This window comes from Nocardia sp. bgisy118, from assembly GCF_057708605.1.
The window spans coordinates 1-115,343 of the sequence record NZ_JBYISM010000028.1; the positions used below are offsets into that span (position 1 = coordinate 1).

Genomic DNA, 115,343 nt, shown 5'->3' on the forward strand with positions numbered 1-115,343 from the left:
AGAGGGCGACGCCGTCGAGACCGGCGACACCATCGCCACCATCGAGGCCATGAAGATGGAGGCCGCCATCACCGCACCCCGCGCAGGCACCGTCGGTCGAATCGCGATCGGCAAGGTGCAGCAGGTCGAGGGCGGCGACCTACTGGTCGAGATCGGGGCCTGAACGCCGAGAAACCTCTTCGCGCGACAACTCCGACTACAGAGAGGGCTACATCGTGACAATTCAATCAGTCATCGTTTCCGGCGCACGCACCCCGGTGGGCCGCCTGCTTGGATCGCTGAAGGACTTCAGCGGCTCCGATCTCGGCGGCGTCGCCATCAAGGCAGCCATGGAGAAGAGCGGGATCTGGCCCGAGCAGGTCGACTACGTGATCATGGGCCAGGTACTCACCGCAGGCACCGGCCAGATACCGGCCCGCCAGGCGGCAGTCGCCGCCGGCATTCCGATGTCCGTCCCCGCACTCACTCTCAACAAAGTGTGCCTGTCAGGACTCAACGCAATCGCATTGGCAGATCAACTGATTCGCTCCGGCGAATGCGAAATCGTGGTAGCAGGTGGCCAAGAGTCCATGTCGCAGGCACCGCACCTACTGAAGCGTTCCCGCGAGGGCTACAAGTACGGCGACGCCACTCTGCGCGACCACATGGCCTACGACGGCCTCTACGACATCTTCACCGATCAGCCGATGGGCGCCCTCACCGAGCAGCGCAACGAGGCGGACAAGATCAGCCGCGAGGACCAGGATGCCTTCGCCTCCGCCTCGCATCAGAAGGCCGCGGCCGCGTGGAAGAACAGCCTGTTCGAGGACGAGGTCGTGCCGGTGTCGATTCCACAGCGCAACAGCGACCCGCTACTGTTCACTGCTGACGAGGGCATCCGACCGGACACCACCGTCGAGTCCCTGGTCAAACTGCAACCCGCGTTTCGCAAGGACGGCACCATCACCGCGGGTTCCGCCTCACAGATCTCCGACGGCGCCGCAGCGGTAGTAGTGATGAGCAAAACCAAGGCACTAGACCTGGGCCTGACCTGGATTGCCGAGATCGGCGCGACAGGCATGGTCGCCGGTGAAGACTCGACCTTGCAAGACCAGCCCGCCAACGCCATTACGAAAGCTTGTGCCCGCGAGAGTATTTCGCCCACGCAGTTGGATCTGGTCGAGATCAACGAGGCATTCGCTGCAGTCGGCATCGCCTCCACCCGCAAGCTCGGCATCGCTCCGGAGAAAGTGAACGTCAACGGCGGCGCCATCGCCATCGGCCACCCATTGGGCATGTCCGGCGCACGCCTCGTGCTGCACCTCGCACTGGAACTCGGCCGCCGTGGCGGCGGCATCGGCGCGGCCGCGCTCTGCGGTGGCGGCGGCCAAGGTGACGCCCTCATCGTCCGCGCCTGACCGATCAGCACCCTGCGACACCGCCAATGGCGATGCGCCATTACAACCAAGCTGACTCCAAGGAGCCAGCTCCGCCACCCGCCCCGACCGGACGGAGGCCCAAGCATCCCACCAACAGAAGCGATTGGATCGGAACGGTGTTCCTGGATACGAAGCAACAACCGATCGAGCCAGCAACGGCCGATCGCGAACGGGAAGGGCGGCAGAGAGTGACGACCGGTCCCCAACATGCGTCAGCGACAGACTGATTCACATGGGTGGTACAGCAGCGACAAAGCCTCGGCGATTACGTTCCGACGCCGCACTGAACCAACAACGCATCTATGCCGCCGCACATCGCCTACTCGGCGAGAACGGAGTGGACATCACCCTGGACGAGGTCGCCCAACTGGCCGGCGTCGGTATCGGAACCATCTACCGGCGGTACGCAAACAAGCAGGAGCTGATCGCTCAGGTGCAGCGGCAGTATGTCGAGGAATTCGCTGCGGCAATTGAACTCGCTTCAGCGAATCCAGATTCTTGGCAAGGACTTAGGCAACTATTGGAGTACGCCGGTCAGCAAGTCGCGAACAGTCGGGCCTATTGCGAGTTGCTGTCCAGAGTCCGGGAAGGAACGAAACTGTTCGACTTCATCCAGAAGTCGATCGACGAACCCCTGACAATGCTGCTGGGGCGCGCCAAAGAATCTGGCCATCTGAGGCCCGATGTCGAAGCATCCGACATCTACACCATTATCATCATGATAGGCCCCGTGGTCGCCCTCACTCACACAGCGCAGCAGAACAATTGGCGTCGCTACCTGGCCCTGACCCTCGACGGAATCTGTGCCACAACGACACCCAGGCGCCCACTCTCCCCCGCACCCTTGAGCATTACAGACCTCTTCAGACCAGAGACATGAGCCCCCTTTCGTCAGAGACCCTTCCCTGATCAGCGATCCGTGAGATGGATCCGCAGAATCCATTGTGCCTGACCCCCAACCACTCTCCCTCATCCCGCCCGGCACGCCACCGCGCCATACCTAGATCAGTTAGTAGACAATAACTGACATTTCAGATAACCTCGATTAACCGAAATGAGTTGCCAGCGGTCACGTCGAAACTAGTGCCGCAAGCGCAAGTAAGGAAGCCTCACCAATGGATACGAAGCACACCGCGGATGCCGCAGTGTCGCGAAAAGCCCGCGTCGGCGTGGTTCGTGAAACGAACGTGGACGAACGGCGCGTGGCATTGGTACCGAAGGTCATTCCGAGCCTTTTGAAGCAGGGCGTGGAGGTGATCATCGAGCCCGGCGCCGGACTCGGAGCACTGATCTCGGACAACGACTACGTCGATGCCGGCGCGACGATCGGTAATCCGTGGTCAGCGGACGTGGTGGTGAAGGTGGCGCCACCCAACGACGCCGAAGTGCGGAGAATGCCGATCGGGCAGACGTTGATCGGCTTCCTCGCGCCGCGCAGCGCGGACAACAAGATCAAGGCGTTGTACTCGGCGGGCGTGCGAGCGTTTGCGGTGGAGGCGATTCCGCGTATCTCGCGTGCGCAGGTGATGGACGCGTTGTCCTCGCAGGCGAATGTGGCCGGATACAAGGCTGTTCTGTTGGCGGCGTCGGAGTCCACGCGGTTCTTCCCGATGCTGACCACCGCGGCGGGCACGGTGAAACCGGCGACGGTGCTGGTGCTCGGCGTGGGTGTCGCGGGCCTGCAAGCGCTGGCCACCGCCAAGCGTCTCGGTGGACGCACCACCGGCTACGACGTGCGCCCCGAGGTCGCCGATCAGGTGCGGTCGGTGGGTGCGCAGTGGCTGGATCTGGGCATCGACGCCGCCGGTGAGGGCGGTTACGCCCGGGAACTGACCGACGAGGAGAAGTCCGAGCAGCAGCAGGCGTTGGAAGAGGCGATCAAAGGTTTCGATGTGGTGATCACCACCGCGCTCGTGCCGGGTCGCCCGGCCCCGCGGCTGGTCACCGCCGCCGCTGTCGAGGGCATGAAGCCGGGCAGCGTCATCGTCGATCTCGCCGGCGAGACCGGCGGTAACTGCGAACTCACCGAGCCGGGCAAAACCATTGTGCGCCACGATGTCACGATCGCCTCGCCGTTGAATCTGCCCGCCACGATGCCCGAGCACGCCTCGGAGCTGTACTCCAAGAACATCATGGCTCTGCTGGAGCTCATGCTGAAAGACGGCGCGCTGCAACCTGATTTCAGTGATCAGATACTGGCCGACTCCTGCGTGACCCGTAGCCCGATCGATGGCGAGTTGAGTTGATGTATACCGAATTGTTGGCGAACATCGCGATCCTGGTGCTGTCCGGGTTCGTCGGTTTCGCCGTGATCTCCAAGGTCCCCAATACCCTGCACACCCCGCTGATGTCGGGTACCAACGCGATTCACGGCATCGTCGTGCTGGGTGCGTTGGTGACATTGGGTCGGGTGGAGGATCCCTCGATCGGCATCCAGCTCATTCTGTTCGTGGCTGTGGTCTTCGGAACCCTGAACGTGATCGGTGGTTTCGTGGTGACCGACCGGATGCTGGGCATGTTCAAGGGCAAGAAGCCGGTCGCCAGCGAAGCCAAGGGCAGCGATGACACTGTGAAGGCGGGCCGCTGAGTCATGGACAACTTGGTCAACATTCTCTACATCGTCGCGTTCTCGCTGTTCATCTACGGTCTGATGGGCCTGACGGGTCCGAAGACCGCGGTGCGCGGCAACTGGATCGCCGCGGTCGGTATGGGCATCGCGGTCGTCGCGACGTTGATCGCGGTGCGCGACACCAGTAACTGGATCATCATCGTCGCGGGCCTGGTCGTCGGTGTCGGGCTCGGTGTGCCACCGGCCCGGTTCACCAAGATGACCGCGATGCCGCAGCTGGTGGCCGCGTTCAACGGTGTCGGTGGTGGCACGGTCGCGCTGATCGCGTGGGCGGAGTTCCTCGACACCACCGGCTTCTCCCAGTTCCAGCACGGTGAAGAGCCGACCGTGCACATCATCGTCGGCTCGCTGTTCGCCGCGATCATCGGTTCGGTGTCGTTCTGGGGCTCGCTGATCGCGTTCGGCAAGCTGCAGGAGATCCTGCCCGGCAAGCCGATCGGCATCGGCCGCTTGCAGCAGCCGCTGAACCTGCTGCTGCTGGTGGTCGCGATCGCCGCGGCCGTGGTGATCGGCCTGGGCGCCGCCGACGGTGGCGCACCCTGGTGGTGGATGGTGCTGCTGCTCCTGGCCGCCGGTGTGCTCGGCCTGATGGTGGTGCTGCCCATCGGCGGCGCGGACATGCCCGTCGTTATTTCGCTGCTCAACGCGTTGACCGGTCTGTCCGCCGCGGCGGCGGGGTTGGCGCTCAACAACACCGCGATGATCGTGGCGGGCATGATCGTCGGCGCGTCGGGCACCATCCTGACCAACCTGATGGCCAAGGCCATGAACCGCTCCATCCCGGCGATCGTGGCCGGTGGATTCGGTGGCGGCGGCACCGCGCCCGGCGCCGGTGGCGGTGAGCAGAAGCAGGCCAAGGCCACCTCCGCCGCGGACGCCGCGATCCAGATGGCCTACGCCAACCAGGTCATCGTGGTCCCCGGCTACGGCATGGCCGTCGCCCAGGCCCAGCACGCGGTCAAGGAAATGGCCGAACTGCTCGAGAAGAAGGGTGTGGAGGTCAAATACGCCATCCACCCCGTCGCCGGACGCATGCCCGGGCACATGAACGTGCTGCTCGCCGAGGCCGAGGTGTCCTACGACGCGATGAAGGAAATGGACGACATCAACGGCGAGTTCGGCCGCACCGATGTCGCCCTGGTCATCGGCGCCAACGACGTCACCAACCCCGCCGCCCGCGAGGACGCCTCCAGCCCGATCTACGGCATGCCGGTCCTCAACGTCGACCAGGCCAAGAGCGTGATCGTGCTCAAACGCTCCATGAACAGTGGTTTCGCCGGCATCGACAACCCGCTGTTCTACGCCGACACCACCTCCATGCTGTTCGGCGACGCCAAGAAATCCGTCGGCGCCGTCACCGAAGAACTGAAGGCGCTATAGGACCGCCTTTCCAAGCCCGCGCCACAACCGTCAATGGCGCGCCGTGCCGCCACCGCGAAGACCTCCCTGACTCGCGGTGGCGGCACACCCCCCAGAGCCCGCGCCACACTCACCCGCCGTGGCGCGCGTGCCGCCACCGTGACTACCCCCACGGTGGCGGCACACCCCCTGGCCCGCGCCACTGCTGCATGGCGCGGTGTACCGTCACCGCGTAGTTGCCCGGCCGCGCGGTGACGGTACAACCACGCCATGAAGGAAGTCACGAGCGGACTACGCTGTCAAAGGCTCTCGCGCTGTGCCTCCTCCACCACACAAGCCGCGATCTGTGCGCGCGAAGTGAATCCCAGCTTGGTCAGGATGTGTTCGACGTGGCCTTGAGCGGTGCGCTGCGAGATCACCAGTTCGGCCGCGATCTGCTTGTTGCTGAGCCCCCGGGCGACCAGGTCGGCGACTTGCCGCTCACGCTTTGTCAATTTCGCGAACAGGTTTGATGCCGGCGTCATGCCGGTGGGCTCTCCGAGCGCATAGGCGACAGCGGCGTCCATCCCCATCTCATGGCCTCGCCGGAAAGCCGAGTCGAATCCTCGTGCGCCGAGAGCATGACGTGTAGCCCGTTCGCATTCGTCGTGGAAGCGGGCCAAATTCGGAAACACTCTCCTTACATTGCTTCCCGCCGGCCAGAGTCCTTCCGCAGCTCCCAACAGAACAGCCGCGCGCTCGGCGTCGCTGTCATCGGCGACAGTCCAGGCCAGCGCCGCGAGACTGAAGGCAATCACATAGGGACTCTTCAAGCGCCGGTTCACGCGCAGCGCTTCTTCGAGCAGCTTTCGGGCCTGGAATCGCTCGCCTTGCTGCCATGCGGCAACGCCCAAGCCGCGCAACGCACCTGAACGATAGTGCAGTTCACCGAGGACTTCGGTGAGTGAAAGCACTTGACGGTACAGCTCGATCGCGCGAGTTGTCTCACCTCGCAATTCATATGCCCAAGCCAGGAACATCAGCGCACTGATGTAGCGAGTTCCGGCCCTATTTGAGGTTGATGCCTCGACGACACGTTCGAACGCGGCGGTCGCATTGACAGGTTCGCCGCTCGTGAGTGCCAGAATGCCTTCGGCGTAGGCAATTCGCGCCTCCGCGGCTGCAGCGGGCGCTTGTTCGGCGACCGTTCGCCCTTGCGCAAGGAGGGTGCGTGCGGACTCGAAATCACCCTGCAGGGCGGCCATCTGGCTGTCGACACAGAGAGCCCCGACGCGGTGGGGTATCGATTGCGCCCTGGGGTGGGCGAGAATGCGGTCGAGCCAGGATCGGCCTTCACCGTACAGACCGCGGAAACTCCAGAACTCGAACAGGGCGGCGGTAGTGCGCAGTCCTGCTACGGCGGCCTCGTCGCTGTCCTCGGACAGGCACGATTCGAGGGCTTCGCGCAGATTGGGTTGTTCGCGGTCGAGGCGGGCTAACCACTCGGGCTGCCGGTCGCTGACCCATTCGGTTTCGGCGTCGAGTGCCAGCTGTTGGTACCAGTTGCGGTGTCGTCGGCGCAGATCCTCGTATTCGCCGGAGCCGTGCAGCCTCTGCCAACCGTATGCTCGTAGCGTTTCGAGCATACGGAAACGCACGACCGCGCCGGATGCCTCTCGGATAAGGATCGATTTGTCGACCAGGGAGGACAGTGCATCCAGCGCATTCTGCTCGCTGGCGTCGGGTTCCGAATCAGCGGTGCGGGCGATGCCACAGATTTGTTCGATGGCGTCGAGGTCGAAGCTGCCCGCGAATATCGAAAGCCTAGCCCACAGTCGCTGTTCGACCGGGGTGCACAGCTGATAGCTCCAATCAATGCACCACTGCAGGGTTTGTTGCCGTGTCGGTGCAGTGCGGCTGCCGCGGGTCAGTAGTGTGTACCGGTCGACGAGCCGTGCCAGTATTTGTTGAGGCGAGAGTGTACGCATCCGAGCTGCGGCGAGCTCGATCGCCAGCGGCAACCCGTCCAAATGGGCACAGATCTCGGCTACGGCAGCACTGTTGTCTTCATCGAGTTCGAAGCCGGGCACGGCCGCGGCGGCACGTTCGATGAACAGTGTCACGGCGTCGAAGCGCGGCAGCCCCAGGAGCATCGGCTTTCGGTGCGGATCCGGGACGGTCAGTGGCAGCACCCGCAACACCGCCTCCCCTGCGATGTTCAACGGTTCGCGGCTGGTGGCCAGGACCCGCACATCCGGACAGGTCCGCAGCAACGCCTCGACCAACTCCGCGACAGCCTCGACAATTTGCTCGCAGTTGTCCAATACGAGCAAAGCTTCCCGGGAGCTCACGACCTCGATCAAGACTTCGCGCAGCGGTCGAGCGGACTCATCCCGCACCCCAAGGGTCGCCGCCATCACATCTACTAGTAGGGAACCATCGGACACCTCGGCCAGGTCGACCAAACACACCCCGTCGGCAAAATCGCCTCGCGCCCGTGTCGCGGCGCGCAGCGCCAGCCTCGTCTTGCCAACGCCCCCAGTGCCTGTCAACGTCACCAGTCGGGACGTGGCCAGCCTGTTCTTCACCTCCGACATCTCAACGCGCCGGCCGACGAAACTGGTCAACTCGAGCGGTAAACCACCGCTGCCGCCGCCGATCGCCGCAAGCGACGCGGGGCTTCTCCGCTCCGATGACGTGCGGCGCCGGTGTTCGAGAATCGGTTCGCCCTGCACCGCCATCTCACTCACTACTGAACCGTGACGCTGTTGGATCTGCTGGATGGCCTCTCCGAGCTTCGTCGCCGACGGCCGCTCCCGGCGATCCCGGCTCATCGCCGTCGACACCAGCGCCGACACATCATCAGGTATGCCGCTGGCTCGCAGGTCCGGCACTGGCTGGGTGGTGATCCGCAGAAACTGGGTCACCACGTTCTCGCCACTACGACGCTCGAACGCGGCATGCCCGGTCAGTGCACAAAACAGAGTGGCTCCCAGCCCGTAGACATCCGCGGCCGAGGTCGGGGTCTCGCCCTCGAGAACCTCCGGAGCGGTGAACGCCGGCGATCCAGTCAGCGTGCCTGCCGACGTCTGAAATCCACCGACGATGTGCGCTATACCAAAATCGGTCAACGCCGGTTCTCCATACTCGGTGAGCAGAATATTTCCCGGCTTCACATCCCGATGCACAATGTTCAGCCGATGCGCACTGGCCAGCGCTCCAGCGACTTTCACCCCGATTCTCAACACGTCCTGCACCGCAAGCGGACCGTTCTTGCGGATCCATGCACCCAGCGAATCCCGCGGGTGATACGGCATCACCAAGAAGGGGCTTCCGCTTTCGGTGACTCCCGCCTCCAGCACCGTGACGATGTTCGGGTGCCCGGTCAATCGGCCCATTGCCCGCTGCTCCCGAACAAACCGGGCCTGGTTGTCAGCATCCAACTCCGCGGTCAACACCTTCACCGCCACCATCCGATCGAACCCCGGCTGCCAGCACCGATACACCACTCCGAAACCACCCCGACCAATCTCCACAGCATCTTCGAACCCGGCCACCGCCAATTCCGCCGCGAGAGGCGTTACGACCTCACGACGAGTACGCAAAGGATCATCATCAGTCATCGGCTAGGAGTGATCAGACCAGCCGGTCTCCGGACAGCAGGCAACATGTGCTCACCTTTCGCTACTGCTCAGCGTATCGCCGAAGACGTCGACGGAGGCATGCCGAACTGGAACGTATGAAGCGCCACCGACCATCGGCGCCGTCATAAGAAGGTGGTGAGCAGCAGCGGGGCGGAGCTGACCCCCTTTGCTCGCTCGGGCCGGCTCGAAACTGGCGCCGCCGTTGTTGGTATGGCAGGTCCCCCGTCCTGTCAGTCGGCGTTGACCGCGCTGGCGGCACAGACGATGGCCCATCACAGGGCGCCGCCGATGTGTTGACCGTCGAACAAGCTGTCGCTATCGTTCCACTATCCGATCCGACCGGATCGCATAGTGGACCACTCCTGGAAGGGTTGGCATGCGGCCGATGCCCTCGACGCCCTCTTGGTATCCCGCTCCGGCCCGCATCGCAATTCCCGGTCGAGGCCAACAGACGAGCGGCGTGACGGTGCCTTATCCAGGACGAGCACTCGATGTCGTGTGGTCCACCGAGACACCAGGGGTCGGTGACGCGTCACCAGCACAGGCCGGGAGCGCTCCTCGGCTTGTCGGCCACGTGCAGACGATGGGCGCTCGGATGTCGATCAGCAAGCAATGAGCGAGGAGCACAGGAATGAACATTGCCGAGATCTACGCTGCGGATCTGCGGCGACGAGAAGCGCAGATCCGCAGTGATATCGAGGAGCTTTCACGACTCTTCGACGACGACATGTTGTGGATTCACGCTAGCGGCCAGATCGACACCAAGGACACGCTCCTCGAGACGCTTCGATCGGGCAAGGCGAAGTATCTGACGATCGACACGCGGGACGACAGCTTGCGGATCAAGGGCGGGGTCGCCTTCTTAAGTGGGATCGTGACGATCAAGGCCGAGATGAAGGGACTTGAACGCGAACTCGAGCATCGATACACGATCGCGTGGCATCAGCACGACGGTGACCTGAAGGTTGTGAATTGGCAGGCGACACGACTGGATCTCTAGAGCTGCAGCGACCATCCGAGCACCGGAAGCCCGGTGGCCGGCGCCATTCAGAACTGAGGGCTTTTGCATTGTGGGCCGTGGCAGATAGATCGTTTGCCCCGACATGGTCGCCGAAAGATTGGCATGCTGCCTTTTCGATCGCGATCGGGTCACTCGGCGCATATCGATGCGGCAGTCCGTTTGGTGGGGCGCACTTCGTTCGCGAGACATGTCGGACCACACGGTCCAGTACCTGGCCCGTCGAGCGCCGTCCCTCTACAACGGCGGCGCTCGCATGCAGTATGACCACGCCGACAACAAATTTTTCGGGCGCGTCCACGATGCAACCGATACCACGGTCAAACCTTACGGCTGAATCGAGACCCGCTTCTACACCGCACAGTGCCACCACCACCTATTGCCACCCGAGATCGTCACTGCGATTTCACCAATTCCGCCCTTGCACGCCGCAGTTCTATCCGGGCCTTGGTCACCGAGATCCCGCACGCGTTCACCCGTCCGAGCTGGCCCGACACCGCCCGTTAACCGAGCACCCCCTTCCTTGGAGAGACAACTGGATCTGTCATGCCCATAGCAACATTCACTCTCAGCACCCACACCAACTGCACCGAGCACGGTGCCGCCTATACCCTTTCGGCCACCGACGCCGCCCCCGTGCACGGGCTGGTATTCACCGACATGGCCGAACATCAGGTGTTTGGGGACGGGTTCGCCCAACGCCGACCCATGGTGGTGTTCCGATTCTTCGGCCTAACCATCGATGACCAGCTGATGGGCAACCCGCGCGCCACGGTGCAGTTCAATCCCGAGTGGACCGGGCGCACGAGCCCCACGCGCGCGATCAGCCTCGGCGAACCCGGTTACCTGACAGTGCATCTGGGCCACCCGATCACCACGACTACGGGCACGGAGCGAGAGCTCATGGTCGACCTGCTCGCTGCTATCACCGCCGAGTATCTCACTGACGAACGCGTCGCGCGTCATCGTCACTGGCTGGCCGAACTGCGCCGACAAGACACCGCTCGCGAGCTCGGCCGTATACAAGCGCTAGAGCAGCAGGCTCACCGCCGCAACCGCGACGCCCGCGCCGCCGTCGACGCCGCGTGGTCGCTGCTGCAGTCCGTACGTAAGCAGTACTGACTCTGCACGATTCCGGTTCAACCGCCCGACGGCACCTCGTTGGAACTGGAACTGTTGCGGGTCGACGCCCGCACGTGCGACGGGCGCTCACGATCATCGTGCTCGCCGCAGCCCCCTCGACGCACTCGATCTTGTCGGCAGGCTCACGATCACCCACACGATGACATTGTCAGATGCGCACAGCGACATAGACCCATGCCAAACTCTTTGGGAGCACCTCTATTTGGCTACCGTTAACGATTTCACAGCCCTTAGCCCCGGCCGCCCTGGCCAGCAGGGTGCGCTACATACGACAACAGAACGGCTGCTGTCCGTCGAGCCGCAGAAACTTCCCACCCCGCCGCCACAGCCAACTTCCGCGAACCGTGCGCGCTACATAGCGACCCCTTATGCCTGGTTCAACCAGGTGTACCAGGTGACGCCGACACCGGACAGTTGCGCCACCTCCTCGCGGCGCAGTCCTGGAGTGCGACGACGCGGGCCGGGCGGCAGGCCGACATCCCCGGGCGAGATGCGGGCCCGCCGCGATTTGAGGAAGGCTCCCAGTTCGTTTCGCCGTGCCTTGCGCAGGGCGCGAGCATCCACCGCATCGGTCATACAGTGATCGTCGCCGATCGCGCCCGGCTTATCCAGGTGGTGCCAGTACTAGTTTTATCGGGCTCCTGTTACCGGTGTCGGCGAGCGCGCAAGCTCGATCGCATGACCCAGACCTTGCCGACACGGCCTGCCGACACGGCCGCCGCGGCGCGCGGTGCGTGGCGCGCCGCGGCCATCCTCGCCATCATCCTCACCGGTCAGTTCATGGCCGTGCTCGACGCTTCCATCGTCAATGTCGCCATCCCGTCGATCCGTTCGGGGCTGGGCACCAGCGGATCCGCGCTCCAGCTGATCGTCGCCGGCTACGTGATCGCCTACGCGGTGCTGCTGGTCACCGGAGCCCGCTTGGGCGACCGCTTCACCCAGCGGCGCGCCTTCATCGCGGGTCTCGCGCTGTTCACTGTCGCCTCGCTGGCCTGCGGGCTAGCCTGGAACGCGGTGTCGCTCATCGTGTTCCGCTTCATCCAGGGTGCGGGGGCTGCGGCGATGATTCCGCAGGTGATGACCCTCATCCAGCGGGACTTCAGCGGGCAGGCCAGAGCCAAGGCGCTGAGCGTGTACTCCGCCATCATCTCGGGCGGCGTGGTCGTCGGCCAGGTGCTGGGCGGACTGATCGTGGACGCCGATCTCTTCGGCAGCGGCTGGCGGGGTGTCTTCCTCGTGAACGTGCCCGTCGGCGCCGTGCTGCTGGTACTCGCGCCGCACGTACTGCCGTCCGACGGACCGCGTTTCGACCGGAAGCTCGATCTGGCCGGGCTCACCGTGCTCACCGTGTCGGTCCTGCTGCTCGTGGTGCCGCTGGTGCTCGGCGGCGAACAAGACTGGCCGAGGTGGACATGGATCGCCTTGGGCGCCAGCGTGTTCGGCGCCGTCGCGTTCGTGTTGGTCGAACGCCACGTGGCCCGTCGAGGCGGTGCGCCGCTGTTCGCGCGGGAGGCGCTGCGCGCACCGGGCCTGCTGCTCACCGCGGCGACACTGTTGGTGGTGATGGCGACCTTTGGCGGCTGGATGTTCGTCATGGCCATCCACCTGCAGAACACGCTCGGCTACACCGCGCTGCACGCGGGACTGGTGTTCGTGCCGATGGGGCCGCCTTCGCCGTCGCGAGCCTGAACTGGCAGCGCGTCCCGGGGCGCTTCCACCGCGCGATGGTTCCGCTCGCACTGGTCCTCGGCGCCGCGACCATGACGGCGCTCGCGGCGATGCTGCGCGACGGCGCCGAGCCGGGACCGGTCGCCCTGGTCGTCTTCGGACTGATGGGAATGGGTTTCGGCCTCGCCTTCACACCGCTGATGACCCGCACGCTGGCGAGCGTTCCCCGCGCGGTGGCCGCCGACGCCAGCGGAATTCTCGTCACGCACGTCCAACTGGGTATCGTCGTTGGCATCGCCTCCTTCGGAACCGTGTTCCTGAGCCTCGCGGGCGCGTCCACGCTGTCCGCGGCGCGGGCGCTCGGCGTGACCGGCACGGCGGAGGGGGTGACGGTGCTGCTCGCGGCCGCGTTCTCGGCCCGCGCGGCACGGTGAGGCCGAGAGTCCGTCCGGCCCGGTCGGCGACTGCGCGAAACCGGGCCGGGGCGGGCTCGTTGGCCGTATCTTTGCCGTAAGGGTGCAGATCGGAGTGGACAGTGGCAGCAGGGCAGCTCTCGGCCGACTACGTGATCGTCGGATCGGGTTCGGCGGGTGCGGTGATCGCCAACCGGCTCAGCGAGGATTCCGGAACCCAGGTGGTGGTGCTGGAGGCGGGCCCGCCGGACAAGGACAAGTTCGCCCATATTCCGGCGGCCTTCGCGAAACTGTTTCGCTCCGAACTGGATTGGGACTATCTGACCGAGCCGCAGCCGGAGCTCGACAACCGGCAGGTGTACTGGCCGCGCGGGCGCACGTACGGCGGGTCGTCCTCGATGAACGCCATGATGTGGGTGCGCGGCTTCCGCGCCGACTACGACGAGTGGGCGCTGCTTGCCGGTGCGGAGTGGGGATTCGCCGCCGCGGTCGAACAGTTCCGCCGGATCGAGAACGTCGAGGACGCGCAGTACCCCGACGAGGGCACCGCCGGACCGTTGTACGTCTCGCACCAGCGCAGCCCGCGCCCCTCCACGGCGGCGTTCCTGACGGCGGCGCAGGAGTCGGGATTCACCGTCGAGGCGCCGAATCGGCCGCAGCCCGACGGTTTCACTCAGACCATGGTGACCCAGCACAACGGTAGGCGGTGGAGCACCGCCGACGCGTACCTGCGTCCGGCACTGCGGCGCGCCAACCTCACCGTGCACAGCGAGGCCCTCGCCACCCGGGTGATTTTCGAGGGCAAACGGGCCGTCGGCGTCGAGTACCGGCAGAACGGTGAGACCCACACCGTCACCGCCCGCCGCGAAGTGGTGCTGTGCGGCGGCGCGATCAACAGCCCGCAGCTGCTCATGCTCTCCGGCATCGGCGATGGCGACGAACTGGGTCGCCACGGCATCGCGGTGGTGGCGCACGCGCCGGATGTCGGGGCGAACCTGCAGGATCACCTGGTCGCGGGCATCGGCTACGGGGTGGAAGACTCGCTGTTCAACGCCGACAAGAAGCCGCGGCAGCTGCTCGACTACCTGCTGCGCCACCGCGGCATGCTCACCTCCAATATCGGCGAGGCCTACGGCTTCGTCCGGTCCAAGCCCGAGCTGGAACTGCCCGACTTGGAGCTGGTCTACGCACCCGCCCCGTTCTACTACGAGGGCCTCATCGATCCGACCGAGCACGGCATGATCCTGGCGACGGTGCTGCTGCGCCCGCACAGCCGAGGGCGGATCGCGCTCGGGTCGGCCGATCCCACGGCCAAGCCGGTCATCGATCCTCGCTACCTCTCCGACTCCGCGGGCGCCGACCGCGCCGCCCTGATGGCAGGCCTGCGCACTTGCGCGAGGATCGCCGACGCGCCCGCGCTGAAGGCGTTGCTCGGCAGCCTCATCTACCCGCCGAACGCGCCCGACGAGCTCGAGGCCACCCTCGAACTGGCGATCAAAGGCTACTCGCACACCCTGTATCACCCGATCGGCACCTGCCGGATGGGCACCGACCCGGCCAGCGTGGTGACGCCGCGACTCGAGGTCCGTGGCGTGCAAGGACTTCGGGTGGCCGACGCCTCGGTGATGCCGCTGCTGATTCGTGGACACACGCACGCGCCGAGCGTGTTCGTCGGCGAGCAGGCCGCCAAGTTCCTGCGGGAGTCCTGACCTCACATCGCTCGGCCGCCGCGTCCGGGTTCCGCGAAACCGGACGCGGGCGGCGGCGCTAGAAGACGGGCACGCGGTCGAAGCCGAGCGGCGGCGTGGGGGTCGGGCCGGTGCCGAGCACCGGCTTGAAGTCGGGCAGCGCGGTCAGCACATCGATGTTGCGGGCCGCGTAGCAACGCACCTGCGGCAGCGCGCGGGACACCTCGGCCCGCTCCACCGGCTCGTCGTCGACGAACGCGATGGTGTCCAGGCTCAGGCCCAGGGTTCGGGCGATCCGCACGATGCTGGCCGACTTGCGGCCCCACCCGATCTCGAGCGCGGAGAACATCTCGTAGACGCCGTGCCGGTACAACAGCTCCAGCGTGAGGTTGCGGTCGCTTCGGCTCGCCACGGCGTGCCAGATGCCGCGGTCGGTCAGCGCCCGCAACGTGCGCAGGGACGCGGGCCGCGGTGCGCCGCTCGTCGCGTCGCACACGACACCGTCCCACAACGTGTTGTCCAGTTCCCAGACAAGACATCTCAGAGCCGGTCTCATCGCCTGCCCCTATCGGTTCGTCATCGCTGCCTTCCCTGCCGTGGCGCGCCCGGCAGACGGGAGTACTGCAACCATCCGGGGCACGGCACGTGCCGGGCAAGCCCCAGGTTCCTGGGTGGCCGGTCCGGCCCGGGTGATACTACCGCCAGGCCGCCGAAGCGCCACTCGATCCGATCTGGCAAACCGTCAGCGCTCCCAGCCCGCGAACAACTCCGTCGCCCTGGGTCCGTCGGCTCGATGGTTCCCTCCGATGCCCGGCCAAGCGCTCGTTTGGCATGCCGTGCAGTTGTGCGGGTCGCGCCGGAATTCCGCCTGCCGCAAGGCCCTCGCAGACGCTCGCTTGCGGCGGCGGCGCGAGAGTGCGTGCGGGCCCGCGCTTCGTGCCACCCGCCGCGGGCGAGCGACCGGCGAGTAACTCCGTCGGCGCAGGCAACGCGCGCCCCGGATCCTCGCCCGGCATGGATCATTCGGCACGCTCGCGACACGCCTGCACACCACGCTCCCTGGCGGGGTGTAACCACCTGTCGGTCAGCCTGACTCGGGCTCGCCCTCGAGGTCACTCGGAGGAGGTCGATCGCACCGCGCAACGCCTCGCCGAAGGGGAGTTGACACTCATAGCGTCCCAGACGATTTCAGCGCAACTTTGACTCGTCGATACTCCACTAATTGCGCGAAAGATGGGTCTCCGGGCCGGTTTCCGAACGAAAAGTAAACTGAACAAATGACCAGCAAAAGCCTCGGTCCGCATTCCCCCCGGACCCCAACGCCCCATGACCTGTGAGCGCTCACAAGGGTCCGATTTCGGCGCCGTCGTGATCTCACAGAACCCGACGAATCGTTCCGCGCCATTGATCATGCGGTTAATGTGAATGCGCCGCACAGCAATTTCCCCCCGGGGGCGGAAGGAGTCGCCAATGACCGTCGACAGTGGGGCCAGACCGAGTTTGACTCTGTCCGGCCGACCGATGTCTTCGCCGTTGCAGGATGTCCGGAGCCTATCGCGCCAGATGGTCGGACACTTCGTCGAGAACGTGGTCCCCTGCGGCACGCTACCGGGCGATGCCATCAGCGGCGACGTCACCACCATCACCCGGGTCTGCCTCGAGTTCGCGGTCAGCATGCTCGACGGACGGGACATTCCCGCCAAATTGCAGCGGTTGCAGGACGCCGCGGCGGGCTGGGCGCGCGAGGGCGTGCCGATCGACACCATCCATCACTCGATTCACGAGGGCTTCAAGATCGGCCTGGATCTGGTGGTCTCCAACGCCTCGACCAAGGACTACGGCAACCTCGTCGACGGCGCGAAGATGGTCGTGGAAATGCTCGACCAGATCACCTCGGCGATCTCGGTCGCCTACGTCCGCGAACTGCGCGCCGTGGTCAGCGAGCACCACACCGCCGTGCACACCCTCACCTCCGCGCTGCTCGGCGGACACAGCACCTCCACCATGGCGCGCGAGTGCGGCATCGCCATCGCTGCCTTGTACGCGGTCGTCGCGGTCGCGATCCCGCAGCACCGCGACGAACGCAACCCGGCCGTGGACGGGCAGGTGGTGGCCAGGCGCAAACTGCGCCGCGTCCAGGCCGAACTGGCCACCCGGTGCGGCAGCAGCGCGCTGTCGTTGCTCAGCGTGGACGGCGGCACCATCCTCATACCGTCCGTCGCGTTCGACAAAGGGCAGTTGGACGCGCTGATCACCGAGCTGTCCCGGGCCGCCCAGGTCGGCATCACCGCCACCCTGGTCGAGGCAACGCCGGAACAGATACCCAACGCCGCCGACCAGGCGCACGAACTGCTCGACATGGTGCAGCGCCTGCAAGCGGTGGCCGGTCTCTACCGCTTCGACGAGCTGGCGCTGGAATACCAGCTGACCCGCCCTGGCCCGGGCCGGGAATACCTCGGTTCGCTGCTCGACCCGCTCGACGAACACCCGGAGCTGCTGGAGACATTGCAGCGGCACATCGCCAACAACCTCAACCGCCAGCGCACCGCCCGCGTGCTGCACGTGCACACGAACACCGTCGACTACCGGCTCAAACGAATCGGGCAGCTCACCGGTTTCGATCCATCCCAGCCCTCCGGGCTCTGGTATCTGCGTTCGGCGCTGGTGGCGCGCACCTACCGCACTCCCTGAGCCAGGGGTTCACGACCCGGCGCGGCTGGGAATGTCCGGTTGCGATTCCGCAACGGTTCCCGGTCGCGCCGCAAGCGGAGCAAAGGACGATTTCGGGTAGCCCGCTACTCATGAGAAAACCCGGGCGGGGCGTGCACACTATCTCCATGCCGGATGTGCGCGAACTCGTCGCGGGCGGCGACGACAAGCAGGGTGTGCTGGATCGGGCGTTCGCTGTGCTCGATGTCTTGAGCCGGGCCGACGACGGACTCGGGCTGAGCGAGCTGGCCCGGAACGCCGGACTCGCCAAGACCACCACCCACCGCATCGCCGAGCAGCTCGTCTCGGTCGGGGCCATTCAGCAGATCGATCAGCGCTACTTCATCGGCCCTCTCGCCGCCCAGCTCGGACGCTGCTGGCAGCCGGATCCGCTGCTGAGCCAGGCCGCCGCCGATCCCGTGCGCGCGCTGGTCGGTCCGGCGGACGCGGCCGCCGTCTACGCGCTGTACGGGGGCAAAGGTCGATTGGTGACCGCCGCCGCCCGCGGCGCCCACTGCTGGATACTGCCGCCGGACCTGACGGAGACCTTCGCGCCGCTCGCCGCGGCCTGGCACGTCCTGCTCGTCGCCGACCACAAGCCCGTCACCCCGGCGACGCTCACGGCGAGGCGGTCGCATCGGCTGCCGATCTCCCTGCGCGACCGCGGATTCGCCATCTCGGTCCACCACGAGGGCGTTCCCGAAATGAGTTGCGTGGCGGCGCCGCTGCTGAGCGACGGCATGCATCGACCGGCGGTCGTCGCCGTCCTGACCCTGACGCCCTGCCCGCCGCCGGGGCTCTCGGATCTCGTCTTGCACACGGCCGATCGGATCGCGCAGCGCCTGCGGTGAGATTGCGGCGAGCGCGCGGCGCGACTTGGACGCGGGCCGGCACGCTCCCGGCATTACGCCAGACAGATCAAGAATCCCGTGACGTTGATGCTGGGCAATAGCGTCGGCAGGCACACCGGCGCGAAGAAGTTGTTCATGACTTCGTGCCGCTGCTCCGCCGTGGGAACGGTGGGCGACTCGGCGGTGGCGATGCCCGCGCCGAGGGCGATGGCGGGTGCGACAGCGAAGGCGGCCGCTATCCCGCACAACTTCATGCTCATTGTGGACCTCGCTCTCATGCTGCCTGCACGACCCGGACAGATCATCAGCCGCTTTCGGAGGGGCTTTCACAAGGGATTGGTCCGATTGACGGAACGGGTGGTGGGAAGAGCAAGAACTGCGGTGCGTGCGATTCACGTAGCCAGGCGACTCGCCGGGGTCATCTTCAGATCGCGCCGACAGTTGTTTTCGAATCGTTCGGTCGGGCGTTTCCGACGCGGTCCACCTACACGCATCCAGGCTCTGATGCTGCGCGCAGAAATGGATGTGCCGGAAGCAGCGAACGACCTCCAAGCTCTGCGTCGGATACGAGACCAGAACGAAGGACAGACATCGGGAAACCACACTGTGGCTGTCAATTCGCGCAGGTGCTAGGCACGCTCGTCGTGGAATGCCGATCAAGCCGATAGGAAGCGACGCGAAAGCCCTGAGCCAGACAGGGTTTGCGACCCCAAGCCAGCACGCGGCCACTCAGCGCAGGCCGGACTTGGCCGATCCGTCCGTAGTTCAACAGCAGCGCGGTAACCGGTTCGATGCTCAGGTAGACATCGATCGGGCCGGGTTCGGCCGGGTCCACTGTCAGCGCGCCGCTATCGAACCGGAAGACATAGCTTTCGAACCCGCGCAGCCGGTATTCGTAAGTGGCCGTGTGCCCGCCGGTCCACGTCGCATTCACCCAGCGCTTCGGAAATCCGGTCCACCGCGCCCCTCCCCACAGTCGCGTTCGAATCCAGTACGTCGCCAACGTAATCGAGGCTGGGTACAACGTCGAGGTCGCCGGATCGCGCCGGATTGTGATGTGCCCCGGCACGTCACTCGTCGGCGCATCACCGACAAGCCGTACCACGTCGGCGTAGCGTTCGACGACTTCGACGACCACCGTCCCACTGAGCGGGATATTCCACGCCGCACGATGTGAAACACATGCGCGTCTGTTTCGTGCGCGATAACGTCCCCTGGTCATGAGACGCTCTGTTGCAGGTATCGCTCTCGGCATCACCATCACGGTCGCCGCACCGCTGTCCGTCGCCCAAGCCGACACCGGCTCGTCGTCGCTCTCCGGCGGCACCGGCTCGTCGTCGCTCTCCGGTGGTGGCCTTCCCCCGTATTCGCAGTGGATCACCGAGGTGCAGACGGTCGCCGCGCAGGCCAAGGACTATCTGGCCGGACGGCTGCCCGGGGCGACCCGCCCGGCCATCGTCCTCGACATCGACAACACCTCGCTGGAAACCCAGTACAACCCGGGCCCCATCACTCCGGCCATCGCGCCCATTCTGCAGCTGGTCCGATGGGCCAAATCGCAAGGTGCGGCAATCATTTTCGTCACCGGTCGTCCCGCGCTGATGAACCTGTACACCCAAACCAACCTGACCGCCGTCGATTACCCGGTGGATGGGCTCTACGGCAGCCCGCTCACCACGCTGTCCGCGGGCTCGGTGGGGCTCGAGGAATACAAGACCAACGCCCGCATAGACATCGAGGGCGACGGGTACACGATCGTCGCGAACATCGGAAACAGCCCTTCGGATCTCGCGGGCGGACATGCCGAGAAGACCTTCAAACTGCCCGACTACAACGGCAAGCTCTCCTGACGGACAGGAGAGACCGCAAAGGTGGTGGCCGCGAACAAGATCGGTGAGGCGGGAGCCCTACGGTCCGCGTGCGTGCCCATCGCCGAGCCCGCGCGCTGTGCGAGATCGTACAGTCCGCGCCGCACAGTCCGCGCCGCACAGTCCGCGCCGCACAGTCCGCGCCGCACAGTCCGCGCCGCACAGTCCGCGCCGCACAGTCCGCGCCCGCGGCCCCCTCGGGCCGCGGGCGCTGTGGCGCGGTCAGTTGTAGGCGACGCTCTCGAACCAGACGACGGTCCGGCCAGGGCGGTCGAACACGCTCACGCACACGTTGTTTCGATCGAAGACCCAGCCCTCGTCGCGGCAACCGGACCAGCCGCCGTCGCGCCCGTGGTACAGCGACCACCCGTGCCGCCACCCGAGGTGACTACGCACGCGGTCGCTGACGTCCTCGGCGGGCACCGTGCCCGCGGTCCCGATCTCGAAGGCGCGCATACAGATTGTCGAGGAGTTCCCGCCGCAACCCCGGTCCGTGTTCGCCAACACGGTCAACCCCTCGGGCAGCGGCAGCAGCGCGTCGTTGGACGGCACCGATGCCCGCTGTCCCTTCATGACGCCGACCGTGAGGGCCGTGCAGAGCACGCTCAGAACGCAGTACCCGATCACCAGCGTTCGCCCGATACGGTTCAGCACCGACAATTCGGCGGTCTCCGCACGGTCGGATACGAATCCCCATACCGCGACAGCCACATTCAGCGTCACCAACAGCACCATCACCGTGATCGTCCCAGCAGGCAGCACCCATCCGAGACTGACCGCGAACTCCGCCGCGGCGATCACCGCCAGGATCACGCCCACCCTCTTCCGGCTGCGCGGCGTGCGCGCCGCGAGCAACCAGCACAGCAACGGGATGACAAAGACCGCCCGAATCACGATCGTCAGCCTAGGCCCCCGCCACCCACCGCCGGGACCTCATCACTGGCGTCGGCCGATATCAGAACTTCGATCAATGCAAACACTTCGATCAACCATGAAACGGACCGCACCGATTTACTTACTATATGTCAATGACAAAAAGTAACTTTTCGGTTTGTCGCGTACGATGTAGCAATGGCCCGACGTCCGAAGCATGATCCGCGAGAGTCCGAGCAGGAGATCTTGCACGCCGCAGAACAGCTTCTGCGCGAACGGCCGTTCCGCGAGATGAACGTCGAGACGGTCATGAGCCGCACCGGCCTCAAACGGCCGGCGTTCTACGTGCACTTCCGGGACCGGCACGACCTCGCCCTGCGCGTCGTGCAGGACGTCGGCCGCGAGATCTTCGAGATGACCAACCGGTGGATGCAAGGCAACGACCTGCGCAACGATGCGCGAGCCGCCTTCGAGGGATTGGCCGACGTCTATGTCCGCCACGGCCCGGTGCTACGCGCGCTGTCCGACGCCTCCGGAAGCGACGAAAAGGTCGAAATCGCCTACCGCGCACTCGTTCAGCGACTCATCGACGCCATCGCGCGCCACATCCGAGAAGAACAGGCTCGAGGACGGACCGCGGAAGCGCTCGACGCGGACGAGACCGCCCGCGCTCTGGTGTGGATGGACGAGCGCTACCTGTCGGAAGCCCTCGGACGCGAACCCCGCACCGACCCGCGAATAGTTGTGGACGTTCTCTACAACATCTGGATGTCCGCGCTCTACGGCTCCGACTCGAGCGACTGATCTCGTCTCCTGATCTCTCGACCGAGGGCTTATCAAGGCCTTGGCACCGCCGCCGCGCGGCTCGGCGCCGGCACTCGCACCGCTTGCCGCTACGACACAGCATCCTCGGCAGGCGAATCGACCGCCTGGTGGGGCATCCGCACGGCGGCCGGATGCGACCGCAAACCCCGGTTCGTCAGCGAACGCGTGGCAACCGGGAGCACAATGAGCGCATGCGAACCGTGCTCATTCTCGGTGCCGGATTCGGCGGGCTGGAGTTGGCCAGCCGCCTGTCGCATGCACTGGCCGACGACCAGGTCCGGATCGTGCTGATCGACCGGAACGACTCCTTCACCTTCGGCTTCGCCAAACTCGAGATCCTCTTCCGGGATGTTCCGCCGGAGCGCGTCCGTGTTCCGTACGCGGACCTCGCCCATCCGGGGGTCGAGTTCCGCCGCGAGGAGGTGACCTCGATCGATCCGCGGACCCGCCGCGTCGTCACCGATCGGTCCGAGTACGAACCCGACATTCTCGTCGTGGCGCTCGGGGCCGAATACGACCTCACCGCGACCCCCGGATTCGTCGAAGACGGATACGAGTACTACTCGATCGAGGGCGCGTGCCGATTGCGCGACCGGCTGGCGAACTTCGAGGGCGGCGACGTGCTCCTCGCCATTCTCAGCGTCCCGTTCAAGTGCCCGCCCGCGCCCTACGAGGGTGCGATGCTCCTGCACGAGAAGCTTGCCGGGCGCGGTGTCGACGCGCGCATTCACATGATCAGCCCGATGGACTCACCGATCCCGGTCTCGGCCGACACCTCCGCCGCGCTCGTCGAGGCACTGAACAACCGCGGCATCCAGTACTCGCCGGGCCGACTGGTCCACGCTCTCGATCCGAGCCGCCACGTGGCGGTGACCCGCATTGGCGATCTCCCCTACGACCTGTTCATCGGAATCCCGAAGCACCGGGTGCCCGCCGTCGTGGCGGCGTCCGGGCTGACCGAAGGCGGCACGGACGGCTGGATCGCCGTCGACCCGCACACCCTCGAGACGCCGTACCCGGGCGTCTACGCGCTCGGCGACTGCGCCGATGCCCCGGTCCCGCGAGCGGGAGTGTTCGCCGAGGACGCCGCCCATACCGTCGCCGCTGCGATCGCGGCGACGGTGCACGGGTCCGACTGGTCCGAACGGTACCGAGGTCGCGGCGTGTGTCATATCGAGTTCGGGGGCGGCCTGGTCGGCAAGGTCGACGCGGATTTTCTGTCGGGCCCCGCGCCGGTCGCGCCGTTCTCCGCGCCCTCCGAGGAACTCGCGCGCGAGAAGGCCGCCTCGGCCGCCGCTCGGCTGGACCGCTGGTTCCCGGGCTCGAACCACCGGCCCTAGCGAACAGGCGCGCCGCACGCGACGACGGGTGTCACAGGGTGAGTTTCGCGCCAGGCGCCGGCGGAACTCGGGCTCGCAGGACGCGGCCGTGTCGTCAGCACCCCTTCCTCATGTGACGCGCAACAGGTCCAGGGCGGCAGCCTCCGGCGTGCCGGGTGCGGCGGAGTAGACCACGACGGTTTGGTCGACCTCCGGCACCAGCAGCGTGTCGCAGTCGAGAGTGAGCCTGCCGAGCGCGGGGTGTTCGATGGTGAGGGTGGTCGCGCTGATCGTGCCCGCCTGTCCGGCACGCCACAGCTCGTCGAATCGCACGCTGCCGGAACGCAGTTCGGTGATGAGGCGGGCAACGCCGGGGTCGCCGGGGTAGCGGGCTCGCGCGGTGCGCAGACAGCCGACGCAATGGGCAGCGGTCCGCTCCTCGTCTTCGTCGGACAGCCGCACCCGGCCGACACCGTCGCCGAGGAACCGTTCACGAATGAGGTTGCGCCGCGTCGGGGGCAGCGCGGAGAAATCGCCGAGGAGCGCGTCGGCGAGCGGGTTCCAGGCCAGCACGTCGGAGGTGGCGGACAGCACCAGCGCGGGCAGGTCGGACATGCGGTCGAGGATCCGAAGCACGCTGGGGCGCACCTGCATCGGGACGCGCGCGGCGTGCGGCGGTTCGGAGCCCGCGAGCCGGAAGACCAGGTTGCGGTCGTCGTCGCCGAGTCGCAGCGCTCGGGTCAGCGCACCCAGGACCTGCGTGGACGGTTTCGGTCCGCGCCCCTGCTCGAGCCGCACCACGTAGTCGACGCTGACGCCCGCCAGCTGCGCGACCTCCTCCCGCCGCAACCCCGGCACCTGCCGACGTGATCCGGCGGGGAGGCCGACTTCGACCGGTTCGACCCTGGCGCGTGCGGTGCGCAGCACGGCGGCCAATTCGGCTCTGTCCATACTCCTATCGTGCCGCGCGATCCACCGCCCGGGGTGGTACCGCCCGTCCCATGCCCGGGCGGTCCTGGTGGCCGGGCGCGCGGTCCACGACGCTGCGAACATGACAGGCACGACAACCGCCCGGATGGCGCACGACCGAGCCGAGGCCGCACCCGACGGCCGAACGAACCGACGAATGCCGTTGATCGGAGCCGCCGTGGCCCTGCTGGCGACGCTGAGCGTGATCGGTTTCGCCGTGACACCGAAAGGAACCGAGCCAGTGAACGAGTCCGGAATCTCCAGCACCGTGCTGTCGATCGGCCTGCATCCCGGCTCTCTCGACTACAGCCGGATTCCCGGCTTGGACGAGGCCACGCTGACAGCGCGGATCGCCGCGGGCGAGCAGGCGCTGCGCGACGCCGGGTTCGATCTCGTGTCATGCCTCGTCCCCGCGGAACCCGACGCCGCCGAAGCCGCGCTGCGAGAGTGCGCCGCCGACAGATCGTTCGGCGTCGTGATGATCGGCGCCGGGATCCGCGCCGCGCTCGAGCACACCCTCGTGCTCGAACGAATAGTCAACGCCGTCAACCAGATATCCCCTGGCGTGCGGTTCTGCTTCAACACTTCACCGGAAACCACCATCGACGCGATACGCCGTTGGGTGAGGCCGAGCAATTAGTGCGGGCAATCCGGACCCGACACCACCCCACCTCGGTTACCCGACGAGCCGTCGACAACGACCATGTGCCACAGCAACATCGGTCGAAGCCACACCACGCCCCCGGCCACCATGCCTACCGACTCCACCCCGCCGCACCCCCAGCACGAGTACCAAATGATCAGTCCCCCAACTGAACCAAATTCTCGACGCGACGGCAAGCCGACCGAGCGGAGAGGTTCGCGCTGCGGTGGGATCCCTCGCGCTCCGGAAGATCGACTCTCGGAAACGATGTGATGCCCCACATAGCCGATTCCGCTACCTGCTTGCAATGAGAGCGGTCACATTCTCGAGAACTCGAAAAAGTTTGCCACGCTGCGCAATAGCACCCGGCGCCATCTGTACGGAGTGAAAAATTTTCTGGCAAGTATGGAATTCGTCACCGAAATCTGGTATGGCCCGATTCAATCGAAAAGTACCAATGGGTCGGTTTTATCTATTCGGTAAACCGATCGTGAACAGCGAACTTTCCGAAAACTCCTCCAACCCGCTCCGCGACCACCACCCGACGGAGTACCTGTAACCAGAAATCGCAGAATTCATTGTCCGAGACACCATGCCGTCATGCCCCATTTTCCCGGGGCGACGCCACGTTGCGCTCACAACAATCGAAGCCCATTAGCCATGAGATTGCCGATGCATGAGATGCACTGTAGGACAGTGCTTTTCGCATTGCAGCGCCCACATCAGCGGTGTAGAGATTGGTCGAACGCACGACTGTGCACGGTGACAGTCGTGCAGGGTGACGAGATATGAGGCGTAACAGTTTTGGTTGTCGATATCGGAAGGCAAGTGATCACCGGCTCGGCTGTCGCCGCATCCGGCACTGACCAGGGAAAAGGCAGGTACTCGACGGTGTCGGCAAACACCGCGGTCGAGATCGAGGAGCTCCCGGGCGCAACGGGAGCGAGCCCGGTCGGAGGTCTGGAATGACCGCCCCGAACACGGTGTCCGAACGCGTCCGAGAGCTGTTTCGCAGCGGTTTGCGTGTCGACGAAATCGACCTCGATACGCCGTTGCTGGATTATGGCTTGGATTCGGTCCGGTCGGCCGAGATCATCATCGAACTGGAGCGCGCCTTCGACGTGCAGATCTCCGACGAGGAGGCCTCCGAGCTGCACACCGCGCGTGACGTGATCGAGTGCGTGACGAACAAGACGAGCCACCGCGCCGGGATCGGGGCGTAACCACATGGCTCCGAGAGCACAAGACCACGAAATCTCCTCGACCGGAATGGATGTCGAGGCGTCACAGTTGTTCGACGACTTCGCGCGGCACAACCGACCCGGACTGGCGCGGCTGCTGCGCGCCTGTCACCTGGACGTGGTGTACGTCGGCGCCGAGGGCGACCATCTGATCCGCGCGGACGGTACACGGGTGCTCGACATGGTCGGCGGCTTCGGCGCGGCATTGTTCGGGCACAACCATCCGGCGCTGGTCCGCGTGGCCACCGCACGGTTGAACCAGCAGACTCCGTTCGTCTCACAGGGCAGTGTCCGGCCGGGCGCTTCGCTTCTGGCACATCGGCTTTCCGACCTGGTCGGGGCGAGCTCGGGACGCGAGTACGTGGTGACGTTCGGGTCCACCGGCGCCGACGCGGTCGAGGCCGCCATCAGGCACGCGGCCGTCGCGCACGCGCGCAGACTGGCTGAGTTGCGCGACGAACTGCGCCGCACGCTTCGGCAGCTGCGCCGCGACGGACTGCACGCGGTGCGTCCGGTCACCAGAACCGCGGCCGATCAGAAAGACGACGAAACACGCTCGGCGGCAGCGATTCTCGAAGACTCGCTGCGCGTCGTCGAGGAGATCGAACGGCGGGGCCCCGTCTTCGTTTCGCTGGCGAACGCCTTCCACGGCAAGACGGCGGGCGCCTTCGCGCTCACCGAGCAGGCCGATACGCCCGCGGACCTGATCGTGCCCGGCCCCGAGCGGCGCAAACTCGACACCTGGACGCCCGAGGAGGTATCCGCCGCCTTCGCGCAGGAGCTGCGGCCGGTGGGCCGGATCAGCGTGAACGCCGCCGGACGGCCGGTGTTGTCGCAGACGTCGGTCTCGCCGATCGCGGCGATCTTCGCCGAACCCATCCAGGGCGAGGGCGGGGTCCGCGAGGTGCCTGCCGAGACGCTGCGCGCCCTGCGTGAACTGGCCGACCGGCACAAGGCCGCATTGGTTTTCGACGAGATCCAATCCGGCATGGGCCGCACCGGCACCTTCCTGGCGTCGGCGCCGTCGGGTGTGGCCGCGGACTACTACCTGCTGTCCAAATCGCTCGGCGGCGGCCTGGTGAAGATCTCGGCGCTGTTGGTCGACCGCGCCGCGTCGGTGTCGGACTTCGGCCGATACCACACCTCCACCTTCGCCGACGACGAGTTGTCCTGCGCGGTCGCGGAAGCCGCGCTGGATCTGTTGCGCGACAACCAGATCCGGATCAGCGATACCGGCGCACGACTGCGGTCGCGGCTGGAGGCGGTCACGCGGCGCTGGCCGCGAGTGCTGGCGGGCGTGCGCGGCCGGGGACTGCTGCAAGGCATCGAACTGATCCCGCCCGCGCCCGAATCGGCGCTGCTGCGCGAGATCTGTGACCCGGACATGTTCGGCTACGTGGTGGCGGGCTACCTGCTGCACACCCACCGGATCCGGATGCTGCCCACGCTGTCCGCGCCCACCACCTTGCGATTGCAGCCGTCGGCATTCGTCACGGAGTCCGAGCTGGCCCGCCTGGAATCCGCCTTGGACGAGCTGGCCGAGCTGCTGCACCGCGGCGACCTGGCCACGCTGCTGGCTCACCTGACGACACCCGTGACCACGAATTGGCAAGTGCCGGAGCGCAAACCGCTGCCCGAGCGGCGCTCCGCCGAGGTGGCGCGGGATTACGACGCGCCGAACCGGGTGGTCTTCCTCGCGAATCTGCCGGAACCTGCCGATCTGCGCCGGTTCGCGCCGGAACTGGCCGAGTGGTCGGACGCGCAGTTCGCCGCGCTGTTCGAGCGCCTGCGCGGAGTGGCCGAACCCTTCGAGCTGACCAGGCAGCTGATCAGCTCCCCCACCGGCGCCACGGTCGAGGTCTGCCTGATCGCGGTGCCGATCTCCGCCGAACAGATCGTCGAATGCCAGCGGTCCGGCCACCGCGCCTGGCCGCGCGACTTGGTGCTGGAGGCCGTCGAACAGGCGATCGCGCTGGGCGCTACCGTGATCGGGCTCGGCGGGTACACCTCCATCGTCACCAACGCCTCCCGCGATGTGGTGGAGGACGCGGTCACGGTGACCTCGGGCAATTCCCTCACCGCCGCCTGCGCCTACGACGTGGTGGTCGGTGAGCTCGCCCGGCTCGAACCGGGGCGACGGCGCGTCGGCATCCTCGGCGCGCTCGGCAACATCGGCGCGGTCATGGCGGAGATGATCGCGCCGCACGCCGAGGCGATCACGCTGGTGGGACGGCCGGGCTCGGCCGGACGCCTGCGCCGGGTCGCGGACCGGCTCACCTCGGCCGCGCCTGCCGTGATCGAGGTCAGCGAGGACCTGGCCGCGCTGCGGGACTGCCACGTCGTGCTCACCGCGACCAATTCCGCGCTCCCGCTCGTCACCGCGGATCTGCTGGCCGCGGATCATCCGGTGCTGGTATGCGATCTGGCGGTCCCCGGCGACGTGGATCCCGCCGTCGCCGAGCGCCCGAACATCACCCTGGTCTCCGGTGGGCGCATGACGCTGCCGCTCGGCCAGACACCCCCCTTCCCCGAAACCGGATTGCCTCCCGGCGTGGTCTACGCCTGTATGGCCGAGACCGTGCTGCTCGGCTTCGAGCCCGGCACCGCGAGTCCGTCGTACGGCGGACTGACCGTCGCGGGCGTGCACGCCGCCCGCGAACTCGCGGCTCGTCACGAGGTGCGCCCGGTTCTGCTTCCGACAGGAGCCACTACCGTGTCCGACAGCCCGACACCCGCGCCGATGTTCCTCGGCGCGGCGGATTTCGCTCCCGAGCGAGCCGGCGGCAAGGCCGGCACCCTGCACGAACTGATCGCCGCGGGCTTCGAGGTGCCGCCCGGCTTCGTGGTGCCCGCCGACCTCGATCTCGACACGGTCGGCGACGACGACCTGGCCCGCTGGGTGCGGACGCTGGGCGGATTCCCGGTCGCCGCTCGCTCCAGCGGTGTGCTGGAGGATCTCGACGACGCCAGCTTCGCCGGACAGTACGAGTCCTATCTGGACATCACCGACGTCTCGGCGCTGCGCGACTACATCGGGCAGTGCCGCGCCTCGGTGCACAACGACCGGGTCCGCACCTATCTGGCCAAGCACGGCTACACCGAGGCGAAGGCCACGGTGGCGGTGCTGGTGCAGCGGATGGTCGACGCCCGGTATGCCGGTGTGGGTTTCAGCATCGACGCGCTCACCGGCATCGAGGAAAACGCGGTCGTCGAATGCTGCGCCGGTCTGGGCGAACGACTGGTCTCGGGTCAAGTGACCCCGACGCGGTACACCCTGCGCCTGTTCGACGGTGCGGTACTCGAGCGGGACGCCGGCGGCGAGGATATCGAGCTGGAGCCGGCCGCCACCGCCGAGCTGGCCGCATTGATGCTGGCCGTGCAGGCCCACCGGCACCGCCCACAGGACATCGAGTGGGCGATCGACGCCGAGGGCAAGCTGTGGCTGCTGCAGGCGCGCGCCATCACCGCGATCACCTGGCGGACCGATATCGATCAGTTCTCCGATGCGGACCTGCGCGACGGGGGCGTCTCGGCGCGCGTCTGCACGCCGATGATGTTCTCGCTGTACGACAACGCTTTTCAGCATTCGATGCAGCAGTTCTTCGAACGGTTGAAGCTCGCCGATCCCGGCGTGGAACCGGACTGGATGGCCATGTACTACGGCCGCGCCTACTGGAATGTCAGCGCGGTGAAGAACTGCTTCTTCAAGATTCCCGGCTTCGACGAGCAGCACTTCGACGACGACCTCGGCGTGCTCAACGACTACGGCCCCGAGGGGCCGCACCGCACCCCGACCTCCGCCAAGACCATCGCCAAGGCGCTGCCCGCGGCACTGGCGGTCCAGCGAAGCTATCGCGACCAGCTGGCCGCGGTGGACGCCTTCGCGGTGGAATGGCCCGCGAAGCACGCGCTCTGGCGCGACCGGGTAGGTGTCCTGTCGCAGACCGATGACGCCACCTTCGCCACCGATCTGACCGACTGCCTGCTCACCTTTCACGCGTCCACCGAACGCACCTACTTCACCACCATCTACAACAACTCGAGCGTGCAGACCGACTTCAAGCAGCTGCTGGACAAGGTCGACGCCGCGACGGAGGGTTCGACCTCGGCCATCGACCTGATGGGCGGTCTCGCCGAGATCAGCCACATGCAGATGCAGCGCGGCATCGTCGCATTGCACCGGGTGGCGAGCGAACACGGGCTCGACAGCGTCGAATGGGAAAGGGCGCTGGCGGAATTCGTCACCGAGCAGGGCTTCCACGCCGACGCCGAGCTGGATCTGACCTGCCCCCGCTGGTCCGAGGAGCCCGAGCGGGTGCGCTCGATGATCGCGGTCATGCTCGAACACCGCACCGCGCCCGCCGATCCGGACGTGACCCTGGTGGAGCAGCGCAAGCGCTACGAGGCCGAGCTGGCCGCGCTGCGCGGCCGGGTTCGGGCCAAGACCAGGACTCGCGTCAAGTTCGCCAAGTCCGTCGACAAGCACGTCGAGCGGATGCGGCGCTACCTCGTCGCCCGCGAACGGATGCGGGAATTCTCCTCGCAGTGCTACGCGATCGTGCGAGCCTACGTCGTGGAGGCGGGCGCCCGGCTGGCCGCGGCGGGCACCCTCGAGTACGCCGACGACGCGTTCCAGCTCAGCATCCACGAGCTGAGCGATCTGGTCGCGGGTCGCGTCGAGATCGCCGAGCTGGCCCCCCGAATCGCTTATCGCCGTGCGGTATACGCCGGATACCGGGATCTGACGCCGCCGCACGAACTCGGCGGCGGAGTCACGGTGGGGGCGGTGCGCGAGATCGGCGAAGGCGATCTCACCGGACTCGGCTGCAGCCCGGGCATCGCCGAGGGCACCGCACGAGTGATCACCTCGCTGGCCGATATCGATCAGCTGCGCGAAGGCGACATTCTGGTCACCCGTTTCACCGACCCGGGCTGGACCCCGGCCCTCGGCCTGGTGGCCGCAGTCGTCACCGAGGTGGGCGGAATGCTGTCGCACGCCGCTGTCATCGGGCGCGAGTACGGGATTCCCGCGGTGCTGAACGTCGCCGGCGCGACGACCGCCGTGCGCTCGGGCCAGCGGATCCGGGTCGACGGCAGCGCCGGCGTGATCAGCGTGCTCGACACGGCGACGGCGCAGGTCGATGCGGCGGTAGCCACCCCAGCAGCCGAGACCGGCGCGTCGCCCAAGGCCGAGACGGGTGACTCCGCGCCCGCCGGATCCGAAAAAGACGACAGCGTAACCGAATCCGAGTCGGCGACAGCGGCCGAGGCGCAAGCTCCCGCCGATGTCGTCGCACCCCGCGAAGAACCAACCCGCCCGGCGTCTCCGCGCCCGGCGCCGAGAAGGGATGAACCACTGACCGCACGCAAACGCCTGATCTGTATCGCGGGGGGCGACGGCTCGGGCAAGACCACCCAGGTGGCGCGGATCGCCGCGGAGTTCGAAACTCAAGGACACAGCGTCGCCGCGGTCACGATCTGGGATGCCTTCCTGGATCCGAAGGTCTCCTCGAAACTGCCGTGGAACAGCCCCTCGGAGATCTACGGCTACCTGAAGTTGCTCACGCCGCTGAGCCGCGCGCACTTCCTTTTCCACGCCATGCAGCTCTCGTTCGACCTGGCCGCCGCGCGCGGCGTCGACATCGTCCTCGCGAACGCGTACTGGTACAAGTACTACGCCACCGAGGTCGCGCACGGCGGTGACCCCGCGGTGCTGCGCAAGCTCACGGCGGGCTTCCCGGAGCCGGACCGCACCTTCTATCTGACCGTCAGCCCGCAGGACGCGTTGGGGCGCAAGCAGTTGCGCAGCGACTACGAGAGCGGCTACGGGGACGAGAAGGCGTTCCTCGACTTCCAGCAGCGCAGCCACGACGCGCTGGAGGAGCTGGCCGAGGAGCTGGCTTGGGTCCGTCTCGACGGCACCGACGCGCCCGCCGCGATCACCAAGGCCGTGCTGGCCCAGCTGCAGGAGGACGACCGATGACCCGACGCGTCGCCATCGTCGGCATCGACGGCGCCGGCAAGTCCTCGGTCATGGCGCGGCTGCGCGAGCTGGCCCCGGCCGGTGATCACGCCGCGTTCGCTTCGATGACCTGCCCGGACTTCCACAACACCCGTGACGTCCCGCTCACCGATCTGTCCAAGCAGCTCAAGGCATTCAGCGTCGGATGCGACGAGATCTCCAGCCTGGAGATGAAGGCCACGGCCATGTACTTGCAGATGACGCTGTTCGGTCCGGTGGAGCGGCACTTCCTGGACACCTGGGCGCCGGATGTCCTCGTCTTCGAGCGGCATCCGCTCATCGAGCTGCTGGTCTACGGCCCGCTGTACGTGGCACTCGCTCGCCCCGAGTGGAACGGCCACGATCGCGAAGCCGAGATCGCCGCGGTGCTCGAGCGACACCGCCCCGGCACCTTCGACGACATCCTGGCCTGGCAGCACTCCGAGTCCAGCAGACTCGGCAGCTCCCCCGATATCTGGCAGCTGCTCTCGGAGATCGCCGACCTGGTCGGCCGCGAGATCACCGCCTCGGTCGCGGGATTCGCGGCACGGTTCCGCACCACCTTGCCCGATGCCGTGCTGTGGCTCGACGTCCCGCCCGAGCAGGCGGCCGCCCGCTGCGCGGAGCGCTCCGCAGGCGGCGTCAAGGAGGCGCACGAGACCGCGGAACGCCTCACCGCCCTGCGTGAGGGCTACCTCCGGGTGCGCGACACCCTGGCCGCCGCCTACCCGGAGGTCAGCTTCCATCGCATCGATACCGCCGACGGCGTCGACCTGGACGAGTCCGTCCGCGCCTGCGTCACGGAAGGAAAACTCTTCGGATGAGTGCACGAACCCAGACCGCCGCCGAGATCGAGGCGCGGGTGCGCGCCATCGTCGGCGAGGTGCTGTGGGTGGCGGCCGACGACATCGACGCCGCCGCCCAGTTGATCGACTACGGACTGGACTCGCCGACCGCCATCGAGCTGACCATTCAGCTGGAACGGGCCTTCGACGTCGAGATTCCCGAAGACGCTGCGGCACAGTTGAATACGGTCACCGAGATCGTCGCCTACGTGCGGGGAGAGTCGTGACCGGCCCGCTGGCGCCACGGTTTCCGAGCATCGTGCACGCGCTGCTGGCGAACGCCGAACGCGGCGCCGACGGCCCGTCGACCATTTTCGTGCCGGAGCGCGGCACGGATGACGAATTCGCCTGGCGGCACGATGATCTCGCGCTCGCCGCGGGACGCGCCGCGGCCGCTCTGGCCGATGCCGGGGTGCGGGCTGGGGATCGAGTGGTGCTGTCGCTGCCCACCTCCCCGGAGTTCGTCACCGCGTTCTTCGGCGCCTTGGCGCTCGGCGCGGTGCCGACGGCGGTGGCGACGCCGGGCGGGTTCGGCTCGGCGGAGCTGTTCTACGACAAGTTCCACCGGCTGCTCGCCTACCTGGAGCCCAAGGCGGTCGTCGCGGGCGCGACGGTGCTGGCGGCGGCACAGCTTCCGGCCGGGGCGACCGGCATCGACGGAGCGGCGTTGCACGCGGTGGCCGGATCGCCGGACGGGCCCGCGCTGACGCCGCGCCTGCCCGAACCCGGTGACCTCGCCTTCATTCAGGCCACCTCGGGCTCTACCGGCACGCCGAAGGGGGTGCAGATCACCCACGCCAATCTGGCCGCGAACTGTGAGCAGATCGCGCTCGCCGCGGCGATGGGTCCGGGCGACACCTGGGTGGGCTGGCTGCCGCTGCACCACGACATGGGACTGATCGGCGGCTTCCTCACGCCCATGTTCCGCGGCATCGATGCCGTGCTGATGCCGCCGAGCCGCTTCCTGCGCAGCCCGGGCGACTGGCTGCGCGCGGTCAGCAAGTACGGCGGAACTTTCACCGCCGCACCGAATTTCGCCTACGGCTACGCGGCGGCGCGGGTGACCGACGAGGAATTGGCCGGGGTGGATCTGTCGAGCTGGCGGTTCTTGTTCTGCGGCGCGGAGCCGATCCACCCGCCGACCGTGCAGCGCTTCGTGGATCGTTTCGGCGCGTGGGGCCTTCCACCGGACGCGCTGGTGCCCTGCTTCGGTATGGCGGAGGCTTCGCTGGCCGTGACGGTCGCGCGCCCGCACGCTCCGATCGCCTACGACTCGGTCTCCCGTCGCGCGCTCACCGGAAGCGGTGTGGTGCTGGATGTTCCGGACGACGACCCGGACGCGATGCAGATCGTGGACTGCGGCGAGCCGGTGCTCGGCACCGAGGTGCGCGTCGTCGACGGCGACGGCGTACCGTGCGGCCCGGACACGGTCGGACGCATCCAGTTCCGCGGCCCGTCGACCACCGTCGGCTACTTCCGGCTCCCCGACGCCACCGCGGCGGCGAGCGCCGACGGCTGGTGGGACACCGGCGACATCGGGTATCTGCGTGCGGGCAAATTGCGCATCACCGGCAGGCAGAAGGACCTGATCATCATCCGCGGCGCGAACTACCTGCCCACCGATTTCGAGATCGCCGCCGAACAGGTGGACGGCGTGCGGCTCGGCGGGGTCGCGGCGGTCGGGCACGCCGATGCCGCGGGTCTGTCGGAGGAACTGCACCTCATCGTCGAAACCGCGCTCGCCCCTGACGAACACGACGCGCTGCGGCGCGCGGTGCGCGTCGCGGTGAGCAAGCGGACCGGGGTGCTGGCCGCTGACGTCCGAGTGGTGCCGCCGCGCAGCATCCCCAAGACCACCAGCGGGAAGGTGCAGCGCGCGGAAGCCCGTCGCCTGTTCCTCGAGCGAAGGGAACCGGAACTGGTCGACGTGGGAGGCGGCGCATGACGGCTCGCGCGCTCGCCGGTCCGGCGCTGCGGCATCCGCTCGGCGCCTACCTCGACTACCGCGCCGACCCGCTCACGCTGTTCTACGAGCAGGCCGTCGCGCACGGCGGCAGCGTGCGGCTGCGCCTCGTGCACCAGCAGCTGCACCTGCTGGTCGAGCCGGACCACATCAACCAGGTGCTGGTGACGAATGCGGCGAAATACGCCAAGGGCATCAGCTATCAGAGCCTGAACTACCTGCTCGGGCCCGGTCTCCTGACCAGCGGCGGCGAACTCTGGAAACGCCAGCGCGCGTTGATCAAACCGGCGTTCGCGCGCAGGCACGTGGACACCGAGATCCCGCTGATGATCGCCTGCGCGCAGCGGATGCTGGACCGGCTGGACGCGCGGGCCGCCGAGGGCGCGGCCTTCGATCTGGTGCCCGAGGTAATGGGGTTCGCGGCCGACGTGGTGTGCCGCGCGGTCATGGGCGCCGACATCGACGGTGTGCTGCCGCAGATCGAGGACGACGTGCGCGAGGGCGTCTCCTGGGTGATGAACCACATGTCGGCGCCGATCCAGCTGCCGCCGAGTGTGCCCACCCCCGCCAATCGGCGCTTCCACGGCGTGCTGACCCGGCTGCACCGGGTGGTCGACGACGTCATCCAGGGGCACCGTGCCGCCGCGACGGGTGCGGCCGATTCGCTGCTCAGCCGGCTGCTCGCGGCGCGCGACGACGCGGGCCACGCCATGGACGACGAACAGCTGCGCCACGAGGTGCTCACCTTCCTGCTGGCCGGGCACGAGACCACCGGCGGCGCGCTGGCCTGGACCGTCTACGAACTGTGCCGCAATCCGGCGGTACTGGATCGGGTGCGGGCCGAGATCGACGGTGCGCTCGGCGAGACCGGCATCGCGCGGGCGCTGCCCGCGCTGGAGCTGACCGGCCGGTCCATCGACGAGGCGATGCGACTGCACCCGCCCGCCTGGGCATTCAGCCGCACCGCGCTGGAGGCCGACAGTTTCGACCGTTTCGACCTGGAGCCGGGGGCGATTGTGGTGATCAGCCCGTTCGTCAACCACCGCTTCCCCGAATTCTGGGACTCGCCGCTGACCTTCGACCCGGAGCGATTCACCAAGGAGCGCACCAGGTCTCGTCCCCCGTTCCGGTACTTCCCGTTCGGCTGGGGCGCGCACCTGTGCGTCGGCCAGCACATGGCGCTGACCGAACTGCGCGTCGGTCTGGCGATGCTGCTGGCGCGCTACGACATCGAACTGGTCAACGGCCTTCGGGTGCGGGAGAACCCGGAGATCTCCAACACGCCCGACCCGGTGCTGGTGCGCCTCACCCGGCGCGAGACCGCGGCCTCGGCCGCCGGCGCACTGGCGGAGTCGGCCCGATGAGCGTCATCGGCCCGAGTGGCGCACGCCCCCATCGTCTTTCGATACGCAGAGGCACAGAGCTATGAACCCAACGAACACCGGCGCGGTGGTGCCCGCCGCGACACTGGCCGCGCGGCCGGACGCGGCGCCGGAGCACATCGCGCGATTCGGGGCCAAGGCCGCGAATCTCGGTCGCTTGCTGGCGGCCGGTTATCGGGTGCCGCCGTTCGCGGTGGTCACCACCGAGACGTGCGCGGAGATCCTCGCGCCCACCGCCGACGGCATCGCCGACCTGCTCGGCACCCTCGACCACACCGACCCCGCGTCGTTGCGGTCGGTGTCGGCGGCCGTCCGCGGCCTGATCCTCGGCGTTTCCCTGCCCGACCAGGTCGCGGCCGAACTCGACGCGGCGATCGCCGAATGGTCCGACGGCCCGGTGCGGCTGGCGGTCCGCTCGTCCGTGAGCGGGGAAGACTCCGCGACGGATTCGTTCGCGGGTCAGTTGGATACGGTCCTCAATGTGGCGCCGTCCGACGTGCCGCGCGCCATTCTGGAGGTGCTCGCGTCGGCCTATTCGGAGCGTTCGCTGTTCTACCGAGCGCATCGCGGCCTGGACAACGGCGGCGTCGACTGCGCGGTGCTGGTGCAGGTGCTCGTCGACAGCGCCGTCTCCGGCGTGGTCTTCAGCTGCAATCCGCAGACCGGCGATCCGGCCGAATCGGTGGTGTCGGCGGCGCTCGGTCTCGGTGAGGGCGTCGTGGCGGGCACGGTGGAATGCGATACGTATTTCGTCGACAACGCCTCGGGCGCGGTCGTTTCCCGCACCGTCGTCGACAAGCGGAGCCGCGTCGTCGCCGACTCGGATTCCGGCACCGCGGTGGCGGAGATCGCGGGCGGCAGTGCGGAGCCCGCGCTCACCGATGAACGGATCGTCGAACTCGCGCGCACCGCAGGCGCGCTCGCCGAAGCCTTCGGCGGACCCCAGGACGTCGAATGGGCCTACGACGCGGACGGCACGCTGTTTCTGTTGCAGGCCCGCCCGGTCACCGCGACGGGGGCGCGCGAAACGATCTTCGACAACGTCAATGTCGCGGAGTCCTATCCGGGATTGTCCAGCCCGCTGACCTTTTCGATCCTGCGCGCCGCCTACGAGCAGGTCTTCCGTGCCTGCCACCGGGATTTCGGCGCGACGGGCGCGATCGTGGACCGCAATGCGGCGAGCTTGTACCCGTACCTGGTCGGCACCGCGCACGGACGGATCTACTACAACATCAGCAATTGGTACCGGCTGTTCCTCCAGATTCCCGGCATGGAGTTCGCGATCGAGGGCTGGGAGGCCGCCCTCAACATCGAGAACCGCTACCAGCGTCCGGCCGCGCCGAAACGCGGGGTGGCGCGGCTGCGGATGTACGCGCTGCGGGTGCGGGTCTTCGCGATCATCGCCTCGGGCTGGGTGCGGTTGCCGCAGCGGTTGCGAGCCTTCTTCACCGAGCTGGCCGCCTTCACCGCCGACCTCGACCGGCGTCTGTCCCCCGACACGCCTGAGCGGGAACGCGATCCGGAGGCGCTGCTGCAGTGGATGGAGCGCTGCCTGCACGAACTCGTGCCCGCGTACTCGGTGCAGATCTTCAACGACTTCCTGGCCCAGCAGCTGTTCCACGTCGTGGGGCTGCTGCTCGAGGGCCAGGGGCTGGAGCCGACCGAGGCGATCACCCTGCGCAACGAATTGTTCTGTGGTGAGGAAGGTGTCGACAGCGTCGACCCGGTGCGCTCGGCATTGGCGCTGACGGCGACGATTCGCGACGACGCGGCACTGCGCGCGCTGTTCGAGGGTCCGTTGGACGCGCACGCGGTGTGGAAGACGTTGGAGCAGCGCGAGTTCGCCGCGTTCCGTGCGGCATACCTGCGCCATATCGCCCTGTTCGGCGATCGCACGGTCGACGAGCTCAAGCTCGAAACCGACCCGCTCGGCGAACATCCCGAGCGCCTGGTGCCCATGCTGCGCAACTACCTGCGCGGCGGGCAGAACATCGACGAAATGGCAGCGCGGGAAAAGGCCATTCGTCGCGAGGCCGAGGCCACCGCGGCCACGCTGTTCCGCGACAGCTTCCCGCGACGCGTCGCCTTCCGTCTCGCGCTGAGCCGCGCCCGCGAGCACGTGAAGCAGCGCGAGAACATGCGCTTGGGCCGCAGCCGTTCGTTCGGCCTGGTCAAGCGGGTGTTCCGGGAGTTCGGCAAGCAGATGCACGGCGCGGGCCTGCTGAACGACCCGCGCGACATCTTCTGGCTCACCTACGAGGAGATCGCGGCGTTGACCCGCGGCACCGCCGTCGACACCGACGCGGCCCGCATCGTCGCCACCCGTAAGGCCGATCACGAGCGCTGGCGCGCCGTCGAACTGCCCACCCGGATCGTCACCACCGGCATCGCCGCGGCGACCATCGACGACCCGGCGTTCGACACCCCGAATCCGGCAGTGGACGCAACGGCGCAGACCGTGCTGCGCGGCATCGGTTGCGCGCCAGGGCGTGTCGAGGCGCCGGCGCTGGTGCTCGGCACGCCGGATCCCGAAGTGGAGATCGACGGGCAGATCCTGGTCGCCTCGACGACCGACCCGGGCTGGGTCTTCCTCATGGTCGCCGCGGGCGGACTGGTGAGCGAGAAGGGCAGCGTGCTCTCGCACACCGCCATCATCGGCCGCGAACTCGGCATCCCCACCGTCGTCGGCGTTCCCGGCGTCACCCGCTTGGTCGCCACCGGCGATCGCGTGGTGCTCGACGGGCGCGCGGGCACCGCAACCATCGTGCACGAGGACAAAGAATGACGACAGCATCACGTAGTGATTCCGTGAGGGGTGGCGGCCGGGCGACGGGTGGGCCGGCATCGCATACGGATTCCGTCAGGACCGACGACCACGCGACGGGTAGAGTGCGGAGCGAATCCGCCGGTCACGGGGAGAATTTCAGTCTCGAACACTATCTCGATCCCGCGGCGCACACCTTCGAACAGCGCTTCGAGGAATTCCGGCCGTACGTCACGAATGCCAGGGGCAGCGGCTTCGTGCTGCGCGAGATCACCGGTCCGGCCGGTCCGGTCGTCCAGGTGCGCGATCCCGACGGCGGCGAGACCCGCGAGCTGATCATGCTCGGCTCCAACAACTATCTCGGGCTCGGCAGCGAACCGGAGATCATCGAGGCCGCGATCGCGGCGACCAGGGAGTTCGGCGTCGGACATGGCGGGCCGCCGTTGCTCAACGGCACCACCTCGCTGCACCGGCGACTCGAGGAGCGCCTCGCCGAGACCAAAGGCTGTGAGTCGGCGATGGTGTTCTCCTCCGGCTACGCGGCGAACGTCGGCTGGGTGACCGGCCTGCTGCGCAACGGCGACACCCTGCTCTACGACGAGCAAAGCCACGCCAGCCTCTACGACGGCATCCAGCTCGGCCGGGTCAGGTCGATGGCGTTCCAGCACAACGATCTGCGGCACCTGCGGCATCGCCTGATGCAGATTCGGTGGCGGAATCCCGGCGCGAACATCGTGGTCGCGGTCGAGGGCGTCTACTCGATGGACGGCGATATCGCACCGCTGCCGGAGATCCGCGCGCTGTGCGATTCGTTCGGCGCCTGGCTGGCCATCGACGACGCGCACGGCACCGGAGTGCTCGGCGCGCGCGGCCACGGCACCGCCGAGCATTTCGGTCTGGGCGACGGCTCGGTGGAGCTGTACATGGGCACCTTCTCGAAGGTGTTCGCGACCACCGGCGGCTTCGTGGCCGGATCCAAAGACCTCGTCGACACGCTGCGTTTCTTCGCTCGCTCCTACATGTTCTCCGCTTCGCTGTCGCCCGCGGTGGTCGCGGCGGTGCTCGCGTCGATCGATTTCATCGACGCCCACCCCGAGCGGGTCCGCCAGTTGCACGACAACACGGCCTATTTCGCGCGGGAACTGCGCCGGATGGGCTTCGCGGTGGATCCGCAGACCGCCATCATCCCGATCCTGGTGCCGCAACGGCTGGCCGTCGCGGAGGTGGTGGCCGCGCTGCACCGCGCGGGCGTCTTCGTCAACGGCGTCGAATTCCCCGCGGTGCCACGGGAACAGCAGCGCTTGCGGGTGTCGATGATGGCCACGCTGACCCGCGACCAGCTCGACTTCGCGCTCGAACAGATCTCGACCGTCGCCAGGAGCTTCGGATTCCATCCAGAACAGGAGGGTGCGGTATGACCGGAACCCAGATCGCCGCGGGCGGTTCCGCGGTCGAACGGCTGCTGGTGCACGCGTCGCTGGCGGCGCCCACCGTGGACGAACGCGCCGAGACGGCGAAGCTGGCCCACGACGTCACCGACTGGGCCGAATTCTTCGCGCTGGCCGAGCTCAACGCGACGGTGCCGCTGGTGCAGCGCAGGCTGGAGGCCGAGGAACTCTACGATCTCGTGCCCGACTCCGTCCGTATGGACTTCGCCGCCGTCACCGACCGCATCGGCGCCGTCAACGACCGGCGCTTGGCCGGGGCGCTGGAGTTGTTGCGCCGCTTCGACGAACGCGGCGTGCGGTGCGTGGTGCTCAAGGGGATGCTCTTCTCGACCGAGATCTACCACGACCCGCGCTACAAGCGGATGAACGATCTGGACATCCTCATCGAGCTCGATCAGGTCGAAACAGCCATCGAGATCTACCGGGAGCTGGGCCTTTTCGCCACCTCGGAATTGCTCGGCAAAGCGCCGAAGGTGCGGGCCGAGCGGTCGCACCACCTGCCCTCGTTCGTCTCGCGCGACGGCGCGCTGGTCGTCGGCACCCACTGGGGACTGATCACCCCGCTGACCCCGTACACCATCGACTACGGCGCGATCTGGGATCGGGTGCGCCGCATCGACTTCTACGGCGTGCCCGCGTGGGCCATGGCGCACGAGGACAATCTGCACCACCTGGGCGTGCACCTGCCGTACTACAAGACCGGGGTGCGCGAACTCGGCGACATCTGGAACCTCGCCCGCCACGCCACCGATCTCGACTACGACCTGCTCGCGGGTGAGATCGCGAAGGCGGGTACCGAAAACCTGATGTACCACGCCCTTTCGCTGGCCGACCGCCTGGTGCCGAACCCGTCGTTCGCCGCCCTGATCGACCGGGTGCGGCCGAGGATCAATCGCTTCACCCGCTACGACACCGCCCGCAAGACCGCCGACATCCACGCGCTGCTGCGCAGCCGGTCCACGCACACCTCGCGGATCGAGAAGGCCTACACCGAGTTCAACATGACCGCGCTGGCAGACGAGAAGCGCGCCAGCTTCGGCCGGTTGTGGTCGGACCTGCTGCTGGTGCCCGCCGCGGAGGCGGCGCGGATGAGCTCGCTGCGGGAACCGACGGCGCTCTCGGCGCTCGGGGCCCGCGTCGCCGCGCCCTATCGGTTGACCCGGGTCTTCCAGCGCGATCTCGGCCGCTGGCTGTTCCCCGCGGCGCTGGCCAAGACGGTCTTCGACCTGGGTGCGGCCTACGGCGTGGACCTGGTGCAGCGCGCGGGCGTGCGGGCGATCGCCGCCAGGCCCGGGATCGACGAGTTCGCCGCGGGGCTGGGGTTGACCCGCGACGACCTGCAAGCCGTGCTGGACAGTCAGGAATGACGGCGGCGCATCGCACCGTGCTGTGGGATCTGGACGGCACGCTGGTCGGTCTGCGCAAGCGCAGTTTCCGGACGCTGATGCCGTTGACGGCGGCGCTGGCCTTCCGCGACCTGACGCCGCCGCACCGGTTCCTGCGCGTGCTCTCCGGCGTCCTGCCGGAGGTGCGCCGCAACGAAACCGACCGCACCAACACCGAATTCATGGTCGGCTTGCTCGCCGATCGCTTGGATATCGCGCCGGAGCTGGTGGGTAAGCGGTTGCAGCGGCTGGCCGACCGCGATTTCGTCCGGCTGCGCCGCTGCTTCCCGGCATTGCCGGAGGCGGTGTCGACCGTGCGCGAGTTGCGCGCGGCGGGCGTGACGCAGGTCGTCGCGACCAACCCGCTGTGGCCGTCGAGCACCGCGATCACCCGATTGCGTTGGGGCGGGCACGATCCCGGCGTCTTCACGTTCATCACCAGCGGCGAGACCATGCGGCGGTCGAAGCCGCGGGTCGAGTTCTATCACGAACTGCTCGATCGGCTCGGTCTCGCGGCGGCGGACTGCGTGATGATCGGCAACGACGCCGCCAACGACGCGCCCGCCGCCCGCGCGGGCATCCCGGTCTTCCTGCTCGGCGCCACGGAATCCGCTGTGCCGCCGGAGTGTGCGCGGACCGGTCTGGTCACCACGGGAGAGTGGACCCGGCTGCGCGAGTGGCTGGGCATCGAGGAGAAGTCATGCTCGTCATCTTGAATCCGCAGTCGAACGCGGGGACCGCCCTGCAACGCTGGCAGCCGGTGGAGCGCGCGCTGCGGGAGCGGCATCCCGGCATGACGGTCGAACTGCCCGCCGATGCCGACCAGGCCGTGAAACTGGTGCGCGCCCAGATCGAAACACCGGACGCGGGCGCGCCGGAGGTGATCGTGGCGGCGGGCGGCGACGGCATGGTGAATCTGGTGCTCAACGCGATCATGGATCCGGAGACCGATCGGCCGCGCCGCGGCGCGGAGCACATCGCGCTCGGCGCCATCGGGCTGGGCAGCTCCAACGACTTCCACAAGCCGCTGCGCCCGGAGTCGACGAGCGCGGGCGTCGCGGTCCGGGTCGACGCGGCAGGCGCGGAGACCGTCGACGTCGGCAAGGCGACGATGCTCCTGCCCGACGGCACTCGCGTGGTGCGCTACTTCTTGCTCAACGCGAGCATGGGACTCGTTGCGGCGGGCAATGATTCGTTCAATCACGCGACCGGCGCGCTGGCCTGGCTCAAGTCACGGAACGTGGAGGCCGCCATCGTCGCCACCGCGCTGCGCAATATCGCCACCCACCGGCCCCTGCGGCTCGAGGTGCGCGGCACCGACTGGGTGCACACGGCGCCGATCACCAATATCGGGGTGCTCAAGAGCGTGCACTTCGCGGGCGGGATGTACTACGACACTCCGGTGACTCGCACCGACGGCAGGTTCGATGTGAACATCTGGGCCGCGTCCGGACGGCTGCGCATCCTCGGCCTGATCGCCGGGCTGTACCGCGGCGCGTTCGCGGGCTCGCCGCTGGCGGTCTGCCACCGCGACACCACCGTCGAACTGCGCCCCGAACGGCCCGCTCCGCTGGAGTTGGACGGCGAGATCACGCTGGTCGAATCCGCGCGCCTCGAGGTGCTGCCCCGGGCGCTGAAGGTGTGTGCGGCGTGACCGGAGTCGTCCTGATCACCGGCGCGGCCAACGGTATGGGCGCGGCGACCACGGAGCATCTGGTGCGGGCGGGCTACACCGTCGAGGGCTGCGACCTCGTCCCGGGACCGGCGCACGCGACAGTGGACGTTCGCGACACCGAGGCAGTGCGGGCCTGGGTGAAGGAGATGGCCGCGCGGCACGGTCGCATCGACGCCGTGGTCACCTTCGCCGCGTACGGCGTCGTCGGCTCGGTCGAGGAGACCGACCCGGACGAAGCCGCCGCGCTGTTCGACGCCAACGTCCTCGGCACCCACCGCGTGCTGCGCGCGGTCCTGCCGATCATGCGCGCGCAGGGCGGCGGCCGGGCGATCGTGGTCAGCTCCGGCGCGGGCGCGATCGCCGAACCGTACGGCGGCTGGTACTCCGCGACCAAGGCCGCGGTGGAACGGATCGGCGAGGCCATGCGGATGGAGGCGGCCGGATTCGGCATCACGGTGTCCGTACTGGCGCCGGGATGGACGGTGACGCCGATCATCGAATCGGCCGTGCGCGTCGCGGACCCGCTGCCGGAATACGACGCCGATCGGCGGGCGGTGCTCGGGCGCGTCAGCGGATACCTGGCCGACGGCCAACCGGCCGCCGCGGTCGCCAGGAAGGTGCAGACCATTCTCGAGGCATCGCGGCCGCGCCAGACCTATCTCTGCGGCAACGACGTCCGGCTGTCCTTCTGGACCCGGCGGCTGGTCCCGGCCCGGGTGTACGAGCGGCTGGTCCGCGACTACTACGGACTGTGACGCCGCCTTCTCGATCACCGCGCCGAGCGGGCCGCTGGGACGCGGCCCGCTCTAGGCAGCGCCGGTGCCACATGGGAACATCGCGTAGGTGACCAGCAAACCCGCCACGGACCTGCGCGACCTCGCGCGATTGCGACGCGTCCGCGACCGGATCGACCGCGAGTACGCGCAGCCGCTGGACGTCGAGGCGCTCGCCCGCGACGCGCACATGTCGGCGGGCCACCTCAGTCGCCAGTTCCGGCTCGCCTACGGCGAATCGCCGTACTCCTATCTGATGACACGGCGCATCGAGCGCGCCATGGCGCTGCTTCGGCGCGGCGACCTCAGCGTCACCGAGGTCTGTTTCGCGGTCGGGTGCTCGTCGCTCGGCACCTTCAGCACGCGCTTCACCGAGTTGGTCGGTGTGCCGCCCAGCGTCTATCGGCGCGAGGCGGCACAGTCGACGGAGGGGATCCCGTCGTGCGTGGCGAAACAGGTCACCAGACCGGTCAGGAATCGAGAAGCACCGGCCACCGGGACGCAATTAGCCTGATCAGCATGGACATCACCATTCACTCGAGCTTCCTTCCGCAGAACGACCCCGACGCCGCCCTGGCGTTCTACCGCGACGCCCTCGGTTTCGAGGTCCGCAAGGACGTCGGATACAACGGGATGCGCTGGATCACGGTCGGCCCCGTCGACCAGCCCGGCACGTCCGTCGTCCTGTACCCGCCCGCCGCCTCCCCCGGCATCACCGAGGACGAGCGCCGCGCCATCGAAGAGATGATGGCCAAGGGCACCTACGCCAGCATCCTTCTGGCCTCCAAAGACGTCGACGGCACTTTCGAGCGGCTGCAGGCCACCGACGCCGAGGTCGTCCAGGAGCCCACCGACCAGCCGTACGGTGTTCGCGACTGCGCCTTCCGCGACCCCGCGGGCAACATGGTCCGCATCCAGCAGGTGGGCTGATCCTTCCGGAGATCCAGGCCCTGAGCTGCCCGAACGGCAACGTGAAGTAGTCCGCGCCCGCCGATGGTCGCCACCGCCCGCGGCGACCATCGGCGAGTGCCGCGCCGCGCTTCCGACGCGACCGGGCGCACTGAACGAAACCGAACCGACGCCGGAACTGCTTGGATCGAGCACAGCCCGGTCGACGCAGACAGCGACACAGCCCCGCGCATCAGAGGGAGAAACGATGACCACGGCCACGAGGAAGAACGCCAGAAAGGCCACGGCGAAGGGCGCATCGCCCGCGCTGCCCGCCGCCGACAGCCACGATCTGATCCGCGTGCACGGCGCGCGCGTGAACAACCTCAGGGACGTCAGCATCGAGCTCCCGAAGCGCAGGCTCACGGTGTTCACCGGCATCTCCGGCTCCGGCAAGAGCTCGCTGGTGTTCGGCACGATCGCCGCGGAGTCGCAGCGGCTGATCAACGAGACCTACAGCGCCTTCGTGCAGGGCTTCATGCCGACGTTGGCGCGGCCCGAGGTCGACGTCCTCGAGGGGCTGACCACCGCGATCTCCGTCGACCAGCAGCGGATGGGCGGCGACCCACGCTCTACCGTCGGCACCGCCACCGACGCCAACGCGATGCTGCGCATCCTGTTCAGCAGGCTCGGGGATCCGCACATCGGCCCGCCCAGCGCGTTCGCCTTCAATGTCCCCTCGGTCCGGGCCAGCGGTGGCCTCACGGTCGACCGCGGCGAGGGCAAGACCAAGACCGAGAAGGTCACCTTCACCCGCACCGGCGGCATGTGCACGCGCTGCGAAGGCCGGGGCACGGTCTCCGACATCGACCTCACCCAGCTCTACGACGACTCCAAGTCGCTCGCGGAGGGCGCGTTCACCATCCCGGGCTGGAAGTCCGACAGCTTCTGGACGGTGCGGGTCTACGCCGAGTCGGGCTTCGTCGACCCCGACAAGCCGATCCGCAAGTACACCAAGAAGGAGATGCGCGACTTCCTCTACAAGGAACCGGTCAAGGTGAAGGTCGACGGCGTCAACCTCACCTACGAGGGGCTGATCCCCAAAGTGCAGAAGTCCTTCCTGTCCAAGGACCCCGAATCGATGCAGCCGCACATCCGGGCGTTCGTGGAGCGAGCGGTCACCTTCGCCGTCTGCCCCGAATGCGACGGCACCCGGCTCGCCGAGGGAGCACGCGCCTCGAAGATCGCGGGCATCAATATCGCCGACGCGTGCGCGATGGAGATCCGCGATCTCGCCGAGTGGGTTCGCGGCCTGGACGAGCCGTCGGTCGCGCCGCTGCTCGAAGCGCTCGGGCACACCCTCGACTCGTTCGTGGAGATCGGGCTCGGCTACCTCTCGCTGAACCGTCCCGCGGGCACGCTGTCGGGCGGAGAAGCGCAGCGCGTCAAGATGATTCGGCACCTCGGCTCGTCGCTCACCGACGTCACCTACGTCTTCGACGAGCCGACCATCGGCCTGCATCCGCACGACATCCAGCGGATGAACAACCTGCTGCTGCGGCTGCGGGACAAGGGCAACACCGTGCTCGTCGTCGAGCACAAGCCGGAGGCGATCGCGATCGCCGACCACGTGGTCGATCTCGGCCCCGGCGCCGGTTCGGCGGGCGGCACCATCTGCTACGAGGGCACCCTCGAGGGACTGCGGTCCAGCGACACCGTCACCGGCCGCCATCTCGACGACCGGGCGTCGCTCAAGCAGGAGGTGCGCGAGCACACCGGCACGCTGGCCATCCGCGGCGCCACCGCGAACAATCTGCGGGACGTCGACGTCGACATCCCGCTCGGCGTGCTGGTCGTCGTCACCGGCGTCGCCGGTTCCGGCAAGAGCTCGCTGATCCACGGATCCATCCCCGCGTCCGAGGGCGTGATGTCGGTCGATCAGGCGCCGATCCGCGGCTCGCGGCGCAGCAATCCGGCGACCTACACCGGGCTGCTCGAACCGATCCGCAAGGCGTTCGCCAAGGCCAACGGGGTGAAGCCCGCGCTGTTCAGCGCCAATTCCGAAGGGGCGTGTCCCACCTGCAACGGCGCGGGCGTCATCTACACCGATCTGGGCATGATGGCGGGAGTCGAGACTCCCTGCGAGGACTGCGAGGGCAAGCGGTTCCAGCCCGCGGTGCTGGAATACCGCCTCGGCGGCCGCGACATCAGCGAGGTGCTCGCGATGTCGGTGACCGAGGCCGAGGAGTTCTTCGGCTCGGGCGAGGCGCGGATCCCGGCCGCACACGCCATCCTCGACCGGCTCGCCGACGTCGGGCTCGGCTACCTCAGCCTGGGTCAGCCGCTCACCACCCTCTCGGGCGGCGAACGGCAGCGGCTGAAGCTGGCCACCCACATGGCCGACAAGGGCGGCGTCTACGTTCTCGACGAGCCGACCACCGGACTGCATCTCGCCGACGTCGAGAACCTGCTCGGCCTGCTCGACCGTCTCGTCGACTCCGGCAAGTCGGTCATCGTCATCGAGCACCACCAGGCGGTCATGGCGCACGCCGACTGGATCATCGACCTCGGCCCCGGCGCAGGCCACGACGGCGGCAAGATCGTCTTCGAGGGCACGCCCGCCGACCTCGTCGCCACCCGCTCCACCCTCACCGGCGAACACCTCGCGGACTACGTCGGCGCCTGACCCTCGCGGGTGCGCGCGGTGGAGGCACCGTGCGCACCCGGGTCAGGACTGGGCGGCACAGCCGCCGATCGAATGAGCGCCGCCCCGCCGACAGGTCCGTAACTGAATAGTTGCCGATACCTCATCGAGTCGGTGCTTTTCCGCCTCTAGCGCGGCGCCACGCGAGTTATTCTCCAACCCAGCATGTCGACAGCAATCTCCCAACCACGATCGGGGTGCGCGATGGCGACCGATTTCAAGGGCAAGATCGAGCTGGACATTCGCGACTCCACCCCGGATTGGGGCCCGTTCGCGGCACCGACCGCGCCGGAGGGGGCGCCCAATGTGCTCTACATCGTCTGGGACGACGTCGGCATCGCCACCTGGGACTGCTTCGGCGGCCTGGTCGACATGCCGAACATGACGCGGATCGCCGAGCGCGGCGTGCGGCTGTCGCAGTTCCACACGACCGCGCTCTGTTCGCCGACGCGCGCGTCATTGCTCACCGGACGCAACGCCACCTCCGTCGGCATGGCGACGATCGAGGAATTCACCGACGGCTTCCCGAATTGCAGCGGCCGGATTCCGTTCGAGACCGCACTGCTCTCGGAGGTGCTGGCCGAACGGGGCTGGAACACCTACTGCGTCGGCAAGTGGCACCTGACGCCGCTCGAGGAGTCGAATCTGGCGTCCACCAAACGACATTGGCCGCTGAGCCGGGGCTTCGAACGCTTCTACGGATTCATGGGCGGCGAGACCGACCAGTGGTACCCGGAGCTGGTCTACGACAACCACAGCACCGCGCCGCCCGCGACCCCCGAGGACGGCTACCACCTGTCGAAGGACATCGCGGACAAGACCATCGAGTTCATCCGCGACGCCAAGGTCATCGCACCCGACAAGCCGTGGTTCTCCTACGTCTGCCCGGGAGCGGGCCACGCACCCCATCACGTGTTCGCGGAGTGGGCCGACCGCTACGCCGGTCGCTTCGACATGGGCTACGAGGCGTACCGCGACATCGTGCTGGAGAACCAGAAGCGGATGGGCATCGTCCCGGCCGACACCGAAATGTCTCCGGTGAACCCGTATCTCAGCGCCAAAGGCCCCAGCGGCGAACCGTGGCCGCTGCTGGACACCGTGCGCCCCTGGGACTCGCTGAACACGGAGGAGAGGCGGCTGTTCGCCCGAATGGCCGAGGTGTTCGCCGGTTTCCAGAGCTACACCGACGATCAGATCGGACGGATCCTCGACTATCTCGAAGAGTCGGGGCAGTTGGACAACACCATCGTCGTGGTGATCTCCGACAACGGCGCGAGCGGCGAAGGCGGACCCAACGGTTCGGTCAACGAGGTGAAGTTCTTCAACGGCTACATCGACACCGTCGAAGAGAGCATGCGGTTCTACGACCAGCTCGGCGGCCCGCAGACCTACAACCACTATCCGATCGGCTGGGCGATGGCGTTCAACACGCCCTACAAGCTCTACAAGCGCTACGCCTCGCACGAGGGCGGCATCGCCGATCCCGCGATCGTCTCCTGGCCCAGGGGAATTCGCGCCCATGGCACAGTGTGTGACACCTACATCAACGTCTGCGACGTGACACCGACCGTCTACGAGCTGCTCGGCATCACCCCGCCCGACACCGTCAAGGGCATCCCCCAGCAGCCGCTGGAAGGCGTGAGTTTCGCGGCGGCACTGACCGATCCGAAGGCCGAGACGGGCAAGGACACGCAGTTCTACACAATGCTCGGCACCAGGGGCATCTGGCATCAGGGGTGGTTCGCCAACACCGTGCACGCCGCGACCCCGTCCGGCTGGAGCCACTTCGACCAGGACCGCTGGGAGCTCTACCACATCGAGCGGGACCGCAGCCAGAACCGCGATCTGGCCGCAGAGAACCCGGAGAAGCTGGAAGAACTGAAGGCGCTCTGGTTCTCCGAGGCCGCGAAGTACAACGGGCTGCCGCTGGCCGATCTCAACATCATGGAGATGTTGGGGCGATGGCGGCCCTACCTGGTGGTGGACCGGACGAATTTCACGTACTACCCGGACACCGCCGAGGTCGGCATCGGGGCGGGTGTCGAGATGCGCGGCCAGTCCTATTCGGTGCTGGCCGAAGTCGCCATCCACTCCCCTTCGGCCGAGGGCGTGCTGTTCAAGCAGGGTGCGGGCCACGGCGGTCACGTCCTGTTCGTCCAGGACGGCCGGTTGCACTACATCTACAACTTCATGGGCGAAGACGAGCAGCGGGTGTCCGCGCCTGATCCGGTGCCGCTGGGCAGCCACGTCTTCGGCGTCCGTTACGAGCGCAACGGCACCGTCGACGGCAGCCACACGCCGCTCGGGGAGCTCTCGCTGTTCATCGATGACGCCGTCGTCGCGTCCCGGCCCGAAATGCGCACCCACCCGGGCACCTTCGGACTGGCGGGCGGCGGAATCGCCGTGGGGCGCAACGGCGGGCAGTCGGTATCGAGCGCGTACACGGCGCCGTACCCGTTCACCGGCGGCGCCGTCGCCAAGGTCGTCGTCGATACCTCGGGCACCCCGTACATCGATGTCGAGCGGGAGCTCGCGGCGGCGTTCTCCAGAGACTGACCCGCGTTCCCGGCCGCCCCCGGCCCCGGGGGCGGCCGTCCTGTCGAGCGGCTCGAAAGCTTCCCAACTTTTAGAACATGTTCTACAGTTGCCCACGTCGACTCGTGTCGCCGAAGCTCGGTTGATCATGCCTGGTCGAGGACACAGCCGACGTGGGAGTAGAACGCGTTCATAGGGTGCGCGTGGGCCATGCCGACGGTCTACGAGGAGTGGATTTGCAGTTCAATCTGGCCGATGTCTTCGAGACGGTCGCGGCCGCCGTCCCCGACCGGATCGCGCTGACCTACGAGGGCGAGCACATCACCTACGCTCAGCTCGGCACCGAAGCCGACAAGGTGGCTGCGCTGCTGTCGCGGGCGGGCATCGGCGCGGGGGACCACGTGTCGCTGTTCCTGAAGAACAGCGTCGAGCACGTCACCTCCCTGCTCGGCCTGCTCGAGATTCGCGCCGTGCCGATCAACGTCAACTACCGGTACACACCCGCCGAGCTCGAGTACATCTTCACCAATTCGGACTCCGTCGCCGTGATCGTCGAACTGCCCGAGCACCAGCGGACGCTGGCAGGGCTCCTCGCGGCGTGCCCGTTGCTGCGGACCGTGATCGTGGTCGGCGAGATCGACGGCGAATTGCGCTCCGCCGCGGCCGAGCGCTCGATCGCCGTGGTGCCGTTCGCCGATGCCGAAACCTTATCCCCCGCAGCGGAGTTCGCGCCTCGCACCGGAGACGAGCTGTACGTGCTCTACACGGGTGGCACCACCGGCTATCCGAAGGGCGTGATGTGGCGGCACGACGACTTCTTCCGCAAGCCCCTCTCCGGCGGCAACCCCTACGGTGCCAGTCCCCGCAAGGACCTCGCCGAGATCGCCAGCGCTGCAAAAGAATTCCCGGAGCTGTCCTTCCTGATCGCCGCGCCGCTGATGCACGGTGCCGCGCTGTACTCGCTGTTCACCTTCTTCACCCTCGGCGCCCGTGTCGTCCTGATGCGCGACTTCGATTCGCGGCGCGTCGTCGAAGCGATCGAGCAGGAGAAACTCCAGGTGATCCTCATCGTCGGCGACGGCATGGGGCTGCCGCTGGTCGACGAGATGGAGCGCCGCAAGGGCGAGATCGACTTCGGCTCGCTGTTCTCGATCACCTCGGGCGGCGCGATCTGGTCGGTCGGGGTGCGCGAACGCATGCTCGCGGTCAAGCCGGATCTGCTGCTGCGGGACAACTTCGGGGCCTCGGAATCCGGCAACGACGGCGCCTTCACCGTCGACGAACAAGGCAATCTGCGCATGCCGCCCTCGCCGACAATGCTGCTCGTCGACGAGGACCTCGCCGACATCCCGCCGGGCAGCGACCAGATCGGCTACATCGCCCGCGTCGGCAACGTCCCGCTCGGCTACTACAAGGACGAGGAGAAGTCCGCCCGCACCTTCCGCACCCGCGCCGACGGCACGCGCATGTCCGTACTCGGCGATATGGGTCGCGTCGAGGCCGACGGCACCATCGTGTTTCTCGGACGCGGTTCGCAGTGCATCAACACCGGCGGCGAGAAGGTCTTCGCCGAAGAGGTCGAGGCCGCCCTGCACGCCCACCCGTCGATCGCCGACGCCCTCGTAGTCCCCGTGCCCGACGAGCGCATGGGCCAGAAGGTCGCCGCCGTCATCGCGACCTACCCGGACGCGCCCCCGCTGGAACTGGACGAAGTTCAGCAGCACTGCCGAAAGTCGCTGGCCGGATACAAAATACCGCGCTCGATCGTCGTGGTGGACGAGGTCGAACGCACCCCCGCAGGCAAGGCCGACTATCGGTGGGCAGCTGAGGTCGCGGCCGGATAGGACGATCCGCAGCCGCGTGCCGCTCGAGACAGCACCGGTGGTCACATCTCATCAGCCTGCGTGGCTCAGCAACTCACTCCACCGCTGCACCACCAACTCGGTGTACAGGTCGGCGGCTATGTCGTACGCGCCGAGTGCGTGGCCGTCATTGGCCTCGATCAGTGCCGTTTCGCCAGTAGCCAGCACGCCGAAGTCGATGCCGTACGCCCTCGGCGCATTTCCGGAACCGTGGTATGCGGTGATTGCGGACACTGGACGGGAATACCGCGCCGCCCCAGACCTTCGGCCAGCAGCGGCTCCTCGTGCCGCATCGGACCCGATCCGGCGTGCTGCAAGAACGCGGTGGTGATCATCACCTCCTCGATCATGCACCATCATCAAGCGCGTCGGCGAGGACCGCGAGAACGAGAAGCACGGTGCTGGCCCCAGCGCCCATGAGCCGATACGTGGCGTGATTGCGGTGGGGGCTGGGAAATTCGGGGCGCGCGGTCATCGGTCATCGCTCCGAACGCACCCGGGTGCGTGTCATCACCGAAAAGTAACGCAAGCAGGCGAGATATGGTCCACAAAGCCACAATTCGCCGTCGTTGTCACGAGACGATCGCGCGCCCTGCGGATTTCCGCGACGTCGTCGGCGACGCTTCGTCTTGCCCGGTGCGCCGAATGCAGGGAGTTCGGCGCACCAGGCCATCGGTCCGCGTCACGCCGTGACGAACCGAGTCTCCGCCGCGCCGGTTGCCACGAGGTGTCGACGGCGGCTCGGCATCAGCACGGTCGGGTGGGAGACGCTCCAAGCCGCGCCCGCGCAGATGAATTCCTTGATGCGAGCGGCGATCCGGCCCGTGATGACGGTGGGTGTGACCTGATCATCGGGGGTCACGCGCTGCACGATGCCGTCGCCGCGTCCGAGGCTGACGCACTGCAGGGTATAGCCGATCGGGGCCTCCGGAATCTTGCGGCCGGTCAAGCGCGCGGCGAGAGCGTCGGCGGCCTGCCACGCCATAGGGCTGGCGGTGGCGCAGGCCATCCGCAGTGGCTTACCGCCCACTCCTTCGGCGAATGCGGCGTCGCCGACGGCATACACATCCGGATGCGAGATCGAGCGCATGGTGCCGTCGACGACGATCCGCCCGGTATCGGACACCTCCAGGGTGGTGGCTGCCGCGATCGGGTGCACGGTGAAACCCGCGGTCCACACGGTCACCTGCGCCGGGATCTCCCCCGCTGCCGCGGTGACCACACTGTTCGCTTCCACCCGCGTGATGTCGGCATGCTCGTGGACCGTGATCCCCAGCCGGTCGAGGGTGCCGCGCAGGTGGCGCTGGGCCTTCTCGCTGAGCCAGTCGCCGACTCCGCCGCGGGCCGCGATCGCCACCTCGAGGTCGGGATGGGCGTCGGCGATCTCGGTGGCCGCTTCGATACCGGTCAGGCCGCCGCCGACGACCAGCACGGTCCCGCCCGGCGCCAGCTCGGTCAGGCGCGCCCGCAGTCGCAGCGCGGCCTGCTTCCCCGCGACGTTGTGGGCGTACTCGGCCACACCGGGGACGCCGTGGTCGGCGACGGTGCTCCCGAGGGCGTACACGAGGGTGTCGTAGCCGAGGGTCTCGGCGCCGCTCTCGCCGGTGAGATCGACGGTCTTGCGGTCCACGTCGACCGCGGCGACCCACGCCGTCTTGACCTGCACGCCCGTGCCCGCGTAGACGTCACGCAGCGAGCGACGCGGCAGATCCTGCCCGCTCGCGAGCTGGTGCATACGCACCCGTTCGACGAATTCGGCGTCGCCGTTGACGAGGGTGATCTCGACGTCGTCGCGGTGCAATCGCCTGGCGAGGCGACCGGCGGCGGTCCCGCCGCCGTATCCGGCTCCGAGGACGACAATGCGGTGCTTCATGGCTTGCTCCTGTCTGGGTTGCGCTCACCTCCTGAACCGGACAGCCGCGCGATCCCTGACAGGGAAAGGGTGTGATGTGAGTCACCAGACCTGCGCGAGGGGGCGGCGCGAAGCCTCCGCCGCCCACTGGCGGGTGATGCGTCCCAGTTTGTCGGGGTTGACCTGGAGGTGGATCGCCTCGACACCGTCGGCGGTCGCATCGAGGCAGACGACGCCGACGACCCGACCATCGACCTCGAACAACACGGCGGGACCGCCGTTGACGACGGCGGCGTAGGCGACTGGGCGGCCGCCGACGATGGCTCGCTTGGCCTCGGTCGGCCGGAACAGGCCGCGCAGGTATCGCGCGACACCGAGCGCACCGATGACCGGGGTCTTGCGGGCCGCGACCCGGCCACCGCCGTCGGCGATGCCGACCGCGTCGTCGGTGAGCATCCGGACCAACGGCTCGGTGTCGCCGCTGAGCGCCGCGGCGAGGAATTCCTCGACGAGCTTCCGCGCGGCGGCCGCGTCGACCTCGGTGCGGGACCGGCCGGTGGTGACATGCTGCTTGGCACGCCGGTAGACCTGCTGACAGTTCGACTCGGTCAGATCGAGGATCTCCGCGATCTCACGATGCGAGTGACCGAACGCCTCACGCAGCACGTACACCACGCGCTCGTTGGGCGACAGCCGCTCCATGAGGGTGAGCATCGCGAGCGAGACCGACTCGCGCTGCTCGACGGTGTCGGCCGGACCGAGCATCGAGTCGCCGGTCAGGACCGGCTCCGGAAGCCATTGCCCCACATAGGTTTCTCGCTTGGCACGCGCCGAGGTGAGCTGATTGAGGCACACATTGGTGAGCACCTTCGTCAGCCACGCCTCGGGCGTCTCGATCCGTTCCCGGTCGGCCGAATGCCACCGCAGATACGTGTCCTGCACCGCGTCCTCGGCATCGCCGGCCGACCCCAGCAACCGGTAGGCGATCGCCTCCAGGCGACCCCGGCAGCCCTCGAACAGATCGGCTTCCCGCGTACTGAGCGGCATCGCTCCATACTCGGCCATGCGCCCAGCCCCCGTCCACCCTGCCCCCGGATCGCCCGGCGCGCAATCGTGCTGCAGCGTCCTCGATCGGTGAGGCAAACGTTACTCAGGCCTGGGATCGTGAATCGTGCGAAGCCGGAACTGCGGCTCGCAGCGGAGCCGAAGGCGAAGTTCGCCGAAGATGCCCAGTGACGGGAGCAACCATGTACGACCTTTTCGCCCCGCACGGGAACCTCGCCGAGACAGCGCGCCGGTGATGTCCGATTCGGAGTTGAATCCCGCCGCGGTCGAGATCGGGCGCTTCTTCCCGCAGCCGCCGGGCGCCGTGTGGCGGGCACTGACCGAGCCGGATCTGCTCGAGCGATGGTTGATGCGTTCGATCGGGTTCGGCGCCTCGGTCGGAACGCATTTCATTTTCGTGGTACCTACGCAACCGACCGGCAAGATCGCATGCGAGGTCCTGGCGGCACGGCAGAGTGAGCAACTGACCCTCAGCTGGGTCGATCTGCGGGCTCGGTATCCCGCGCGGTGGGTGGTCGACTGGGTGATCCGGCCGCAGGGCCGTGGCACGCGACTTCTGCTGACGCAGACAGGCTTCGATATCTCCGACCGCCGACAGCAGATGGCCCGCAACGTCATGGAGCGGGGCTGGACGATCACCCTGTCACGACTCCACGAGGTGCTCGACCAGGTCGGAGCATAGAGTCGCCGGGGTCGTTGTCGAGGTCGGTGCACAGTGCGGTGAGCGCGGAGTGCAGGCCGTGGGCGAGCGCGGTGATGGTCGCGGGATTCCACAGTGGTGCGGCGTAGCGGATCTCGCCGTGGATGCCGACCGGTTCACCGCGGGCGCCGACGGTCTCTCTGAGTTGGATCAGGATCTCGAATTCGGCTCGCTGGGGCGGTAATTCGCGCAGTTGGACCTCGATGTCCCCGGCGCGGCCCGCCACCGGGATGTCGCGGAAGAAGGTGGTGACGATCTGGGGCAGCGGCCGGTCGGGGCCGGTGTGTGCGGCGACGGATCGCTCGAACGGGTATCGCTTGTTCTCGTGGGCGTCCAGGACTCGATCGCGGATCTGGTCGATCAGTTGCCTTGCGGTGGGTGCGGTGGTGCGGTCGGCGCGGATCAGCACGATGTCGGCGGCGCAGCCGAGCATCGTGTCGAGTTCGGGGCGATCGCGTCCGCTCAGCGCCGTGCCGATGACCAGATCGGGCCCGGCGCCCAGGTCGGTGAGCGCGTACACCAGGGCGGCGTGCAGGACGGCATAGGTGGTCGCACCACAGCGGCGGGCGGTGTCCAGCACACCGGCGTGGGCGGACGCGTCGAGGGTGAACGGCAGTGCCGCGGCCGGATATCCCTCGGCGGTCGTCCTCGGGTGGTCGACGGCCAACGGCGGGCTGTATTCCAATCCGGCGAGCGTGTCACGCCAGTACCGAGCTTGGGCGGACCGGTCGTCGGCGGGATCGCCAGCGTGGTCGCGCAGCCACCGTGCGTAATCGGCGAACTGGACCGGGGGCGTCGGCCAGCCGGGCGCCGCACCCTCGGCGCGTGCGAGGTAGGCGAATTCGAGTTCGCGCAGCAGCAGCGCCAGCGACTCGGCGTCGCCCGCGCAGTGATGCAGCACCACGAGCAGGACGTGATGGCCGGGCGTCAGCCGGTACAGCCGCACCCGGATCGGCGCCTCGGTGAGCAGCGTGAAACCGCGGGCGATCTCCCGTTCCAGCGACCGGTTCAGGTCCTCGACGTCGGTGACCTCGCGGTAGTCGACGTGGTCCGGGTCGAAGGCCGCGACCCGCTGGACCGGCCCGGCAGCGGTGAAAGGCAGTGTGGTCCGCAGTATCTCGTGCCTGCGCACCACATCGCCGACCGCCGCCCGCACGGCCTCGTGGTCTAGTTGCCCGATGAGGTCCACGGCGGCGGGCATCAAATAGTCGGCCGCGCCCTCGCTGAGATAGTTGACCGTCCACAGCCGCTGCTGGCTCGGCGCGAGCGGAAGCGCGGCGTCCGGCGCGGAGGCGTTACCGTCGCTCTCCCGATACGCGATGCCCGCTGGTTCTCGGTCGATGGCGGTGGGATCACCGTCGCGCTCGGCGATGCGCCGTTCCAGCGCGGCGACGGTGGGTGCCTCGAGCAGATCGCGCAGGCTCACGACGACGCCGAAGGCCCGGCTCGCCGACGCCGCGAGCCGGATGGCCGCCAACGAGTTTCCGCCGATACGGAAGAAGTCGTCTGTCACGCCGATCCGCTGCTGTCCGATGGCATCGGCGAAGAGCCCGGCCAGGATCTGCTGGCGGGGTGTCCGCGGCGGATCCGCGGCCGCCGAGGTGGGCATGGTCAGCGCTTGGCGGTCGATCTTGCCGTTGACGGTGAGCGGCAGCGCGGGAATCTGCACGATCACGGCGGGCAGCAGGTAGGCCGGCAGGACTCGTGCGAGCCGGGTCCGCAGGACTGCGGTGTCGATCGGCTCGGCGGCGACGACGTGGGCGACCAAGGTCTTGCCCGCCGCCATCCGATGCGCCGTGACAACCGCCGCGGTGACCCCGGGCACGGCGCGGATCGCGTGTTCGATCTCGCCTGGCTCCACGCGGATGCCGTTGACCTTGACCTGCCGGTCACCCCGGCCGAGGAACCGCACCGCGCCGTCGGCGCCCCAGCTGCCCTGATCGCCGGTGCGATACATCCGTGATCCCGGTGCGCCGAAAGGATTGGCGGTGAAAGCCTTCGCGGTGCGGCCGGGCATCCGGTGATATCCCCGCGCCAGGCCCGCGCCGGTCAAATAGATCTCACCGACCATGCCCGGCGGCACCGGCCGCAGCAACGCGTCGAGAACGAGTACCTCGGTGTGGTCCACCGCTCGGCCCACCGGAATCGCCTCGTCGGGCAGCGGTCCGCTCGGAATCGAATAGGCGGTGGCGTACGCGGTCGCCTCCACCGGCCCGTAGATGTTGACGATGGAGATGCCGGGAGCCGCCGCGCGCATCGCCCGCACGGTATCGAGAGCCAGGATGTCACCGGCGCTCGACAACGTGCGCAGCCGCGCGAGGCTTTCCGGGATGTCGTCGACCAGTACCTGAAAAAGCCCGGCCGCCAACAGCATCGCGGTCACCTCCCCCGCCCGCAGGACGTGACGGAAGTCCTCGGCCCCGAGCCGGTCCGGTGTCGCGATGACCGCGGTGTGCCCCTGCAACAGCGGCATCCAGAGTTCCCAGACGACCATGTCCCAGGCGTACGGCGAATGCATCAGCATCCGTGCGTATTCCGGGCCTGCGGCGATTCGGTCGATCGCGCGCGTCACCATCGCGCGGTGCGTGGCGAGCACGCCTTTCGGCGCGCCGGTCGACCCCGAGGTGAACATCAGCCAGGCCGCCGCGTCGGCGGGCACCGAGTCGACCGGTGTGGTCAGGACCGGCCCGTCGGACCGCGCCACGGCGCGCACCAGCGCATTGTCGTCGAGGACGAGTTCGGCGCCGGTGTGTGCCAGCGTCCACGCGACACGGTCGGGCGGATCCTGCTCGTGCAGCGGGACGCAGATCGCGCCGAGCCGCATGAGCGCCAGCGTCGCGACGACCATCTCCGGAGTGCGCGGCAGTCGCACACCGACCGGCGTGCCGAGGCGGACGCCGTGCCGAGACGCGAGATGGTAGGCGAATCGTTCCGCGTGAACCGCCAATTCGCGGTAGGTGATGTGCTTCCCCTCGTACCAGAGTGCGTTGCGTTCGGGGAACCTGCGCGCGACCGAATGGAAGACCTCCGCGATACCGCGCTCGGTGGCGCCCATCGGATCCTCGTGCGGGCTGCGCGAGACAACGGGAGGTGTCCTTGTGAGCCGCCCGGCGGGTGTGTCCGCCGCGGCTGCGGCGACCTCCTTCATGGCGGTCAGGAAGCGGCTGTGCAGGCTCGCCAGTGCCGCCGCATCGCACCGATCGGCGGTGGTGTCCATATCGATGCGCGGCGGACCCTCGCCGAGGTAGACGCCGATGCCGAATGCCTCGGTGGATCCGGTGGATACCGGGATCAGAGTGGCGAGCACGTCACCGAAGTGGATGTCCGGGGGAATCGGCAGGATGTTGAGCGTAGGGCCGGTGATCCGATGGTCGCCGCCCGGTGAGGCACCGTCGGCGAGCAGGTCGAATCGCCGATAGTGCTGGTGGCGCAGCACCGTTCGCAGCTCCGTCTGCGCCGCCCTGGCGAGCGCGCCGATGGACGCGCCGGGGTCGACCTCGAGTCGTAGCCCGACGACGTTCGAGGTCATGCCGAGCGCGCGCCAGGATCGTTTGGCCGGTACCGGCAGGCCGAGGACCACGGTCCGCGCACCCGAGTCGGCGTGCAGCAGAAGCGCGGTGGTGGCGGCCAGCAGCGCGGGCCATTCGACGCCGAATCGTTCTGCGGCGCCGATGAATTCCGCCCATTCGTCGTCGGCTGGACAACCGGAATGCCGGAGGGGGCCGGTCGCACCGGTGGCGACGGGCGGGTGGGCGAACATCGGAGCGTCGGGCAACCCGGCGAGCCGTCCGGACCAGAACGCGCGGTCGTCGGCGAACCGGCGCGAGGCGCGATACCGCTGGTCCTGCTCGACGTACGCGGCGACGGTATCCGCGACGTCCGGCGCGGGTTCACCGTCGAGCAACGCGGTGTACGCGCGGGCCACCGCCCGGATGAAAGCCAGCGACGCGCCGCCGTCGAAGACGATGTGGTGGGCGCGGATGCCCCAGAGATGGCCCGCCGCACCGAGATCCAGCAAATGGTGTTCGAAGAGCGGTGCGACGTTCAGGTCGAAGGAGGGCGGCGCGGCGCGCAGGTACCCGAGCGCCGCCGCGACGGGATCGGATTCGTCACCGAAATCCCCTCGGCGCAAAGGCCATTCGGCACACTCCTCGACCACTTGCCGTGGTTCGGGGCCCTCGGTGTCGAGCCGGACGTGCATGGTCTCGGCGGCGGCCACCACACTCCGCAGCGCGCGCTCGAACAGGCTGGGATCGATGCGGCCGCGCAGGTGGACGTAACCGTCGACGAGATAGCGATGATCGGCTCCGTACAGGGTGGTGTAGGCCCAGATCTCCTGCTGCGCGACGGTCAGTGGGTAGTCGGTCCGGCGATCCGGCGTCTGTGTCATTTCACTCCGTTCGCGCCGTCGGCGGGCAGGGTCGCGAGCCGTTCGAGTTCGGCTTCCAGCCGGGTGATCACCCGGCGCGGCATATCGTCGGCGAGCAGATCGCGGTGCCAGTTCAGTGCCACCGTCAGCTGTTCGCGCGGCCACACGGTCGCGGTGAGCGGGAACAGGGTGATCTCCCGCGACCGCAGGTCGGTCAGCACCAGGTCACCCACCGTGATGGGGGTCGGCGCGATATCGACCGGATACGACTCGAAGACCAGCAGGGTGTCGAACCAGCCGCGCACGGGAACGCCTGCCGCGTCTTCGATCTCGGCCAGGCCGAGATGGTGATGGTCGAGCAGCGCCGCCTGTTCGGCTTGCACCGCGCGCAATCGCGCGCCGATCGGCTGGTCGTGGCGGCGGCGCACCCGCACCGGGACGGTGTTGATGAACGAGCCGACCATGGCGTCGATGCCGGGGATGCTCGCGGGCCGCCCGGAGACCACCGTGCCGAACACGACGTCGTCGTTGCCGGTGAGATCCCCCAGCACCGACGCCCACGCGTACTGCAGGACGGTGTTCAGCGTGACGCCGCAGGCGGCGGCGAAGCGGGACAGCGCGGCGGTCCGCTCGGCCGTCAGCGCCACGACGTGTTCGGCGTGAGACCGCGCCGGATCGCGCGGTGCCGCGCCCGGCGCGGCGACGAGGGTCGGCGCGGCGAGATCGTCCAGGGCAGCCCGCCACGCCGCGGCGGCGGGTTCGCGGTCTTGCGCGGCCCGCCAGCGCAGGAACGTGGCGAATCCGTCGTCCACGTCGTCGGGCGCGTCCGCGCCGAGCGCGAAGGCGCTCAACAGGTTTCGCATCAGGATCGGCGCGGACCAGCCGTCGAGCAGGAGCCGATGGTTGGTCACCGACAGCACCCATCGTCGCTCTGCTGTCCGGATCAGCAGGAACCGGATGAGCGGCGGCGTCTCCAGGTCGAACGGGCGCACCTGTTCCTCGGCCAGGATGTCGTCCGGGTCTGTACCGTGCTCGCGTAGGTCGACTTCCCTGACCTCGATCGGCGCTGCCGCGGTGACGAGCTGACGCCACCGGCCACCACCGTCGCGGACGAAAGCGGCCCGCAGCGACGAGTGCCGGTCGACGACGTGCTGGGCTGCGGCGCGCAACCGTGCGAGATCGGGGATTCCCGTGCAGGTCAGCACCACCTGGAGAGTGTGGATCTCCGGCGCGGCGGGGTCCGAGGGTGCGAGTGCGGCGAATTTCTCCTGGATCGGTGTGAGGGCTCGGATATCGGACAACCGGCCGTAGCGGCGCTCCCAGCGGTCGATCTCGGACTGACGCAGACCGGCGGGCGCGAAATCCGAGGGTGTCCACCCGCCCGCGGCGGGATCGGCCGCGTGCCGCGCGAGGGTGCGCATTACCGTCCCGAACAGGTCGGCGAAGGCGCGAACGCGGTCGGGTCCGATCAGGCTGTCGGGGAAGGAGAAGCCCGCCGTGAGCCGATCGCCGAGCACGGCGGTGTCGATCGCGAGGGACGCGTCGGCAGGCAGTCCGGAGTCGACCGGATGCGGCGCGTTCGTGAGCGCGGCGGGCAGCCACGGGCCGTTCGCCGCGGAGACCGCGCCCAGATAGGTGAAGGACAGTTGCGTGGTCTCGGCGGGCAGGTCGGCGCCCGTGCCGAAGTAGCGCAGCGGTCCATAGCCGATGCCGCCTCCGGGCACCGAAAGCATCTGTTCCTTCACGGTTTTCACCGCATCGGCGAGGGCGGATCCGCCCTCGATCGCGTCTGCGGTGTCGATTCCTTCCAGATCGAAGCGGCACGGGTAGGCGGCGGTGAACCAGCCGACCGTGCGTGAGAGATCGGCGCCGGGTACGAAATCGGTATGCCTGCCGTGGGATTCCATCCGGATGGGGACCACCGGGCAGTGATCGCCGCGCCACGCGACCATCGCGACGGTCACCGCGGTCAGCAGGATGGTGTTGGTGTCCGTGCCGTAGCGCGGCGGCAATGCCGTCACGACGGCGGAGGTCGTCGCCTCGTCGAATTCGAGGACAATGCGACGCATCGTGGACGACACATCGATACGCGGGTCGAGTGGACGATCGGTGAACAGCGGATCGGGCCCGCGCAGCAACGCTCGCCACTGATCGACCTCGGCGAGATGCTGTGCGTCGTCGGCCTTTTCGCGCAGCGCGTGCGCCCACCGTCGCACGGAGGTGCCCCGAGCGGGCAGGCGCGGCGACCGGCCCGACTCCACTTGCGCCCACGCCGCGACGAAGTCCGGGATCAGGATGCGCCAGGAGACGCCGTCCACCGCGATGTGGTGGATCACCACAACGAGGAGACCACCGTGTTCTCCCGCACCGCGATCGAGCCAGACACAGTGCAGCACGGCTCCGTTCGCCGGATCGAGGCGGTCGATCGCGGTTTCTGTCTCGCGGGTGAAGGTCGCCGCCACTTCGGCGTCGTCGGCGTCCGAGATGTCGACGCGGCTCAGTACCGTAGCCGGTTCGAAGGATTCGGGGGCGTCGGCGAACAGCCGCCACTCGCCGCCTGCGTCGCGGTACAGCCGCGCGCGGAGCATGTCGTGCTGGTCGACCACTGCTCTGAGCACGCGCCGCAGCGTGGTCGCGGTGATGCCCGCGGGCAGATCCAGCACCATGTGCTGGGCGTACCGATCGAACGACACACCGCCGGATTCGGCGCGCTCGATCAGCGCGAGCACGGCCGGAGTCGGCGGTATCTCCCCCACACCGCCACCTGGAAGTTCGGCGAGCACACGCCGCTCGGGCGCACCGGTGGTGGCGACCGCGGCCAGTCCGGCGACCGTGCGCTGTTCGAAGACTTGTGCGGGGGTGAAGTACACGCCCCGCGACTTCGCCCGGGAGACAAGGAGAATGGACATGACGCTGTCGCCGCCCATGGCGAAGAACGATTCGTCGACGCCCACCCGCTCCCGGCCGAGCACCTGCGCGAACACCTCGGTCACGGTCCGCTCCACCGGTGTCGACGGCGCACGGTACGGCGTGTGCCACGGCGCCGGTTCGGGCAGCGCCGCCCGGTCCACCTTGCCCGCCGCCGTGGCGGGGAACGCGTCGAGCACGACGATGTCGTCGGGGATCATGGCCGCGGGCAGGGTGCGGGACAGCTCCGTGCGCAGTGTGTCCGCGGCGCAGACGGCACCGGCCACCGGGACGACGTAACCGAGCAGCCTGCCGTCGGAACGCAGCGTCGCCACCGCCTGGGCGACCGTGGCGCACGCCGAGAGCGCGGCCTCCACCTCGCCGAGTTCGATGCGCACGCCGTGGCGTTTGACCTGGAAATCGGCTCGTCCCTGATATTCCAGCAGTTCGGTCGCCGCGTTCCAGCGCACGATGTCGCCGGTGCGGTACAGCCGCGCGCCGGGCGCGAAGGGATCGGCGACGAAGCGGTCTGCCGTGCGGGCGGGATCGCCGTGATAGCACCGCGCCAGTTGCGTGCCCGCCAGATACAGTTCGCCGGGCAGCCCGTCGGGGACGAGGCGTAGCCGGGCGTCGAGCACATACGCCCGCGTGTTCGACGCGACCGATCCGATCGAGATCGACACCGAATCCCGCACGCTCACCGGATATCCCGTGACCGCGCCGGTGGCCTCGGTCGGCCCGTAGAGGTTGTGCAGGCGCGCGGGGGTGGCCGCGCCGAAGCGCTGCGCCAGGGCAGGTGTGAGGGTTTCCCCGATGGTCAGCACGCGGCGAACGCAGGCCGGGAAGCCGGACACCACGTTGAGGTGATTGCTCAGTGTGGAGGGCACGAACTGGAGGGTGGTCACCGTGTGCGCGGCGATCACCCGGGTCAGTTCGGCCGGGTCGGTGTGCGCCGACGGCGGCGCGATGGCCAGCGTCGCTCCGATACCCAAGGGCCAGAACAGCTCCCAGATCGAGACGTCGAAGGTGACCGGTGTCTTCTGTAGCACTGTGTCGGTCTCGTCGAGGCCGATGTGCTCGCTCATCCACCGCAGGTGATCCACCACCGCGGAGTGTGGCACCGCGACGCCCTTGGGCACACCGGTCGAGCCGGAAGTGAACATCAGATACGCGAGATTGCCTGGGCGCAGTGGAGCGTGTCGCTCGGTGTCGCGCAGTGGTGTGCCGTCGTCGGCCGCGTCATCCGGTTCGCCCAGGTAGTGGACTGGCGCGGCGTCGATGATGAATCCGTCGTTCCGTGTGCTCAGCACCAGCACCGGCCGGGCCACCGTCAGGATGCGGTCCAGCCGCTCGGCCGGATGACCCGGTTCCAGCGGCAGATAGACGCCCCCTGCTTTCAGCACCGCGTACACCGCGACGATCGCCTCGACCGACCGCGCCATCGCCACACCCACCACGGTGTCGGGGGCGACTCCCTGCCGGATCAGGCTGCGCGCCAGACGATTCGAGCGCGCGTCCAGCTCACCGTAGGTGACCGACTCCGCGCCGCACACCAGCGCGATCGCATCGGGCGACCGGCGTGCGACCGACTCGAAACCGGTCAATGTTGTGGCGTGCGGGTCCCCGACGCGTGCCGGGCCGCCGCGGCGCATGATGCGCGCGCGTTCCTCGTCGGTGGTGAGATCGACGTGGGCGATCGGGGTCGCAGGTGCGGCGACGAGTCGGGCGAAAAGCCGTGTGAACACCGGCAGTTCGGCGTCGGGCACACCGATCCGCCAACCGTCGTCGTCGTGAACGGCGGTCGGACACTCCCTTTCGGCTGCGCCGGACATACGCTGCCGCAGCAGCGCCCCGACCTGTGCGGTGATGGCGCGGAAGTCGTGCCGCGCCATCACCGTCACGCGGATCTCGACCGCGGTCGTACCGGACCGGTAACCGACGGTCACCTCGGCCGCGCCCGTGCGGCGATGGGTGTACACCGCCAGCGCGGCCAGCACGACCGCCGCTGTTCCGCCCCCGCTGCGCCGAGCGAGCGGACCGAGTCCCGGCGTCTGCTCCAGCGGGTAGTCGAGTGCGCTCATCTCACGGGTAGGCATGGAATCCCCTCCCCGACTTGCGGCCCAGATGTCCGTCTCTGACGAGCCCGGCCAGCGCGTCCGGCACGCGATAGCGACCGTCGCCGGTGGCATCTCGCAGCACGGCGAGGGTGTCGGCCACGTTGTCGAGGCCGATCAGATCCGCGGTGCGCAAGGGTCCCATTCGATGCCCGAGGCAGCCTTCGAACAAGGCGTCGACCGTGGCGGCGTCGGTACCGGATTCGGTGATCGCGGCGGCCTCGGCGATGGCGAGCATGAGCACCCGGTTGATGACGAATCCGGGACCGTCGCCCACCACGATGCCGCGCTTGCCGAGTGCGCCGAGGAAGTCGAGCGCGGTGGCCAGGGTGCCGGGCGCGGTGCGCGCGGTGGTGATCACCTCCACCGCCTCGGTCAGCGGCGCGGGATTCATGAAATGCAGTCCGAGCATCCGCTCCGGCCGGCCGGTGCGGGCGGCCAGGTCCGCGATCGAGATGGCCGAGGTGCCCGAGGCGAACACGGCCGAGGGTGGGCACGTCCGGTCCATTTCGGCGAACACTCGGTACTTGAGTTCGACTCGCTCCGTGACGGATTCGATGACCAAGGTGGCACCGCGCAGATCCTCGACGCGCTGCGACCATCGGATACGGTCGGCAATCTCGGAGATCTCGCCCCGGCGCGGACCCCGGCCGAGCAGCACGCTCGAACGCAGCGCCACGCGGATACTGCGTCGTGCGCGTTCGGCGGCCGCGGGGTCGGGATCGACCACGGTGACGGGCATACCCGCCTCGGCCACGCACTGAGCGATGCCCGCGCCCATTGTGCCCGCGCCGACCACGCCGACCCGATGCTGTGCGGTCACGGGTGGATCTCCTGTTCGTCCATGAATGCTTCGATGCCGAGCACGGTGTCGTGCACCGGCTCGTCCGGTCTGTCGAGCGCCGCCCTCGCGAGCGCGACGAGGTCGTCGGCGATGGCCTCGGCCGAGGACCGGTCGAACAGCTCGGCCGCGTAGTGTAGATGCAGCTCGGCGGGGTGGCGCGTCCACGAGACAGCGAGTTCGATCCCGTTGTCTCCCAGGGTGACCGGCGCGCTGCCGAGGTACCGCAGTGGCGCTGTGCCGGTGACCGATGCTGGCGGATTGTCACGCAGGTTTCGCCATGTGGTGTCCGGGCGGACGGTCACGATGACGTCCCGCGAACCCTCTGGTGCATCGGGCAGGCCGATGCGCAGCCGGTCACCACCGCTGTACCAGCCGAGCAGCACGGCGTAGGCGTCGAACAGCGCGGCGTCGTAGCGCTCCGCCTCATTCCTCGCTAGATCGATTGCGCGCGTGATGGTTTCGTAGTGGTAGGCGGCGTCCTCAGCGCGTGGACGATCGGTGGGAATCGACGTCGTCGCGTCCGAGTCCCGCTGCGGTCCGGTGACCAGCGCCTCGATCGGCGGCGCGCCGGTGTTCGCCGTCATCGCCGTCAGGATCTCCAGGAAGGCGTCGCAGAGCGCGGCCACCGTCTGTGTGGTGAACAGCTCGGTGCTGAATTCGAGGCACGCGCCGATATCGCGCGGGACGTCGTCGGTGTATTCGAAAGTCACCAGCGTGAGGTCGAATTTCGCCGTGCCGGTGGGCAATCCGCCGAATTCGTTGCCCGCGGCGTGATCGAGATCGAACAGTTCCGCGCCCGCCTCGTCGATCCGCTCCATCCGTGGCGTCACCTGGTGGATGTAGAGCACATCGAACAGCGGGGTCCGCGACAGGTCACGCTGCGGCGCCAAGGCGTTCACCACGCGGTCGAAGGGGATCTCCTGGTGTTCGAGCGCACCGAAGACCACCGAGCGCACCCGGGTCAGCAGATCCGGTAGCGCCGCATCGGCGGTGAAGTCGGCGCGCAAGGCAACCGTGCTGTTGAAATAGCCGATCAGATCCTGGAATTCGCGTCGGCCGCGTCCGGTGGTCGGTGTGCCGACGACGATGTCGCGTTGCCCGCTGTACCGCGCGAGGGTCAGATAGAACGCGCTGAGCAGGACGACGAACAGCGACACCGATTCTCGGCCCGCCAGCGCACGCAGATCGGTGAGCAGCGCTGCCGGAATGGTGAACGGATACAGGTCGCCGACATAGGTTTTGCGGGCAGGTCGTGGGAAATCTGTGGGCAGCCGCAGCACTGGCGCGTCGGCGAGTGTGCTGCGCCAGTAGTCGAGTTCGTGGTCGAGCGCCGAACTCGCCAGCAGCGCGCGATGCCAGGCCGCGTAGTCGCGGTAGCGGATGGGCAGCGGAGGCAGGCGGTGCGGACGGCCCTCGCGCCGTGCGGCGTACAGCTCCGGCAGTTCGCGGCCGAGGATCGTCGGCGTCGCACCGTCGGTGACGGCGTGATGGCAGGTCAGTTGCAGCACATGGGTATCCGGCCCCACGGTGATGAGCACTACCCGCAGCAGGGCGTCTTCGGCGAGGTCGAACGGTTCGGTGGCGGCGGCGTGCACGAGGGCGCGGGCCGCGGCGAGCGGATCGGGTTCGGCGGAGACGTCGACGCGCCGGAAGTAGTCGTCCAGCCGATCGCGGATGCGCAGCACCGCGGCGCCGTCCACTTCGGCGAAGTTGTACCGCAGGGTCTCGTGGCGCTCGACCAGGTCGTCGAAGGTGCCGTGCAGCGCGTCCAGGTCGATCGGTCCGCGCAGCAGCTGGACGACCGGGTAGTTGTACAGGGTCGTGCGCGGATCGAACTGGTGGTGGAACCACATCCGTTCCTGCCCCGAGGACATGACGGGTTCGTCGTGGGCGACCAGCGCCGGAATCGGCGCGCGCTCGGCGTCGCCCGCGCGCTCGGTGGTGAGGAGTTCGGCGAAGTCGGCCAGCCGCGGGCGCTCGTAGACGTCGAGCAGTTTCGGCCGGAAGCCGTAGGTCTCCTCGATCCGGTCCACCAGCTGTACCGCGATCAGCGAATTGCCGCCGAGGGCGAAATAGTCGGCGTCCTCGTCGATCTCGTCATCGGTGTACAGCAGTTCGGCGAGGGTTCGGCGCAACCAGCGCACCGGATCGGAGTGGTCGTGCGACGTGGTGGGCGCGGCAAGCGCGGGGGCGGGTGCCTGGGTACGGGGCAGATCGACCCAGCAGCGGGATTCGCGCATCGGATGCCCCGGCAACCGCACCCGCCGGGCACGGACGGGCGCGACGGCCGACCAGTCGAGATCGACACCGTATTCGTACAACCGGCCGAGCAGTTCGTCCAGATCGGCGGTATCGGTTGCGGCGGAGACGATCTCGGCTTCCGGCACGGCATCGGCGATGAGCGCGGCCAGCTTGCCGTCCGGGCTCGGTTCCACGAACACCACCGGCCCCTCGACCATGAGGGTCCGTACCGCGCCGAGCAGCCGATCGCCGTCGATGGTGGGCGGCGCGGCGGCGAGTTCGGCCGGGTCGATCCGTTCGCGGGAGCCGAGCAGATACCGGGCGGCGAATCGTGACGATCCCGCGCTCAGCAGTGCCGCCACCGGGATTCCGCAGGCGCTGAGCCGCTCGTGCACCGCGAGCTGCCCGGCGAGCACCGTCGCGGTCGCGCCCGTGGCGGGCAACTCGGCGGGCAGACCGGTGGGCTGCCCCGCGGCGGTATCGGCCTGTGCCGGTGCGACCGGGACGGCGTCGGGAGACAGCAACAGCACCACACGCGGCGCGGTCGGCGCGCGGTGCACGCGCACCGCGGCCTTGTCCAGCGCCTCGGCGAGTTGCGCTGTGTCCGAGGCGATCACGGCGACTCGGTGCTCGTAATGGTCACGACCGAGTGTGAGTGTCGCGGCCACTTGGTGCAGCGAGGCGTCGGTGATGCGCACCGCCTCGGCGAGCCGGACGCACAGCTCGCTCAGCGCCTCGGGTGTGCGCGCGGAGACGCCGATCAGCCGGGCGCGGCGCGACGGGGGCTCGGTGGGAGCGGGCGGAGCCTGCGACACCACGCAGTGCGCGATGCTGCCACCCAGGCTGAACGAGCTGACTCCGGCGGCGCGCACCGCGTCACCGGTCCACGGACGGCTCTCGGTCAGCACTTCGATGCCCGCGGCCGCCAGGTCGAATCCGCCGGTCGGACGGGTGAAGTGCAGCGAAGGGAACAGCTGCGCCTCCGACACGCTCAGCACCGCCTTGACCAGACCAGCGATGCCCGAGGCGTGATCGAGATGACCGATGTTCGTCTTCACCGAGCCGATGGGCAGGCCGGGACCGCCGCCGAAGACGGTGCCGATCGATTCCAGCTCCACCGCGTCACCGAGCCGCGTGCCCGAGCCGTGGGTTTCGAGGTAGCCGGCGTCGCGCGGGTCGAGTCCGGCGGCCTCCCACGCCTTGGCGATCACGGCGCTCTGGGCGGTGGCGCTCGGGGTGCTGATGGTGGCGGCGGCCGCTCCGTTGTGCCGGGTCGCGCTGCCGCGGATCACGGCGTGGATCGGGGCGCGGTCGGCCAGGGCCCTGCCCACCGTGGTGAGCAGTAGTATCGCGCCGCCCTCGCCGTTCACGGTGCCGTCGGCGTCGGCATCGAAAGCGCGGCAGACGCCGCTGGGCGACATGATCTCGGAGAAGGTCGCCCCACCCCAGGACGGGGAGCCGTGCACCCGCACGGTGACACCGCCCGCCAGTGCGTAATCCGCGTCACCGCAGCGCAATTCGCGGCAGGCATGGTGCACCGCGACGAGCGCGCTGTTGCAGCCGCTGTCGACGCCGAAGCAGGCGCCGGTGAATCCGAACCGGTGCGCGATCCGCGCCGGGCCCGCGAAGGTGGCGTTGCCGAGCAGGCTCAACGGACCCGGATCGACCGCGGCGGAGTGATAGCTCGACTGCGCGGCGCTGAGCGCGACGGCGGTGACCGCCCGGGACAGGCGGTCCGTGGTGTATCCGGCGTCCTCGATCGCGCGCTGGGCCAGCACCAGGGCGAGCCGCTGCTGCGGATCGGTGACGCACGCCTCCCGGCGTGAGAGGCCGAAGAAGCGATAGTCGAAGCCGTCGATCTCGGCGAGGTGCCCCATCGGCAGGTACGTGACAGTGTCGTCCAGGCCGGTGGCGGCGATCCGTTCGGGCGACATCGGCCCCACCGAATCGCGGCCCGCGGCCAGGTTGGCCCGGAATTCCGCGAGGTCGGCGGCGTCCGGGAAACGCGCGCCGATGCCGACGATCGCGATGTCGGTGTCACGCGCGAAGGCGATGTCATGGGTGCCGGGGTCCGGCAAGGCGTGCTCCTGAGGGGTCACAGCTCGAAGGCTCGAGTGGAGACGGGTACGGAAGATGCGGCGGACTCCGCGAGTGCGGCGGCCACGGTGACGCTCGCCGCGAGCGCGTCGGCCTGGTCGCGGATCGTGCGCAGATCGAACAGCTGCCCGACCCGGACCAGGCCCGGACGGTGCTGCTCCAGCAGCAGATGCAGCATGACCACCCGGTGCGAGTTGCCGCCGACCTCGAAGAACGAGTCGTCGAGATCGAAGTCGCCGTGTTCGAGTGCGGTGGACCACAATTCGGCCACCTCGCGTTGCCCTGGCGTCCAGTCGTGGCGCGACGGCCCAGGCAGCGGCGGATCGTCGGCCCGAGCCAGCAGGGCGGCTTCGTCGAGCTTGCCCGCCACGGCGATCGGAATCGTGTCGATTGGTACGAAACGGCTCGGCACCTCCAACGGCGACAGCCGTTCGGCGCAGTGCCGAGCCAGCTCTCGGCGACCAGGCGGTGTGGTGTCGGCGCCGGGCACGACGAACGCGACGAGTTCGGCGATCTCGTCGCGGCCGGTGCGGACCACCGTCACCGCGTGCGCGACCCCAGGGTGGGTCTCCAGCACCGCCTCCACCGCATGGCGCTCCACCCGCGCGCCGCGGATCTGCACCTGACCGTCGGCGCGGCCGAGGTAGTCGATGTTCCCGACGGCGGTGAGCCGCCCGAGATCGCCGGTGCGATACATCCGCGCGCCGGGCTCGGCGGCGTATGGGTCGGCGACGAAACGGGTGGCGGTCAGCCCGGGACGCGCGGCGTAGCCGAGGGTGATCTGATCACCGCCGACATACAGTTCGCCGACGTCGCCGTCGGTCAGGGCCGTCAGCTCCGGTCCGAGCACCCGCGCGGTATTGCCGGGCAGCGGTTTTCCGATGGGCACGGTCGCGGCATCGGTGACGACGTGCCACACGCAGGTCACGGTCGCCTCGGTGGGGCCGTACTCGTTCATCAGCACGGTGCAGGGAAGTAGTTCGCGATGCCGGGCGGCCAGCGACGGGGACAGCGTCTCCCCCGCGAGGGCGACCACCGTCGGCGCGGCGGGCGCTTCGGCCAGCCGGGGCAGCAGCAGCCGGTAGTAGGACGGCGTCGCGACGAGATGGCTGACCCGATACCGGGCCGCGAGCGCACCGATCGCTGCGGCGTCCAGCAGTTCCCGGTGGGTCGGCACCACCACGGTGCCACCCCGGGTGAGCGCCCACGGACCGAACAGCAAGGCGGCGTCCGCGGTGAGCGGACAGGTCGACAGGGTGACCAATTCGCCTTCGGTGCATGGATAGTCGCGTCCGGAGATCATCGCGGCGAGGTTGCCGCGGCTGACCACGACGGCCTTGGGAGCGCCGGTCGATCCCGAGGTGGTGATGACGTAGGCGGGCGCCGTCGCGGGCGGGGGTGCGGGCAGCGGGCCGGTCGGCGAGGTCGCGCCCAGCGGAACCAGAACGGGCCGGTTCGACGCGGGCGCGAGCAACGCCTCCACCTCGTCGCACGAGGTGTGTGGCGCGCGGTCGTCGAAAATTACCGTGTTGCAACGCAAGTCGTCGACAAGCGCGCACAGTTGTGCGCTCGCCCGCCCCGGCTCGACGAGACACCAGGCCGCTCCGGCGCGCAGCGCGGCCAGCATCGCCACCACCGTCCACGCGTCCTGCCGCAGCAGACACAGCACCACGTCGCCGGGACGTACCCCCGCCCCGACCAGGCGTCCGGCGAGATCGGCTGTGCGGCGGTCGAGTTCGCGATAGGTGAGGGTCTCGCCGCCGGAGATCAGCGCGATCCGATCCGGGAACTCGGCGACCCGGCGCAGCAGACCGCTGATCAGATCGCCCGGCGGCGTCGGCGCATCCGCCGAGCGCACGAGCACGTGGGCGGTGTTCGGCACCGCGGTTCGTCGGTCGTGGCCGAGCAGCACGCGTTCCGGGTCTTGTTCCAGCACAACGAATCCAGCGAAGCGCAGCGTCACGAGCATGACCCGATTGACCTTGGTCGGCACGAATTCCGCGACGCAACGCTGTCCGCGTGCGCTCGCCCGGTCGAACAGGTGCGCCAGCAGCGCGCCGCCGACCCCGCGCGACATCACCCGGCAGGACATGAGCATCAGCACCAGCACCGAGTCCCGGCCACGGAATTCGGTGACGACGAGCCCGATCGCGCCGTACTCGCCGAACCGATCTCGCAACGTCGCGATCAGCACTTCGTGCGTGGCGGAGGCGCTCAGCTCGCGCAGCTGCTCGATGTCGAAAGTACGGCCGGTCGTGTTCAGCTGGTGGGTGCGCACCGTGAGTTCGTGTGCGCGTTCGAGATCCGCCTCGCGGGCCCGGCGCACGGTCATCACCAGCCCGAGGCCGAGCAGGAATTCGGCATTCGAACCGGCGAAGGACTGCTCGCTGGTGCGTCGACGCGCTTCGGCGCGGTAGCGCTGCCTGCGTTCGCGCGCGTCCCGGGTGACGACCGCCGGGCTGAACTCCGCGAGCCCGGGCAGCATCGACAGATCCTCGGCGGCATAGCAGCGGACCTGCGGCAGCGCGGACGCCACCTCGGCGCGTTCGACCGGATCGTTGTCGACGAAGGCGATGGCGTCCAGCCCGATGTTGAGCGTCTCGGAGATCCGTCGCACCGCTTCGGATTTGGCGTCCCAGCCGATCTGCGTCGCGCAGAACATCTCCTCCAGCCCGTGCGCCGAGAGATGCGCCAAAGCCGGAGCGGGCTCGCCGCGGCTCGCGATCGCGTGCACGATGCCGCGTTCGTCGAGCAGTCGAAGAGCCCTGCGGGCTTCCGGACGCGGCGCGTGGGCGTCGCCCTCCAGCACCACACCGTCCCACAGCGTGTCGTCCAGATCCCAGACCAGGCATTTCACTATCGCGTGCACGACGACGCCCCTTCGAGATCGTGGTCGGGCAGACGGCGCAGCAGGCTGGTGCTCCAGGCGGCGACCGGACTGCTGTTCAGCAGCAGCACGTGGTCCCCCGGTGCGCGCGTCCGCGCCGCGAGGTCGAGGTTGACGAGCATGTCCATCGAGCCGAGGTGGCCGAATCCGGCGAGATTGCGCCGGCAGGCCGGATCGATGCCGATGCCGAGCGCCTCCTCCCAGAAGGCGAACGCGCCTGCCGACAGATTCTGCATCACCACCGAACCCATATCGGCGAGCCGTAATCCATTGCGGGACAGCACGTCGGTATTCATCGCCGTGAGACGTTTGCGGCTCTCGACAGCGAGCCGGAAGCTGTAGGCGGTCTCGTCGGTACAGGTCTCGCGCCACTGTTGCCAACGCACATCGCGGTAGTCGATGCGGAACAGGTCCGCGTAGCGGCCGTCGCTGCGCACGTCGTGGTCGACCAGCTGATAACGGCCGCCGCGCCCGGTGCCGAGCACCACGGCCGCGGCTCCGTCGCCGAGGATCGTCATCGGCGCGCGGTAGCGGAATCGTGTCGGCGCGGTCGCGGCGGCCACGACGAGTACCGTGCGGCAGCGTTCGTCACCACGGAGCAGCGCCGCGGCAAGGGTGAAGGCGGCCGAGATCGACACGCATCCGAGCTCGCCGACCCCGGTGACGAAGGCGCGATCCGCGCCCAGCCGATGTTGCAGACGCGTGGCCTCGGAGGCGAGCAGGTAGCGCGGTGCGCGGCCGCCGACGACCAGCAATGCGTCGAGTTCGCTTGCCGTCACTCCCGCGCGTTCGAGGGCGTCGCGGGCCGCCTCGGCGGCGAGGTCGTGTTCCGCGTCGTCCTCGGCGCAGCGCACGGTGTCGATGCCCAGGGACAGCGCGTGCGCGCGCCGAGCGGGTGGCAGTTCCGACAGCTCGCCGAGATCGGCTACCGCGACAGCGGATTCGGGAAAAGCGGTCGACACCGGACCGATTGTGATCGCGGGCATCACCGTCACCTCCCGGCCACTACAGCCGACGCGGCGCGGGATTCCCCGACGGACCGCAGCACGAACTCACCCAGATCCTGTTCGGCGACCTCGCGGGCGCCTTCGATGATCTGCATGATCTTGGCGTCGCGATAGAAGCGCCCCGCCCGGCTACCGGGGGCACAGCCCGCGGCGCCCAGTATCTGCACCGCGCGGTCACTCGCCGACGCCGCTGCCGCCGCTGCGGCGTATTTCGCGGCGATGGTGGCGAGCTGCGCGGTCGGCTCGCGGTCGTCACGGTCGCGCGCCGCACGGGTGCACAGCGCCTCCGCGCCCTCCACGTCCACCCAGCTGCGCCCGAGCATGGCGCGCACCGACTGGTGGTCGGCAAGCCGGACATCGCTCTGGATCCGGTCGCGCGCGTGCGCCGCGGCATCGGTGAGGCATGCCCGCGCCATTCCCGTGCAGCCCCACGCGATCGTGTACCTGCCGTGGTCGAGTGCGGTTCCCAGCACGTGAGACAGGCCGAAACCCGGTCGGGCGAGGACGTTCTCGGCGGGCACCCGCGCCGCGTCGAAGGTCAGATGCGCGATGCGCGCGCCTCGCATGCCCAGCTGATCGGTGACCGGTTCGACGTGCACGCCGGGCTGGTCCGTCTCGACCAGCGCGGCGACCGGGCCGTCGTCGGATCGTCCCGCCACCAGCACCACATCCGCCAGCGCCCCGAAGGTGACCCACATCTTGCGGCCCGACACGCGGCGCTCGGGCCCCGCACCGGTGAACCGAGTTGTGATTCCCGAAAGATTGCTGCCTGCAACAGCTTCCGTTGCGGCGAGCCCCGCGACCAACTCACCACCCGTCAACGCGGGCAGCCAGCGCGTGCGCTGCTCGGCGGCGCCCCAGCGATCGACCGTCGCGGCGACCATGCCCTGCACCGTGAACAGCGAGCGCAGCGACGTGCACACCGCGCCCAACGCGGCGGCCGCCCGGCCGGTTGCCAGCGCATCCGCGCCGCGACCGCCGTAGCGCGCCGGTCGATCCATGCCGAGCACGCCCGCCTCCGCTGCGGCGGCGACCATCTCGCGGGGCATCCCCGTGCTGTCCCATTCGGCCGCGCCCGCGGCGGCGCGATGCAGCAATGCCGGTAGTTCGCTCACCTGTCCGCACCGAGGTCGGCGGTGGTCCCGCACTTGCGGGTGACGAACGCGGCGGCCCGCCGCGCGGTCCGGAAATTGTCCAGATCCAGATCGTCGATATCGATCTCGAAGTCGAAGGTGCGCTCGAGATAGGCGACGATCTCCAGTGCCCGCAGCGAATTCACCAGGCCCATACCGAAGTAGTCGTCGTCCGGTCCGAGCCGGGTCGCCGTGACCGCGCTGAAATGCCGTACCAGCCGCTCCACCAACTCCGGATGTGGTGGGGTGCCTTCGTCGCTCATCTGTTGACCGTCCTCGCCGGATATCACCGCCGGATATCCGGTCGGAAAGCTACCGGCTGGAGGTAAGTCGCGAATGCCCCCAATTCGTCTGCCACCGGTGCCCCGGGATCGGATTTGCTGCCGCGCGTGCACACTCGATGGCGCATAGCACGCTCGAGTCCGTCTTACGCTGGAGACCAACGGCTTTCGGCCGCGACGCCCGGCTGGCCGTGTCGGACCACCGCGAGTTGCGACAGCGCGGAGAACGTGAGCCGGGTGCCGACCTACTCGGCGGGCGGAGCTGCCGCCGCGCCGCGAATCCTGAACTCCCGGAGCGAGCTCAGCGTCACGCCCGATCCGGAAGGCGCGGTCAGGACTTGGAAACCGGGCAGCCGTGGGCCAGTGGGCTCAGCAGCTGGTTGTTGTCGTAGAAATGCTCGAGCTCGAGGATGCGCAGATCCTCACTGACCCTGGCAATCGTGACGCCGAACATCTCGATCGTCGCTCCGGTGGGCTGGTGCTCCCGGTACGGGCCGTCGTAGCTGCCCCAGTGCCGCCAGCGGAAGCTGACGGTGGGCGGGCCGGACAGCACCTCCAGCACCTCCCAGAAGAAGCCGTTCGGGAAGGCGGTGTGGAAGATCTTGTGTGAGCTTTCGAAGGTCTCGGCTGCGGCCTCATAGTAGGGGTTGTCGCCGATCAGGATGTTGTAGCTCCCGATCCGCGCGAATTCCTCCGCATCCTGCCAGGGGCCGCCGTTCACACGGCCGCGGTAGTGCTCGGCCACCAGCGACACCCATGTCGCCGGATCCTTCTTGTGCGAGACCTCCATCTCGAAGACCCGCACCAGATCCTCGACGATCGCTTCCAGCGATCCCGGTGCGTGTTCGGTGATCCGCTCCCGCGGCACGATCTCATCGGTCAGCCGGTAGTCCGGTGCGCCGTCGCGCCAATCCTCGGCCGCGGCGGCCGCGACCACGGCATCCCGGCCCTGCAACCACAGCGGCGTTTCGTCCGTGGGTGTCGAATCAGTTGCGTCAACTGTCATTTCGGTTCTCATCCCGTTGAAGCTATTGGACGCGAAGACCGTAACAGTCGGTCGATAAGTTGTCGCGGCGGCGCGAAGCATCGCGGATCGCGAATGCTGTTGGGCACCTGCAATATTCGTGTGCAATTCGTGCAAGTCTGTATAGCGGGGCATCATCGTGCAAGGTTGCGGAGAATCCACCGACACGTCGGAGAGCTTCGCTGGTCTTCCCGCACGAACACGGGATGCCTTGGAGGAGCGCAGTATTCGCAAGCGGGATGCTCACGGAAACCGCGGTAGAAGCCACCACCAGTGACTGTCCGGGGTGCCCGCCGGAGGGCGATACCCCGGCCCCGGCGCCACCCACGAAGCCTGCTCCCTGAAGCTCTCGTCGGCCTCCTCCAGCAACTCGACGTCGTAGCCACCGGCGTAGAACAGTGCCGGACCACCGAGTTCGTCCAGCACGAACTGCACCGCGGACCGCAATTCACACGCCGCGGACCAACTCGCCCAACCATCAGCACCGGAACCGCGCGCCTTGTCCGCGGTGGTCTCGATGTAGTTGTGGAACGCCCATCCATTCGACCGGATCAGCGCGACGATCCGCTCACGGAAACCCGCCCATTCCGAGAAAGATTCCGCTTCGCGACTCTCCCGGCACAGCGACGACAGTATCGACATTCCGTCCCAGAAGTACGAATCACGCATCGGAACCATAGTGTCCGCTTCGGATTCCCGGATCGAATTCGCCTCCACGAAGAGTTCGATCACACGCCGCATCCGCGCGGCCGCCGAGGAACGCAGCACTAGCCGATGTCGCGTCGCACGGCCGGATCGGCTTCCGCTACAGCCGATTCCCGCTCGTCCGGTGACGGCTGCGGTGCGGTCCAGCTGCCGAGCAGGCGGATCGCCTCTTCGTCGGCGGCCGTGGCCGGGGTGAAGGTGACCAAGGTGAGATCGGTGTCGCCGGGCACCGGGAAACCGTGGAACAGCAGCGTGATCACCCCGACCACGGGATGGCGCACCCGCATCGTCCCGCTGCCCTTCTCCGCCACCAGGTGCGCCGCCCACAAGGTCGCGAACTCGGGGCTCGCGACGGCGAGTTCACCTACGAGAGCCGACAATTCGGTGTCACCGGGATGACGGCCCGCGGCCAGCCGCAGGTAGGTGACGATCCCTTCCGCCTTCTCGGCCCATTCGAGATAGAACTCGCGGGCGGCTGGATCGAGGAATACCAGTCGCGCGCCGTTGGATTCACCGGTCAGGTCCCAGCCCGCACCGGCGAAGAGGCCGAGACACAGGTCGTTGGCGGCCACCACGTTCATCCGGTGGTCGAGAATGTGCGCGGGCGTTGTCGGCCACGAGTCGAGCAGGCGTTGCAGACCGGGATCGATCCGGGCGCGGTGTTCCCGGCCCGGCGCGGACCGCCGACGGGCGGCCAGCCGGAACAGGTGTGCGCGTTCGGTATCGGTCAGCCGTAGCGCACCGGCGACCGCGTCGAGCACTTCCTCGGAGACGGCGCCGATCCGGCCCTGTTCGAGCCGCACGTAGTAGTCGACGCTCACCCCGGCCGATTGCGCCACCTCCTCGCGCCGCATTCCGGCCACCCGGCGGGTGCCCGACCAGACCGCGCCCGGTTCGGGCATCCGTCGGGCGCGCTGATTGCGCAGGAATTCGCCGAGTTCCCGGTTTCTGCTCATGAGCCGATTATCGGCCACGCCCGACGGGCCAGCCTGGTACTGCCGGACCCAGGCACACCGGACCCGCGTTCACGGCGGACCTGGTTCGCCCTGGTCGCCCGGCGACACGATGGCGATGTCACCGGCACTGGCCGGGCCGAATCGAACGGAGCGAAATATGACCACTCAGCCTCTCGCCGGACGCGTCGCCGTCGTCACCGGTGCGTCCTCCGGCATCGGCGCCGCGACGGCGCGCGAGCTGGCCGCCGCAGGCGCCTCGGTGGCGCTGCTGGCCCGGCGCAAGGACCGCATCGCCGACCTGGCCGAGGAGATCGCCGCCACGGGCGGCACCGCGCTCGCGATCGCCGCCGATGTCACCGATCCGACCGCCCTGGCGAACGCGGCGGAGCAGATCGATCGGGCGCTGGGGACGGTGGATCTGCTGGTGCCCAATGCCGGTGTCATGCAGCCCGCCCTACCGCAAGCCCGGCGCACCGACCTGTGGCAGCACCAGATCGAAGTCAACCTCAACGGCGTGCTGCACACCGTCGATGCCTTCCTGCCCGCGCTGCTCACCGCGGCCGAACGGGGCGGCCAGGTGGACCTCGTCGCGATCTCCTCGCTGGGCGCCCAGGTCGCCTACCCCGGCTACAGCGTGTACTTCGCCACCAAGGCGGCCGTCAGCCACCTGGTTCGCAACTTGCGTACCGATCTGGGGCCGAAGGGGATTCGCGTCAGCGCGGTCGAACCGGGGATGACCGGCACCGAGATCGGCGGTCAGGTCGCCGACCCGGACTTCGCCGCGCAGCTGACCGAGATGGCGGGCACGGTGACGATGATGTCGCCGGACGATATCGCCGAGATCGTCGCCTTCGTCGCCAGTCGGCGGTCAGGGGTCAATATCGCCCAGCTCGCCGTGCTGCCGGTGGATATGCCGTACTGAGCCGCGCCGGTGGCCTTGCGCGCCCGCGAGCAGCGTTGCTCCTGATTTCGACACAGGCTCAGATGGCTGCGATTGTTCCGGGGGCGCGTTCGGCTCGGCTCAGTGCGCGCAGCACAGCCTGCTGTCCGTGTCGAACCACCGCGAGTCGCGACAGCAGGTCCAGCACCGGTTCGAAGACCTGCGGTGGGAACGGTGGCGTCGTGATGTCGACGCTCACCGCCAGATCGTCGGAGTGCACGACGATCTCCATCAGGCGTGTCAGCAGGAAATCGTCGAGAAGCATCGCCTTTCCGACGAATTCGACGACCCGGTCGGCCGGTTCGGCCGCCAGCGCCACCCGCTGCTGAGCGATCGCCGATTCGACTTCGCCGACCAAGGGTTTCGCACCCTCGACCGCCGCGGCCTCACCGCCGTGCCGGATGCGCACGCTGATCTCCGCGTCCACCTCGGCGTCGAACGCGGAAGCCCCGGCGAAGAACTCGGCAACCGTCAGCGGCTTCTCGTCCGGAGCCTCGGTCTCCAGCAGCCGGGACACGTGCAGGACCTGCGACCCCAGATGGCCTGCGAGCCCGTGCACGCTGAATTCCCGCAACGCGCTGGGCCGGTCCCACGCCGCGGCCACCGCTGGATCCCCAAGCAGCGCCGCCGCCGACGCCGCTGCCTCGAGGTAGGCGTCTCTGATCGCGATCAATTCCGCTGCCCTTCGACGACTTGTGAGGTGATCACTGATAGCTCGAACGTGAAAGATTCGACCGCCGAGTACATTTCGCTCCCTCGTCTTCTTCCCACCACAGAACACGAGCCGCGACGGGGAGTCAACGCCCGACCGTGCGGAAGAGAGAAATTGGCGGACGCCGCATTCTCGAACGACCGATATGCGGCATTTCCAGATGCGCCGGCTGTGTGGCACGGTCGGCGTCTATCTTGGTGGTGATCATGTTCGACCATGCGCGTGAAGGTGATACTGGATGTTGGATTACGGTCTTGATACGTCCGATGTGGAGCGCGATCGGGCTCTGCCCGACTTGGTGGCTGAAGGAGATGAGCTCGACGCCTTGGTGTCAGCGCAGGCCGACTGGTCCAACGACACGCCGGCAGTGGGGTGGACGATCGCCCACCAGATCGCTCATCTTGCTGCTGCTGATGCGAACGTTCTCATCGCGATACGAACCCCGGAGGCGTTCGACGCCGTGCTGAAGCAGGCCGAAGCCGCAGGCAGTCGATACGCTGATCTCGACGCTGCCGCGGGAGCTGCGAAACCGCGATCGGTACTGCTGGAACAATGGCGTGCCGGTCGAACCGAGGTGGCGGCGGCGCTGCGTGATGTTCCACTGGACCATGGGTTTCCGTGGTACGGCTCGCAGTTGACCGCCGCGCTGATGGTGCCGCTTCGACTGATGGAGACGTGGGCTCACGGGCAGGACGTTTTCGATGCGCTGGGTGTCTCGCGCCGTCCGACGGGTCGGCTGCGGCATGTGGCCTCCTTGGGAGTCGTAGGGCGAGAGCTGTCGTTCTACGCGGCCCAATTGCCTACTCCGGCAGAGCCGTTTCGTGTCGAGCTGACCGGTCCCGACGGCCAGACCTGGGTCTGGGGTCCAGAAGATGCCGGGCAACGGGTGCGAGGCAGTGCCCTCGACTTCTGCCTTCGAGTCACCCAACGCAGGCCACTGGCCGAGACCGACCTCGCGGCGGTCGGCGAAGACGCACGGAAGTGGCTGGAGATCGCTCGCGTTTTCCTCTGAAAAGGTTGGGTCCCTGAGCCACTGATCCAGACGTTGAAGGTCCAATCGGCTCGAAGAGTGCAGCCCGTGCGCACATCGGCATGAGCTCGCACCGTCGACGGCGAGTAGTGGCCTGAGATGTTTTCGGGCTGTTGATCTTCCGGCAGGCCAGTACCGCACTCCGACCGGGAACGTTCACCGGGTCCGGTGATCAGGTGGCCTTTGTGAGCCGCCGACCCGATGACGTGGGCGCCGCACACGGAACTCGGAATGAGGAACGGTCGCGATATCACTCAGTCCCTATGCGGCAGGCGTGGGTTCTGGGCCCGGGGAGGGGGCGGTGGCCCAGGCACCGGGACCGGCGGTTGCGATGCTGGAGCTGGCAGTGAATTTGCGAGCAGAACGGATACCGCCGCAGGTCCGAAAAGGCCGAATGCCAGACCGAACCCGACCACAACGTGGACCGTGCCCCCATTCCACTCGCCTGGGTACCGCGCCTGGACAGCAGCATCGGTGCGACGACGGCTTCGGGCCGGTCGTCCTGGGCGTCAACGGTCCAGTGTGGTTTCCCGGTGAAGGTGCTCGAGCTTGTGGGGGTTGCGCACGTAGTAGAGCCCGGTGACCAGGCCGTTGTCGATCCGCACCGCGACGACGCCGTCGATCTCTCCGTTGAGTCGGATGACCAGTGCAGGCCAGCCGTTGACGTGAGCGGGTTCGGCCGAGGACGGCCCACCCATCCAGCCCGTGCCGCCGCTCACCACACGTAGCACGCGATCGGCGCCCACGATGGGCCGCAGCGTTGCCTGCTTGACTCCGCCGCCGTCGCCCAGGAAGACGACATCCGGCGACAGGATGTCGAGCAGGCTCTGTAGATCGCCGGCTTCGACGGCTCGTTGGAACGCTCCGAGCGCTTGCCGGGCCTCGACCGCAGTCACGGCTCCGCGCGGCCGGCGCGCGGCGACGTGTGCGCGAGCGCGATGGGCGATCTGGCGGACCGCGGCCGGGCTTTTGGCCACGGTGTGCGCGATCTCGTCGTAGGCGATGCCGAACACTTCGCGCAGCACGAATACCGCTCGCTCGGTCGGGGCGAGCGTTTCGAGCACCAGCAGCATCGCCATCGAGAGGTTGTCGGCCAGCTCGACGTCCTCGGCGACGTCGGGCGTGGTGAGCAGCGGCTCGGGCAGCCAGGGGCCGACGTAGGACTCCCGGCGGCGGCCCAGGGTGCGCAGTCGCCGGATCGCCTGCCGGGAGGTGATCTTGACCAGGAAGGCGCGTTGATCGCGCACCGTGCCGAGATCGACGGCTGCCCATTGCAGCCAGGTCTCCTGCAGGACGTCCTCGGCGTCGGCGGCTGAGCCGAGCATCTCATAGGCAATGGTGAACAGCAGGTTGCGGTGGGCGACGAAGGTCTCGGTGGCGGGGGCGGTGCGTTCGCCGTCGCTCATGGTGTGGTCCTGTCTGCCGGGCTTCGTCGACGATGTCATGCATCAGTAGCGAGCACCGACCGCTGTGTGACACCCGGACGTGGTGGTGCTCGTCACAGGGCCGCGCCGTCACAGGTGCGCGGCTGCCGGGCACTTGTGTTCGCCCCACTACCCTTCTCCAGCTTCTAGGAAGGACAACCGTCATGCGTATCACCGTCTTCGGCGCCAATGGTCCCACCGGTCGTCTGCTGACCGGTCAGGCACTGGCTGCCGGGCATCAGGTCACTGCGGTCACCCGGCAGCCGAAATCGTTTCCGCTGCACCATGATCGGCTCGAGGTGGTGGGCGCCGACGTGCTCGATCCTGCGGCCGTCGATGCCGCCGTGGCGCAGCGGGATGCGGTGCTGTCGACGCTCGGGGTACCCGCCGGGAAGGAACCGATCAGCACCTATTCGCGCGGTGTGGCCAATATCGTCGCGGCGATGCAGCGGCATCGGGTGCGTCGGCTCGCCGTGGTCAGCTCCAGCGGGGTCGATCCACACCCGTACTCCGACGGTGGGATCCTGTTCAACCGGGTGCTGCTCCCGTATGTGACGCGGGTGCTGGGCAAAACCCTCTATGACGACATGCGGCGAATGGAAACGCTGATCCGCGCCACCGATCTGGACTGGACGATCGTGCGCCCGAGTGGGCTCTACCACCTGCCGTCGGTCACCGACTACACCGTCGTCGAAGGCCACGCCGACGGACGGTTCACCGCCCGTGTGGATCTGGCGGCGAGTCTGCTGGCCGTGCTGGACGACGACCGCCACCTGCGCACAGCGGTCGGCGTCATCACCACCGTAGACAACCCCACGCTGTTCCGGTGGATTCGTCGCGAAGCACTGGCCCGACAGTAAGGACGGTTTCGGCGCAGCGACACGGGCGGGTTGTCACGGCTGCCAGTCCGCTGCCTTGGGTCGCCAGTCAGCGGCCCACGCGTCGAGCTGGGCGAGACATTCGAGAAGGGTCCTGCCCTGTCCGGTGAGCAGGTAGCCCTCGCCGGCGTGCTCGACGAGGTCGGCCTGCCCAAGCTCACGAAGCCTGTCTGCCAGGACGCTCGAGGAGACGCCGTCGCATCGCTGCTGTAGTTGACGGAAGGTTGGAGTCGAGTCGTCTCGTAGCTCCCACAGGACTCGCAGCGCCCAGCGCCGGCCCAGGAGGTCGAGGAGCGCCATGATCGGGCGGCCCGTGCGTGAGCCGCGGACCTTGCGGCCGGGGAGTGGTGTTGGTCCTGTCATCTGCTTCCCTTTCCGAAGCATCAAAGCTAGCATGTGTTAATGCCTCTGAAATCGAAGCAACCACGAATCGAACCGCTTTCACCGCCGTACGACGAAGAAGCCGGCGCAGCTCTCGAGCTCCTCGGGCATTCACCCATCCAGCTGTTCCGGGTGTGGGCACGGCGGCCGGAGCTCGCTCGCTCCATCGCGGGCTGGGGAAGCTATTACTTCTCCCGGCGCTCCGCTCTCACCCTCCGCCAGCGCGAGCTGGTCATCGACCGGACGACCGCGCTGTGTGGCGCCGACTACGAATGGGCCGTGCACGTCGCGGGCTTCGCCGAGAAGGCGGGACTCGACGCCGCACAGCTCAGGTCCCTCGCGACCGGAAAGCCCGCGGACGCCTGCTGGGACGCGACTGACCGTGCCGTGCTCGAAGCGGTCGACGAGCTCCATGCGACCTTCGATCTCTCCGACGAGACCTGGGCGAACCTGGCCGCCGTCACCGATGAAGATGCCGCGCTCGAGCTGGTCCTGATCTGCGGTTGGTACCACGCCATCTCATTCGCCGTCAGGGCGCTCCGCCTGCCTCCCGAACCCGGCACCGAGTCGATCGCCGCGTTGGTAGGGATGGAAAAGGAAGGCGCGGGTCCAGAGTAGCGGGGAGTCGACGCTCGGCCGTGTCGAAGAGATACCCCCTACGCTCCAAGTCCCGCGCGGAGCATTCCGGCGATCTGCAAGACGGCGTCACGCGCGCTCGGCACTACCGTCATGTTGAGGAAACCGTGAATCAATCCCGGAGCGCGTTGCAGCACAACCCGATTCCCGGCGGCGCGCAGTGCGGCGGCATAGGCCTCGTCCTCGTCGCGCAAGGGGTCGAAGGCCGCGGAGATAAGGATGGCCGGTGGCAGACCGGACAGATCTTCGGCCAACGCGGGTGAGGTGCGCGAGTCGGAACCGTCGGCGTTCCCCGGCCCCGACAGGTAGTGCCCACGGCACCACTGCCGATCGTCGTCGGTCAGATAGAAGCCTTCGGCGAACAGTTCATCAGAGGTGGTCCGGGCCTCTGTGAGATCGATCGAGGGGTACAGCAGGAGTTGCAGCGCGGGGACCGGGCCGCCCTCGCGCGTGGTGACCTGAGCGATCGCGGCACACAAGGTCGCACCGGCGCTGTCTCCGCCGACTGCGATGCGCTCCGGGTCGGCGCCGAGTGCCGACGCGTGCGCGACAGCCCACCGGAATGCGGCCAGCGCGTCGTCGACCCCGGCCGGGAACGGATGCTCGGGTGCGAGCCGATAGTCGACGGACAGAACCTGCACCTCGGCGTAACGGCACAGCATGCGGCACGGCTCGTCGTGGGTGTTCACGTCGCCCAGCACGTACCCGCCGCCGTGGAAGAACACCAGCAGAGGCGGCGCGCCGGAGGTGCCCGACGGGAACGGCCGGTAGTGCCGTGCGCGCAGCGGACCGTCGGCGCCCTCGATCTCGATATCCCGGACGCCGCCGACCTCGGTCCTGTCGAGCGTGAACGCCGCCGCCGTGTGCCGAACGCTCGCGCGCGCGTCGGTGACATCGGGTCGGCCCCGCCGCAAATCCGGAACGAGCGTCGCGACGCCACGCAGCTCCAGCAGTCGCAGCGCGAGCTGGATCCCCGGATCGAGCTCTTGGCCATCGACGCGGACCTGCGGCCTCCCCGACAGGCGCAGCCGAAGCCAAGACGGCGCATGCAACAGCCGCCTGCCGATCCGCGCCACGAGCCGGTCGACGACGGACACAGCCTCCGCAGGCAGCGGCGGCAGCTCGTCGATGGTCGCGCGCCCTGGAGTGGGACGCGTCGACTCGATCACCCGTTCGCTCTCGCTGTTGCTCACGACGACCTTCCTCGGTGCGTGGCGACTCGAATTCCGTAATTTCTACGATGCACCTCCGACCGGACCTATCGCTAGAGCAATCTGTGCTCCGAGGTCAACCGTGCCACCCCTTCCCCGGTGAGCTGTTCCAGCGCAGCCGCGCGACCGGTCACCAGCAGCAGCAAGGCCGTCGAGGACCCCTCGATCACCGGTCCGTCACCGACGGCCCACTCGTCGTCGGTGGCCACGAGCCGGTAGCCGGCGAACTTCTCGCGGGCATGGAACGGGGAACCCATCACCCAGACGCGTTCGATGGCCGATCGCGCGGCGGCGACCGGCATAACCCGCGCGATGCCGAGGGGGACGGCGATGTCCTGGCCGTGCACGAGCACATCCATCAGCCGGTCGGCCGGGGTCGTGCCGAGAGCCGCGACCCGTGTGTCGATGCTGTCGCTCAGCTCGGCGAGCAACTGCGCGGTCGTGCGGCGCTGCGCGTGACGAACGGCGGTGTCGCGGATCAGCCGATGGAGATCGCCGCGGGCGCGAATCAGATTGACCAGGATCGAGCCGAGATTCGGCCGGGCGGACAGGATCACGTGCGCGACGACATCACGCACCCGCCAGTCCGCGCACAGGGACGCGTGGTCCCAGGCCGCTTCCGGCAGCGACGTCAGCAGTTCGACCATGGTCGCGCGCTCGGTGGCGACAGCCAGCCAGATCTGCTCGGTGGTCATCGGTTCGTAGGCGGCCATTCGCATTCTCCTTCTCCCGGTGGACGTTCCAGTACGGTAGGAATTCCAGTGGGGTGGAGGTTCCAGCGATTGTGACCGAGAACACGCGCCGTGACGGCTTGGTGAGCATCGGAATGTTGTCCCAGAAGACCGGCGTGCCCGTCCGCACCCTGCGCTTCTACTGCGACGAAGGCATACTCCAGCCGCACCGCAGCTCGGGCGGCCACCGGCTGTTCGATCCGGTGACCACGGTCGATCGGGTGCTGTTGGTGCGCAGGCTTCGCGGTCTCGGCCTGAGTCTCACCACGATCGTCGGCGTCCTCACCGACGCCGTGTCGATCACCGAGGCCGTGGCCGCCGAACGGACCGCGCTCGACACCGAATTGGGCGCACTGCGATGGCGGCGGGCCTCGCTGGTCGCCGTCGAGGACGCACCACCGATGCGACGAGCCGCGCGCTTGGCACTGCTCGCCACCGTGCACGACCGCCACACCGCCTACGACGGCCTCGTCGGATTCTGGCGACGACTGCTCGCTCCCCTGCCGTCGGACATGTTCGACGGGTTCGTGGGCATGAACATCCCGGCCCCGCCGACCGATCCGACTCCCCGTCAAGTCGTCGCCTACGCCGAACTCGTCACCGTCACCAGCGATCCGGCGGCGGCGCCCGCGATGTCACGCCAGCTCTGGCGGCCCGACCCCACTGGCATCCACGACAAACGAGAACTACTGACCGGAGTCGCCGAAGCCTGTGCGATCGCAGGGCCACTGGTCGTCGGCCACGTCGAACCGCGGCCGGGAGCCGAGCTCGATCAATTCCTCGCCGCCCACGCCACCGCGCGCCGCGAACGCGACACACCGCGCTTCCGGCAGCGAATGCTGCACGGCGGCAACGACACCGATCCGCGCATCCACCGGTACTGGAAGCTCACCACCGACATCACCGGAGAAACCACCGCCGGAGCCGCCCATTACTGGCTGTACCGGGCGCTCGAACGAGCAACCAGCCCTGCGGCACCGGTGCCGTGAGGTCTCGACAACCTACCCCGATCGACAGGCACGGCGAGAGGGTCGCCGACCGAGAAGGTCACCGCACGCCACCGACCCACGAACTCGCAAGCAGCTGACAACCTCTCCAGGAAAGGCCACCATGACCGACTCGCCCGAAAAGTCGAACGGCGGCTTGTTCACCGGAACCGCCTGGCATTACGCCCGCTATCGGCCGGGCTATCGACGGCTTACTCCGCATCGCTGGTAATCGACGCGAGAAAGGTTGCCGCCGAGGCGGCTTCGGGCACCCCTGCACGCCGGTAGATTTCGACGGCAGCACGCAGATCGTCCACCGCTCGTGCTCGATCGCCGAGTGCGAATCGGCTGCGGGCGAGACCTTCCAGGGCTCGGGCCTCCTCGAGGCGTCCGCCGGTTCGGTGACCGAGCTCGAGCGCTTCGGCGTAGTGCGCCGCGGCTTGTTCGTGCACACCGATCGCGGTGAACAGCGCGCCGAGCTTGTTCGAGACCGTCGCGTGGCCGAACGCGTCGCCGAGTTCTGTGAAGATGCGCAGCGACTCGTCGAAGCGGGCGGCCGCGTCGGCGTACTCCGCTGTCGCCACGTGCACCGAGCCGAGCTCGGCGAGCGCCTCGGCCTCGGCGTGCCGATAGCCGAGATCGCGGCAGATCCGCAGCGCCTGCTCGTGGAGATCCCTTGCCGCACGGTAATTCCCGACCGACCGCGCGACGACTCCGAGACCGTTCGCCGCGTCGGCTCGACCTTCCGGATGTGCCAGGTCACGATAGAGCTCGGATGCTTGCTCGAGATGCCCGTTCGCCGCGCGGTGATCGCCGAGCGCGGCGTAGGCCATCCCGAGTTGCAGGAGCGCGTAGGCCTCACCGAGACGCACACCGACGTCTCGATAGAGCGATCTGCTCTGCGTGTGCAGCTCCAAGGCCGCGGTCGAGTCGCCGGTCAGTCTGATGGCGACTCCCCGATTGTTCAGTGCGGTGGCTTCGCCGTAACGGTCACCGAGCAGGCGGTAATAACGCAGCGCCTCTTCGTGCAAGCGCGATGCTTCGCCGTGATCGCCGGTCAGTCTCGCCACGATGCCGAGACCCTGTAGAACGCCCGCCATCCCCCGTCGGTCGCCGAGCTCCGCGTAGATCGCCAGAGCCGCTTCGTGCAACTCCGCGGCCTGGGCGTGACGACCTCCGGCCCGGTGCACGATGGCGAGGCTGTTGAGCGCGGACGCCTCACCGCAGCGGTGGCCTGTTTCGCGATAGATCGTCAATGCTCGGCCGTGCAGTTCGGCGGCCTCCGCGTAGTCCTGATCGTCCGAGAACCAGCGTGTGGCCCCGAAGTTGTTGAGCGCGTTGGCTTCACCATGACGGTGTCCCAGCTCGCGATAGATTGCGAGCGCCGCTCGATGCGCGTCCGCCGATTCGGGGTACCGGCCAGTGAACCGGTAGACGACACCGAGACTGTCGAGCGCATCGGCTTCCGCGGACCGATCACGCAGCCGACGCGCTGTCTCCACCGCCAGTCGGTGCAGCCGGACCGCTTCGCCCCATGGTCCGTCCCGTTCGACCAGACTCGCCAGGGACGCGGCCAGCATCGCGACCCTGCGCGGGTACTTCGACGCCGCGAGGTCGAGGCAGGCCAATAGGTTGGCGCGCTCGAGTCGCATCCACGCCAAAGCGGCGCGCTCGTCGTCGAATTCCGGGCCCGATTCGGCACGCTGCGCAGGCTCGACGGATGTCGTCGTGGGTTGGTGCAAACGGGTCAGGAGCCGGCTCGCGGCCGCCGAGCGGGACTCGAAGTAGCCGAGCAGTCCGGACAAGGCTCGGTCGATCACCTCGGCCGATTCCGTGGCGCACAGCGTGCGTGCGTATTCCCTGAGCAGGTCGTGAGATCGGTAGCGGCCGCGAACTGTCGCCTCGAGCAGGTGGTCGGCATACAGGGCTTCCAATTCGCGACGCGCCTGGCCGGGTGCGCAGTCCCACAACGCCGACGCCGCGGCGACATCGAGCTCGCTGCCGGGGTGCAGGCCGAGCCATCGGAACAACTGCTGCCGTCGAGCGGGTAGACGGTCGTAGGACATCGTGAACGCGATCCGCACGGCGCGGTCGCCGACATCGAGTTCGTCCAATCGGCCGTTGTCGAACGCCGCGAACTCCTCGGCCAGCTCGGCGATGCTCCAGGCGGGATGATGCGCGACACGACCGGCGAGCAACACGATCGCCAGCGGCAAGTACCCGCACAGCGCCACGATGCGCCGTACCGCCGCGGCGTCGGCGTCCGCGCGCCGCTCCCGGTTCGCCATCGCGGCGAACAGCTCCGCCGCGGGCTCCGGTTCGAGCAAGGACAGGGGAAGCGGCGTCGCTCCGTCGAGCGCGACCAGCCGTCTGCGACTGGTCACCAGCGTGAAGCACCCGCCGCCCGTCGGAAGCAAGGGTTCGATCTGGTGGACGTCTCGTGCGTCGTCCAGTACGAGCAGAATGCGCTTGTCGCTGGAGCGATCTCGCCACAGGTCGCGCCTGCCGGGCAAACTCTCCGGAATGCTCCCGGGGTCCATGCCCATGCCGATCAGCAGCCGTGCCAGCACGTCGTCGGGGTCGACAGCGCTGTGGCCCGGAGTGTGCGCGTGCAGTTCCACGAAATACCGGCCGTCGGGGAAGGCGGGCGCCAGCCGATGCGCCGCGCGCGTGGCCAATGCCGTCTTCCCAACGCCTGCCATTCCGTCGACGGTGACGATCCGCGACGGACTGTCCCGGTCCGCGAGGCGCAGAATCCGCTCCAGCGCATCGTCTCGGCCGAGCAGCGCCGCGACATCCCTGCGCAACGCGCTCGTCACGACGGGACGCGATGTCGGCACGAGTGAGCGCACCGGATCGTCCTCCGGCTCGACCGGGCCCGGAGTGACAGCGCGCTTGCGCGCGTCGCGGCGCAGCTGCTGCCAGCTCGACAGCGTTCGCCCATCCAAGGCACGGCCGGCGGGCACTCGCCCGGACCTGCCGTACAGATAGCGCAGCACGGTCTCGAATCCGCGTTCGTCGCGCGGCACGACGACCGCGTCGTCGTCGGCGTGGAACCAGCCCGACAAGGTGTTGACCGGGACCGCGCCGCCGATCGCCCGCGCCATCGCGGTCGGCGACGGCGCCCCTGCCGCCGCATGCAATTCGCGCCATCTGGCGAGGAATACCGCCCGCGCAGAATCCCCGTCGCTCACCGGCGCGGTCCCCGATCCGGCTCGGCCCGACTCGGTACGAGTCGCGAACCCGTGAAACCGCCGCCGACCTGGGCACGGCCGCACGGAATCGGCTTCGGCGGCTGGTGATCATCGACGTTCGCGAGCTGTATGGAGACCAGCACTTTCACCACTCTCCCGAATGGAAAGCCATGTCGCTCATCACGAAAGCCTTGCTGATGACCTCCGCGGTCTCGAGCGCCCTCGTCGCGGGCATGGTGGCCGCCTTGCTCGCCAAGGCGGACGGAGCCACCGTGTGGGCGGCGATCCGCGCCGGAGGCGTCGGCTTCGGCGCCACCCTGACTCTCCTCATACTCACCATCACCACCTGCGCGATCCTCTGAACAGAGTCGCATACGACCGGTCCAGCGGCGTCAGTGCCGGGACGACTCGCCGAAGACCTGGCAGGCATTGTCCGACAAGCGATACACACCACCGCGCAACCATTGGTCGTGCCATGCGGCAGCTTTCGAAAGAACACCGGGAAACCGGTCAGCCGGATGGTTGCACGGTCACCTTCACGTTCTTCACGATCGGCTGGTCGCTCTGTGTGCTGTAGTCGCCGATGGGGCACAGTACGTTCATTTCCGGCATGTAGCCGACCGCGTCGAATGTGACGCGGCCACGCCGGTGCGGCTCAGCTGCGCGTCGCCGCGCGAAGGCGAGCGGTCGCGATCGCGCGCCGCGCGTCGGCGGCGGGTAGCAGACGGCAGGCGTGCTCGTGAATCTCGCTGTCCGTGAGGGCTTTCTCGCCGTATCGCAGCGCCAGCGCGGGGTCGTCCGAGGCCAGGACCGCGGTGCGGACGCCGACCTCCAGGTACTCGCGCCATTCGACGATGCCGGGTGTCTGCGAACCGGGAAGCAAGGGACCGCGATACAACCGGACCGCGGTGGCGGTGTCCCCGGCCGCCAGCGCGGCGAGGACGTCGGCGGCGTCGCACGAGAGCGGGGTCGCCAATCGGTAGATACGGCTGGTGATGTCGCCGACCGTGGTGCGGCGCAGATGGGAGACGTCGGCCTTCACGGTGCTCGCCGCGGGCGCGCGGTCGCCGTAGATTGCCAGCTGCAATCGCTCCGGCGTGAAACCGTCGGGTTCCAGCGCGAGCAAGGTCAGAATCTCGAAATGTCTGCGTCGCAGTGGGATTCGTTTGTCTTCGCGCATCAGTTCGGCGCCGCCGAGACAGGTGAGCCTGGGGCCGGGCGCGAGTGCCCGCCTGTTCTGCTGCAATTTCGCCTCGATGGCGGTGGCCAAGGTCCGCACGGTCGACATGGCGAGCGGGTGCGACCGGTCCCACGTGGTGGACAGGTCGAGCACCCCGAGCTGCCGTCCGTCCGCGCCGCGGATCGGCGCGCAGTAGCAGACCCACTCGTGCAGTGCGGCCACCAGATGCTCCGCGGCGAACACACTGCTCGGCTGCCCGGTGCGCAGGGTGAGCGACAGTGCGTTGGTGCCCATGTGGATCTCGTCCCATCGACCGCCCGGCGCAAAGCCGACGCGTTCGGCGCGCCTGCGCATCACCGCCCCGCCGTGTGACCACAGGATGGTGCCGTCCTCGTCGGTGACGGCGGCGACGAAATCGGAATCATGGGTGATGGCGTGCAGGTGGTCGGACAGTTCCGACATCGGCGCGCGCAGTGGGGATTCGGCCCAGCGCCTGCCCACGTCGTCACCGGCGGCGGGAGCGCAGTTCAGTTCGGGATCGACGGTGCGCCGGGATCTCATCCAGGACTGGGCCACTTCGCCGCGCAGCTGGGAGCTGTCGATCCCCGCGGCCGCCGCGCGGGCGGGCACCCAGCGCGCCCATTCCTTTTCCAACGCGGCGCGGCGCTGCGAGAGGGAGTCGTGTCCTGCCATCTCGCGACTGCTTCCCTCCGTCCTCGGCCGTCCGCGGTTCCTCGCTGCGTTCGTCCTCGCACGGCCGCAGGAAGCCGCGATCCTCGCCGCACCGAGGGTAACCCGCGCGCGCCGCGAATACCGGAGGTCGGGGAAAGGCGGTCGCGCGCCCGGCTCCGGCACTGGCGACGAGGCCGATGCCGGAGCCGGGCGCGTTGTCTTCGCTAGGAGTTCGCGGCGTCCGGCGCCGTCGAATCCGCGCCGCGCGGCGGTGGCGGCTGCGCCTCCAGCGCCGCGGTCTCGGCGTCGGTGAACAACCGCGAGCGGATCAGGAACCGCACGCCCTCGGGCGCTTCCAGCGAGAACCCGCCGCCGCGCCCGCTCACCACGTCCACGGTGAGATGGGTGTGACGCCAATAGCGGAACTGATCGGCGCTCATCCAGAACGGCGTCGCCATCGACAGGACGCCGAGCAGCACGTCCGACGCTCCGACGCGAAAGTCGCCGCGCGGGTAGCACATCGGCGCACTCCCGTCGCAGCACCCGCCCGACTGGTGGAACATGACCGGGCCGTGCCGCTCGATCAGACTGCGCAGCAACGCTTCCGCGCGTTCGGTCAGCCCGACCCGCTCGACGCCGTCGGGCATCAGAAAAACCCGGCCTTCGCGGTCGAATAGCTGACGAGCAGGTTCTTCGTCTGCTGGTAGTGGTCCAGCATCATCCGGTGGTTCTCGCGGCCGATGCCGGACTTCTTGTAGCCGCCGAACGCGGCGTGCGCCGGGTAGGCGTGGTAGCAGTTCGTCCACACCCGGCCCGCCTTGATGCCGCGGCCGAGCCGGTAGGCGGTGTTGCCGTCACGCGTCCACACCCCGGCGCCGAGCCCGTACAGGGTGTCGTTGGCGATGGTGAGCGCCTCGTCGACGGAGTCGAACGCCGTCACCGACACCACGGGACCGAAGATTTCCTCCTGGAAGATCCGCATGTCGTTGCGGCCCTGGAAGATCGTCGGCTCGATGTAGTAACCGCCCGCGAACTCCTCCACCTTGCGCGGCCCGCCGCCGGTGAGCAGTTCGGCGCCTTCCTGCTTGCCGATGTCGATGTAGGACAGGATCTTCTCGTACTGGTCGTTGCTGGCCTGCGCGCCGATCATGGTGCTCTCGTCGAGCGGATTGCCGCCCTTGATGGCCTTGGTGCGCGCCACGCAGCGGCCCATGAATTCGTCGAAGATCGAGCGGTGCACCAGCGCCCGCGACGGGCACGTGCACACCTCGCCCTGGTTGAGCGCGAACATCACGAAACCCTCGACCGCCTTGTCCAGGAACTCGTCGTCCGCGGCGGCCACGTCGGGCAGGAAGATGTTGGGGCTCTTGCCACCGAGCTCGAGCGTGACGGGAATGATGTTCTCGCTCGCGTACTGCATGATCAGCCGGCCCGTGGTGGTCTCACCGGTGAACGCCACCTTGGCCACCCGCGCATTGGACGCGAGCGGCTTGCCCGCCTCCACGCCGAAACCGTTGACCACGTTGAGAACACCCGGCGGCAGCAGGTCCGCGATGAGCTCGACGACCTTCATGATCGACGCGGGCGTCTGCTCGGCGGGCTTGAGCACCACGCAGTTTCCCGCCGCCAGCGCGGGCGCGAGCTTCCACACCGCCATCAGGATCGGGAAGTTCCACGGGATGATCTGACCGACCACGCCCAGCGGCTCCTGGAAGTGGTAAGCGATGGTGTCGGCGTCGATTTCGGAGATGCTGCCCTCCTGGGCGCGGATCGCCCCGGCGAAGTAGCGGAAGTGATCGACCGCCAACGGCAGATCGGCGGCCAGGGTTTCGCGGACGGGCTTGCCGTTGTCCCAGGTCTCGGCGACCGCGAGCGACTCGAGATTCTCCTCGATCCGGTCGGCGATCTTGTTGAGGAGATTCGCGCGCTGGGTGGTCGAGGTCGCGCCCCAGGCGTCGGCGGCACGGTGCGCGGCGTCGAGCGCCAGCTCGATATCGGGCGCGGTCGACCGCGCCACCTCGCAGAACACCTCGCCGTCCACCGGCGACGGGTTCTCGAAATAGCGGCCCTCCACCGGCGCGGTCCACTCGCCCCCGATGAAGTTGTCGTAGCGGCGCGCGTAGTCGACGACGCTGCCTTCGGCACCGGGCTTGGCGTAGGTCATGGCTGATACTCCTCGCTGAGTCACGGATCGGATCACACGACATGTCGTGGTGCGGATCACTCTCGCGCGCGTGGGTTGAGACAAGGTTGAACCGCGCCGCCCGCCGCCACGCGAAGGATTCTCCGTTACGACGCAGGCGCGATGTGCTGCGGAGTAGCCTCGAATGAGGCCAACTCCGAAAAGCCGAGGCCACGATGCACGAAATGGCGATAACTCAGAGTGTCGTCGACGCCGTGTGCGAGCATGCGGCGGGCCGACGGGTACACAGCGTCACCGTGGAAGTCGGAGCGCTGTGCGCGATTGTGCCCGAGGCGATGCGGTTCTGCTTCGAGCTGGCGACCGAAGGGACCGAGGCGGACGGTGCGGCGCTCGTCATCCAGACGGTGCCCGGCACCGCGGTCTGCCGGTCTTGCGGCGCCGATTTCGACCTCGCCGACCTGATTCTGCTCTGTCCGTGCGGCAGCGCCGACGTCGAGGTCAGATCCGGGCGGGAGCTTCGAATACGAACGATGGAGGTGAGCGAACCATGTGCGCAACCTGCGGATGCGGCGGCGATTCGGCGGCCATGATCACGGTCCTCCGCGACCAGCCGCACGAGCACGATCAGCACCACCACGAGCACGAGCACCATCAGGGCCATGGCCACTACCACGAGCACGACGACCCGCACGGCCACGATCACGACCACGCGGACCACGTGCACGTGCCGGTCACCGAGACGGTGACCTTGGAGCAGAAGGTGCTCGCCAAGAACGATCGGCTGGCGCAGCACAACAGAGAACGGCTGCGCCGCAGCGGCATCGTGGCCCTGAACATCACCAGCTCGCCGGGCGCGGGCAAGACGACGCTGCTCGAGCGCACCCTCGGCGATCTGGACGATCGCCCCGTCGCGGTGATCGAAGGCGACCAGGAGACGTTGCTGGACGCCGAGCGCATCAAGGCGACCGGGTGCCGGGTCGTGCAGATCAACACGGGCTCGGGTTGCCATTTGGATGCCGAAATGTTGCGGCACGCGCTGGACGAGCTCGACCCCGCGCCGGGCACGCTGCTGTTCATCGAGAATGTCGGGAACCTGGTGTGCCCCGCGCTGTTCGATTTGGGAGAACTCGCCAAAGTCGTGGTGTTCTCGGTGACCGAGGGCACCGACAAGCCGCTGAAATATCCACACATGTTCGCGGCCGCCGATTTGGTGGTCGTCAACAAAATCGACCTGATTCCCTACGTCGATTTCGATCTCACCCGGTGCGCGGAGTACGCGCACTCGATCAATCCCGGCGTGCCGATTCTGCCGGTGTCCGCGATCACGGGCGAGGGCTTGCCTAGCTGGTACGCGTGGATTTCGGGGCAGTTGTCCCCGCCGTCCGCCTCCCTTGAGGAAGCTACAACCCCCGCCTAGACTGACGTGACGAGTGTCACATTCCGTACGGTCTTACCACTGAGACGTCTGTACGGCGCTCCAGCTTCGAAAGGTGGCATTTGATGCCTACTCAGGAAGCAGTCAAAGCCGAAGATACGTTGATCCACGTTCTCTGGATCAATGCCGGCCTCAGTTGTGACGGTGACTCGGTGGCGCTGACTGCCGCTGCCCAGCCCAGCATCGAGGAGATAGCTCTGGGTGCGCTCCCAGGTCTCCCCAAGGTCGCCGTCCATTGGCCGCTGATCGATTTCGAATGCGGTCCGGCCGGTGGGGCCGACGATTTCCTCGAATGGTTCTTCAAAGCCGACCGCGGCGAACTGGAACCGTTCGTCCTCGTGGTCGAGGGATCGATCCCCAACGAGCAGCTCCACACCGAGGGCTACTGGTGCGGGTTCGGCAACAACCCCGATACCAACCAGCCGATGACGACCAGCGAATGGGTGGATCGCCTCGCCCCGAAGGCCACAGCCGTGGTGGCCGCGGGCACCTGCGCTACCTACGGCGGCATCCACGCGATGGCCGGAAACCCGACGGGTGCGATGGGCGTGCCGGACTATCTCGGGTGGGAGTGGAAGAGCAAGGCCGGTATTCCGATCGTGTGCGTGCCGGGCTGCCCGATCCAACCGGACAACCTCTCCGAGACCCTGACCTACCTGCTCTACATGGCAACGGGCCAGGCGCCGATGATCCCGCTCGACGAAGCGTTGCGGCCCAAGTGGCTGTTCGGCGCGACCGTCCACGAGGGCTGCGATCGCGCCGGGTACTACGAGCAGGGAGATTTCGCCACCGAGTACGGATCGCCGAAGTGCATCGTGAAGCTCGGCTGCTGGGGCCCGGTCGTGAAATGCAATGTGCCCAAACGAGGTTGGATGAGCGGCATCGGCGGATGCCCCAACGTCGGCGGCATCTGCATCGGCTGCACCATGCCCGGTTTCCCGGACAAGTTCATGCCGTTCATGGACGAGCCACCCGGTGGCAAGTTCTCGTCGATGACCTCGGGACTGTACGGATCGGTGATCCGAAGCCTGCGGCACGTCACCGGCCGCACTGTGGACAAGGAGCCGCGCTGGCGACACCGCGGCGAAAAGCTGGAATCCGGCGCGACCCGCACGTGGTAGGAGGACTTCGATGACTCAGATCGTTCCGGAGCCGTCGCACCGCAAGATCGACCCGAACGCCCTCGTCGAGATGGCGTGGGATCCGATCACCCGGATCGTCGGCAGCCTTGGTATCTACACCAAGATCGATTTCGAGAATCAGCAGGTCGTGGAGTGCCACAGCACCTCGTCGATCTTCCGCGGCTACTCCATCTTCATGAAGGGCAAGGACCCGCGCGACGCCCACTTCATCACCAGCCGCATCTGCGGTATCTGCGGTGACAACCACGCCACCTGCTCGTGTTACTGCCAGAACATGGCCTACGGGGTGAAGCCGCCGAACCTCGGCGAGTGGATAGTCAACATGGGCGAGGCCGCCGAATACATGTTCGACCACAACATCTTCCAGGAGAACCTGGTCGGCGTGGACTTCTGCGAGAAAATGGTCTCCGAGACCAACCCCGGCGTGCTGGCCCGCGCCGAGCGCACCGAGGCTCCGCACGCGGACGCGCACGGATACCGGACGATCGCCGACATCATGCGGGCCCTCAACCCGTTCAGCGGTGATTTCTACCGCGAGGCGCTTCAGGTCAGCCGGTACACGCGGGAGATGTTCTGCCTGATGGAAGGCAGGCACGTGCATCCATCGACGCTGTATCCCGGTGGCGTCGGCACCGTCGCCACCATCCAGCTGATGACCGACTACACGACGCGTCTGATGCGCTACGTGGAGTTCATGAAGAAGGCCGTGCCGATGCACGACGATCTGTTCGACTTCTTCTACGAGGCGCTGCCCGGCTACGACAAGGTGGGCCTGCGCCGCACGATGCTCGGGTGCTGGGGTTCGTTCCAGGACCCGGCGGCATGCAACTTCGCGTACAAGGACATGGAGGACTGGGGTCGCAAGATGTTCGTGTCCCCCGGCATCGTGGTGGACGGCAAGCTGCTCACCACCAGCCTGGTCGACATCAACCTCGGCATCCGAATCCTTTTGGGCAGTTCGTATTACGACGACTGGTCCGATCAGGAGATGTTCGTGAAGACCGATCCGCTCGGCAATCCGGTGGATCGGCGCCACCCGTGGAACCAGCACACCAACCCCAAGCCGCAGAAGCGCGACCTGGAGGACAAGTACAGCTGGGTGATGTCACCGCGCTGGTTCGACGGCACCGACCATCTGGCGCTGGACACCGGCGGCGGACCGCTGGCGCGGCTGTGGGTCACGGCGCTGGCCGGGTTGGTCGACATCGGCTACGTGAAGTCGACCGGGCACAGCGTGCAGATCAACCTGCCCAAGACCGCCCTGAAGGGACCGGTCGAGCTCGAATGGAAGATCCCGGCGGCGGGCAGCAACACCATCGAACGCGACCGCGCCCGGACCTACTTCCAGGCCTACGCGGCGGCGTGCGCGCTGCACTTCGCCGAGAAGGCGATCGAGGAGATCCGCGCCGGGAAGACCAAGACCTGGGAGACGTTCGAGGTTCCCGACGAGAGCATCGGCTGCGGTTTCACCGAGGCCGTGCGCGGGGTCCTCTCCCATCACATGGTGATCAGGGACGGCAAGATCGCCAACTACCACCCGTATCCGCCGACGCCGTGGAACGCGAGCCCGCGGGACAGCTTCGGCACGCCGGGGCCGTACGAGGACGCGGTACAGGGCCAGTCGATCTTCGAGGAGAACGACAGGGAGCATTTCAAGGGCATCGACATCATGCGCACCGTGCGCAGTTTCGATCCGTGCCTGCCGTGCGGCGTGCACATGTACCTCGGCAAAGGAAAGACGCTGGAGACGGTGCACTCCCCCACTCAGTCGCTCACCGCGGAGTAGCCGATGACGCGCCCGCGAGAAGAGATGGGCACTGTGAACGGACACGACGGGGCAGCACTCGATGACGCTCGCTGGCGTGACGCAGGCGAGCGCATCGAGACCCTGCTCGAATCGAGCTCCGTGGGCGGCGTCGCGGCCAGGGAGCGGGCCGAGCAACTGGTCCGCGAGGTCGCCGACCTCTACGGCGCGGGCCTGGAGCGCATCATCGACCTGCTCGACGACGCGGCGATCGAACGGCTCACCGGAGACGACCTGGTCGCGAGCCTGCTGTTGGTGCACGGACTGCATCCGCACGACGTGACGACACGGGTGCGCGCCGCGCTCGACAGTGTGCGGCCCTACCTCGGCTCCCATGGTGGCGACGTCGAGCTGCGCGGCATCGAGGACGGTGTCGTGCAACTCGAGTTCGCGGGCAGCTGCCGCAGCTGCCCGTCGTCGTCGGTGACGTTGGAGCTGGCCGTGGAAGACGCGGTGCGCGCCGCGGCGCCGGAGATCACGGCGATCGAAGTGGTCGCGGCCGAACCGGCGTCCGGCTCGGGCGTGATCGCGGCGGAGTCGTTGTTCACGCGCGTGCACAGTCAGCACCAGGGCAGCTGGATCGCCGTGCCCGAGCTCGACGAGATCGGGCCGGGTGAAGTCGGCGGATTCGCGGTGGCCGGGGTCGCGGTGCTGGCCTGCCGGGTCGGTGACGAGCTGTTCGTCTACCGCGACCGGTGTGCGGCCTGCGACGGTTCCATGGCTGGCGCGGCGCTGCATCGCCGCCTCGGCTTCCCCGTGGGCGACGCCGTGCTGCGGTGTCCGTCGTGCGGGGCGCATTTCGACGCGGTCCACGCAGGCGCGCGCGTCGACGGCGACGGGCACCTCGAACCGTTGCCGGTGCTGGTGCGATCGGGCGAGCTGTCGGTGGCGATTCCGGCGGAGGTGGCCGGATGACGTCCCCGTTCGGCGTGCTGCGACGTCTCACCGCGCCGCGACCGACTCCGGTCCCGGCCGGTGAGCGTTGCGAGATGTGCGCCGAACCCATTCATGAGCCGCACCAGCACGTGGTGAGCATCGAGGGCAGGCAGCTCATGTGCGTATGCCGCGGCTGCTATCTGCTGTTCACCGACAGCGCGGCGGACCTGCGTTATCGGGCGGTGCCGGATCGCTACCTGGCGTTCCCGGACGTGGTCGTCGACCAAGCGGAGTGGGACGGACTCGAGATCCCGGTCGGACTGGCCTTCTTCTTCCGCAACTCCTCGCTCGGGCGCACCGTCGCCTTCTATCCCGGCCCGGCAGGCGCGACCGAGTCCGAACTTCCGTTGCCGCGGTGGCACGCGATCCTGGAGCGCCACCCGCAGCTCGACGTCGCGGCCGACGATGTCGAGGCGCTGCTGATCCGGATGCCGCACCGCGGCGGTCCCGGCGCCTGTCTGCTGTTGCCCATCGATGCGTGCTACGAGTTCGTCGGCCGGATGCGGCTGCTGTGGCGCGGATTCGACGGCGGCCAAGAGGCGCACCGGTACATCGAGGAGTTCTTCGCCACGATGACGGCGCGGGCGCGAACGGGCGGTGCGCGATGAGCCCGGCCTATTCGATCACCTTCGCCGTGCTCGGCATCAAGCCCGAGCCGTACGCGGTGACGCCGATACTGTCGGCGCGCGTCGGCATCGCGGCGCTGGCCGAGGAGCCCGTGCACGCCATCGCGCTGCGGGCGCAGGTCAGGATCGAACCGCGCCGCCGTTCCTACACCGACGAGGAAGCAGCCGGGCTGACGGACCTCTTCGGCACGCGCGAACGATGGGAGGACACGCAGCGCACCTTTCTCTGGATGCACTGCGCGACAACGATTCCTGGCTTCACCGGGGGCGCGGAAGTGGATCTGCCGATGCAGTGCACCTACGACTTCGAGGTCGCGGGATCGAAGTACCTGCACGCGTTGCGCGACGGCACGGTGCCGCTGCGGTTTCTGTTCAGCGGCACCGTATTCATCAGGGGCGAGGGCGGTTTCGCGGTGCAGCAGGTGCCGTGGGATCGCGAGGACACCTTCGACATGCCGGTCTCGGTGTGGCACGACCTGATGGCCGCGCACTTCCCCAACTCCGACTGGATCCGCTTGTCCCGCGAGACGCTCGACGCCTTGTCGGCCTACAAATCCGAACGCGGCCTGCTCGGCTACGACGACGCGGTGACCAAACTCCTCACGACCGCTCGGGACGCGACATGACCACGGGACGATCTGTCCGGTCCGCGCGCGCAAGGGCACGCGCGGTCGCCGACGCGGTGCTGTACGAGGGATACCTGCTGTACCCGTATCGGGCGAACTCTCGAAAGAACCAGTGCCGCTGGCAATTCGGCGTACTTGGCCCGGAGGGCGCCGCCGAGGCCGGGCTCGGCGAGGACCCGATGCTGCGGGCGCAGTTCCCCGTCGTCGCGGGCGACGCCGCCACGCTCGGCCTCGCCGTCCGGTTCCTGCAATTGCAGCGGCGCACGGTCGAAGACCGGCACGGCAGTCCGGTCGCCGAGCTCGACGTCGACGGCCGCACCTTGGTGAGCTGGGACGAGGCCGTGGAACACGAGATCGACTACGGACCGATGCCGTTGGAGCACACGGTGTTTCGGGTGCACGTCGCGGGCGGTGTCGATGTCGAGGACGTGCACGATGCCGCGGGCGCTCACGCGGGCAGGCTCGTTCGCACCCGCGAGCCGATCGACGGCCTGCTCGAGCTGTCGGTCGACCACGTGGCGGGCTGCCGCCGCGTGACGATCACGGTGCGCAATATCGCCGCCGCGCCCCGGGACAAGCAGGACGCGCTCGCGCGCTCGTTGCTCGGCGCTCACGTGATCGCGGAGCTGGAGGGCGGCGAGTTCGTGTCCTTGCTGGAGCCGCCGCCGGAAGCGGCCGCGGCCGCCGAGCAGTGCGGCCACCACCGATGCTTCCCGGTCCTCGCCGGGCCGGATGGTGACCGGAGCCTGCTGCTCGTCTCGCCGATCATCCTCTACGACCACCCGCAGATCGCCGAACAGAGCGAGGGTCCGCTGTTCGACTCGACCGAGATCGACGAGATCCTGACGCTGCGCGTGATGACCCTGACCGACGAGGAGAAGGACCAGGCGCGCGCCACCGATCCACTGGCCGCGCGGATCGTCGACCGCTGCGACGCCACCACTCCCGAGCAGCTGGATCGGCTGCACGGGGTGCTGCGCGAGCCCGCGGACCGGCCACGTGTGCTTCCCGAGGTTCCCGACGGTGTCGACTGGTGGGATCCCTCGGCCGACAACGCCGTCCGACCCGAATCCGACGCCGTCGTCGTCGCGGGCGTGCTGGTACACCGTGGCAGCCGGGTCCGTCTGCATCCGTCCCGGCGCGCCGACGCCCACGACCTGTTCTACGACGGCGAGACGGCACGGGTGGTGTCGGTGCACGAAGACGTCGACGGCGACGTGCACGTCGGGGTGGTCATCGACAACGACCCCGCCGCCGACCTGCACGAGTGGTACGGCCGTTACCTCTACTTCGCGCCCGACGAGATCGAGCCGCTGGACAGACCGTCCGAGCAAGACCAACGGAAATGAAAGGAAGGGTCGGCCATGGAAACGGTAGGAGTGATCGCGGTCGTCATCCTCGCGGCGATCGCCGCGGTGTTCGCCCTCATCGGGCTGCGGTCGATACCGGATATCCGGCGGTATCTGAAGATCCGCCACATGTAGCGATCGGGAGGACACATCGACCGGACGAGACTGCCACCGGCGACGTGGGCGCCACCGAAGTCGGTGGCGCGACGGCGCCGACCGGGTAAAGGAGGGGTGAGACGACAAAGGTGCTGGTCGCCGGGATCGGGAACATCTTCCTGAGCGACGACGGATTCGGCCCCGCGGTGGTGCGGCGACTGCCGCCCCACCGTGAGCCGAGCGTGCGCATCACCGACTACGGGATCCGAGGCATGCACCTCGCCTACGACCTGCTCGACGACTGGGACGCGCTGGTGCTCGTCGACGCGCTACCCGATCGGGGCGCTCCCGGCCGGGTCGAGGTGTTCCGCGCCGACGAGACGAACGACCCCCTCACCCAGCTCGACGCCCACGCCATGAACCCCGAGGCCGTGTTCTCGATGGTCAGGACGCTCGGCGGCACGGTGCCACGCACGGTGATCGTCGGCTGCCAGGTCGTCTCGGTGGCGGAGGGGATCGGTCTCACCGATCCGGTCGAGGCGGCGCTCGCGCCCGCGGCCAGCGCCGTCGATTCGGTCGTGGCGGAGCTGCTCGATCGACAGGAGGTGTGACCGATGTGCCTCGGAATTCCGGGCCGGGTCGTGCAACTGGCCGAGGGCTACCACGGTCAGATCGCCCTGGTCGACGTCTCGGGTGAGACGCGCAAAGTGAACATCGGCATGCTCGACGAGGGCTCGGTCGGCGCGGGCGACTGGGTGATCATCCATATGGGTTTCGCGGTCGAGAAGACCGACGAGGCGGGCGCGGCCGAGGCGCTCGCGGGTCTGAACTTGCTCGGGCGCGGGGAGGAGCCGTGATGCGGACCCGGCGGCGGATCCTGGTCCGCGGCGTGGTGCAGGGCGTCGGATTCCGGCCGTTCGTCTATACGACGGCGGCCGAGCTGTCGCTGACCGGCCGCGTGTCCAACGACAGCTCCGGGGTCGTCATCGAGGTCGAGGGCGCCGCACGGGATCTGGACGAGTTCGAGCGCCGCGTCCGCTGGCACCCGCCGCCACTGGCCGTCGTCGAATCCCTCGAATCGACCGAGACGCCGGTGCGCGGCGGCACCGGTTTCCACATCGCCGACACCACCCGCGACGGCGGCGGACGCACGCTGGCCTCACCGGATGTGGCGATCTGCGCCGAATGCGCCGACGAACTCCGCGATCCGGCCAACCGCCGCTACCGGCACCCCTTCGTGAACTGCACCAACTGCGGCCCCCGATTCACCATCATCGCGAGCCTGCCCTACGACCGCGACCGGACGTCGATGGCCGAGTTCCCCATGTGCGACGCGTGCGCTCGCGAATACGCCGATCCCGCGGATCGTCGTTTCCACGCGCAGCCGATCGCCTGTCCCGGCTGCGGCCCGACCCTCGGCTATACCGGTCCGGGCGCGGGGGAGCCGATCGCCGCGGCACGAGAGTTGTTGCGCCGCAGTGGAATTCTCGCGGTCAAAGGCATCGGCGGATATCACCTGGCCTGCGACGCGGCGAACGAGGACGCCGTGGCCGAGCTGCGCCGCCGGAAGCGGCGCGGCGACAAACCGTTCGCGATCATGGCGCCGGACTTGGCGACCGCGCGCGCGATCGTCGAGGTCGACGACACCGCCGCCGGCTTGCTGACCGGCCCCGCCCGGCCGATCGTCCTGCTGCCGCGCCGCCGGACCGATGCGAAATCACCTGTCTCCGAAGCAATCCCGGCCCCGGCTCCGTCGGTGGCCCCGCGTAATCCCGATCTCGGTGTGATGATCGCCTACTCACCGCTGCACCTGCTGTTGTTCGGGCTGCCCGGTGATCCGCCAGGACCGCGGGCATTGGTGATGACCTCGGGAAACCTCGGCGGCGAACCGATCTGTCACGACGACGCCGACGCGCGCGAACGTCTCGTCGGCCTCGCCGACGCGTGGCTGTCGCACAACCGGCGCATCATCGTGCCCTGTGACGATTCGGTGGTGCGGCTGGTCGACGGCGTCGAACTACCCGTGCGCCGCTCCCGCGGATACGCGCCATTACCTCTCGCGTTGCCCGCGCCGATGCCGCCCACCCTCGCGGTCGGCGCCGATCTGAAGAACACCTGCGCGGTGGCCGACGGTCGCTACGCGTGGCTGAGCCAGCACATCGGCGACATGGACGACCTGGCGACGCTGCGCGCGTTCACCGAGGCCGAGCGGCATCTCGAGGAGCTCACCGCCGTGCGGCCGATCCAGCTGGCCGCCGACGCCCATCCACGGTATCGATCCACCGCGTGGGCCGAGCAGCACGCGGACGGGCGTCCGTTACGGACGGTGCAGCATCATCACGCCCACATCGCCGCGGTGATGGGCGAGAACGGTCTCGACCCCGCCGCGACCGTGCTCGGAATCGCCTTCGACGGCACCGGGTTCGGGCCGGACGGGGCGATCTGGGGCGCCGAGGTCCTCGCCGCTGGCTACAAGGGATACCGGCGGCTCGCTCATCTGCGCTACGTCCCCCTCGCCGGTGGCGACCTGAGCGTCCGGCGGCCCTACCGCATGGCCCTGGCGCACTTGCGCGCCGCGGGCATCGACTGGACCGAGGACATCCCCTCGGTGCGTGCGTGCCCGGCCGGGGAGCGAAAGGTGCTGGCGCACCAGTTGGACACCGGTTTCGGATGTGTCCCGACCTCGAGCATGGGCAGGCTCTTCGATGCGGTCTCCTCGCTGGCCGGGGTGCGCCACGAAGTGGATTACGAGGCCCAAGCGGCAATCGAGTTGGAGGGGTTGTCCCGCGGTGCGGATCCCGGAACAGGGCTCTACGAGTTCGCTGTCCCGGCGATCGATGCCCCGCGCGACCGCGGCGTCACCGCGATCGACCCCGCGCCGGTGATCACCGCGGTCGTGGCCGATGTGCGGGCCGGGGTACCGGCCGATGTCATCGGCGCGCGCTTCCACGCGGCGGTCGCGCGCCTGATTCTGGCCCTCGCCGTCGAATACGGAACGGCGTCGCTGCCGGTCGCCCTGTCGGGCGGGGTGTTCCAGAACGCGCTGCTGTTCTCCGCGACGCGGAGATTGCTGCGGGAGAACGGCTTTCAAGTCCTGTGTCATCGCAGGCTGCCGCCGAACGACGGCGGCCTCGCGTTCGGCCAGCTACTCGCCATCGGAGCGGGATGAGCGGAAGGAGAAGCGACGATGTGCCTGGCGGTTCCCGGAAAGGTGCTCAGCCTGCACGAGCGAGACGGCACGATGATGTCGGTCGTCGACTTCGGCGGCGTGCACAAAGACGTATGCCTGCAATACATACCGGACGCGGCGGTCGGTGACTACGTCGTCGTCCACGTCGGATTCGCGATCCAGCGCCTGGACGAGCAGTCCGCGCTGCAGACCCTGGCCGAATTCGAACACCTCGGTGTGCTCAACGAGGAGTTCGGCGACGGTTTCGCCATCGCCGCGAAGCAGGCCGGAGTCGAGAATCCCGAAACGACCCCACAGCGAGACGATCCGGAGGTGACGTCGTGAAATACCTCGACGAATTCAGCGATCCCCAGCTCGCCAAAGGCCTGCTCGACCGGATACGCGCCGTCACGACCAGACGCTGGTCGATCATGGAGGTCTGTGGCGGACAGACGCATTCGATCATCCGGCACGGGATCGATCAGCTGCTGCCCGACCAGATCGAGATGATCCACGGCCCCGGCTGCCCGGTCTGCGTCACACCGCTCGAGGTGATCGACAAGGCGCTCGAGATCGCCGCGCGGCCGGGCGTGATCTTCTGCTCGTTCGGCGACATGCTGCGCGTGCCCGGCAGTTCCAAGGACCTGTTCCGGGTCAAGAGCGAAGGCGGCGACGTGCGCGTGGTCTACTCACCGCTCGACGCGCTCGAACTGGCTCGCGCGAACCCGGACCGGCAGGTGGTGTTCTTCGGCATCGGCTTCGAGACCACCGCGCCCGCCAACGCCATGACCGTGTATCAGGCCAAACGGCTCGGCGTGCCCAACTTCTCGCTGCTGGTCTCGCACGTGCTGGTGCCACCGGCCATCGCGGCGATCATGGAATCGCCCGCCTGCCGGGTGCAGGCGTTCCTCGCCGCCGGTCACGTGTGCACCGTGATGGGCACCGGCGAGTACCCGCCGCTGGCCGAGAAGTATCGGGTTCCCGTGGTGGTCACCGGTTTCGAACCGCTCGACATCCTGGAGGGCATCCGCCGGACGGTGATCCAGCTGGAGTCCGGGCGGCACGAGGTGGAGAACGCCTATCCGCGCGCGGTGGCTGCGGCGGGCAACCCGGCCGCCAAGGCGATGCTCGAGGACGTCTTCGAGCGCACCGACCGGGCCTGGCGCGGTATCGGCGTCATTCCCGGCAGCGGCTGGCGGCTGTCCGAGCGCTACCGCGAGTACGACGCCGAGCAGCGATTCTCCGTCGACGATCTGCACACCGAGGAATCCTCGATCTGCCGGTCCGGCGAGGTGCTGCAGGGCTTGATCAAGCCGCACGAATGCGCCGCCTTCGGCAAGCAGTGCACGCCACGGAATCCCTTGGGCGCCACCATGGTCTCGTCCGAGGGCGCGTGCGCCGCCTACTACCTGTACCGGCGACTCGACCTACCCGCGGAGGCCGCTCATGCTTGACGAGACCGAGCCGCCCGCGGCCATCGACATGGACGGCTGGGTCTGTCCGATGCCGCTGCGGGATTCGCCCACCATCGTGATGGGGCACGGCGGAGGCGGGGCGATGTCGGGCGAACTGATCGAGCATCTGTTCCTGCCCGCGTTCGGGTCGGCGGCCGAAGCGGGGTTCGGCGATTCGGCGGTCGTCACGCTCGGCGGCGCCCGGTTGGCGTTCACCACCGATTCGTTCGTGGTGAAGCCGATGGAGTTTCCCGGCGGTTCGATCGGCGAGCTCGCCATCAACGGCACCGTCAACGACCTGGCGATGTCCGGCGCCAGGCCGATGGTGCTGTCGACCGCGTTCATTCTCGAGGAAGGCACCGCGCTGGCCGACATCGCCCGCATCGCGGCGGCCATGGGCACCGCGGCCCTCGGGGCGGGCGTCAAACTGGTCACCGGCGACACCAAGGTCGTCGACGCGGGCCACGGCGACGGCGTCTACGTCAACACCGCGGGTATCGGGCTGATCGACGACGGAGTCGACATCCGCCCGCAGCGCGCACGGCCCGGCGACGCGGTCCTGGTCAGCGGGGAGATCGGACTGCACGGCGTGGCGGTGCTGAGCTGTCGCGAAGGCTTGGAGTTCGGCACCACGGTGTGCAGCGACACCGCGCCGTTGCACGGCTTGGTCGCGGCGATGCTGGCCACCGGGGCCGACGTGCACGTGCTGCGGGATCCGACGCGCGGCGGGGTGGGCGCGACGCTCAACGAGATCGCGGGGGTGGCGCAGGTCGGCATCTCGTTGGACGAGCGGAAGATCCCCGTCTCCGCGCCGGTTCGCGATGCCTGCGGACTACTCGGCCTGGATCCCCTGTACGTCGCGAACGAGGGCAAACTGATCGCCTTCGTCGCGCCGGAGGACGCCGAGCGGGTCCTCGAGGCCATGCGCGGGCACCCGCTGGGCGGACGCGCCGAGGCGATCGGGGTCTGCGTGGAGGAGCACCCGGGCATGGTGGTCGCCCGCACGGCGCTGGGCGGCACCCGCGTGGTCGACCTCCCGGCCGGCGAGCAGCTGCCGCGAATCTGTTGACATGGGCCATGATCCGGCACCGGTAGCCGAGACGACGGAAGGCGGCGGGCGCACCGGACGCGACGCGGGCGGCATCGACGGTACCGAGATGTTCGCCCGATACGCCCACGCGCCCAACGCGCTCGGCTATTGCGGACCCGCCGAGACCGCACCGATGGCCACCCTGCCGCCCGCGGCGGTCAGGGCGATGGCGCGCCAGTTCTCCGGCGCGTGGCCGTACCTTCGGGTGATGTCGCGGCTGACCGGAATCGACGACCCGCTGGACCGTCGGCTCGTCGAATCGTATTGGCTCGGAGGCGGAATCGGCGCGGGCCTGGATTCGGCGGAGTTCCTCGCGGAGCTCCTGTCCGTCATCGGGCCGGTCGCCGGTCACTATTGGGCGCATCTGACGCCGGACCTGGCGCCCGAAGCCGCCGCCAACCACTGCTTCCACGTCTTCGGCGTCTATCCGTGGACCCGGCTGCTCGGGCGAGGACACGACGAACACTCCGTGCGCGTGCTCGACAACTGCCGCATCACCTGGGCAGCGGTCGCGGCCCGGACCGGGGACGAGCTCACGGTGCTGGCGCGCCGCCTGGAATGGGACGGACATCGGCTCGCGCTGTCCGCGCCGCAGCCACGGCAGATCCCGGTGTGGGTCGACGGTTACTCTCCCGCGCCGCAGGTGCGCGCGCACGATCTCATAGCGCTCCACTGGGATCGGCTGTGCGGACCGCTGGAGGCGAACCAAGTCGACGTGCTCGCCGACAGCACGGCTCGCCAGCTGCGCGTGACGAACGACAGGCTGTCCCGAAAGTAGTGGCGCCGCGATGACTCGCTCCTCCGGACGATCCCGCCTCGACGTCGTACGACACGCGCTGACCCGCTCCGAATGGTTCGGCGTCGCAGGCATGTTCGCCGTGATCGCGGCATTGCATCTGATCGGCTGGATCACCCTGATCGCCTTCGTCGTCCCGCGGAATCTCGACATCGGCGGGCAGACACTCGGACTCGGTGTCGGCCTGACCGCCTACGCGCTCGGTTTGCGCCACGCCTTCGACGCCGATCACATCGCCGCGATCGACAACACCACCCGCAAGCTGATGGGCGACGGGCAGCGGCCGCTCTCGGTGGGATTCTTCTTCTCGCTCGGCCATTCGACCGTCGTGTTCGGACTCGCGTTCCTGTTGTCGATCGGGATCAGGGCGCTCGCGGGCCCCGTCGAGGACGAGTCCTCCGGGTTGCAGCACTACACCGGACTGTTCGGCACCACAGTCTCCGGCACGTTCCTGTACCTCATCGCCATCGTCAACATCGCCGTGCTGATCGGCGTCATCCGTGTCCTGCGGCGCGCCCGGGCCGGGGAATACGACGCGGCGGAACTCGAAAACCAGCTCGACAAACGGGGATTCATGAACCGATTCCTCGGGCCGGTGCTGAAGGCGATCACCAGACCGTGGCAGATGTACCCGGTGGGCCTGCTCTTCGGAGTCGGATTCGACACCGCCACCGAGGTCGCGCTGCTGGTACTCGCCGGAACGAGCGCCGCCGCCGGGCTGCCCTGGTACGCGATCCTCTGCCTGCCCGTCCTGTTCGCCGCCGGAATGAGCCTGCTGGACACCGTCGACGGGACGTTCATGAACTTCGCCTACGGATGGGCCTTCGCCGAACCCGTCCGCAAGGTCTACTACAACATCACCGTCACCGCGCTGTCGGTGACGGTGGCGCTGCTCGTCGGCACCGTCGAACTGCTCGGCCTGCTCGCCGAACAACGAGGCTGGTCCGGCGGTTTCTGGGGCTGGATCACCGGACTCGACCTCACCGTCCTCGGCTATGTCGTGGTCGGGCTGTTCGTCGCCACCTGGGCGGCGGCGCTGCTGGTATGGCGCTACGGACGGATCGAGCAGAGGTGGGCGATCGGTGCGCCCACCCCTGCCGACCGTGTGGCCTGTCCCGTCACGCGTGAGCCGACATCGCCTCCGCCAGCGCGATGACACCCTCGGCCGACGGACGCCGTCGGCGGAGGCGGTCGATGGTGGCAGCCACGGTACCGCGGGCCTCGGCCTTCTCGGCGAGCGGCACCGAGTCCTCGAGGTCGAGGATCAGGGCGTCGGCGCCGGAAAACGAGTAGTCGGCTACTCGCGCCTTCCGTGCCCGCACGTACCAGGCTTTTCGTCATCGACCACCCATCTCGTCCACTCGGGGAGCCATCATGACCAAGCGAAAAGCGCATCTTCTCGCGGAAGAGAAGCTCGTCGTTCTCCGCGCGCCCGCGCGCTCGGTGCTGCGTGACCTGAACGCAGGCGCGGCGGCCATACCCATGGACGCGGGAGCTGACATCACGATCGATATCGACGAAGGCGCGAGCGGCGAGCGGCTGCGCACGGTCGTGAACGATCCGACCGTGATCGGCTTCTGCCCCGCGATGCCCATGAAGCTCGTCGAACCGACCGAACGGGCGGCGGGCGAAGCCGCCGAGGCGGGCAGGGCGACCTGGGGCGTTAGGGCCGTCGGAGCCACCACCTCGCCCTTCACCGGCGCGGGGATCACGGTGGCGGTCCTCGATACGGGCATCGACTCGTCGCATTCGGCCTTCTCCGGCGTCGAATTGATCACCAACGACTTCACCGGCGGCGGCAGCGCGAACGACAAGGACGGCCACGGCACGCACTGTGCGGGAACGATTTTCGGCCGCGACGTAAACGGCCTCCGGATCGGCGTCGCCAAGGGGATCACCAGGGCGCTGATCGGCAAGGTACTCGGCCCGAACGGCGGCGGAAGCGACATGCTCGCCGAGGCGATGATCTGGGCGCGGGACAACGGCGCGCACGTGATCTCGATGTCGCTGGGCATCGACTTCCCCGGGTTCGTCGAGAAGCTCGTCAACGAGCGCGGTGTGTCGATACCCGTGGCCACATCGGCAGCGCTCGACGCGTACACGGCGAATGTGAAGCTCTTCGAGAAGCTGATCGAATTCCTCAACGCCGGTGTCGGACAGCCCACGGTGGTCGCCGCCACCGGGAACGAAAGCGGCAGGGACAAGCGGCCGCCGTTCGAGATCAGTGTCGCACCGCCCGCCGCGGCGGCAGGCATCATCGCCGTCGGCGCACTCGGCGGCACCCCCGGACGTCTCACCGTCGCGCCCTTCTCCAACACGCGGGCGACGGTGTCAGCGCCGGGAGTCGGGGTGATCAGCGCCGGAGTCGGTGGGGGTACGGCGACGATGAGCGGTACCAGCATGGCCACTCCGCACGCGGCGGGCGTCGCGGCACTGTGGGCGGAGAAGCTCACCGCTCAGGGGCAACTCGCACCGATCTTCCTGCAGGCGAAGCTGATCGGCGATGCTCGCTTCGACGACCTGTCCCCCGATACCGATCCGGCCGACGTCGGCGCCGGACTGGTGCACGCACCGCAGGCATAGCCCGCGCGGTGTCCCGGCCCGAACGCCCTCGTCGTTCCGAGGCGCCCTGAGGGGAGGCCGTTGTGCCGAACTACACCGACTTGAAGCACATCACCGACGCGGGAGCGCGTGGTCGCGTGATCGACGGGCTGTTGCGGCTTCGGGAGGGGTTGGCAGCGGAGGTGCCCGCGCGGTCGGCGACCGACTCGCTGTTGCTGGCGACGTGGAACATTCGCGAGTTCGACTCAGGCAAGTACGGTTTCCGGCCCTTGGAGTCGTATTTCTATCTCGCCGAGATCATGAGTCGCTTCGATCTGGTGGCGGTGCAGGAAGTGCGCGACGGGCTGTATCCGCTCCAGCGAATCCGGCGGCATCTGGGGAGTTGGTGGGATTTCCTGGTCACCGATGTGACGCTGGGGCGATCGGGCAACACCGAACGGATGGCGTATCTGTTCGACCGGCGCAAGGTGGATTTCACCGGGCTCGCCGCGGAACTGGTGTTGCCCGAGCCAGCGGGCGCGACGGACGACGTGGTGCAGTTCGCGCGGTCGCCGTACGTGGCGAGTTTCCGCGCGGGCTGGGCGTATCTGACGCTGGCGACCGTGCACATCTACTACGGCACGGGCACCGCCGACGATCCGCGGCGACTGCGGGAGATCACCGCACTGGCGAAGCTGATCGCGAAGAACGCGCGCGGGCTGTCGGGCGCCCCGCAATACGAGCCCGGGCAGCCGCCGCGCCCGGGAAATGTGCTGATACTGGGCGATTTCAACATCTTCAACCGTCGTGACGTCACCATGCGGGCGATCACCGATGCCGGGTTCCTGGTCCCCGACGAACTGCAGGCGGTTCCGGGCAGCAATGTCGCCAAGGACAGGCACTACGACCAGATCGCCTATTACGAGAAACTCACCGCCCTCCAACCCACGGGTCGCGCGGGCGTGTTCGATTTCTACCGCCACGTCTACACCCTCGACCAGGAAGCCGACTACGCGGGCGAGCGCGCCGAACGTCCCGGTCGCAGCTTCAAGGACTGGCGCACCTACCGGATGAGCGACCACCTGCCTATGTGGATCGAATTCGGCATCGACGACGGGACCCAATACCTGCGCGCACAGCGCTGAGCACGACCGAGGACGCCGGGACAGCCGAAACCCACCGAGCGACGGTGCGTGCGTTACCGGCTCGGTGGGCGCGGTGGCGGGCGTCGGGTTGCCATCCCCGAGCGCCGGCCGGTCATCAGATCATCGGCCGCCACCTCCGATCAGCCAGGGGTTGGGCGCGCATTCGAGCTGCGGATGCCCCACCGGATCCAAGGTGCGCAAGGCGATCGACAGCGCCCGCGGCGAGTACATCATCATGAGGTGGTCGGAGAGGTCCTGCTCGCATCCGTCCTGCAGGGTGATGTTGTGCACCGTCGCGCCGGGGCCCGCTCGCAGGAAGGTCAGCTCGTAGGGGTTGGTGACCTCGTCGTAGCGGGTGCCCACGATCGTGTAGTCCACGCCGGGCACGGTGTCGCCGTTCGCGTTGAGCTTGTCGACGAAATCCGATCCGATCGTCTGCTGGATGCCGGCATGCCCGACGAAGATCTCGATGAAACCCAGGATGTCGATGCCGAGGTTGTTGATCGCCCGGCCCAGCGCACCGATACCGTCCAGGCTGGTGCCGTGATGGGTGGCGCCGTAGGTGACCAGGTTCTGCACCTTGGCGGCGCCGCCCTCGAACTTGGTGTACCAGTTGGCCATCGAGCCGCCCTGCGAATGGGCGACGATGTCGACCTCCGAGGCGCCGGTGGCCGCGAGCACCCGGTCGACGAAGGTGGCGAGCTGCTTGGCGGAGTCCTGGATGTAGCCGGTGCCCATCACGCCGGGCAGCACCGACCCGAGACCGCCGCCCTCGAGCAGGTTGGCGCGGCCGTAGTTGAAGGTGAAGGTGCAGAAACCGGCGTCCTTGATCGGCTGGCCCATGAACGCGAAGCCGTTGTAGGCGTTCATCCAGGTGCCGTGCAGTAGCACCACGGGGCGCGGGTGTTCGGCCGTCGGCTTGCATTTCCAGTCGTTGGCGCCGGGCGGGGCGACGTCGGGGTTCGCCAAGCCGTAGCCGAACGCCTCGACCCAGGAAGTCTTCGACGGGCCGTAACCGACTGTGTCGCTGGCGAATCCGCCGGACGATCCGGAGCTGCTTCCCGATCCGCCGTAGCAGTTACCCGAGCCGTTGCCCGAACCCGCACCGCTGCCGGAGGTGCACGCCGAACCGGACCCACCCGGCCCGGCGACCGGCGTCGCCTCGCGGCCCGCGGCGATGAGCTCCGCAAGGGCCTGTTCGGTCGGCGCGGGCGCCGGGTCGGCCTGGGCTGCTACGCCGGTGAAGCTCATGGCGAGCACCGAGACGATCGACACCGCCGCGGCGCCGAGCGCACGGCCGCAGGTACTTCGTTTCATCGAATGCCTTTCGGTAGGAACGACGTCGTCCCCTCGTTCGCGGGTCCTTCGGTTCGCAGCGCCGCCGTGTCGGTCGGCGGGGCCGAAACTGCGCCAACGCTAGGACCGGATGAACGGCGAAACCCACACTGCGAACGGGTATCTGGACACTTCACGAAGCGTTCGCCACGGCCATAGGGAACGTGCACAGTCCGCGCCGGGCAGGCTTTCGCCGGATCGATAGCGGAGCCACAGTACGAATTTCCGGTATGCCTCCCGATCAGGCGTGCAACCCTCCAATCGGGCGGTCGCCCAACGATGAGATCTCCAGATATCGCCACCATCACGAGGTATCGGGCCGATCCCGCGCAATCATGGAGCGACGTTTCAACGCCATCGAGGGCCACTCGATGGCCGATCACTGGAGATACCATGCTGGACACGGTCTTTCCGAGCGCGTGCCAGCTTCCCCTCTCGGCACACCCGCCTGACCCACCGACGATCCTCGACGGACGAGCAATATGGGAGCAAATATGAACGACCTCGTCACACCCCTGTCTCGCAACGGATCATCGTCGCGCTGTGTGGTGCGCTCCACGACAATTCGCGAATTCGCCCGCGCCGTCCGCAATTTCCATCCGGCGCATCTGCGCGAGGACGCCGCGCATCGACTCGGTTTCTCCGGCCTCGTCGCTCCCCCGACTTTCTCCGCGGTATTCCTCGGCCACGTGCACCGGGAATTGCTCGATGCCGCGTGTACCGGCCCCGCAGCGGCGCGCGTCCTGCACGCCGACCACGTGCTCGACCTGGCCGGGCCACTGGTGGCGGGCGATCACCTGGACTGCCGGGTGCACGTCGAATCCTCGCGATACTTCTCCGACTACGAGGTGCTCACGATCCGGAGCGCGCTCGTCGATCAGGACGGTCACGCGCGGCAGACCGGGACGACGACGCTGCTCGGGCGGGCGCGCACCGCAGCAGCCGCGTCGTCGGTCGCGGAGACCTTCGCCGACCGGAACCCGATCGAGACGGCCCCACCTCCCGTACCCGACCGAA

At 68.1% G+C, this 115,343-nt stretch carries 92 protein-coding genes and 1 pseudogene (1 of these 93 running past the window's edge); 61 read left to right on the top strand and 32 right to left on the bottom strand.

Annotated elements, in window-relative coordinates; translation table 11 throughout:
• The 6 genes from AC3EO7_RS28550 to AC3EO7_RS28575 all read left to right on the top strand — a co-directional run.
• A partial coding sequence (locus AC3EO7_RS28550; RefSeq protein WP_435592970.1) for a biotin/lipoyl-containing protein occupies positions 1-163 on the top strand: 163 nt, incomplete at its 5' end.
• Between the two features lie 58 nt (positions 164-221).
• On the top strand, positions 222-1,397 hold the full coding sequence (locus AC3EO7_RS28555; protein ID WP_435592971.1) for an acetyl-CoA C-acetyltransferase: 1,176 nt from the start codon (positions 222-224) through the stop codon (positions 1,395-1,397).
• A gap of 253 nt (positions 1,398-1,650) precedes the next feature.
• Positions 1,651-2,298 (top strand): TetR/AcrR family transcriptional regulator, encoded by a 648-nt coding sequence (locus AC3EO7_RS28560; protein ID WP_431971820.1) that lies wholly within the window; start codon positions 1,651-1,653, stop codon positions 2,296-2,298.
• Between the two features lie 235 nt (positions 2,299-2,533).
• Positions 2,534-3,664 carry a Re/Si-specific NAD(P)(+) transhydrogenase subunit alpha gene (locus AC3EO7_RS28565; RefSeq protein ID WP_435592908.1) on the top strand — a complete coding sequence of 377 codons (1,131 nt, stop codon included), beginning with the start codon at positions 2,534-2,536 and terminating at the stop codon, positions 3,662-3,664.
• Positions 3,664-4,005, top strand: coding sequence for an NAD(P) transhydrogenase subunit alpha part 2 (locus tag AC3EO7_RS28570; RefSeq protein ID WP_435592909.1), 342 nt, complete (start codon positions 3,664-3,666; stop codon positions 4,003-4,005). Before AC3EO7_RS28565 ends, AC3EO7_RS28570 begins: the two co-directional genes overlap by 1 nt.
• A 3-nt stretch (positions 4,006-4,008) precedes the next feature.
• Positions 4,009-5,427, top strand: a complete 1,419-nt coding sequence (locus tag AC3EO7_RS28575; protein WP_435592910.1) for an NAD(P)(+) transhydrogenase (Re/Si-specific) subunit beta — start codon at positions 4,009-4,011, stop codon at positions 5,425-5,427.
• 278 nt (positions 5,428-5,705) lie between these two features.
• On the opposite strand, the gene AC3EO7_RS28580 is transcribed toward AC3EO7_RS28575, so the two are convergent.
• Entirely contained in the window at positions 5,706-9,008 is a 3,303-nt protein-coding gene (locus AC3EO7_RS28580; protein WP_435592911.1) for a protein kinase domain-containing protein, read from the bottom strand.
• A 652-nt stretch (positions 9,009-9,660) separates the two neighbouring features.
• On the opposite strand from AC3EO7_RS28580, the gene AC3EO7_RS28585 reads away from it, so the two are divergent.
• Together AC3EO7_RS28585 and AC3EO7_RS28590 are read left to right on the top strand one after the other, a co-directional pair.
• Complete coding sequence (locus AC3EO7_RS28585; RefSeq protein WP_431971815.1) at positions 9,661-10,029, top strand: nuclear transport factor 2 family protein; 369 nt, start codon at positions 9,661-9,663, stop codon at positions 10,027-10,029.
• Positions 10,030-10,593: 564 nt separating this feature from the next.
• Positions 10,594-11,169 (top strand): hypothetical protein, encoded by a 576-nt coding sequence (locus tag AC3EO7_RS28590; protein ID WP_435592912.1) that lies wholly within the window; start codon positions 10,594-10,596, stop codon positions 11,167-11,169.
• Between the two features lie 393 nt (positions 11,170-11,562).
• Here AC3EO7_RS28590 and AC3EO7_RS28595 read toward each other — a convergent pair.
• Positions 11,563-11,766: pseudogene (locus AC3EO7_RS28595) on the bottom strand (transcriptional regulator); the annotation flags it as partial.
• Positions 11,767-11,769: 3 nt separating this feature from the next.
• Here AC3EO7_RS28595 and AC3EO7_RS28600 point away from each other — a divergent pair.
• From AC3EO7_RS28600 to AC3EO7_RS28610, 3 genes are all read left to right on the top strand, one after another.
• Positions 11,770-12,879 carry an MFS transporter gene (locus AC3EO7_RS28600; RefSeq protein WP_488186293.1) on the top strand — a complete coding sequence of 370 codons (1,110 nt, stop codon included), beginning with the start codon at positions 11,770-11,772 and terminating at the stop codon, positions 12,877-12,879.
• 35 nt (positions 12,880-12,914) lie between these two features.
• Positions 12,915-13,292: an MFS transporter gene (locus AC3EO7_RS28605; RefSeq protein ID WP_435592914.1), complete on the top strand. Its 378-nt coding sequence runs from the start codon at positions 12,915-12,917 to the stop codon at positions 13,290-13,292.
• Positions 13,293-13,393: 101 nt separating this feature from the next.
• Positions 13,394-14,980 carry a GMC family oxidoreductase gene (locus AC3EO7_RS28610; RefSeq protein ID WP_435592915.1) on the top strand — a complete coding sequence of 529 codons (1,587 nt, stop codon included), beginning with the start codon at positions 13,394-13,396 and terminating at the stop codon, positions 14,978-14,980.
• A 58-nt stretch (positions 14,981-15,038) separates the two neighbouring features.
• Here the strand turns inward: AC3EO7_RS28610 and AC3EO7_RS28615 are convergent, their stop codons facing one another.
• Complete coding sequence (locus tag AC3EO7_RS28615) at positions 15,039-15,515, bottom strand: HAD-IIIC family phosphatase (protein ID WP_431971811.1); 477 nt, start codon at positions 15,513-15,515, stop codon at positions 15,039-15,041.
• A gap of 914 nt (positions 15,516-16,429) precedes the next feature.
• On the opposite strand from AC3EO7_RS28615, the gene AC3EO7_RS28620 reads away from it, so the two are divergent.
• Both AC3EO7_RS28620 and AC3EO7_RS28625 read left to right on the top strand, forming a co-directional pair.
• Positions 16,430-17,650: a PucR family transcriptional regulator gene (locus tag AC3EO7_RS28620; protein WP_431971810.1), complete on the top strand. Its 1,221-nt coding sequence runs from the start codon at positions 16,430-16,432 to the stop codon at positions 17,648-17,650.
• Between the two features lie 146 nt (positions 17,651-17,796).
• Positions 17,797-18,519: a helix-turn-helix domain-containing protein gene (locus tag AC3EO7_RS28625; RefSeq protein WP_431971809.1), complete on the top strand. Its 723-nt coding sequence runs from the start codon at positions 17,797-17,799 to the stop codon at positions 18,517-18,519.
• Positions 18,520-18,572: 53 nt separating this feature from the next.
• Here the strand turns inward: AC3EO7_RS28625 and AC3EO7_RS28630 are convergent, their stop codons facing one another.
• On the bottom strand, positions 18,573-18,779 hold the full coding sequence (locus AC3EO7_RS28630) for a hypothetical protein (RefSeq protein ID WP_435592916.1): 207 nt from the start codon (positions 18,777-18,779) through the stop codon (positions 18,573-18,575).
• A 353-nt stretch (positions 18,780-19,132) separates the two neighbouring features.
• The gene (locus AC3EO7_RS28635; protein ID WP_435592917.1) at positions 19,133-19,657 is read right to left on the bottom strand and encodes a hypothetical protein; all 525 of its coding nucleotides are present in this window, start codon (positions 19,655-19,657) and stop codon (positions 19,133-19,135) included.
• 82 nt (positions 19,658-19,739) lie between these two features.
• Between AC3EO7_RS28635 and AC3EO7_RS28640 the strand changes: the two genes are divergently transcribed.
• Positions 19,740-20,369 (top strand): HAD family acid phosphatase, encoded by a 630-nt coding sequence (locus AC3EO7_RS28640; protein WP_431971806.1) that lies wholly within the window; start codon positions 19,740-19,742, stop codon positions 20,367-20,369.
• A 240-nt stretch (positions 20,370-20,609) separates the two neighbouring features.
• On the opposite strand, the gene AC3EO7_RS28645 is transcribed toward AC3EO7_RS28640, so the two are convergent.
• Positions 20,610-21,281: a hypothetical protein gene (locus AC3EO7_RS28645; RefSeq protein WP_435592918.1), complete on the bottom strand. Its 672-nt coding sequence runs from the start codon at positions 21,279-21,281 to the stop codon at positions 20,610-20,612.
• Positions 21,282-21,458: 177 nt separating this feature from the next.
• Here AC3EO7_RS28645 and AC3EO7_RS28650 point away from each other — a divergent pair, with 177 nt between their 5' ends.
• Positions 21,459-22,064 carry a TetR/AcrR family transcriptional regulator gene (locus AC3EO7_RS28650; protein WP_431971804.1) on the top strand — a complete coding sequence of 202 codons (606 nt, stop codon included), beginning with the start codon at positions 21,459-21,461 and terminating at the stop codon, positions 22,062-22,064.
• 212 nt (positions 22,065-22,276) lie between these two features.
• The gene (locus tag AC3EO7_RS28655; RefSeq protein ID WP_431971803.1) at positions 22,277-23,425 is read left to right on the top strand and encodes an NAD(P)/FAD-dependent oxidoreductase; all 1,149 of its coding nucleotides are present in this window, start codon (positions 22,277-22,279) and stop codon (positions 23,423-23,425) included.
• A 108-nt stretch (positions 23,426-23,533) separates the two neighbouring features.
• Here the strand turns inward: AC3EO7_RS28655 and AC3EO7_RS28660 are convergent, their stop codons facing one another.
• Positions 23,534-24,355, bottom strand: coding sequence for a helix-turn-helix transcriptional regulator (locus AC3EO7_RS28660; protein WP_435592919.1), 822 nt, complete (start codon positions 24,353-24,355; stop codon positions 23,534-23,536).
• Positions 24,356-24,455: 100 nt separating this feature from the next.
• Between AC3EO7_RS28660 and AC3EO7_RS28665 the strand changes: the two genes are divergently transcribed.
• The 18 genes from AC3EO7_RS28665 to AC3EO7_RS28750 all read left to right on the top strand — a co-directional run bounded on the left by AC3EO7_RS28665 (position 24,456) and on the right by AC3EO7_RS28750 (position 52,464).
• Positions 24,456-25,013: a hypothetical protein gene (locus AC3EO7_RS28665; protein ID WP_435592920.1), complete on the top strand. Its 558-nt coding sequence runs from the start codon at positions 24,456-24,458 to the stop codon at positions 25,011-25,013.
• Positions 25,014-25,981: 968 nt separating this feature from the next.
• Positions 25,982-26,239, top strand: coding sequence for an acyl carrier protein (locus AC3EO7_RS28670; RefSeq protein ID WP_431971800.1), 258 nt, complete (start codon positions 25,982-25,984; stop codon positions 26,237-26,239).
• Between the two features lie 4 nt (positions 26,240-26,243).
• Positions 26,244-32,240, top strand: a complete 5,997-nt coding sequence (locus tag AC3EO7_RS28675; RefSeq protein WP_435592921.1) for an aminotransferase class III-fold pyridoxal phosphate-dependent enzyme — start codon at positions 26,244-26,246, stop codon at positions 32,238-32,240.
• Positions 32,237-33,082: a hypothetical protein gene (locus AC3EO7_RS28680; protein WP_431971798.1), complete on the top strand. Its 846-nt coding sequence runs from the start codon at positions 32,237-32,239 to the stop codon at positions 33,080-33,082. Before AC3EO7_RS28675 ends, AC3EO7_RS28680 begins: the two co-directional genes overlap by 4 nt.
• Positions 33,079-33,330, top strand: a complete 252-nt coding sequence (locus AC3EO7_RS28685) for an acyl carrier protein (RefSeq protein ID WP_435592922.1) — start codon at positions 33,079-33,081, stop codon at positions 33,328-33,330. The genes AC3EO7_RS28680 and AC3EO7_RS28685 overlap by 4 nt, the downstream gene beginning before the upstream one ends.
• Positions 33,327-35,048 (top strand): fatty acyl-AMP ligase, encoded by a 1,722-nt coding sequence (locus AC3EO7_RS28690; protein ID WP_435592923.1) that lies wholly within the window; start codon positions 33,327-33,329, stop codon positions 35,046-35,048. Before AC3EO7_RS28685 ends, AC3EO7_RS28690 begins: the two co-directional genes overlap by 4 nt.
• On the top strand, positions 35,045-36,430 hold the full coding sequence (locus AC3EO7_RS28695; protein ID WP_431971795.1) for a cytochrome P450: 1,386 nt from the start codon (positions 35,045-35,047) through the stop codon (positions 36,428-36,430). The genes AC3EO7_RS28690 and AC3EO7_RS28695 overlap by 4 nt, the downstream gene beginning before the upstream one ends.
• A 61-nt stretch (positions 36,431-36,491) precedes the next feature.
• Positions 36,492-39,233 (top strand): PEP/pyruvate-binding domain-containing protein, encoded by a 2,742-nt coding sequence (locus tag AC3EO7_RS28700; RefSeq protein ID WP_435592924.1) that lies wholly within the window; start codon positions 36,492-36,494, stop codon positions 39,231-39,233.
• 104 nt (positions 39,234-39,337) lie between these two features.
• Positions 39,338-40,630 carry an aminotransferase class I/II-fold pyridoxal phosphate-dependent enzyme gene (locus AC3EO7_RS28705; RefSeq protein WP_435592925.1) on the top strand — a complete coding sequence of 431 codons (1,293 nt, stop codon included), beginning with the start codon at positions 39,338-39,340 and terminating at the stop codon, positions 40,628-40,630.
• Positions 40,627-42,027 carry a nucleotidyltransferase domain-containing protein gene (locus AC3EO7_RS28710; protein WP_435592926.1) on the top strand — a complete coding sequence of 467 codons (1,401 nt, stop codon included), beginning with the start codon at positions 40,627-40,629 and terminating at the stop codon, positions 42,025-42,027. The genes AC3EO7_RS28705 and AC3EO7_RS28710 overlap by 4 nt, the downstream gene beginning before the upstream one ends.
• The gene (locus AC3EO7_RS28715; RefSeq protein ID WP_435592927.1) at positions 42,024-42,761 is read left to right on the top strand and encodes an HAD family hydrolase; all 738 of its coding nucleotides are present in this window, start codon (positions 42,024-42,026) and stop codon (positions 42,759-42,761) included. Before AC3EO7_RS28710 ends, AC3EO7_RS28715 begins: the two co-directional genes overlap by 4 nt.
• Positions 42,746-43,699, top strand: coding sequence for a diacylglycerol/lipid kinase family protein (locus tag AC3EO7_RS28720; protein ID WP_435592928.1), 954 nt, complete (start codon positions 42,746-42,748; stop codon positions 43,697-43,699). The genes AC3EO7_RS28715 and AC3EO7_RS28720 overlap by 16 nt, the downstream gene beginning before the upstream one ends.
• On the top strand, positions 43,696-44,475 hold the full coding sequence (locus tag AC3EO7_RS28725) for an SDR family NAD(P)-dependent oxidoreductase (protein WP_435592929.1): 780 nt from the start codon (positions 43,696-43,698) through the stop codon (positions 44,473-44,475). Before AC3EO7_RS28720 ends, AC3EO7_RS28725 begins: the two co-directional genes overlap by 4 nt.
• An 88-nt stretch (positions 44,476-44,563) precedes the next feature.
• A complete protein-coding gene (locus AC3EO7_RS28730) occupies positions 44,564-45,007 on the top strand; it encodes a helix-turn-helix transcriptional regulator (RefSeq protein ID WP_431971788.1) in 444 nt (147 codons plus the stop codon).
• Between the two features lie 5 nt (positions 45,008-45,012).
• A complete protein-coding gene (locus AC3EO7_RS28735; RefSeq protein ID WP_431971787.1) occupies positions 45,013-45,423 on the top strand; it encodes a VOC family protein in 411 nt (136 codons plus the stop codon).
• A gap of 226 nt (positions 45,424-45,649) precedes the next feature.
• Positions 45,650-48,067, top strand: coding sequence for an ATP-binding cassette domain-containing protein (locus AC3EO7_RS28740; RefSeq protein WP_431971786.1), 2,418 nt, complete (start codon positions 45,650-45,652; stop codon positions 48,065-48,067).
• Positions 48,068-48,289: 222 nt separating this feature from the next.
• Positions 48,290-50,641, top strand: a complete 2,352-nt coding sequence (locus AC3EO7_RS28745) for an arylsulfatase (protein ID WP_435592930.1) — start codon at positions 48,290-48,292, stop codon at positions 50,639-50,641.
• A 215-nt stretch (positions 50,642-50,856) separates the two neighbouring features.
• Positions 50,857-52,464: an AMP-binding protein gene (locus AC3EO7_RS28750; RefSeq protein WP_435592931.1), complete on the top strand. Its 1,608-nt coding sequence runs from the start codon at positions 50,857-50,859 to the stop codon at positions 52,462-52,464.
• Between the two features lie 51 nt (positions 52,465-52,515).
• On the opposite strand, the gene AC3EO7_RS28755 is transcribed toward AC3EO7_RS28750, so the two are convergent.
• From AC3EO7_RS28755 to AC3EO7_RS28765, 3 genes are all read right to left on the bottom strand, one after another.
• Entirely contained in the window at positions 52,516-52,716 is a 201-nt protein-coding gene (locus AC3EO7_RS28755) for an ATP-grasp domain-containing protein (RefSeq protein ID WP_435592932.1), read from the bottom strand.
• A gap of 448 nt (positions 52,717-53,164) precedes the next feature.
• The gene (locus tag AC3EO7_RS28760) at positions 53,165-54,355 is read right to left on the bottom strand and encodes an NAD(P)/FAD-dependent oxidoreductase (RefSeq protein ID WP_435592933.1); all 1,191 of its coding nucleotides are present in this window, start codon (positions 54,353-54,355) and stop codon (positions 53,165-53,167) included.
• A gap of 81 nt (positions 54,356-54,436) precedes the next feature.
• Positions 54,437-55,381, bottom strand: coding sequence for an RNA polymerase sigma-70 factor (locus tag AC3EO7_RS28765; RefSeq protein WP_435592934.1), 945 nt, complete (start codon positions 55,379-55,381; stop codon positions 54,437-54,439).
• A gap of 253 nt (positions 55,382-55,634) precedes the next feature.
• On the opposite strand from AC3EO7_RS28765, the gene AC3EO7_RS28770 reads away from it, so the two are divergent.
• A complete protein-coding gene (locus AC3EO7_RS28770) occupies positions 55,635-56,081 on the top strand; it encodes an SRPBCC family protein (RefSeq protein ID WP_435592935.1) in 447 nt (148 codons plus the stop codon).
• Here the strand turns inward: AC3EO7_RS28770 and AC3EO7_RS28775 are convergent.
• From AC3EO7_RS28775 to AC3EO7_RS28825, 11 genes are all read right to left on the bottom strand, one after another.
• Entirely contained in the window at positions 56,035-60,489 is a 4,455-nt protein-coding gene (locus tag AC3EO7_RS28775; RefSeq protein WP_435592936.1) for a non-ribosomal peptide synthetase, read from the bottom strand. The two genes, AC3EO7_RS28770 and AC3EO7_RS28775, sit on opposite strands and share 47 nt — an antisense overlap.
• The gene (locus AC3EO7_RS28780; RefSeq protein ID WP_435592937.1) at positions 60,486-65,471 is read right to left on the bottom strand and encodes an amino acid adenylation domain-containing protein; all 4,986 of its coding nucleotides are present in this window, start codon (positions 65,469-65,471) and stop codon (positions 60,486-60,488) included. Before AC3EO7_RS28780 ends, AC3EO7_RS28775 begins: the two co-directional genes overlap by 4 nt.
• Entirely contained in the window at positions 65,458-66,312 is an 855-nt protein-coding gene (locus tag AC3EO7_RS28785; protein WP_435592938.1) for a 3-hydroxyacyl-CoA dehydrogenase family protein, read from the bottom strand. The genes AC3EO7_RS28780 and AC3EO7_RS28785 overlap by 14 nt, the downstream gene beginning before the upstream one ends.
• Positions 66,309-70,673, bottom strand: coding sequence for a condensation domain-containing protein (locus AC3EO7_RS28790; RefSeq protein ID WP_435592939.1), 4,365 nt, complete (start codon positions 70,671-70,673; stop codon positions 66,309-66,311). Before AC3EO7_RS28790 ends, AC3EO7_RS28785 begins: the two co-directional genes overlap by 4 nt.
• Entirely contained in the window at positions 70,670-73,540 is a 2,871-nt protein-coding gene (locus AC3EO7_RS28795) for an HAD-IIIC family phosphatase (protein ID WP_435592940.1), read from the bottom strand. The genes AC3EO7_RS28790 and AC3EO7_RS28795 overlap by 4 nt, the downstream gene beginning before the upstream one ends.
• The gene (locus tag AC3EO7_RS28800) at positions 73,528-74,544 is read right to left on the bottom strand and encodes a 3-oxoacyl-ACP synthase (RefSeq protein ID WP_435592941.1); all 1,017 of its coding nucleotides are present in this window, start codon (positions 74,542-74,544) and stop codon (positions 73,528-73,530) included. The genes AC3EO7_RS28795 and AC3EO7_RS28800 overlap by 13 nt, the downstream gene beginning before the upstream one ends.
• A 5-nt stretch (positions 74,545-74,549) precedes the next feature.
• A complete protein-coding gene (locus AC3EO7_RS28805; RefSeq protein ID WP_435592942.1) occupies positions 74,550-75,680 on the bottom strand; it encodes an acyl-CoA dehydrogenase family protein in 1,131 nt (376 codons plus the stop codon).
• Positions 75,677-75,961, bottom strand: a complete 285-nt coding sequence (locus tag AC3EO7_RS28810) for an acyl carrier protein (protein WP_431971772.1) — start codon at positions 75,959-75,961, stop codon at positions 75,677-75,679. The genes AC3EO7_RS28805 and AC3EO7_RS28810 overlap by 4 nt, the downstream gene beginning before the upstream one ends.
• A 349-nt stretch (positions 75,962-76,310) precedes the next feature.
• On the bottom strand, positions 76,311-77,171 hold the full coding sequence (locus AC3EO7_RS28815) for a SnoaL-like polyketide cyclase (RefSeq protein WP_488186294.1): 861 nt from the start codon (positions 77,169-77,171) through the stop codon (positions 76,311-76,313).
• Positions 77,172-77,246: 75 nt separating this feature from the next.
• Positions 77,247-77,672 carry a hypothetical protein gene (locus AC3EO7_RS28820; RefSeq protein ID WP_431971771.1) on the bottom strand — a complete coding sequence of 142 codons (426 nt, stop codon included), beginning with the start codon at positions 77,670-77,672 and terminating at the stop codon, positions 77,247-77,249.
• A gap of 98 nt (positions 77,673-77,770) precedes the next feature.
• On the bottom strand, positions 77,771-78,664 hold the full coding sequence (locus tag AC3EO7_RS28825) for a helix-turn-helix transcriptional regulator (RefSeq protein ID WP_431971770.1): 894 nt from the start codon (positions 78,662-78,664) through the stop codon (positions 77,771-77,773).
• Between the two features lie 157 nt (positions 78,665-78,821).
• Between AC3EO7_RS28825 and AC3EO7_RS28830 the strand changes: the two genes are divergently transcribed.
• On the top strand, positions 78,822-79,586 hold the full coding sequence (locus AC3EO7_RS28830; RefSeq protein ID WP_435592943.1) for an SDR family oxidoreductase: 765 nt from the start codon (positions 78,822-78,824) through the stop codon (positions 79,584-79,586).
• Between the two features lie 58 nt (positions 79,587-79,644).
• Here AC3EO7_RS28830 and AC3EO7_RS28835 read toward each other — a convergent pair whose 3' ends face one another.
• On the bottom strand, positions 79,645-80,277 hold the full coding sequence (locus tag AC3EO7_RS28835) for a maleylpyruvate isomerase N-terminal domain-containing protein (RefSeq protein ID WP_431971768.1): 633 nt from the start codon (positions 80,275-80,277) through the stop codon (positions 79,645-79,647).
• Positions 80,278-80,554: 277 nt separating this feature from the next.
• Between AC3EO7_RS28835 and AC3EO7_RS28840 the strand changes: the two genes are divergently transcribed.
• Complete coding sequence (locus tag AC3EO7_RS28840; RefSeq protein WP_435592944.1) at positions 80,555-81,328, top strand: TIGR03084 family metal-binding protein; 774 nt, start codon at positions 80,555-80,557, stop codon at positions 81,326-81,328.
• 527 nt (positions 81,329-81,855) lie between these two features.
• Here the strand turns inward: AC3EO7_RS28840 and AC3EO7_RS28845 are convergent.
• On the bottom strand, positions 81,856-82,752 hold the full coding sequence (locus AC3EO7_RS28845; protein ID WP_435592945.1) for an RNA polymerase sigma-70 factor: 897 nt from the start codon (positions 82,750-82,752) through the stop codon (positions 81,856-81,858).
• A 182-nt stretch (positions 82,753-82,934) separates the two neighbouring features.
• Between AC3EO7_RS28845 and AC3EO7_RS28850 the strand changes: the two genes are divergently transcribed.
• Positions 82,935-83,630 carry an NAD(P)-dependent oxidoreductase gene (locus AC3EO7_RS28850; protein ID WP_435592946.1) on the top strand — a complete coding sequence of 232 codons (696 nt, stop codon included), beginning with the start codon at positions 82,935-82,937 and terminating at the stop codon, positions 83,628-83,630.
• Between the two features lie 33 nt (positions 83,631-83,663).
• On the opposite strand, the gene AC3EO7_RS28855 is transcribed toward AC3EO7_RS28850, so the two are convergent.
• On the bottom strand, positions 83,664-84,011 hold the full coding sequence (locus AC3EO7_RS28855; protein ID WP_431971764.1) for a winged helix-turn-helix transcriptional regulator: 348 nt from the start codon (positions 84,009-84,011) through the stop codon (positions 83,664-83,666).
• Between the two features lie 39 nt (positions 84,012-84,050).
• Here AC3EO7_RS28855 and AC3EO7_RS28860 point away from each other — a divergent pair, with 39 nt between their 5' ends.
• Positions 84,051-84,647: a carboxymuconolactone decarboxylase family protein gene (locus AC3EO7_RS28860; RefSeq protein ID WP_435592947.1), complete on the top strand. Its 597-nt coding sequence runs from the start codon at positions 84,051-84,053 to the stop codon at positions 84,645-84,647.
• 38 nt (positions 84,648-84,685) lie between these two features.
• On the opposite strand, the gene AC3EO7_RS28865 is transcribed toward AC3EO7_RS28860, so the two are convergent.
• Complete coding sequence (locus tag AC3EO7_RS28865; RefSeq protein ID WP_435592948.1) at positions 84,686-85,858, bottom strand: alpha/beta hydrolase; 1,173 nt, start codon at positions 85,856-85,858, stop codon at positions 84,686-84,688.
• 71 nt (positions 85,859-85,929) lie between these two features.
• Positions 85,930-86,589: a maleylpyruvate isomerase family mycothiol-dependent enzyme gene (locus tag AC3EO7_RS28870; RefSeq protein WP_435592949.1), complete on the bottom strand. Its 660-nt coding sequence runs from the start codon at positions 86,587-86,589 to the stop codon at positions 85,930-85,932.
• A gap of 71 nt (positions 86,590-86,660) precedes the next feature.
• Between AC3EO7_RS28870 and AC3EO7_RS28875 the strand changes: the two genes are divergently transcribed.
• A complete protein-coding gene (locus AC3EO7_RS28875; RefSeq protein ID WP_435592950.1) occupies positions 86,661-87,596 on the top strand; it encodes a helix-turn-helix domain-containing protein in 936 nt (311 codons plus the stop codon).
• Between the two features lie 209 nt (positions 87,597-87,805).
• On the opposite strand, the gene AC3EO7_RS28880 is transcribed toward AC3EO7_RS28875, so the two are convergent.
• Complete coding sequence (locus AC3EO7_RS28880; RefSeq protein ID WP_435592951.1) at positions 87,806-90,787, bottom strand: tetratricopeptide repeat protein; 2,982 nt, start codon at positions 90,785-90,787, stop codon at positions 87,806-87,808.
• Positions 90,788-90,957: 170 nt separating this feature from the next.
• Here AC3EO7_RS28880 and AC3EO7_RS28885 point away from each other — a divergent pair, with 170 nt between their 5' ends.
• Complete coding sequence (locus AC3EO7_RS28885) at positions 90,958-91,149, top strand: hypothetical protein (RefSeq protein WP_435592952.1); 192 nt, start codon at positions 90,958-90,960, stop codon at positions 91,147-91,149.
• Between the two features lie 293 nt (positions 91,150-91,442).
• On the opposite strand, the gene AC3EO7_RS28890 is transcribed toward AC3EO7_RS28885, so the two are convergent.
• From AC3EO7_RS28890 to adh, 3 genes are all read right to left on the bottom strand, one after another.
• Entirely contained in the window at positions 91,443-92,660 is a 1,218-nt protein-coding gene (locus AC3EO7_RS28890; protein WP_435592953.1) for a transcriptional regulator, read from the bottom strand.
• Positions 92,661-92,863: 203 nt separating this feature from the next.
• Positions 92,864-93,286, bottom strand: a complete 423-nt coding sequence (locus AC3EO7_RS28895; RefSeq protein ID WP_435592954.1) for a DUF779 domain-containing protein — start codon at positions 93,284-93,286, stop codon at positions 92,864-92,866.
• A complete protein-coding gene (adh, locus tag AC3EO7_RS28900) occupies positions 93,286-94,803 on the bottom strand; it encodes an aldehyde dehydrogenase (protein ID WP_435592955.1) in 1,518 nt (505 codons plus the stop codon). The genes AC3EO7_RS28895 and adh overlap by 1 nt, the downstream gene beginning before the upstream one ends.
• 194 nt (positions 94,804-94,997) lie before the next feature.
• Between adh and AC3EO7_RS28905 the strand changes: the two genes are divergently transcribed.
• The 17 genes from AC3EO7_RS28905 to nicT all read left to right on the top strand — a co-directional run bounded on the left by AC3EO7_RS28905 (position 94,998) and on the right by nicT (position 110,461).
• Positions 94,998-95,372, top strand: coding sequence for a hydrogenase maturation nickel metallochaperone HypA/HybF (locus tag AC3EO7_RS28905; protein WP_431971755.1), 375 nt, complete (start codon positions 94,998-95,000; stop codon positions 95,370-95,372).
• The gene (gene hypB, locus AC3EO7_RS28910; protein WP_435592956.1) at positions 95,330-96,199 is read left to right on the top strand and encodes a hydrogenase nickel incorporation protein HypB; all 870 of its coding nucleotides are present in this window, start codon (positions 95,330-95,332) and stop codon (positions 96,197-96,199) included. The genes AC3EO7_RS28905 and hypB overlap by 43 nt, the downstream gene beginning before the upstream one ends.
• A gap of 83 nt (positions 96,200-96,282) precedes the next feature.
• Complete coding sequence (locus AC3EO7_RS28915) at positions 96,283-97,338, top strand: NADH-quinone oxidoreductase subunit B family protein (protein WP_431971753.1); 1,056 nt, start codon at positions 96,283-96,285, stop codon at positions 97,336-97,338.
• A 10-nt stretch (positions 97,339-97,348) separates the two neighbouring features.
• On the top strand, positions 97,349-99,145 hold the full coding sequence (locus AC3EO7_RS28920) for a nickel-dependent hydrogenase large subunit (RefSeq protein WP_431971752.1): 1,797 nt from the start codon (positions 97,349-97,351) through the stop codon (positions 99,143-99,145).
• Between the two features lie 3 nt (positions 99,146-99,148).
• Positions 99,149-100,078: a NifU family protein gene (locus AC3EO7_RS28925; protein WP_431971751.1), complete on the top strand. Its 930-nt coding sequence runs from the start codon at positions 99,149-99,151 to the stop codon at positions 100,076-100,078.
• Entirely contained in the window at positions 100,075-100,707 is a 633-nt protein-coding gene (locus tag AC3EO7_RS28930) for a DUF5947 family protein (protein ID WP_431971750.1), read from the top strand. Before AC3EO7_RS28925 ends, AC3EO7_RS28930 begins: the two co-directional genes overlap by 4 nt.
• Positions 100,704-101,351, top strand: a complete 648-nt coding sequence (locus AC3EO7_RS28935; RefSeq protein ID WP_431971749.1) for a DUF6084 family protein — start codon at positions 100,704-100,706, stop codon at positions 101,349-101,351. The genes AC3EO7_RS28930 and AC3EO7_RS28935 overlap by 4 nt, the downstream gene beginning before the upstream one ends.
• The gene (locus tag AC3EO7_RS28940) at positions 101,348-102,700 is read left to right on the top strand and encodes a hypothetical protein (RefSeq protein ID WP_435592957.1); all 1,353 of its coding nucleotides are present in this window, start codon (positions 101,348-101,350) and stop codon (positions 102,698-102,700) included. Before AC3EO7_RS28935 ends, AC3EO7_RS28940 begins: the two co-directional genes overlap by 4 nt.
• A 15-nt stretch (positions 102,701-102,715) precedes the next feature.
• On the top strand, positions 102,716-102,835 hold the full coding sequence (locus tag AC3EO7_RS28945; RefSeq protein ID WP_431971747.1) for a DUF6893 family small protein: 120 nt from the start codon (positions 102,716-102,718) through the stop codon (positions 102,833-102,835).
• Positions 102,836-102,945: 110 nt separating this feature from the next.
• Positions 102,946-103,407 (top strand): hydrogenase maturation protease, encoded by a 462-nt coding sequence (locus AC3EO7_RS28950; RefSeq protein ID WP_435592958.1) that lies wholly within the window; start codon positions 102,946-102,948, stop codon positions 103,405-103,407.
• Between the two features lie 3 nt (positions 103,408-103,410).
• A complete protein-coding gene (locus AC3EO7_RS28955) occupies positions 103,411-103,653 on the top strand; it encodes a HypC/HybG/HupF family hydrogenase formation chaperone (protein ID WP_431971745.1) in 243 nt (80 codons plus the stop codon).
• Positions 103,653-105,965 (top strand): carbamoyltransferase HypF, encoded by a 2,313-nt coding sequence (gene hypF, locus AC3EO7_RS28960; protein WP_435592959.1) that lies wholly within the window; start codon positions 103,653-103,655, stop codon positions 105,963-105,965. Before AC3EO7_RS28955 ends, hypF begins: the two co-directional genes overlap by 1 nt.
• 18 nt (positions 105,966-105,983) lie before the next feature.
• Entirely contained in the window at positions 105,984-106,310 is a 327-nt protein-coding gene (locus AC3EO7_RS28965) for a HypC/HybG/HupF family hydrogenase formation chaperone (protein WP_431971743.1), read from the top strand.
• Entirely contained in the window at positions 106,307-107,419 is a 1,113-nt protein-coding gene (hypD, locus tag AC3EO7_RS28970) for a hydrogenase formation protein HypD (RefSeq protein WP_431971742.1), read from the top strand. The genes AC3EO7_RS28965 and hypD overlap by 4 nt, the downstream gene beginning before the upstream one ends.
• On the top strand, positions 107,412-108,488 hold the full coding sequence (gene hypE, locus AC3EO7_RS28975) for a hydrogenase expression/formation protein HypE (RefSeq protein WP_435592960.1): 1,077 nt from the start codon (positions 107,412-107,414) through the stop codon (positions 108,486-108,488). Before hypD ends, hypE begins: the two co-directional genes overlap by 8 nt.
• An 88-nt stretch (positions 108,489-108,576) precedes the next feature.
• Entirely contained in the window at positions 108,577-109,287 is a 711-nt protein-coding gene (locus AC3EO7_RS28980; RefSeq protein WP_435592972.1) for a DUF6390 family protein, read from the top strand.
• A 10-nt stretch (positions 109,288-109,297) separates the two neighbouring features.
• The gene (gene nicT / locus AC3EO7_RS28985; RefSeq protein ID WP_435592961.1) at positions 109,298-110,461 is read left to right on the top strand and encodes a Nickel transporter NicT; all 1,164 of its coding nucleotides are present in this window, start codon (positions 109,298-109,300) and stop codon (positions 110,459-110,461) included.
• Here nicT and AC3EO7_RS28990 read toward each other — a convergent pair.
• Positions 110,424-110,627 carry an aldolase/citrate lyase family protein gene (locus AC3EO7_RS28990; protein ID WP_431971739.1) on the bottom strand — a complete coding sequence of 68 codons (204 nt, stop codon included), beginning with the start codon at positions 110,625-110,627 and terminating at the stop codon, positions 110,424-110,426. The genes nicT and AC3EO7_RS28990 overlap by 38 nt on opposite strands.
• 52 nt (positions 110,628-110,679) lie before the next feature.
• Here AC3EO7_RS28990 and AC3EO7_RS28995 point away from each other — a divergent pair, with 52 nt between their 5' ends.
• Complete coding sequence (locus AC3EO7_RS28995; protein WP_431971738.1) at positions 110,680-111,888, top strand: S8 family peptidase; 1,209 nt, start codon at positions 110,680-110,682, stop codon at positions 111,886-111,888.
• 62 nt (positions 111,889-111,950) lie between these two features.
• Positions 111,951-112,991 (top strand): endonuclease/exonuclease/phosphatase family protein, encoded by a 1,041-nt coding sequence (locus tag AC3EO7_RS29000; protein WP_435592962.1) that lies wholly within the window; start codon positions 111,951-111,953, stop codon positions 112,989-112,991.
• Between the two features lie 120 nt (positions 112,992-113,111).
• Here the strand turns inward: AC3EO7_RS29000 and AC3EO7_RS29005 are convergent, their stop codons facing one another.
• Positions 113,112-114,308: an esterase/lipase family protein gene (locus AC3EO7_RS29005; RefSeq protein ID WP_435592963.1), complete on the bottom strand. Its 1,197-nt coding sequence runs from the start codon at positions 114,306-114,308 to the stop codon at positions 113,112-113,114.
• Positions 114,309-114,820: 512 nt separating this feature from the next.
• On the opposite strand from AC3EO7_RS29005, the gene AC3EO7_RS29010 reads away from it, so the two are divergent.
• Positions 114,821-115,343: the 5' portion of an FAS1-like dehydratase domain-containing protein gene (locus AC3EO7_RS29010; RefSeq protein WP_435592964.1), read on the top strand. Its footprint extends 446 nt past the window's final position; 523 of the gene's 969 nt are visible here — the first part of the coding sequence; it begins with the start codon at positions 114,821-114,823; the stop codon falls past the right edge of the window.

Bases quoted from the DNA above. Each gene is read 5' to 3' on its own strand.
- AC3EO7_RS28560 (WP_431971820.1), top strand. From the start codon at position 1,651: ATGGGTGGTACAGCAGCGACAAAGCCTCGGCGATTACGTTCCGACGCC.
- AC3EO7_RS28565 (WP_435592908.1), top strand. From the start codon at position 2,534: ATGGATACGAAGCACACCGCGGATGCCGCAGTGTCGCGAAAAGCCCGC.
- AC3EO7_RS28570 (WP_435592909.1), top strand. From the start codon at position 3,664: ATGTATACCGAATTGTTGGCGAACATCGCGATCCTGGTGCTGTCCGGG.
- AC3EO7_RS28575 (WP_435592910.1), top strand. From the start codon at position 4,009: ATGGACAACTTGGTCAACATTCTCTACATCGTCGCGTTCTCGCTGTTC.
- AC3EO7_RS28580 (WP_435592911.1), bottom strand. From the start codon at position 9,008: ATGACTGATGATGATCCTTTGCGTACTCGTCGTGAGGTCGTAACGCCT.
- AC3EO7_RS28585 (WP_431971815.1), top strand. From the start codon at position 9,661: ATGAACATTGCCGAGATCTACGCTGCGGATCTGCGGCGACGAGAAGCG.
- AC3EO7_RS28590 (WP_435592912.1), top strand. From the start codon at position 10,594: ATGCCCATAGCAACATTCACTCTCAGCACCCACACCAACTGCACCGAG.
- AC3EO7_RS28605 (WP_435592914.1), top strand. From the start codon at position 12,915: ATGGTTCCGCTCGCACTGGTCCTCGGCGCCGCGACCATGACGGCGCTC.
- AC3EO7_RS28615 (WP_431971811.1), bottom strand. From the start codon at position 15,515: ATGAGACCGGCTCTGAGATGTCTTGTCTGGGAACTGGACAACACGTTG.
- AC3EO7_RS28620 (WP_431971810.1), top strand. From the start codon at position 16,430: ATGACCGTCGACAGTGGGGCCAGACCGAGTTTGACTCTGTCCGGCCGA.
- AC3EO7_RS28625 (WP_431971809.1), top strand. From the start codon at position 17,797: ATGCCGGATGTGCGCGAACTCGTCGCGGGCGGCGACGACAAGCAGGGT.
- AC3EO7_RS28630 (WP_435592916.1), bottom strand. From the start codon at position 18,779: ATGAGCATGAAGTTGTGCGGGATAGCGGCCGCCTTCGCTGTCGCACCC.
- AC3EO7_RS28640 (WP_431971806.1), top strand. From the start codon at position 19,740: ATGAGACGCTCTGTTGCAGGTATCGCTCTCGGCATCACCATCACGGTC.
- AC3EO7_RS28650 (WP_431971804.1), top strand. From the start codon at position 21,459: ATGGCCCGACGTCCGAAGCATGATCCGCGAGAGTCCGAGCAGGAGATC.
- AC3EO7_RS28655 (WP_431971803.1), top strand. From the start codon at position 22,277: ATGCGAACCGTGCTCATTCTCGGTGCCGGATTCGGCGGGCTGGAGTTG.
- AC3EO7_RS28660 (WP_435592919.1), bottom strand. From the start codon at position 24,355: ATGGACAGAGCCGAATTGGCCGCCGTGCTGCGCACCGCACGCGCCAGG.
- AC3EO7_RS28665 (WP_435592920.1), top strand. From the start codon at position 24,456: ATGACAGGCACGACAACCGCCCGGATGGCGCACGACCGAGCCGAGGCC.
- AC3EO7_RS28670 (WP_431971800.1), top strand. From the start codon at position 25,982: ATGACCGCCCCGAACACGGTGTCCGAACGCGTCCGAGAGCTGTTTCGC.
- AC3EO7_RS28675 (WP_435592921.1), top strand. From the start codon at position 26,244: ATGGCTCCGAGAGCACAAGACCACGAAATCTCCTCGACCGGAATGGAT.
- AC3EO7_RS28680 (WP_431971798.1), top strand. From the start codon at position 32,237: ATGACCCGACGCGTCGCCATCGTCGGCATCGACGGCGCCGGCAAGTCC.
- AC3EO7_RS28685 (WP_435592922.1), top strand. From the start codon at position 33,079: ATGAGTGCACGAACCCAGACCGCCGCCGAGATCGAGGCGCGGGTGCGC.
- AC3EO7_RS28695 (WP_431971795.1), top strand. From the start codon at position 35,045: ATGACGGCTCGCGCGCTCGCCGGTCCGGCGCTGCGGCATCCGCTCGGC.
- AC3EO7_RS28700 (WP_435592924.1), top strand. From the start codon at position 36,492: ATGAACCCAACGAACACCGGCGCGGTGGTGCCCGCCGCGACACTGGCC.
- AC3EO7_RS28710 (WP_435592926.1), top strand. From the start codon at position 40,627: ATGACCGGAACCCAGATCGCCGCGGGCGGTTCCGCGGTCGAACGGCTG.
- AC3EO7_RS28715 (WP_435592927.1), top strand. From the start codon at position 42,024: ATGACGGCGGCGCATCGCACCGTGCTGTGGGATCTGGACGGCACGCTG.
- AC3EO7_RS28720 (WP_435592928.1), top strand. From the start codon at position 42,746: ATGCTCGTCATCTTGAATCCGCAGTCGAACGCGGGGACCGCCCTGCAA.
- AC3EO7_RS28735 (WP_431971787.1), top strand. From the start codon at position 45,013: ATGGACATCACCATTCACTCGAGCTTCCTTCCGCAGAACGACCCCGAC.
- AC3EO7_RS28740 (WP_431971786.1), top strand. From the start codon at position 45,650: ATGACCACGGCCACGAGGAAGAACGCCAGAAAGGCCACGGCGAAGGGC.
- AC3EO7_RS28745 (WP_435592930.1), top strand. From the start codon at position 48,290: ATGGCGACCGATTTCAAGGGCAAGATCGAGCTGGACATTCGCGACTCC.
- AC3EO7_RS28760 (WP_435592933.1), bottom strand. From the start codon at position 54,355: ATGAAGCACCGCATTGTCGTCCTCGGAGCCGGATACGGCGGCGGGACC.
- AC3EO7_RS28765 (WP_435592934.1), bottom strand. From the start codon at position 55,381: ATGCCGCTCAGTACGCGGGAAGCCGATCTGTTCGAGGGCTGCCGGGGT.
- AC3EO7_RS28770 (WP_435592935.1), top strand. From the start codon at position 55,635: ATGTCCGATTCGGAGTTGAATCCCGCCGCGGTCGAGATCGGGCGCTTC.
- AC3EO7_RS28775 (WP_435592936.1), bottom strand. From the start codon at position 60,489: ATGACACAGACGCCGGATCGCCGGACCGACTACCCACTGACCGTCGCG.
- AC3EO7_RS28780 (WP_435592937.1), bottom strand. From the start codon at position 65,471: ATGCCTACCCGTGAGATGAGCGCACTCGACTACCCGCTGGAGCAGACG.
- AC3EO7_RS28800 (WP_435592941.1), bottom strand. From the start codon at position 74,544: ATGCCCGCGATCACAATCGGTCCGGTGTCGACCGCTTTTCCCGAATCC.
- AC3EO7_RS28810 (WP_431971772.1), bottom strand. From the start codon at position 75,961: ATGAGCGACGAAGGCACCCCACCACATCCGGAGTTGGTGGAGCGGCTG.
- AC3EO7_RS28820 (WP_431971771.1), bottom strand. From the start codon at position 77,672: ATGCGTGATTCGTACTTCTGGGACGGAATGTCGATACTGTCGTCGCTG.
- AC3EO7_RS28825 (WP_431971770.1), bottom strand. From the start codon at position 78,664: ATGAGCAGAAACCGGGAACTCGGCGAATTCCTGCGCAATCAGCGCGCC.
- AC3EO7_RS28830 (WP_435592943.1), top strand. From the start codon at position 78,822: ATGACCACTCAGCCTCTCGCCGGACGCGTCGCCGTCGTCACCGGTGCG.
- AC3EO7_RS28840 (WP_435592944.1), top strand. From the start codon at position 80,555: ATGTTGGATTACGGTCTTGATACGTCCGATGTGGAGCGCGATCGGGCT.
- AC3EO7_RS28845 (WP_435592945.1), bottom strand. From the start codon at position 82,752: ATGAGCGACGGCGAACGCACCGCCCCCGCCACCGAGACCTTCGTCGCC.
- AC3EO7_RS28850 (WP_435592946.1), top strand. From the start codon at position 82,935: ATGCGTATCACCGTCTTCGGCGCCAATGGTCCCACCGGTCGTCTGCTG.
- AC3EO7_RS28855 (WP_431971764.1), bottom strand. From the start codon at position 84,011: ATGACAGGACCAACACCACTCCCCGGCCGCAAGGTCCGCGGCTCACGC.
- AC3EO7_RS28860 (WP_435592947.1), top strand. From the start codon at position 84,051: ATGCCTCTGAAATCGAAGCAACCACGAATCGAACCGCTTTCACCGCCG.
- AC3EO7_RS28870 (WP_435592949.1), bottom strand. From the start codon at position 86,589: ATGGCCGCCTACGAACCGATGACCACCGAGCAGATCTGGCTGGCTGTC.
- AC3EO7_RS28885 (WP_435592952.1), top strand. From the start codon at position 90,958: ATGTCGCTCATCACGAAAGCCTTGCTGATGACCTCCGCGGTCTCGAGC.
- AC3EO7_RS28890 (WP_435592953.1), bottom strand. From the start codon at position 92,660: ATGGCAGGACACGACTCCCTCTCGCAGCGCCGCGCCGCGTTGGAAAAG.
- AC3EO7_RS28895 (WP_435592954.1), bottom strand. From the start codon at position 93,286: ATGCCCGACGGCGTCGAGCGGGTCGGGCTGACCGAACGCGCGGAAGCG.
- adh (WP_435592955.1), bottom strand. From the start codon at position 94,803: ATGACCTACGCCAAGCCCGGTGCCGAAGGCAGCGTCGTCGACTACGCG.
- AC3EO7_RS28905 (WP_431971755.1), top strand. From the start codon at position 94,998: ATGCACGAAATGGCGATAACTCAGAGTGTCGTCGACGCCGTGTGCGAG.
- hypB (WP_435592956.1), top strand. From the start codon at position 95,330: ATGTGCGCAACCTGCGGATGCGGCGGCGATTCGGCGGCCATGATCACG.
- AC3EO7_RS28915 (WP_431971753.1), top strand. From the start codon at position 96,283: ATGCCTACTCAGGAAGCAGTCAAAGCCGAAGATACGTTGATCCACGTT.
- AC3EO7_RS28920 (WP_431971752.1), top strand. From the start codon at position 97,349: ATGACTCAGATCGTTCCGGAGCCGTCGCACCGCAAGATCGACCCGAAC.
- AC3EO7_RS28925 (WP_431971751.1), top strand. From the start codon at position 99,149: ATGACGCGCCCGCGAGAAGAGATGGGCACTGTGAACGGACACGACGGG.
- AC3EO7_RS28930 (WP_431971750.1), top strand. From the start codon at position 100,075: ATGACGTCCCCGTTCGGCGTGCTGCGACGTCTCACCGCGCCGCGACCG.
- AC3EO7_RS28935 (WP_431971749.1), top strand. From the start codon at position 100,704: ATGAGCCCGGCCTATTCGATCACCTTCGCCGTGCTCGGCATCAAGCCC.
- AC3EO7_RS28940 (WP_435592957.1), top strand. From the start codon at position 101,348: ATGACCACGGGACGATCTGTCCGGTCCGCGCGCGCAAGGGCACGCGCG.
- AC3EO7_RS28945 (WP_431971747.1), top strand. From the start codon at position 102,716: ATGGAAACGGTAGGAGTGATCGCGGTCGTCATCCTCGCGGCGATCGCC.
- AC3EO7_RS28955 (WP_431971745.1), top strand. From the start codon at position 103,411: ATGTGCCTCGGAATTCCGGGCCGGGTCGTGCAACTGGCCGAGGGCTAC.
- hypF (WP_435592959.1), top strand. From the start codon at position 103,653: ATGCGGACCCGGCGGCGGATCCTGGTCCGCGGCGTGGTGCAGGGCGTC.
- AC3EO7_RS28965 (WP_431971743.1), top strand. From the start codon at position 105,984: ATGTGCCTGGCGGTTCCCGGAAAGGTGCTCAGCCTGCACGAGCGAGAC.
- hypE (WP_435592960.1), top strand. From the start codon at position 107,412: ATGCTTGACGAGACCGAGCCGCCCGCGGCCATCGACATGGACGGCTGG.
- AC3EO7_RS28980 (WP_435592972.1), top strand. From the start codon at position 108,577: ATGTTCGCCCGATACGCCCACGCGCCCAACGCGCTCGGCTATTGCGGA.
- nicT (WP_435592961.1), top strand. From the start codon at position 109,298: ATGACTCGCTCCTCCGGACGATCCCGCCTCGACGTCGTACGACACGCG.
- AC3EO7_RS28995 (WP_431971738.1), top strand. From the start codon at position 110,680: ATGACCAAGCGAAAAGCGCATCTTCTCGCGGAAGAGAAGCTCGTCGTT.
- AC3EO7_RS29005 (WP_435592963.1), bottom strand. From the start codon at position 114,308: ATGAAACGAAGTACCTGCGGCCGTGCGCTCGGCGCCGCGGCGGTGTCG.